This window comes from Nocardia sp. Tas62D01 (assembly GCF_055232035.1).
This window is the reverse complement of the sequence record NZ_JBUYUZ010000001.1, coordinates 4682828-4798170: the sequence shown is the minus strand read 5'-3', so window position 1 is coordinate 4798170 and position 115343 is coordinate 4682828. Positions and strand designations below refer to the sequence as shown.

Sequence of the window (115343 nt, the reverse complement as noted above, 5' to 3'; positions counted from 1 at the left end):
CAGGCCACGGCTCCACCTCGTTGTAGAACGGACCCGGCATCTCGAACTCGTAGTCCTTCGGTGGATGCGGAATGTGCGAGCGCAACGCCCAATTCGGCGGCATCCGACGGGGACCCACCGGAGCCGAAGCCGAAGGGTCCTCGGGCGGGTCCGAATCATCGTCGCGGTTCGAGCGGCTATCGGGAGCGCGGTTGTCGCCGGGGTCACCAAGGTCCGCGGGTGTCGGCGGCTTCTTCGCACCACCCGAGTCCCCGGCCTGCGAACCCGGATCGCCCTGCTGTGGCTGCGAATCCTCATTCCGCGGAGCAACTTTCACATCACCCGGATACGGAACCCCGCCCTGCTGTGGCGACTGCGCGGAACCGGCCCGTCGCTCCGGTGTGCTCTCAACATCCGGTTGCGCAACACCACCTTGTTCCGGCAGCGGCCCGGCCTCCGCCAGATCACCACCGAGCTCGCGCACCCGCGCCTGCGCGGCAAGTAATTGCAGTGCGAGTTCGACGATCTCGTCGAAGCGGCGCAAATCGCCCGGAAGCATCGCGATCATCGACAGCGAACGAATCGTCACTTCGATGCGGTCGGCTCCGAACGCGCCGTCCGGCAAGGGGTACACCAGCTGCGCACCCAAGCGCCGCAGCCGTGTCTGCAACTCGTCCCGCCGTGTCACGGCGTCGGCGAGCTGCCGCACCGGATCGGCCTCGACAGCATCCGGTGAACCCGCCTCGCGCACATCCGGTTTCGACGTGCCTGCTTCGATAGCATCCGCCTTCGGTGAAACTGCTTCGGGCACAACCGGTTCCGCAGAATCCGGCCGCGGCTTACTCGGTGCGGGTTGCGCCGCGCCCGATTCCGGGGGAGTCGAAGGCGCGAGACGCCTAGCCCCGCCACCCGAACCCGGCTCATCCGGCTCCGGACGCGACAACACCGGCGGCGCATCCGGCGGAACATCCCGCCGCACCACCCACCGACCATCCACACCCGCAACCACCCGGAAAACAACCACATTCTCCCGGCCCGGACCCGCCACAGCGGCCAGCTCCGGCACCAGCGCAATCACCCGATCCACCAACCCGGACGGATCCGCCCCCTCCCCCCGCACCACCACAGCCAACTGCCGCGGCGGCCCAGCCAGCACACCGACCCGATCCACCCCCACCACCGGCTCACCACCAACCACCAGCAAGACACCCGCAGCCAACTCCTCGGCCAGCCGGTCATCAACCCGCGCCACCACCCGCAACGCATCCTGCTGCCGGTCGTAGGCGGCCTCGGCCTCACTCTGAGCCCCCGCCCGCTGCACCTGCGCCTCAGCATCGTCCGCGTCCCGCAACGCAGCAGCCATCGCCGCCTCCAAACGATCGACTTCACCGCGATAGGGCTGCGGCAGATCCTCGGCAGCAAAACGAGTACGCAACCCAGCAGCCATCGCCGCCTCCAAACGATCGATCCCGGCCTCACTCTCCGACCGCGGCCGCGAAGTCTCCGACTGCGGCTGCTCCGCTGCCGACCTCGGATCTTCGGCGACAGGTTTCGACTGCTCACCCTCCGGGCGCGCCTGACCTTCCGGCGGCTCGTATGCGTCCTTTTCGACCGCCTCCGGCGCGTCGTAGCGCGCGGCGACCTCAGCGAGGGCCCGGATCTCGGGCCCGCCGGACGGACCGCCCGGCGGGGGCGGATCACTATCCGGCCGCACGTTCTGCTCGATCTTCGTCAACCGGTCGAGGACGGACTGATGCCAGTCGGGATGATCCGCGAACGCCGGTTCCAGCGCCTCGACCCGGCGGCGGATCCCGGCCAGCTCGGCCGCGCTCAGGTCGTGCTGACGCCAGTGCAGCCCGCCGTCAGGACCACGCTCGAAGAAGTGATAGGCGAACCCACTGCTGGTCTCGGCGTCCGGACGCTTTCCGCCGCCGAACGCGAGGCTGTGATCGATACCACTGATCAGTCCTTCCGGAGTGACCAGCCAGTTCGTCATGCCACGGTCCGGCATGCGGATCAGCACGTCCAGCAATCCGAGGCGAACGCCGCCCGGCGTGTCGGTCAACCCGGTCTGCTGCGGGCTCCACGCGCCAGGATGCAGCGCGCTAGCCCAATCGCCCGGCATGACCTGCATATAGATCACATTGTCGCTGACCCGCACAATATGCGGCACATTGGCGCCGACAGCGCGACCAACCGACGCCGCAAGCACCTCCGCGTCGGCGTGCCGAACATTACTGAGCGTCTTGCGGATCACCTGCGTGTCCTCGAGGGTAATCAGCTCGACCCGCTCGGCCATCAGCAGCGCACCCTCGCTGAGCACCTCGAACCTGATTGTTTCCCCCGGCATCGGCGCAGCCTCGACCCGAGCCACCGCGCGCGCGAGAGCCGAGGCGTCCGAACCTGATTCACTCGGCTCATCGGTCGATCCACCCTCCGGCGGACGGTGACCGCCGTCGGAACCGCCGTCGTCACCAAGATCGCCAACCATCGGCGCCGTCAGCGGTTGCGGGGGCCTCTTCCCGCCACCGCCACCCTCGCCGTCGGCCGCAGGCTGGGCGGCCGAATCCTCCAGCGCCTCCTCAGCCCTCACATCGCCAGCACGCGACCCGCTGTCCGGGCGAGGTCCCGCGCTCGGCGGCTTATTCGCTCCGCCATCCTCGGCGGGCTCGGGCGCAGGCGGCTTCTTCGCGCCGCCACCATCGCTCGGCGCGTCGAGTTCTGGACGAGGCGCGGGCACGTCCGGCGGGTCGATCCGGTGCACCCGCATGCGACCGTCTTCCCCGGGGACGAGGCGGAAGACGATGACGTTGTCGCGGTCCGGCCCGACCAAATCGGCGAGCTCCGGGTGCTGTGCGACAGCCCGATCGATCAGCGTGGTCGGGTCCGCCGACTCGCCGCGCACCACCACCTGCCGCGGCTCCCCCGGGACAATGCCCACCTGGGGCACCTCGGCGACCGGATCCGCACCCGCTTCGAGCAACGCGTCTTCCCTGAGCTGATCGGCGAGCTGCCGATCCAGCTCGGCCGCGTCGCGCACGGCATGGCGCTGCCGCTCGAAAGCGTCCTCCGCCTCGCCCTGATCCCGCGCCTGCCGCAGCTGCTCCTCGGCCTCGTCCCTGGCGCGCAGTGCGTCGGCCTTCTCCCGCTCCAAACGCTCGATCTCGTTGTTCCGCCGCAGCGCATCCGCCTCGGCGTCCCGCTGCTGCTGCGGGGACTCCTCCCCGGAAGGCGGGCGGCGCTGGACGAGGTCTGTGAGGGCTGCGATGTCCTCGGCACGCTGGACGATCTCGGCGCGCAGCTCAGCCTGCACCTCGGCGAGCTGTGCGGGGGTCAGTCGCTCGTCCTGGTCGAGCTTGCCGTCGCGGTAGACCTCGTAGACCTCGGCCCACCGTTCGGGGCTCGCGTCGGTCAGGTCCACGCCGACCAGGCGCGCGAAGTCGCGGCTGGCCCCGCGGTCCGGGCCGGGCGGGATGTCGGTGTTGCCGTCGAGCATGCCGAGGCGGCCGGGGGCGCCGGTAAGGTGGGCGACGTCGCCGATGACATCCAGCAGATGCCGAACGGCCTTGTCGTGCATCGGGAATTCGACATCCGACACGCGGGGATCGATCGCCTGATCGCCGTGTGCGCGCGGGTCGAACACATCGACCGCGGCGAGAGCGTCGGCGTAGTCGGTGAGCGCGCCGACCAGGTTCGGGTGCAGGTTCGGCCGCTGCGACAGGTTGGCGATCACCTCGCCCAGCTGCGCGATGCCGGTGATCCGCACCGTTCCCGGCATGGCATCGAGGCGCCGGATCAGCCGGTCGTTGGCGGCACCGATCGCGTCCGGGTTTATACCGCGCAACAGCTTCGCGTACTTGACCAGCGCCTCGGCCCGCTGCTGGCGCAGGGCGTTGCGAGTATCCGGGTCCGCGATCGTCTCGGCGAGACGCTGCGGCGTCATATCCGCGGGGTCCAGGCCGAGCCGGTGCGCCAGAAGATTTCGCGCGTCGCCGACCTGGTGATAGGTGTCGATGTCCCAGGCGGTGCGCGCGTAGTCGATGATCGCCTCGATCTGGCCCGCGCGAATCGCGTTCTCGTCGCGCAGCACCGCGAGCCGCTCGGCGAGCAGGTCGGGGGAATCCAGCTCCGCTTCGGTGATGCCGAGGCGCTCGGCCAGCTCATCGACGGCGGCGCTGATTTCCGCCCGCGACAACGGTTCTGGTGCCTCGTCCGCGGCGGGGAGCGCGTCGGGGTCCGCGGGAGCGTCCGGCACGACGCGCCAGCCGTCGCCGTCGTTCACCACGGTCACGTCCAGCCTGCGTCCCTCGACCTCACCGGCGAAGTGACGCACCTCTATTGCTCCGGCGTCGACGATCGCGATCCGTTCCGGAGCGAAACCACCGTAGGGGAGCGGACGCCCCGGCTGCACGTCGGTGACCAGATAGTGGACCTCGACAATGCCCTCGTTGACGGCCTCGGCGAGATCGGGGTGGGCCGCGAGCGCGTCGGCGATGACCCGGTCGTGGTCGAGCCTGCCGTCGACGACCACCAACCGCATCGGCCCACCGGGCTCACCGGGCACCAGGCCGAGCCCGGTGCCGTCCTCGAGCATCGCACCGCCCTGCGCGAGCACCCACTCCCGCCCGGCCATATCGCCGATCAGTCCGGTGAGCTCGTCCGCCTCGGCATCGGCCAGCAAGAACTCTTCGGCGTCGGCGAGGAAGCCGGTGAGCCCGCGGGTGTGCTCGCGGATTCGGTCCATCTCCTCGGCGAGCGCGTCCGCCAGCTGATTCGCGTCGAGCGCGTGCAGATCGACGCCCAGCAGCTGCGCCCACACGGAGCGCTCGTCCTTGATCTGGTCGCGGCGCAGCGCGTTCTCGAAGAACACGCGCAGACCCTGGTCCTGCCCCGGCTGGTCGGTGTCGTAGAGGTCGCCCCAATCGCGGCCCGGCTCGCCGCCGTTGTTGACGCCTTCCCAGTCCAGCAGGGTGGGATTGCCGCCGAAGGCGCGCACGACCTCACCCAGGAACCGGTTCATCGGGTCGGCGTCGAAGAAGCTGACCTCGTCGCTGTACGGGATCCGCTCGTGTTCGGCGTTGTGCCGGCGGCACGCCTCGGCGAGTCCGGTGAGCGCGCCGATCCGGCGAGCCTGCTGGTACCGCAGCAGATCGATGGCCCGGCGGACGTTCTGCGCGTTCGGCTCGCCTAGGTCCACACCGAGGGTGTCGGCCGCGGCCGCCAGGGCGTCGGCCAGTTCCTGGTGGCGGGCCGATGCATCGGACAGCTCGTGCAGCCAGTCCGCGAGCTCACCGGTGCTGGCGGGCAGCTCTTCACCAGGCCGCTGGGACGGGTCCGCCGTGGCGTCGGGCGTCTCGCCTTCGGGCAGCTCCGGCCTGGTCTCCGGCCCCGCGATCGCACGGGCGGCGTCCTCGGCCTCGGCCTGTCGCTTCAGCTCCTCGGGTTCGGCCCCGAGTTCCCTGCGCACCAGCTCCGGATCGGCCTCCTCCAGCCAGTACCGGTACTCCTCGCCGTCGCGGGTGGTTGATGGGTCGTACTCGGCGGCCCGGCTGTCGACCCGGGAGGTCAGGCGCTTCAGCAGCGGGATGAGTTCCCGCTTGCGCCACATGGTGACGGTTTCCTTGAGGATGCGGACCGGGCTGAACTTGGTCTGCAGCACGTCGTATTCGTCGCCAGGCGCGGGTGTCGGATCGTAGTGCTTGGTGAGAGACAGCCCCGCTTCGTGGCCGAGCAGCGACTGGCCCGCGCTGTCGACGCCGGAGCCGGACGGATACTTCGGGTTCTGTCCGACGAATCCGGCCGTCAGCGCCTCCCACAGGCGGCGCAGCCGCGACGTCGGACGCGCCGGTTCCCGCGGTGCGGGCGTGTTGGTGTCTGCCGGCTCGGGCGAGTCGAGACGTTCGGGTACCTCGATCCGCCAGCCGTCGTTGTCGTCGGCGACCAGCCGCGCGGGCACCCGCTCGTCATCGACCTCGAGGGTGTACCGGCGGGTTTCGCCCGGCTCGGGCGGCTGGGTGCCGCGATCGGTCTGCCCGCGCGCCGCTTGGACGGCGTCGGCGAGGTCGGCGATGGCTTCCGCGTCGCGGCGCACCGCGGCGCGGGCCTCGGCCAACGTCGCGTCCGGATCGCGGTCCAGGTCCGCGGGATCGATGCGGAGCCGCCGCGCCCAGGTGTCGCGGGTCGCCGTCACCTGTGCGCGCAGGTCGGGGTGGCGCGTGTCGCGGGCCCGCTCGGTCGCCGCGGCCAGCGCCTCGACCATGCCCGCTCGCAACAGGTTTCGGTAGCGCAGGTCGGCGATGGTGGCGCCGAGGTTCTCCGGCGACAGATCGGCCTCGTCGAGGCCGAAGCGGTGCGCCAGCCGGTCGCGGGTCCGGTCGATGGGTTCGGGGCGCGGGGCGCGGTCCGCTGGATCGGCGGGCGCGGCCGGCCCATCGGAGTCGGCAGACCCGACCAACCCGTCGCGACCAGCAAGCCCTGCCGACCCACCAAGATCAGCAGGCGACGCCGACCCATCGGCATCAGGCCCGGCCAGGACGTCGGGATCAGCGGGTGCGACTGGACCATCGGGATCGGCCGATGGACGCGAGCTCGTGCTCATGGGTGCCGCGGACAGTTGCGGTGGCCGCGGTTCCTCGATCGGCAGGCCCGCGCGGCGCAGGTCGGCCTGTACCTCGCGCAGGCCGTCGTCGGGCGCCTCGGCCAGCCAGAACTGTTCGTCGCCGTAGCGTTCGTCGCTGGTGAGCGGCCCGAAATCGTCCGGGTAGCGCATACCGGGGCCATCGGCATCGTCGAGGAACCCTCGCGCCCTGGCGATTTCAGCGAGTTCGGCCAGGGCTGCGAGCGGATCGCGCAGCCCGGTGAACGTCTCGTCGAGCCCCAGTGCCTCGGCCAGCCGGCGAACGTGCTCGACCTCGGCCTCGGTGAGCGGGTCGGCGTTGCGCTGGTTGGGCCAATCGCGCTGTTCGCGAAGGAACTCGGCCACGTCGCGCAGTGGATTCCCGGTGCGGCGTGGACCTTCCGGACGACCGCCGGTAGGCGGCTGCGCGTTCGCGGGCGGAGTCGGCGGACCGGACGGCGGCTCGCCACCCCCACCGTCGCCCTCGGTCGCAACATCCGCCCCACGCGAAGTCGGGTCCTCGCCGCGCGTACTTCCCGCGACGGGTTCCCCGGCCGCAGGCGGCAGCTGTGGCGCGGGTCGGGCGTTCGGATCGAACGGGTCGGTGGCGGATCCATTGAGTTCGCGTTCGAGTTCGGCTAGGCGGTCCATGGCGCGGCGGTGGATCTCGTCCAGCTCGGCTTCCAGACGCGCGTGCAGTTCGTCCAGCGCCTGCGCCTCGGGAGAGGTGTTCGCCGCGTTGAACGGTTCGGCGGCGAGCTGGTCGAGTCGGGCGACCGCGGCGTCGAAGCGCCGGTCGAGGTCGGCGGCGATCCCGTCGAGCTGGGCGAGGGTGTGGCGGAGCAGCTCGTCGAACTGCTCGTCGGTGCGGCGGGCCGCGGCGTCGAACTGCTCGCGGATGCGCTCGAGCGCCGCCTCGGCCGAGTCCTCCGGCGCCGCGTCGGGGCGGGCCTGGTCGGGCGATTCGATCAGTGGCGTCTCGCCTGCGGCGAGCGTGCCTCGATCCGGGCGCAGGCGCGTGGACAGGTCGTCGAACCGTTCGGCGACCTCGGCTTCGAGTTCGGCGAGGCGGTCGAGGGCGCGCTGCTCCATCAGGTCCAGATCCGCACTCGCCCGGCGCAGCAGATCATCGAGCTGCTGGTCGATTCGACGGTGGAGCGCGTCGAGCTCTGCAAGCGCGCGGTGGGCATCGTCCCGCGCGGAGGACGACGGTGGCGGCCCGGGCTCGTCCTGTTGCGCGGCGACCCGCGACTCCTCCGGCACGTCCGGCTCGCCGGTGCCGAGATCGTCCGATACGCCGTGTCCACCATCGCCGGGTTCGTCGGGCTCGTCGGGTTCATCTCGACGCGCGGCGGCCGGTGGGTCCTCGGGCGGTTTCTGCGCACCGCCGTCGGCGCTCGGCTCCGGCGCCGGAGACTCGGACCCCGCCTGCGGACGCGGCGACTCCTCCCCGGAAGGCGGGCGGCGCTCGCCACCTCCGGTAGGACCGTCGGCGGGGCCACCGCTCGGGCCCTGGGGCCGCGCGGGCAGCGCGCCCGGAGCGGGCGGCAGGTAGGCCTGGTTCGGCGGAAGGGGAGCCGGAGCGTACGGGATGCCCGCGCGCCATCCGGTCAGCGGCGGTCGGTCCGCGTCCCAGTGGAAGCCGAGAGCGATCGCCTGGGCGTTAGCCCGCTGCCAGGTCGCCAGGGGATTGTCGTCGAGGAACCGTGCCTCGGCCAGCATGTCGTTGAGCAGCACGAAGTCCTGCGGCAGCGGAGCCCCGTCGATCAGGCGGTTCCATGATTCGGCGACATCGGCGAGCCAATCCATTCCCGTGTGCACATACCGGCCGGTCGGGTCGGCGTGGTCGCGCACCCGATGCTCGGCGACCATCAGGTGGTTCTTGATCCGCGCCAGTTCCTCGCGCGTGAACGTCGGCACATCGTCGCGCATGTGCTCGGCGAGCGCGGCCGCGATCTGTTCGGGATCGCCACCGCTCGCGAGCAGTTCGCGGATGTCTTCGACCGTGTCGCGGATCGCGTCCGGATCCTCGGCGGCGAACCGGTCCGCAAGTCCGCGCGCGACCCGGTCGATCTCGTCGTGGATGCGCATCAGCTGGGCGTCGACGTCGCCGAGCGGGTCGACACCCACCTGCCGCAGGACCAGCTCCTGCGCGACGACGTCCACCACCTCGCGTGCCCGCGTGTCCTGCTCGGCGCGCCGATGCCGTTCTATGCCGTCGGCGATCCCGTCGAGGTCGGTGTCGTCGGCGAGGAAACGCTGGTATTCCGCGTTCGCCCAGTCCTGTACCCGCTGCCAGGCCGCGATGTCGCGGTCCCATTCGCGCTGCAGGCCCTCCGGGATGTCGACTTGGCCACCCGGCGGCACATGGTCGGCCGCGTTCCACGGGCGGTGCATCGGCTGGATGTTGCGCTGCGGCGGGGCGAACCATTCGTAGTTGCGGAACACCGTGCCGAACGGCGGCAGGTGCTGCAGCCACGGCCGCGCCTGCACCCACTCCCCGATCTCCGGATGGCGCTGGATCCACGCCCGCACCGCCGGATGCTTCGGCACCTGCGCCGCCATCAACAGCAGGCGCACCACGTTGTACGAATCCGCGCCCCAGTGCTGGGCGAACAGATGGTTCGGGTCCACGCCCGAGGTGTCATATCGCGAAGGAGCCTGCGGCATGTGCACCGGGAGGGTGCTTTCGGGGATCATGCCCGGCGGTACGTCGTCGGTCGGCAGCGTGATGTCGTTGACGACATCCTCCATCGCCCACCCGCTGACACCGTCCGGCGGATCCTTCGGCGTGAATTTCTTGGGCAGCTCGCCGTGGTCGCGCCCGAACTCCCAGGTCGGACGGGTCGGGTCGACGGGGTGCCAGACGTTGTCGCCATCGCGCCACGAGGTGATGTCCAGGCGACGGCCGCCGATCCAGCCGGTGCTCAACCGCTTGATCTCGGGCGGGTCCATGTCCTCCACCCGCACGTTGTCCTCGCGGTCGGCGAGCACCCGCCGGTATTCGACCGTGGTCTCCGGCCGCACGATCGCCTGCGCCACACCAGCACTGCGGCGCAGGGCGTCGGCCAGGGCGGCATCGTGGTCGGCGCGCGGCGAGGCCGGGTCGGGACGGGGACCGAACACGATGATGCGCGGTCGCTCGCCGTCGATGATGCCGACTCGGTCGGTCACCATCCGGCCGCCGCTGCGCTCGAGGAGGTCGCGGCACGCACCCGCCACCCGGACCATGTCGTCCTGGATGCGGCCGATCGCGTTGTGCGCGTTGTTCACCTCCCGCGCGACCGCATCGAGTGCGGCGATATCCCGGCGGCGAGCAGCGGCCCCCTCGTCGGAGAGCGTTCCGTCGGCGAGCCCGTCCCGGACCGCCGCGCGCAGGTCCGCCACCGTCTGGTCCAGCCGGTCCGGCTCACAGGCTGCCTGGTCGACACGTCCCTGCGAGTCCAGCAGGCCGAGGCGGGCGGCGAGGTCATCGCGCTCGAGACGGAGCGGCTTGACCTCCCGCAGCGCGTCGGCCCGGCGCTGAGCCAGCTCTTGCAGCGCGTCGATCACGTCCTGCGGCCGGGATCGTTCCACCCCGACGCCGGCCCTGCGCAGCTCATCGATCTGCTGGTCCACCCGCTCGATCTGCTCGTCGAGCTGGTTGACACGCTCGGCGGCTGCCGCGAGCTTCTGGATCACCTGTCTGCGGTGCTCGACCTCCAGCGGCGCCGGCGCGATCCGGTCGGTGTGCGGCATTTCGTCGAGGCCGCCCAGCTCGTCGATGGTCCGGACGTTCGCGGCCTCGTACAGCCGGAGGAGAGTGGTCTCCAGCTGATCCCCGCGCAGCGCCGACTCGTCCAGGGCGACGTTGTCACCCCAGCCGTCGCACGGCGCGGCCCGGTCGTCGCGCTTGAACCGCCAGAATTCGCGCTCGCGGGTCAGCCTCTGACGCTGCTGGATGAGCTGATCGTATTGGCCCAGCGGCGTCGTGGACCGCTCCAGGTTCGTCAGTTCCGTCTCGAAGCGGGCGACCTCGGCGTCGGCGTCGGCGCAGTCCCGTGCGGCCTGTTCCAGCGCGTCGATCCGGGCGAGCTGTTCCGGCATCTCGGTGACCGGCATGATCTGGGTGCGCAGGTCCTCCAGGGTCCGGTCCAGGCCGTCCGGTCCAGGCCGCAGAGCCGCCCAGTCGTCGGCAGCATGGATTGGCAGCGGCTCGGCGAGCTCGTCACGCCGCTCGCGCAGTTGGTCGCGCCGGGTCCGGGCCTGCTCGAGTTGGGCAGCGAGCCGGTCGTATTCGGCACGGGTGTCGGGCGACATCCGGTCGCGTGGGTCCTCGGACCCCTCCGCATCGGCGGCCGGCGACTCGTCTGCGCCGCGCGGCGGTGTGCCCGGTTCCGGAGTGTCGGCGGGTGAGCCGGCCGACGGCGCAGGATCGGGTCGCGCCGGGGACGCCGACTCCGGTGTGCCGGCGCCCGAATTATCGTGTGGCGCTGTCCCGATCGGCGTGTACAGCCTGCGCAACCACCGCGCCCGGTCCTCCGCCATCCCGGCGTTCCATTCCGCCTGTTCCGCGCGGAGTCCGGCCCACGGATCGTCGGGGTCGGCGTCGGCGGTGCGCCGCAACCGATCCGCCTCGAGGGCGGCGGACCATGCCTCGTTCTCCGCCTGCTCCAAGCGCAGCCAGGCCGCGCGGTCGGCGGCCATGTGGGCATTCCATTCGGCCTGTTCGGCGCGCAGTCGGAACCACCGGTCATCCGGGCGGGCGTCGGCCAGTTCGCGCAGCCAGGCGGCCCGGTCGGCGGCCATGTCCGCATCCCAGTCGGCCTGTTCGATCCGCATCTGGAAGTACCAGTCCGACGGCGGCTCGTCGCCGGGTTCGTCCGCCGAACGTGGTGCGGCGGGAGGCTTTCCGGCGCCGCCGTCGCCGGAGGCGGGCTGCCCGGTGTCGGTGTCGCCCGGCTCGGCCGCGCCCTCGGTCCGTCGCGGCGCGCCCGCGATGTGCTCCGGTTCGGCGGTCCCCTTGTCGGTCGCGTCCGCCCGTGGGGCGATCGGCACGACCCTGATGGTGCCGTCCGTGTCGACCCGCAACTCCCGCCGGTCGAGCACCCCCGCCACCTCCGGATACCGGGCCTCGACATCGGCGAGCGCGCGAGCGGGGTCCGTGCCGCCGAGATTCACCACCAGCACCATCGGCGGCTCGCCCGCGAGGATGCCGACGCGATCGGTGATCGGACGGGCATCGGCGCGCAGCAACACGTCGCGTTCCAGGGCGGTCGCCATCGCCCGATCCAGGCGCTCGACGCGCTCCTCGGCGCTGGCAAGCCGTTCCGGATCGCCCGCCGCACGGGCGGCATCGCGTTCGCGCACCGCGGCCAGGTTCGCCGCGGCCAGCCGATCCAGCACCGCCTGCCGCCGGTCGGCCTCGGCGCGGCGGCCTTCGTCGGGGTCGAGTGGACGCGGCGGACCGAATTGCGGCGGGTTGTGCTCCGCCTCGCCCGCATCGATCGCCCTCGCGGCATCGTCGTGGCCGTTGCGCGACCCGAAGGACAGCCGGTCGGCCATGCGCCGCAGTCGTCCCTGGGGTTCGCGCCGGATCAGATCGGCCCCACCGTCGTCGAGCATCCGGGTGATCAGCTTGACCAGTTTCTTGTGGTCGCGGTCGGACATGCCGTGGAACGGCCTGGCCAAGGCGTCGTTGAGGCCGCCGTCGCCGGTCGGAGCGGGCACCCGCCACCCACCGCTGCCATCGGCCTCCAACACGATGCCGAACGAGTAATCGGCGATCTCGATCGACTCCGATCTGGTCCGCGGCCACGACACCCTCGGTCCGCTGCCCGGCTCGGGCAGCGGCACCTGCCTGGTGGCCAGCCGGTGTGCTACCACCGCCGGATGAGGTTCGCCGACCTCGGGCTCCGTGCGGAAGTTCGTCAGTGCGTCGTGCCGTAGCGAGCCCTTGTTCCGGCTGCCCTCGTAGGCCTCGTGCGCGTTCGCCTCTCGCTGGTCCTTCTTTGTGTAGAACATCTCCGGACCGAGTTGGCGCAGCCACGCCTCGAAGCCGAGATCGGTTTGGCGGGCCAGCCGATAGCGCAGATAGTGCGCCAAGAACTGTTGCATCGTTTCGTCGCGGTGCGGCGCACGATACGGTCCCTCCGCCTCGGACGACGACAGCCAGCGGGTGCGCCCATCCGCCTCGCCGGGCGAGACCCCCAGATAGTCGAGGCGATGGGTTCCGCTCCACAGCACGTCGGCATATGCCGAGTTCCGTACGGACAATTCGCGCAATGCGTCGACGTGCCCACCCCGCTCTGCCGCGATGACGAGCCGGTGCACGCCCCGCTCGCCCGTGAACAGCGCGATGCGTTCGGCCAGGAGGACACCGGCGGGATCCCGGTCGAGCAGCGCGGTGATCGCGCGCCGCGCCGCCACCAGGTCGCCGACCTCGGCGGGAGCAACCCGGGCCGGCGCCGCCGGATCGTCGGCCATCGGCCATGGCTGGTACCTGCCGTGGTTGTCCGCGGCGGAACGGGCGACTGCCATCGCGATCTCGGCCTCGGGAAGGCCGACCTTGTCCACGTACTTGCGCAGGGCGGCCAGCCCGGCGTCCATCGCGCGACGCTCGGGTGGCACACCGTCGTCGGCGCGAGACGCCTTCCGGTATGCCCGGTCGTAGGCCTGGGTGTAGGCGGTCTCAGCCGGCCCGACGGGGACGAAGCGTCCCGACTCCCGCAGCACGCGCAAAGTTTCGATTTCGTCCGCGAAGTCACCGGTGCGCATCCGCCGCAGCTCGGGCGAGTCCGCCTTGTGCGGATTGGGGGCGTTGTCCAGGTCGGCGGCGGTGAATCCATTGGCGCGGTCCCATTCCGCGGCGTAGTAGGTGGCGTAGTCGACGCCATCGATCAGCGGCCCCTGCTCGACCAGCGCGGCGCGCACGTCCCGCACCGCGGCCCGGAAGGCCGCCGCGTCGAGCATCGTCGGCCGGACCGAGGAGTTGCGGCGATACGCATGCGCGGCGAGCTTGCGTGCCTTCTTGCGCGCCTCGTCGAATGTCTGACGCAGCCGGTCGTCGTGTTCGGCGGTGCGCGGCGGCGGGCGCCACCCCTCGCTCTTCGAGCGCTCCTCGCGCTCCCGGGTGAACTCGAAGACCCTGGCGTGCGCCTCGGCCTGGCGGTCAAGCATCGCGCTGATGTACTCGTCGCGCGACAGCGTGAGCCGTTCCAGCGGCCCGTCGCCCGCCCGCGACTGCTCGGCCATGGTGGCCGCGTGGACCATCGCTTCGGCGAGCTCGAGCGCCGACGAATTCAAATTCAGGTGCAGCACGACGGTATCGGCGGACGGGACGTATCCGGTGTCGGACCGCAGCACCTGCCTGCCCTCGCGGGCGGCCGGTTGGTCGTCGAACGTGAACCGGAGCTCGACGCCGAGCCGGTCGATGGTGCTCATCGCCCACCGGCCCACAGAATTGGCGTCGGCGCGCCCCTGCTCGCCCCACACATTCATGTACACATGCAGCTTGTCGCCGTCCCGCTCCCGCATTACACGCTCGAACCGGTCGGTCACGTGGTCGGCCGCTGCCGGCTCCTCGGCGACGGGACGGTCCGGTTGCGGTGCGTCGGGCTGTCCCGGCTTCCGCTCGCGCATCGGTCGGCCGTCCTCGGACCAGACATTGCGGATCTCGGTCTGGTGCCGCAACCGCACCGCACCCGAGTCGTCGACGTCGACCCAGACCCGGTCGGCGACGACACCGAGCTGCTCGGCGTGCCGCAGCGACCTGTCGGGCGCCTCGTCGCCGGTCACCGGCGTGAACCGGTCACCGGTCTCGGCGACGAACACCTTCAGCGGCGATTCGGACAGCAACGCCACCCGGTCGGTGAGCCAGCTGCCACCGGCCTCGCGGACCTGCCTGCTCATCAAGTCGTGTCCGACACGCGCCGCGAGCTCGAGGGCGACTTGGTCCCGCGCCGCGATCGCCCGCCCGCGATCGCCCGCGAGGTCGATCAGCACCCGCACCTGAGCCCGCAACAAGTTCATATCCTGTGCGAATACCCCGGGGATATCACGCCGCATATGTGTGAGGTCTCGCAACAGGCTCGCGAGCACAGCCGGCCGATCCTGTGCGAGCACATCCTGAAGCACATACCGGTCGAACACATCCAGGTGGGCAAGCCGGTCGAACACAGACAGGTCGGCCAGGTCGCGGACCTTCTGGTCCCACACCGCGTCGAGTTGTGGGGCCAGATGGTCCCACACCGCGTCGATGCGGCCAATCTCCCGGGTGCGGGCCGTGTGCCTGCGCACGAGTTCCTGCGTGTCGCGCGCGGCCTCCGCGGTCGTCGGCCGGTACTCGTCGGTCGCGCGATCGTGCTGCTGGGCGGCGTCCCAGTCGCGGCCGTGTGCACTGCGCGCGCTGGTGCTCTCCTCGGCGGACCACGGTGCGTCGAACAGGTCACCGGCGAGCAGCGCGTCGACGCCAGCCGCTCGTCCGAGTTCCCGCAGCCGCTGCGCGTCCAGCGACGGATCGGCCTCTTGCGCCCTGGACACCGCCGCGTCGTAGGCGTCGAGGTACTTCTGGCGCACCGCACGCTGGTAGTTCACCCCGACCGGCGCCAGCGCAGTCGGCCGGCCCGGGTACCCGGCGTCCTCGAGCTGACGGAGGAATTCCGCCTGCCTGCCGGTCGCCACGGCATCGGCGCGCAATTGCGCCGAGACGTATTCCTCGCGCGTCGTGCCTCTGATCCGAGAGGGGGTGACCTCCACCTGTCCGGCGCGGATCGCCTCGGTCAGTGCGGCCAGCCGCACGAGCTCGCTCGCCTGCTCCACCTGCCCGCGGTCATGGGTGTCGATCAGGATGTCCATGGTGCGGCGGTCGAAGGCGTCCGCCTCGCCGATCTCGTTCCCGAGATCGGCGAACCGCACCCGGGCGCCCTCCGCGCGGAGTACCTCCGCCGCCTCACGCCCGATGGCGGACTGTTCGAGCAGCTGCCACACCTGGGTCGTGGCGATGTCGATCCGGCCGAGCTGCCACAGGTCTTCGCCGTGGTCGCCGGTATCCGCGCGCTCCGGCTGGTCGGCCGTGCGGTCCGGGTCGACCGCGTCATCCGCCGCCGGTTCCTGGTTCCCGTCGTCGGTCCGGTCGGGTGATTCGGCATCGTCCGGCGTCGAGCGGGTGTCCGCATGGGCGAACTCCGGCTTGGTGAAACGCACTGTGGGCAGGGTGTTTTCGCCGGGATCGCCCGGCTCGACGCGTACCTGAGTGAAGCCGTGCTCGGCGGACAACTCGCCGAGGATGGTCCGGGCCACCGCTTCCTCGGGCGTTTGGTAGAGGTCCCGCCGGTCGGCGTCGACGGTGTCGGAATCGCCTTCCCGCTGCCACTCGCCCCGGATCTCGCTTACCCGGTGCTCGCCGAGTTCCGACATCGCGTTGCGGAACATGGTTGCGCCGTCCGTCGGCCCGGTCGTCAAGCGCATGCGGACGCGCAGGACGCCCTCGGTGGGGTCGAGGGTGGCGTAGATGCCGTGGGTGTCGTTGTCGCGCCACTCGTAGACCTGTTCGAACTCGCGGGCCACTCTGACGGCGTAGTCGTCGCCGACAGGCGTGGTGAAATTCGGCGGCTCGGACCGCTGCACCGGGGCGATGTCGCGGGCGTGCTCACGCACCTGCGCCAACCGTTCCATAACCAGGTCGTGCCATTCGGTGCGGCCGTAGCGCTCGAACTCCGGCCGCAGCGCGGCGACCCGTTCGGTGAGGATGTCGACGGCTTCGCGGGTCAACGCGTTGTCGCGGTAGCCGACCTTTCCGTCCTTCTCGCGGCCGAGGAATCCCTCGGCGAACGGGCTCACGGCATCCCGCGCTTCGGCGCTGTTCTCGAAGGAACGGCTGTGGTCGATACCGGCGAGCCCACGGTCCGGCCCGGCGAGCCAGCCGAGACGATCCCGATCCGGGATGCGGACGAGCGTGTCCAGTAGACCGAGCGCGCGGCCCGGCATCGAATCGGCGTAACCGAGTTCGTGCGGATCGACGAAGTCGGGATGCCGGTCTCCGGCCGGTTCACCCGCCATCACCTGCTGGTAGACGACGGTGGGCTCGTGCAGCACGGACTCGGGCACCGGCGCGTCGATGGCGCGGCCGAGCACCCCGGTCAGTACCTCGGCGACGGCGTGACGCGGGTTGACGACGGTCTTGCGGATCAGCTCGGTGCCGTTGCCGAACCGGACCAACTCGACTCGCCGGGCGCTGTGCGCCGAATCGCCCTCGCGCAGCACGGTCACCTCGACCTCGCCGGAGTCCAGCGCCTCCGCCACGATCTGGTCGAACGAGCGGGCACCGTCCGCGGCATCCCAGGCGGCACCGTAGAAATCTGCATAGGTCTGGTCCGGACCGATGGGATGGGTGCCCATCAGCGGGCGCAGCGCGTCGAACGCCGCCGTGCGCGCCTGGTCGTCGAGCCGCTCGGCCCCGGCATCCGGCTCGGCCGCTTCGGCCACCGCGCGCGCGGCGTCGTACGCCTCGGTGTACACCCGCTCGAGCTCGGTTTCCGGGATGTCGTGCGACGCACGCAGCTCGCGGATCGCGGCGAACTCCTTGAGGTGCGCCGCGGTCTCCAGGTCGAGCATCATGCCGATGTACTTGCGCCGCGACGATTGCGTCCGAGCCAGGGCGGCGCTGGGCATGTCCGGCCCGTGTGCGAGGTCGGCGTACATGCCACCGCGCACCAGCGCGGCGCGCTCCAGGGCGTCGTACGCCTCGGTGTACAGCCGCTCGAGCTCGGTTTCCGGGATGAGGTGCAACCCACGCAGCTCGCGGATCGCGGCGAAACCCGTGAAGTGCTCCGCGGTATTCAGGTCGAGCATCATGAGGTGCTCCGCGGTATTCAGGTCGAGCATCATGTCGACGTACTCGCGCCGCGACGATTGCGTCCGAGCCCGGGCGGCGCTGGGCATGACCGGCCCGTGTGCGAGGTCGGCGTACACGCCACCGCGCACCAGCGCGCGCATCTGCTGGGTGTCGGTCAGACCGGGATCGAGGACCAGTCGCCGCTGCGCCGGATAGTAGCGATCCGGCGCGCCCGATTCGTACTCGATCCGCACCTTGTGCGCGGTCAGTGCCCGGTCGATCTCCTGGCCGATCTCGGTCCGGGCCAGCTCCGCACGGATGCGGGCGGTCCGCTCGGCCGCAGCGGTCCCGGCTAGGTCACGCGGCGTGACCTCGCCGATCGGGTCGTCCGGCGCGATCCGCTCGGGCTCGTCGACCGCTCGGACTTGCACGCGGCCGAAGTCGTCGGTCGCCACCTCGAGGAACCGGCGGTCGACGGTGTCGCGGCCGAGCAGCGCGGCCGCGAACGGGTCGCGTTCCGCGTCCCGCATGACCCGCTGATGGTCACCGGCTTCCGCGGCGATCACCAGCCGGTCCGGCTCGCCCGGAACATAGGCGACGTGATCGGTGCGCACCCGAGCCCCTGACTCGCCGCGGACGGCCGCACCGAGCACGTTGCGCGCGGCCAGCGCGGCAAGGCTCTGCCGACGTCCCTCGAGCCGGGTCTCGGCTTGATCCCGCAGATCCGCCAGATCGGCCAGGACGCGCAGATCGTGCTGCCTGCGCAGCAGCTCCGCGCCGTGGTCCACCCAGGTAGTCGTGTCCAGCGCTGCCTCGGCCTCGCGCAGCGCCCGCTCGATCTCCGAGCGCGAGACGTCGCGGGTACCGTCGCCGAAGACCACCTCGGCCTGGCGGGCGAACTCCGCGGCGGCCTCCCGCGCTCGCAGCCCGGCGTCCTGACGGTTCAGCGCACCCTGCCACAGTTCGTCCGCGGTGACCGGCGACAACGGACGGTGCCTGCCCGGCTCCGCCGCACCGTCCCGGCCGACATTGGCCTCGTCCCAGATGTTCCCGTAGTAGTCGGCGTAGTTCTGCCCGTTGTTCCATTCGGTCCGGCCGATCGGCTCGCGCAGCGCCGCGACGCCGCGATCGTGGGACTCGGCGCGCGTCCCCGCATTGTCCGAGCCCTGGCGAGCCATCTCCCGGTCGAACACTTCGCGATAGTGCTGCTCGAGCGGATGCTCCGCGATCTCGTAGCCGAGCGACCGCAGTTCCGCCGCGAGCCGGAAGTGCCGGCCGGCGGCGGCGGCTTCCTCGTCTTTCATCGCGTCGACGAAGTCCTGACGCGACATCGCGCGGATGCGCTCGGGCGTATTCGGTGTCGTGCGCTGCAGATGACGTTGCGCGTGCAGCGATTCGTGCGCCAGGGTCAGCGCCTGCTGCACATGCGAGTTGCCCGAGGTGAAGGCCAGTGCCGCCAGCTCCCGGCGCCGGAACTCGCCGGCCCGCCCGTCCGGCGCGGTGTCTTCGAAGCGGGTGCGGATCGGGCCGTTGTCCAGGCTCGCCAGGATCTGTTTGCCGAAGTCGGTCTGCCGGAGCAGGTCACGGACCTGGTCGGCGGGAGTATCCAGCAGCAGGCGGTCGTTCGTCGGTGCGTCGACGTCGCCGCCCACCGCGACCGGATTCTCCGCGTGGTGGAGCAGCAGATCATGCAGCGCGCGCACGGGTTTGCTCGCGGGGCCCAGATCGCCCAGCTCGTGGCGCATGACGACCTCGGCGAAAGCTTCGGCCACTGCCTCGTGGTCGTTCAGCAGGCCCTCGTCGTCGAGGCTGTATCCGCTGAGTTCCGCCAACCACTCGCCGAAATCAGCGTCGGGGTCCTCGGCGGCCAGATCGAGCAGGAGACGCTCGGCCCGCATCCGGGCGGCGAGACCGCCCGCGTGATCGAGCGCGTGACCGTATTCGTGTACCGCGACGGCATAGACCGGCCGCCGCAGCATCATCGGCTTGATCTGGTCGTTGGCGACGGCATTGTGCACCGCCGCGCGGAAGCCCCGCGCGCTCGTCGCATGGTCGTAGCTGAGGACGATCGCTCTGGTGAACACGGTCTTGGTGACCTCGTCGATCTGACCGTCGGCCCACCCGAGCTCACCCTTCTTCAGATCGCCGATGCCGATGCTGCGCAGATCGACGTACGGGAACTGCTCATGCATGTCGACCATGGCCCTGGCGTATTCCCGCACCACCTCGGGGTCGAGCCCGGGCAGGTCGAAGCCGAACACCTCGAACTCGGGGTTGCCCATGGCCTCACGCAGCAGGTCCTGCAACCGCTCGCCGACCTCATGGGGACTCAGCTGCGACCACTCGTCCGCACCCGGGACACCGAGCACCTCGGTATCGGGCAGGTCCGGGGCGATGTCCTCGGGCGGACGTGCGACGCGCGAGGAGTCGTCGGCTATCCGGTCCCGGTCGGCCCGCAGGTAGTCGCCGTCGTCCGTCGACCGATCGTTGCGGCGGAGCCGGTGGCCTTCCGACGTGCCCGACGTGCCCGGAGTGAGCCGATCGATGAACCGGCCGAACCTGTTGCGCGGCTGACCGCGATCCTTCAGGTCCGCCGAACCATCGTTGAGCAGTTCGACGATCCGCGCGACCAGCTTCTTCCGATCGGGCGCCGCCAAACCCTGCAGATGCGTGGCCAGGACGTCGGAGTCCGATCGGGTCGACACCGGTGCGGGCACGCGCCAGCCACCGTTGCCGTCGGGTTCCAGGTGGATGCCCAGATGGGTCGACCCGACCTGGAAGACCTCCAGCTGGTGATGCGACGGGCGCCGGATCCCGGTGCCGCCCGGCAGCGGGATCCGGCGGGTGTACAACCGGTGGGCGACCTCGGCCGGATGCGGCGGCGTCAGCGGCGGGTCGGCGGCGGCCGCCGCGCGGAATCCCACCTCGCGGAAGCCCTCGACCAGCCTGCCCGCCACATGCCAGCCCTGGCGGCGCGTACCCCGGGCCTGCTCGGCGTCTCCGGAGGTGTAGAACGCCTTGGGGCCGAGCTGCTTCAGCCAATCGTCGAACCCGAGATTGGTCAGGCCCTCCGCGCGGTAGCGCAGATAGTGCGCCAGCATCTGCGTGCGCGCCTCGTCCTTGGTCGGGTAGCGGTAGGGCCCCTCCGCTTGCGTGACGGTGATGTGGCGCATGGTCGGCACGCCACCGGCCCCGCGCACTGCGGCGCGGTAGTCCAGGTGGTGCGACCGGTCCCACAGCACATCGGCGAGTTCCGGATGGCTCGCCGCCAGTTCGCGCAGGGCATCGACGTGCTGACCGGGCTCGGCGACGACGACCAGGCGTGGGCGCGACCCCAGATTGTCACCCGGGTAGCGCGCGACGCGGTCGCTGAGCCGCTCGGGATTCGGGTGGCTGTCGAATTCCGTGTCCAGGGCCCGCCGCGCGAGGTCGGCGTCGTCGGCGCGTCCGATCTCGCGATTCGGTGTGCCGTCGGCGGCACCGTCGGAGTCCTGGGCGATCGGGTCCTCGGGCACTTTCGGGTAGCCCCACCGCGACTCGTCGTGGCTGCCTGCGGCGCGGACGACGTCGAGGGCGATCTCGGCATTGTCCAGTCCGACCCGGCCGAGAAAGCGGCGGACCGCTTCCCGTCCCGCCTGGTAGGCGACCTCTTCGGGTGGTGGCGCCGCGGGGTTGCGGCGGTGCGCCTTGTCCCCCTTGGGGTACGCCTTGTCGTATGCCTCGGCGTAAGCGCGCTCGGCCGGGCTGACCGGGACGTACTCGCCCAGATCGCGCAGCATGCGCAGAGATTCGATCTCCAGCGCGATATGCGCGCTGCGCTCGGCGATGCGGGCGCGGGTGTCCCCGCGGGTGGCCGGTGCGTCGGCGACGGGGACGCGGTCGGTCGGCGCAATGCCGTGCGCCCGGTCCCACGCCGACCCGAAGTGGTCGCCGTAGCTGCGCCGGTCGACCATCGGCCCGAGGCTGTTGAGGTGCTCGCGCATGGCTCGCACACCGGCGCGGAAGGCGGCGCGGTGGTAGAGCGGGTAGGACCGGACGACACCGGACTTCCAGTACGTCTCATGCGCGTACTTCAGCGCGTCGTTGTATGCCTTGACGTAGGCGCGTTCCAGGTCGTCGACGCCGATCCGGTTCAGATCGATCTTGCCGATGAAGTCGGCGTTGCCCGAGAACATCAGGGCATACGCCTCGGCCATCCGATCCAGCATCAGGTCGACGTACTCGCCGCGGGACATGGTGAGCCGCGCGAGCGGTTCGCCCATGGCTTCGTTCACCTGCTCGGCCAGCCGTGCCGCGCGCAGCAGCTCCGCGGCATGCCGCTCGGGGCCGGAATCGGCATCCAGCACAACAGTGTTGGTGACCGGGTCATAGCCCGCGGACGGGCGCAGGCCGTACCGGCCGTCGTTCAGCCGGACGATGCTCGCCTCGGATTCGGTGCTGAACCGGATGTCCACCCCGAGCCGCTCGAGCACGGCCGCCGCCCATTTGCCCTGATCGCCATAGTGGAGTTCACGCAACGCCGTGGCGAGCATGGTGCCCGCGTGCTCGGTGATCGTCCGCGGGTGCATCCCCTCGCCCGCCCGATACCGGGGCGGATCGGGCTCCACGTGTGTCGCGGGCGCGTCGGCGGAGTCCCGGAGTACGTGCAGGACACCGGATTCGTCGCCGTATACCTGGATGTCGGCAGGCGGCGCGTCGCCGGTCGTCGCGGCGCGATCCGACAGGTCCCGCTGGACAAGGTCCGTGATCTCGCCGATGAGCCGGGCCTGGTCCGCGGTCGCCCGCGCGTGCTGTGCGGTCAGTTCCGCGAGCAGCAGCACATAGCTGGTGCCGTTCCAGATGTGGATGCGCTCCGACAGTTCCCAGAGCATGTCGAGAAGTCCCTGCCGGTCCGACCGTTCCCAGAGCCTGTCGAGAAGTGCCTGCCGGGTGGACCGGATCTCGTCGTCGGGAAGGTTGAATCCCTCTTTCAGGCGCCGGAACACGCGATCCCAGTCGGCCTCGATGCGCATCACCTCGCGCCTCGCCGCCGACTCCGCCCGCTGGAGTCGCTCCAGTTCGCGGGCCGCCGCGAGGGTGGAAGGAACGTATTCCGCCATCCCCTCGGGTGAGCGCGGGCGGTGCGCGGCGTCCCACTCCTCGCCCGCTTCGTGCCTGCCGCTCAACCCATCGCGCGGATCCTCCCGCGAATCGAACCGTGGATCGGCCAGCAGCTCGTCCACCGGGGGCCGGCCCTCCGGTCTCTCGCCCCTGGTCGCGGCGTCGAAGGCATCCAGATAGACCAATTCCAGCGCGCGGCGCTGCACGGCATCGACCAGATCGCGCACCGGTCCGCCGTACGGGTCGTAACCGGCCTCGCGCATCTCGCGGTGGAATTCGGCTTGGCGGCCGAGCGCCTCGGCCTCCGCGCGCACGCGCGCGGCGACGTGATCGGCCCGATCCAGCGCACGGATGCGGGCCGGAGTCACCTCGAGCCTGCCCTCGACAACTGCCCTCGCCAGCTCCGCAGCCCGCACGACCGCAGCCGCCTGAGCCAGCTGGTCGCGCCCACGGGTGCCGATGAACACTTCCATCGTCCGGCCGTTGAACCCGTCCGGCCGCCCCGGATCGTCGCCGGGTTCCTCGAACCGGATCGCGGCGCCGAGGTCGCGCAGCCGCGTGAGCGACTGCCTGCCGATCTCGCTACGCGCCAGCACCTCCCGCACCTCGGCAGCGGCGACATCGGTCGGCCGATGCTGCCAGCCGTCGGGTTGCCCGTCGTCCGGACGGACGAGATCACGCGAGCCGGGCTCATGGGCGGGCCGATCGGGCTCGTCGGGCGGTGCATCGGCATCGCGTTGCGGATCGTCGGTGTCCCCGAGCTGCTCGGCATCGGGCCGAATCGCTTGCTGTTCCGCGGAATCCGGACGCTCAGCGGCGGCGTCCCGCGACACCGGTCCTGAATCGCGCCGGTCAGCGGGACCGTCGCTGCGGGCATCGCCCTCGTCCCGCGGCTGCTCGGATTCGGACCGAAACGCATGCCGCCCAGCGGCATCCGGGGTTTCGGCGGCGTCTCGTCGCGCCCCGTCCGGCTCGTTGCCGGCAATGTATCGCTTGAGCCGGAATTGTTCGATGAACCGGCCGAACCAGCCGCGCCCCGCACTGCGGTCGAGTGCTTCGCGCAGCAGGTCGTAGGCCACGCGCACGGGTTCACTGACCTTGCTGCGACCGCGCAACTCCACTTCGGCGAAAGCCTCGGCCAGCGCCTCCACCGGGTTCAGCACACCGGACTTGTCGAGGCTGTACCTGCTGAAATTGTCCTTCAGCCAGTTGAGGTAGCCCTGGGTGGTCGGTTCGCCCAGCTGCTCGGACATGTAGTGGTTCAGCAGCGCTTCATCGAGCTTGCGCCGGGCGTAGCCGCTGCTGGTGAAGTCGAGGATGTGGCCGAACTCGTGTACCGCTATCGCGTACACGGGCCTGCGCTCGACGCCGGGATGGAACCATCCGGACGCGAGGGCCTTGTCGACGTCCTTCCGGAACTCCGTCGCGCTCGCGGCATAGTGCGCATTGATCAGCAGGTCGTCGGCTTCTACCCGGAGGCTGCCGCGGTCGATCATTGGACCGGTTTCCACCGGGCCGAGGTCGGTGGCCTCGCTAACGCCATAGATCAAGAGTTCCGCGAAGACGCCGCGCGGCCGATCGCCGATGACAATTCGGCGCAGGTCCGCCTGCGGGTACTTCCCGAACATGTCGACCATCGCCCGGGCGTATTCCCGGAGCACCTCGGCATTGAGGCCGACCCGATCGAAGCCCGTCACCTCGAACTCGGGATTGCCCGTAATCTGGCGCAGCGTGTCGCCCAGCTTCTCCCCGACCTCCGCCGGTGTCAGTCGTGACCACTCGTCATCGGCCGGTGCGCCGAGCAGTTCGACGTCGCGAGCGTGCGGCGCGTGGTCCTCGTCCGGCGCGCGGTGCGGCGCGGCAGCGTCGCCCGTCCGCTGATCCGAGTTCTGCTGCGCGACATGCTCGGGATTCGCGTCCTCGGCGATGAACCTGGTCGCGCGCGCGTCGGGCAGTGTCCCCTGGACGAGCACCTGTGCGAACGGGTCCGGCAGGTCGAGGATCGGCTTGAATCGCCACGACGCGCCCTCCGGCGGCAGCCCCGTGCGCCACTCCAGGATCACCCCGTCGCCTTTGGTGAAATGCTCCGCCGCGGCGCGCGTGCGCGACCACGACGTGGTATCGCTCTCCGCGGCGCGATGCTGACCGATGTGCTCCTCGGGGGACAGGTCCTCGGTTCCCCGCGGCACCGCCCGACCCGAAATCGCCTCGGTGTAGGAGGGATTGACTGACCCGTCGGGCAGCAACCGGGGGATGCCGCGGAACAGGGGTGTCCCGCCCTCCGGCAGATTCCCCTCGAACAGGACATCTCCGTTGCGGCCGAGCGAGTCGTCGAGTTCATCGCCCGGAAGGTCCACGTGATCGGGCTCGAGCGAGATGGGCGCGTCACTGGTGTGGGGCGGGTCGGCGGCCGACTGGGTCAGCAGGTCGTGCAGCGCGCGTGCCGGGGGGCTGAGTGGGTCGGCAGCGTCGTAGTCACCACGGAGCACATGATCGGCGAACGCCTCGGACAGTGCCTCCTCGGGCCGCAAGTTGCCGTCGCGGTCGAAGCTGTGGCCGCTGAGCTGGTGCAGCCAATCCTCGTAGCCGAGATCCGGGTCGCGGGTGTCGTCGTCCAGGTAACGCTCGTACAGGTATTCGTCGGCCCGATGGCGCGCGGTCTGCTGACTCGCGTGGTCGAGCGCGTGACCGTACTCGTGCGCCACCACGGCAAGCACCGGACGGCGCAGCACTTCCGGGGAGAACCGGCCGTTGTCCACACCGAGCTGCATCCGATCACGGAAGGTCTGCGCGCTGGCCGCATGGTCGTAGCTGAGGACGATCGACTCGGTGAACATGCGGCCCGAGGCATCCAGCCGCGGCTGCGCCATGCCGATCACCTTGGGCGGCAGCCCACCGATACCGACGCTGCGCAGGTCCACGGTCGGGAACCGGTCGAACAGATCGACCATCGCCCTGGCGTATTCCCGCACCACCTCGGGGTTGAGACCGGGCAGGTCGAACCCGAAGACCTCGAAGTCGGGATCGCGCATCGCCTCGCGCAGGTGCTCCTGCAGCCGCTCGCCGACCTCCTCCGGACTCAGGTGCGACCACTCGTCCTCGCCACGTACGCCGAGCAGCTCGGCGTCGCGAGCGGCCGCGGCATCGCTGTTGTCGTCCTGTGGCGGAAGGGCCGATTCGTCGGCGTCGCGTGCCGGGGCGTCCGCGGGAGGTGCCTGGTCCGGCATCCGCACCAGCGCGGGCGATTCGATGCCGCCGATCACGTCGATGCGCACCTGCACGTCGTCACGGTCGAGACGGAACTCGCGGGATGTGACGTCCCCATGCTCGGAGACGTGCACGAGGTGATATTCGACCTGCAGCGTGCCGTCCCGATGCGCACGCAGAAGTTCGTCGCGGGCCTTGGTCAACGCCCGGCCCTCCGCGCTGTCCGGATCGACACCGCGCGCCAGCATCTCCTCCGGCGTCTCGGTCAAAATCCGCCGCAGATTCTTATCGATCGCCGCCGTGCGACGCAGATACTCCGGCGAACCCTGTTGCGCCTCAGCGACTTTAGAACCGCCCAGCTTCGAACCGACACCCTTGGCCTCGACCACCACCAGCTTCGGCTGCCCGCGGTCTATGCCGGGAACCAGCACCGCGATGTCGACGGTATCGGCGCCGTCGATCCCGCCCTCGAACGGAGACAGCAGCACGGCGCCCGGCCACTTGTCCGGATCGACTGCGAACGCCTTGCCGCCCAGCTCGCCGAGCGTCTTCGACGCGTTCACCAGCAACGGACCCAACCGGTTGAACTCCGCGGCGTTACGCTGCAGCTCGCCCAGACGCCTGAGCTTCGCCACCTTCTCCGCTTCGGTCAGCGACGACTCCAGAATCGCGGCTTGCAGATCCCGCACCCGCGGTAGGAGCTTGTCGTCGGCCAGCTCACTGATCTTCTTGATCCCGAACTCCGCCATATGACGCTTGACCACGTCATTGGCCACGTTACGTCCGGCCTGCAACTTCGCCCGCTCCGCCACCTTCTCCGCCAACTTGTCGGCGGTGGCCTGATCGGTCACGTCGTACGGATGCTCGGGTCCGGGGTCGGCGAAGAACCGGTACGGCATCTTCGTGTTCGTCAGATGGTCGGTGACGTACTCGTTGCTCTCCACGTCGCGCAACCGGAAACTGTCGTTGCGGTAGGTGCCCGGGCCGTCGTCCTTGTGGTGCCACGTGCCGTCCGGATCACGGTAGGAGTCGGGGCGATCACCCAGCTTGTGCAGCAGACCGTCGGCGTCGAGGTACATACCGGGCGGAACATCGTCCCCGGTGCCGCGCTCCAACTGCTGCTCGACGTCGTCGGACTCACCGAGGAAGTCGGGCGTCTCGTCGGGTGTCCGGTCGGGGTCGCGCGCGGGCTGGGCCGCGGCATCATCCTCCGAACCGTTGCGGTCCAGCGGCGCCAATTTCCGATCACCCGGCTCCGGCACCATCCCGTCCGCGACGCGCGGCGGGGTCGCCGGATCGGACGTACGCTTCGCCTCGTCCTCGGCGCCCGGGTCGCGGTCGCCCGGCAGAACCCGTCCCGGGTCCGGTGGGTTCGCATCGTCGCGAGACCGCGCCGGATCCGGTGCCGGGGTCGGGTCGGACGGCGAATGCGGCGGTATCGGATCGGCCATCTCGGCTCGCATCCGCGCCTGGAACTGCTTCGGCGTCTCGTCGCTGCGCCGACCGGCGATCTCGCCGTCGCGGCCATAGGCGGACTCGGGCGCGGCGGTGTCGGTGGCCGGCCGCGTCTCCTCCTGGGCCCTGGGTGGGGGTGTGGGCGGGTGTTCGGTGGTACCGGTGCCGGGCGTGTCGCGAGTGGGAGCGGGTGTCGCGCCGTCGCTCGGGGGGGCGCGGGTCAGGCCCAGCCGGGCCGCGGCGGCGTCCTGCAGGGGCTGGACCATATCGCGGAACTGCTGCTCGGCGGCCAACAGCGTGTCGTGCATCGGTGCGGCGGCCCCGGCCTCCGCGTCGTGGGAGTCGCGGGCCTGCGAGTACCGGACCACCACGTGCTGCACGGCCGGGTTCGCGCTCAGGGCATAGAGGTCGTCCACGCGCGAGGTGTAGTACTGCACGCTGCCCCGCTGACCGGCCCGGGCGGCCCGGTTCTCGGCCTGAATATCGATGTCGTGCGAGGTCGCGGAATGGCCGGTGACGATGGCGTGCAGGCCACCCTTCGCGTTCATGTCCTTCCCGATGGGGATGTCGACGCCGCGGGCACCCTGCATGTTGATGATCAGGATCTTGCCCTCTTTACCCGCCTCGTCGAAGATCGCCTGCAACCGCTCCTCAGCGTGGACACCGTTCTCGGCCACCCAGGTGGCATCCACCGCCACATGCTCGATACCGGTGCCCTTGGTGAGCTCCGCAACCCGGGCCGACAATTCACCGACGATGTCGTTGCGATGCGCCAGCACCAGCTGCGGCCGGCCCGACTGGTGATTCTGGACGATGTCCGCGGCAATCTTGTCCAGCTTCGTGGCCTCGTCTGGCGACACGTCGTCGGCGCCGTGGACCAACTTGGAATCCTCATGCCGCGGAATCTCCGTGACGCCGATTCCGTAGTCGCCGTGCAGCCGCCCGGCCACCCCCGTGGCCGTACCCGATGCACCGGTCACGGCATCGTAGTGGCCGTTGATCAGCTCCTTCGCGGACTTCTCGTTCGTGCTGCCCGGGTCGTCGCGAATCTGCAGCCCGTGCTCGGCCTCGATGGCCTGTGCGAGGCCACCGTTCCAGCGACTCTCCGTCGAGGTCTCTGGATCGAACATCACCTTGTGGGTGGTCTGATCGATGATCAGCACCCGGCCCTTGTCGATGATGAAATGGACCTTGTTCCGGTATTCCCACTTGGCCGCGGCGGCCATGTTCAACCGGTTCAGCTCCTCCGGGGTCAGCTCCCGGCCCAGCGACTCCTCGAGCTTGGCCCGGCCCGCGTCGATCAGCACGGCCGGCCCGCCCTTCTGGTCCGGTTGCCGGCCGAAGTCGGCCTCCGTCAGGACAGTGTTGCCTTCGGCGTCCTTGGCCAGGCTCTCGTTGAGCAGGTCGCGCGCCCCGGTCACCTCGGCCGCCACCCGAGCCGACGCCGGCTCACCCGCCCCTTCCGACAGGATGTAGGTGGTGTTCGCATGCACGAGCGCCTCATCGATCTCATCGATCGCGACGTGCTTGCCGGGTGGAACGTTGTCGCGCAGATGACCGAACCCGACATCCTCCATGGTGCCGATGTAAATCGTGGGCTTGTCCTCGGCAGGTTTCGCGTACGCGTGGTCGGGGTTCATCCGCACGATGTCGAAACCCATGTCGCCCAGTGTCTTCAGGTACCGGGTGATCTCGCGATTCGCCAAATTGTCCCGGGTCGTCAGCACTTGGACCGTGCCGTGCTCCACCGCATCTATGGTGGCGCTGGCCAGGAAGACCAGCGACTTGCCCTCGCCCGCATCCATATTGATCGCGCCGTCCCGGATGGCGAGCGTCGCCATGACCTGCGTTTCACGCAGGATCTTGCCGTCCTCGGACTGGCGGATCGCCTCGATCACGGCGGCGAGCTTGTCGGCCTCCGATCCCGATTCCAGTTCCTGGCGCAACTTCTCCGGCGCAGCATCTTTCAGCTGCAGATGCTCGGGGATATCCGACCCGGTCCGGGTGTGGTAGTACTCCAGCGCCGCCCTGCCCGCGGCCCGATACGCCTCGGTGAGCGTTTCGCCGCGGACCCCGTCGGCATGGGCGGCCCGCGCCGCCGCCACCATTTGGTCGGTGGCGTCGTGCAGGACATCCACGTGATCGGCTACCGCGGCGTGGTATTCGGCTTGGGCCGCAGCCAGATCGCTGCGCAGGCGGGCAGCCGGGTCCTCGCCCGGAGCATGGTCGGGGTGCGGGGTCTCGTCGACCACGCTCTGACTCAGCGCCTCCTGCGCCCGCTCCAGCGCCTGCTGCGCGCCATCGACCCGGCGCTGCGACTCATCGATCCGGTCTCGCTGCTGCCGTACTTGCGCGGCGGGTTCCTGGGCGTCGGCGGCACCCTGGCGTGCCTGTTCCGGCGCGGGATCGTGTGTCCTGGGGTAGTCAGCGAGCGGTTTGTCCTCGTGTGTCCGGCCGCTGTCCGGCGACCCTCCGTCGGTCTCCGGGTGCCCGATGCCGGTGGGGTCGGCCGACCGCGCCGCCGGATCCGGTGCCGGGGTCGGGTCCGATGGCGAATGCGGCGGTATCGGAGCATCGTCCGCGGGCCGCCCACCGGCGACCCGCCACCAGGTGTCGGCATTCTTGCGGAACTCGCGGGCATGCCATTCCGCCTGCGCGGCCCTGATCCGCAACGACCGTTTCGATACTCCTTCCGGTAGGTCCGAATCATCGATGCGGTTCACCAGGTCGCGCAGCCGCCGTGCCTGCTCGGCTTCCCTCCGGGCGTGCATGTCGGCCATCTCGGCGCGCATCCGCGCCCGGAACTGCTTCGGCGTCTCGTCGCTGCGCCGACCGGCGATCTCGCCGTCGCGGCCATAGATCGGGCGGTCGTCGGTCGGACGCACCCGCGGGTCGGAGCCGCTGGGCGGTACCGCCCTTCCCTGACCGTCGAACAGGATCGCCGACACCGCCCGGACGTCCATCGGCAGATCCGGCGGGAACCCCTTGCGGATTTCCGCGCCGGGGTCGGACACCCCGATACGGAATTCGCCGGTGTCCAGGTTCATGCGCACGGTCAGGGTGTAGGCATGGGAACCGACTCCGTGCTCGTCCACCGGGCCGCTGTATTCGTCCACCACGAGGGCGCGCGGTCCACGGCCTTCGGCGACATCGCGCGGATCCATCCCCGCGGCCATCCGCAGCAGTTCGTCGGCGATGCCCTGGTGGCGGGACTCGTCCGGTCCGCCGTCTGGGTAGTCGTACAGGCGGCCGTCCGCGGACTGCTGGATGTCGCGCACCGACATGCCACGCTCGCCGACCTGCCCGTCCGGTGGCCGGATGGTATCGCTTCCGGTGGCCTGCTGGATCTCCTCGAGCGAGAGCCGGGCACATTCCCCGCGAATTCTCGGATCCTGTTGCGGCGCATCCGATTCAGGATCATTCCGAGACGTCTGGTCCGGTTCCCTGCGCACGGGATCATCCCCTGGGCCCGCGCGGCGCGCCGGCCTGGACTCGCCGGAGTCACCGGCGAGCGGCAAGACGACCGGTTCCGCGGTGTCGCGCCGACCGTCTCCGGATTCCGGTGTGTCGCGGGATCGCGATCTCTCGCCCTCGGGCCGGTCCGCACCGGTCCGGCGCGTCTCACCGTCGTTGCGCGTCTCACCGGTCTGCCGGGTCTCCCCGGTCTCGCGCCTCGATTCGGCTCGCGGCGCCTCTGAGTCGGCCTCGCCCGCATGCACTGCGGGCTGGTTGCCGACGGAATCGGAGGTGCGATCCGCGACACCGGCCCGGCCCTTGTCGGCGGATGTCCTGCGACCCGCGTCGCTGTCCGGCGTGGCGGCCTGGGCGCGCGAGTCCGCGGACGGCGCGTGCCGCACGTCGCTCGATCCGGGCGAAGCAGGCGACGCGGGTGTGGCGCCCGGCGCTACACCGGTGGACGGTGGCGCGCTCGTGGTGGTCGTCCCTGCGGGCGGCGTGGCCGCCGGGCCGGTCAGCGGAGCGTCCCCGACCGGTGTCGCGCCGGTCAGCTGTGTGTCCGACAGCGACCGAGTCTCGGGGTTCTGCACGCCGCCGGCGGTGCCGTTCTGCGCACCGGCCGGGTCGCCCACCACGGCGCTGTCCTGTTGGCCCGCAAGGATATTCGGTTCCTGGGACCGGTCGGTGTCGGCCGAGCGATCCTGCTTTCCTTCGTCGGCGAGTCCCGCGCCGCTGTCGGACGTGGACCGCTCCGCCGACGACGACTGCTCACCAGACGAGGCACGCTCTCCCGACGAGGACTGCTCACCGGACGAAGTACGCTCGCCCGACGGCGACTGCTCACCCGAGGACGCACGCTCGCCGGAGGAACCCTGCTCACTGGACGCTTGCGCGGGGGTCGTGGATTTACCGCTGTGCCCGGCCTGATTGCCGTCCGCCTGGGCGCCATCGGAGTCCGCGCTGGTCGAAACCTGTTCTCCACCAGTCGAAGTGGTGTCATGGGCGGCGCTGGAGTGCGACGCGTCCGAACTCGCGGGGCTCGACGACGTATTGTTGCCGTTCCCGGCAGCGGCAGGCATTCCGGCACGCGGAGCCCCCGCATCATTCGACGCACCCGCACCGTTCGGCATCCCAGCACCGCGCGGCGCGCCGCTGCCGTCGCCGACACCGGACATTCCCGCACCGTCGGGCCGGAAACCCACACGCGGCCCACCCACATCGGCGAAAAGATTGTCCAAGCGCTTCCCCAGGTCGGGACGGCTCATCGTGGTCGGCATCAACTTTTTCCACATTTTGGCCGCACCGACCTTGGTCGCGGCGGTCATGGCCCCGTTGGACGCGCCCGCGGTGAACATCCGATAGTCGATCGGTGTGTTCCCCAGGTTCTCCAGCGCCTTGTCCAACCCGCGGCCCATGATCAGGTCGGCGCCGAACTGCGCCGCCGCCGCACCCGCGAAACCCGCTGTCGCCCCGGCCAATCCCGCCGTCGTCCCGGTGATCACGCCGTGCAGTAACGGGTTGAATTCCCGGCCGAACCTATCGGTCAGCGCTTCGCCGACCTTGTGTGCCAGCGGCCCGGCCGCGACGCCGCCAGCCGCGGAGCTGATGGCGGTCACGATGACCTGTTCGACGTTGATGTTCTTGCGGTGCCCCTGCTGCACCTGGTATGCCTGCACCCCGTATTCCTGCATGGTGCCGAGAATCGTGTCGATCGCGACATGCTTGAGCAGGAAGTTCACGAACCGGTTCGCGACGATCCGCCCGACCCGCTGAATCACCGCCTGCACCAACCGCTGACCGATGAGGCGGACCGCGATCCGGGTGAACGCGATCGCCGCCGCGTCCACCGCGGGCTTGAATGGACCGGAAAAGAACGACGCCGCCAACTCGCCCGCCAGCATCGCCAGCGAAGACCAGTACATCAGCTTGCCGTACTCGATCTCGGTGCCGACGTCGTAGGCGGAGTCGCCGATCTCCTTGAAATAATCGGCCAGCTTCGACAGCGTCTGGTCGTCCTTCGCGTCGCTGCCGCTGAAATACAGGAAGCTGTCGAAGGCTTTGACCATCTCCTCGTAGCCGTCGCCCGACGGATAGGCGGTCGTCGACGCGCTCTTGGCCGCCTCGATATCGGGGATCACCGAGCGCAACTCGTTCGCGGCGGTCCGCCAGTCCCCGCCCAAGGCCCACATGTGGTCCTCGTTGCCGTCGGGCCACTCCATGCCGACGATCGGCTCGAGGTACTTCAGTACGGCCGGCAGCTCGATAGGCATGTTCGGCTACCTCGATCGGCCTGTCCGGCTACCGAGTTCACCAGCTCGAATCGGTGACCGATCCACCACGATCACGCTCCACCGTCTCCGTATCGGTGAATCGCATACCGTTGCCGTCGGAGAACTCCGTGCGCTCCCTGTCATTCGGCGGCGCCGTCGAGGCCGGGACCGGTTCCGGCGCACGCAGGTCGGGCATGCCCTCGACCAGGTCGGACAGCTTCGGCATCCGCGCCCGATGAGTGTCCAAGGGCGTCATCAGATCCCGTGTCTTGCGGGCCACCTCGGCCGAGGCCTGCTGCGCGGCCTCGGTGATCGCCTTGGCGATCTCGGCATAGCTCAGGTCCTCGACATTCGGCCCGAACTGGGTATCGATGACCGTGTTGTCGGCGTTCACGACGACCGTCACCCGCTTACGACGCACCGTCGCGCGGCCGGTGAGTTCGGCGCGCTCCTGCTGCAACCGGGCGATGATCCGCATCTGTTCCTGGACGCCATCGAGGATGTCGCCCAAGTCCGCCTTGGCTTGCTCGTTCGTCATCGGTAGTGCACCCCCGGGCTCAGCGCATACCGTCGCGGTTGCCGTGCTCCATGTCGCGCAGCAGGTCGGCGGTCTTCGTTTGGCCTTGGCTGAAGTTGCCGAATGTCCCCGCCATGTTGCGCCCGCCCTCGATCAGGTTGTCCCGGGTCGTGGTGTAACCGCCCTGGCCGTCGGGGCCGTCGGCGAAGTTGCGGCCGATCGTGTCGTTGCCCCAGCAGTTTTTCCGCGCATCGATCGACGTGCGCAATCTGTCGATGATGCCGTTGACCCTGTCCTCGACATCCCCCGTCTTCTGCGCCGCCCTGCGGAACAGATGCTCATCGAATTCGACATTGTCCGCCATCGCGCCACGCTCCCCACCTTCGATTCCTTCCCAACCATCGTGACACCGGATGACGAATCGCCCATGACGCCAACATGAACGGGATCTTCCCCCGCGGTTGCGGGCAGACTCTATGCCTAGGTCAACCACGGTCCAGGTCACCAGATCCCACCGCTGCCCCCAATTTCCGGGTCACGGCCGCGACCGCTCACAGCTCCACCATGAGGGTGACCGGGCCGTCGTTCACCAGGTCGATGCGCATGCGCGCACCGAACCGTCCAGTGGCGACCGTTGCGCCGAGTTCGCGCAACGCATGCGCGAAGAGATCGACGAGGGGCTCGGCGATCGCGCCCGGGGCAGCCGCCGACCACGACGGTCGCCTGCCTGGAAAATCCTGCGCCGCAACCTCGCTACGTTCCGCTCATGGGTACGCCAGTCGATGGCATCCCATATCGGCGCAGTCACGCCCTCGGATCCGTTCACCTCAACGGTGTCCAACGCGCCCCTTCGGTTCGCGATGTCTTCGTCCACAATCATTTCCAAGGCTCACCAGCCCACATCAGCGCTCTTTCGAGCCCAGCCATCCTGGCTGGTATCCGACCGGTTCCCCACGGCCGTCGGCGGCGAGGCACCGCCAGTGCCGGTCCGGGGACGAGTGCGAGCCAGCAGGACAAGAGCCGGACCAGCGCGAACGAATGCATGGTCCGCTCGACAGCCGCCGCGATCGCGGGACCGTGCTATCGGCGGCCGATCCGGACCGCAATCACCGGAGCGCGTTCCTCTTATTTGTGGCAGACTCGGCGGGCATGGATGCGGCCGATCGAACGACCGTACGCGGAAGGTTGATGCGGGAGTTGGGATCGCGATGGATCTGAGCTCGATCGAGCGCCGAGTGGCCACGGATCGAGGGGCGGCGATCGATCGATCGCTCGAAGCCCAGCTGCGATTGGCCACCTCACTGTGTGATCTCGCCAAGGCGTTGATCGACACGAAGAACGGCTCCGGGCGCGACCAGACGGCCGAAGCGCTGGCTCCGGCTCAAGAAGCGGTCGCGATTCGGCTGCACTGGCTCACCGCCGGGCAGGTGTCGGCGCGCTTCGCCGGCGAGGTGCAGGACGCACTGCGCGTGTTCGAGCAGGCCGCCCGCCACATCGGCCACCGCGAGTTGGCGGCAAGCACCATCCGCAACGCGTGCCGCGCCTATCGGCAAGTGGCGCATACCCATCCACAGGCGGCGGGCGTGTGCGCGGATGCGCTGTCGAAGTGTGGCGTCTGGTTGTGCCGCCTCGACCCGGTGACCGCCGTCGCCGCGTCCGAGGACGCCGTGCGGATCCGCAGCGTGCTGTTCGCGTCGAATCCGGATCAGTCCGGCAAGTACCTCGCGAGCCTGAGCACGCTGCTGCGCACGATGATGGTCGGCAGGCAACGCAAGCAGGCCATCGCGATGTACCGCGAACGGTATGCGGCACTGACTTCACCCGAGATGGCAATGCGGTTGCGCCAGACCCGGATCGAGGACATCGACCTCACCGCCAAGTCCTACGGCGCGCTCGCGAAGCTGGAATGCGCGACGCTCGAACGCGCCGGACGGCTGACCCAGCAGCAGATCCTGTACCAAACCTCGGGCGACCTCTCCACGATCGAAGAGATCAACTGGAAACTGGCCCTGGTCGGCATTAAACCGCTGACACCCGGCGCGATGCCCGATCCGCCGTCGCGACCGGTGGAGATCGCCACCTCGTTCGGTGCGTTGAGCGTCCGCTGCTCCGCCCGCGATGCCATCGAACAGGTCCGCGCCGCGGTCGTCGCCGCGTACGGGGCCGACGGTGCGCAGCCGGCCGTGGGCTCCACCCATCTCGGCGGCGTCGAAATCATCTGGAGCGCCGCCGATCCCGAGCTGAACCCGGCCGAAAGACTCGGCGACGACATGGTGCTGATCGAGCAGCCGCATCCGGGCTCGGTCACCGTGATGAGCTTGAAGTGGGAATTGGCGTCCGTGGGCAGACATCCACTGGCGCTGCATCTTTCGAAACGCTGGCCGGTGATCAGCGTGACGGCCACCGAGAATATGTCCTACGAGTTGTGCCGGTACCAGGGCGGCAAGGCAACGCAGTACGCGGCCCTCGGCCAACCGAGCGGACAGGCGCCGCTCGATGAACCGCTGGCGCCCCTGGACTTCGCGACCCTGGCCGATTACGGCGCAGACTACGCCTCCGAAACCCAGGTGCGCGCCGCGTTCGGCAATTCGCCGATGTTCGCCAAGCTCACTCATCTGCCCGCCAGCGGGATTCGGCAGGCCGCCGAATCCGTGCCACACACCGACCTGCTGTTCTTCCAGAAGGTGAAGTTGACGGCCGTCGACTGAGACGCCCGTCCTCGTGGCCGCCGGACCACCCGGCATGATCACCGATGTGCGAGTCCTATTGCAGCGAGTGACCACGGCCCAGGTGACGGTCGATGACGAGATTGTCGGCCGGATCGACCCGTCCGCCCACGGCGCGCCGCACGGCTTGGTGGCCCTGGTCGGCGTCACGCACGGCGACACCGAGGCGACCGCGAAAACCTTGGCGGACAAGGCGTGGCGGCTGCGCATCCTCGACGGCGAACGCTCCGCCGCCGACCTGGACGCGCCCATCCTGGTGATCAGCCAATTCACCCTCTACGCCGACACCGCCAAGGGCCGCCGCCCCTCCTGGAACGCCGCCGCTCCCGGCCCCGTCGCCGAACCCCTGGTCGAGGCGTTCGCCCAAACCCTGCGCAACCTCGGCGCCACCGTCGCCACCGGCCGCTTCGGCGCCCACATGCACATCGAGTTGGTGAACGACGGCCCGGTCACCCTGCTCCTCGAAGCATGATTCCGGCCGGAGCCTTCAGACTGTGGCCAGCCAGTCGGCGATGTCGGCGACGACCTGCCGGTCCACGTGTTGGGGCGCTTCGTAATCCGCGGGCTTCGACGGGCCGGAGCCGGGAAAGAACAGGTGGTCATCGGCGTCGTAGACGCGAATGGTCACGTCTCGGCGATCGGCGAGGCCGGTCTGCCATCCGGTCAGATCATCGCCGACGGTCACCTGGTAATCTCGGCCGCCCTGCAGGATGAACAGGGGAATGCTCAGCGTCGCCGCGACCGCGACCGGGTCGTAATCGCGCAGGTCCATCCAGTACCGGGCGGACAGCCCCAGCGGGAGGTCATTCGACGGCGTCGACAGCGAAAAATCGGGGCTGTCAATCAGTTTCGCCTGTTCGACCAACGTATCGATCACCGGTTTCATGGCGGCGCCGGTCTCTGGATCCAGGGCAGCGAGATATCGCATGACGCGCACCGCGGCCCAGTGCATCGGCTCGGTATCACCGGCAAGGATGACAAGCCCGGCCACCGACGGCTCCGCCACGGCGACCCGCGGCGCCACCTTGCCGCCCATGCTGTGCCCGACAACGAACACCCGGTCCGCGTCGACCGCAGCATGCGCGCGAAGCAACTCGACGGCCGCAACCGCATGCGGCACATACTCATCGGCCATGCTGAAGTCCGCGGCGAACTCGGCGCCATGCGCGTGGGTGACCATGTCGAAACGCAGCACGGCTATCCCGCGACTGGCCAAACCCCACGCAATGTCCTTCAGCGGCTTGTTCGCGCCCGCGGTTCCATCGCGATCGAACGGTCCCCCGCCCGCGAGCAACACCACCGCGGGGTGACGCCCTGGCCGCCGGGGCAGACTCAGCACACCGGGCACCGCCAACGAATCCGAGCCGAGCACGATGTCGTTCTCGTCGAACATCTCCAGATCCGCATAGTCGGGTGGCTGCCACGGCTCTGTGGTCGGCGTCAGCCGCAGCCCCGTGAGCCTGCCCTCGTCGTCGACCGACATGGCCACCGTCAGCTCACCGCGCGCCAAGCGCACGGGGACCCCGACGACCACCATCCCGGATGGCCCCGGCTCGGTGACCGGCACCCCCACACCCGACACCGGTCCACGCTTGCCCAGTTCGGCCGCCCAGGCGCCGCGTAGCGCCTCGGCCGACACCAGCGCATGCACCTGCGGCGCGAACATCTCGCGCAGCTTCTCGAAGCCGCCGGATCGCAGCAATTCGACCACCGTCGCGCCGATGGACAGCGGCTCGGTTCGTCCCATCGTTCCCTCCGAGTTTTATTATTCTCAACTTTGAGAACGGTATCACGAATGAGAACATTACGAAGTGGACCCCTTGGAGCTGCTGGTACACCCGGTGCGGTTGCGGATCGTGCACGCGATGTCGGGCGGACAGACACTGACGACGGCCGAGCTCTGTGCCCGCATGCTCGATGTCTCGAAGGCCACCGTCTATCGCCACGTCGAGTTGCTGGCGGGCGGCGGCATTCTCGAGGTGGCGAGCGAACAGCGCGTGCGCGGCGCGGTGGAGCGCCGCTATCAATTGCGTCGCGAGCGCGCGGTGGTCGACGCCGACAAGGCCGCGTCGGCATCCCCAGCGGACCACCGCAGGATCTTCGCCGCGGCGATGGCCACGCTGCTCGCGGAATTCAACGCCTACCTCGATCGCGACGAGGCGAACCCGACCGAAGATCTGGTCGGCTACCGGCAGCACTCGCTGTGGCTCGACCACGATGAGCTCGTCGGCCTGATCACCGATATGCGCGCAGCGATCCTGCCGCGACTGAAAACCGAACCGGCGCCGGGCCGTTCGCAATACCTGCTCAGCCCGATCCTGTTCCCGATCGGCGAACCACCCGGCACCGCCGACGCCGCGGCGGATGGAAAACGCAAGAACCCCGGATGATCCGGCGGATCAGGTGAGCGTTGTCGGCCGCGCGGGCGGCTGGATGGTGGAATTGCGACCCCACAAGAACCACAGCATCGGGCCGAGGATTGGGAAGGCCAGCATGAGCAGCACCCAGATCGCCTTCTCCGCGGCGGTGTAGTTGCGGGAACGTAGCACGCTCACCACTCCTGCCACGAATAGGATGATGGCACCGACGGCTACGGCAATCGCGACGACGGCGAGCGCGATGGACCCCGCCGACTCGACTGTGCTGGCCAGTGCGGGTGCGGGTGCGGGTGCGGGTGCGGAATAAGTGTGCCGGGCATATCGGAGATCGTGCCACCGCACGAACGCGCCGAACAGCGTCGCCAACGGATCCCATGCGGCGTAAACCCCCCGCGACGAGAGAAGTGCCCGCGCCGACGCGCGAATACCCGGTACGGTGGTGGAGTGTTGGGCATGGGGAACTCGGCCGATCGACCAGACGACGAAGCCGCACTGCATGCGCGTCGAGCCGGATCATTCGGTGCGCGCGCAGCCGACTACGCCGATCATCGACCGGACTATCCAGCGGCAGCCATTCAGTGGGCGTTGGAGCCGCTCGGCCGTCAGCGCTCGCTCGTCGTCCTCGATCTCGGCGCTGGTACCGGCAAACTCACCCAGGGTCTGCTTGCCGCCGGAGCCGCGCCGATCGCTGTCGAGCCCGATGCCGAAATGCGCAGCGAACTGATCGCGCGATACCCCAGCGTGACCACCATTGCCGGTACCGCCGAGTCGATTCCACTGCCGGACGGCTCGGTGGACGCGGTAGTGGCCGGGCAAGCCTTCCACTGGTTCGACCAGGAACGCGCGTTCCCCGAGATTGCCAGGGTGCTGCGCGACGGGGGCGTGTTCGCCGCATTCTGGAATAGGGATGACAGCAACGTCGAGTGGGTCGCCGGTCTGCAGAAGGTCGCCCGGCCGAACGCGGCGGTCCCGCCGCCGAAATCCGACGACGCCAAGCTCCCGACGCACCCGCTGTTCTTCGACTTCGAGCGCGCCGAGTTCCCGCACACGCAACGGCGCACCGCCGAATCCCTCATCACCACAATCGGAACGCATTCACACACGCTGGTGATCTCCGAGCAGGAGCGGGCCGAACTGCTCGGCCGCATCCGAGACTACCTGCACAGCAGGCCGGAAACCGCGACAGGCGAATTCGACATGCCCCTCCGCACCGATACGATCCGCACCGTCCGCCGCGCCTGAACCCCAGCGTGCCCGGGTTAACCGAAGGCTCGAACTCGGTCGCGTAGACCCGGCGACGGACCGCGCCGAGCGCAGCTTCCCGCCGCCCGCGCAGCGACTATGCCCGCGGCGATGAACCAGCAGGATGCACGGCAGCCCAACGGGATTCGAGTAGTCGTCTACTCGGGTGGGTGAGGGCCGCCGCGGCATACGCTTTCTGCATCGTCGAAGTTCAGCTCGAGCAGGAAAGGAAAACCACGGACACACCACAGCGTTCGACCGACGGCAGGACCGAAAGGCAAGGTCAGACCGACAGACGCGGGTGGAAGGAACGACGTCACCGATCCAGCGACGAGCTGGGTATCGCCGGTGACTCCGGCTAATCGATCACAGTGTCGAAAACCGGTGTCGCGAGGTGCAATCGCTCTGCGGACAGCCCGCGGCGTCGGTGCGATCGGACCTCGCCGCGTAACGTCACCGAGCCCGGGTCGGCAATGTCAGGCGACACCAACGTCACTCGCGCCCGCGAATGTAGGGCGCAGTGAGCAATGTAGGGCGCAGTGAGCGATCAACCAATGTCACTGTCGCCCACGATATCTCGCGAACAGTCGACCACCATCCCAGGATGGCTCGCCGACTATTCGGACCGCAGTGTCAGGATCCGGGGGCCGTCCTCGGTGACGGCGACCGTGTGCTCCCAATGTGCGGCCCGACTTCCGTCCAGTGTCACCACGGTCCAGTCGTCGCCGAGCACCTTGGTCTGAGTCGTGCCCAAGGTCAGCATCGGCTCGATCGCGAGCACCGATCCCACCACCAGGCGCGGACCCTTGCCCGGATCACCCTCGTTGGCCAGGAACGGATCCATGTGCATCTCACGGCCGATGGCGTGCCCGCCGTAACCGTCGACGATGCCGTAGACCCGGCCGTGCAGCTGCTCGGCGGCACGAGTGCCCTGTTCGATGGCGTGCGAGACATCCGTCAGCCGGTTCCCGGGCACCATTGCCTCGATACCTGCCTCCATGGACAGCTTCGTCGCCTCACTGAGCAGCCGATCGGCATCGATGATCGGGCCGACGCCGAACGTCCACGCCGAATCACCGTGCCAGCCTTCGAGAATCGCGCCGCAGTCGATGGAAACCAGGTCGCCGTCGGTCAGGATCTCCTCAGCCGCCGGAATCCCGTGCACCACCCGATCGTTCACCGACGAACAGATCGAACCCGGGAACCCGTGGTAGCCCTTGAAGGACGGCACCGCACCCGCGTCGCGGATCACCTGTTCGGCGACCGCGTCGAGCTCCAGCGTCGAAACGCCCGGCTTGGCGGCAGTCCGCACCGCGACGAGGGCCCGCCCGACGACGGCGCCCGCCGCCGCCATGGCGTCCAGCTCGCCGGCGGTGCGGAACGGCACCACCTTCTTGTTCTTACGCCCGAAGACCATGGCGGCTCAGCGTCCCATCACCAGGCTGAGCGGCATCAGTGTCCCAGTGCGCGCAGCGCGCGAGCGTTGACTTCGCCGACTTCGCCGACACCATCCACGGTGACGACCAGCCCGTCGTAATGCTCCAGCAGCGGCTCGGTCTCCTCGCGGTACACCCGGAGCCGGTTGCGGATCACGTCTTCGTTGTCGTCGGCGCGGCCGCGGGCCAGCATCCGCTCGACCACGGTGTCCTCGGGTACCACGAAGCACAGCACCGCGTCGAGCTTGGTGTCCATGTCGGCGAGGATCTTCTCCAGCGCGTCGGCCTGGTCGACCGTGCGCGGGTAGCCGTCGAGCACGAAGCCGTTCACGGCGTCGGGCTCGGCAACGCGGGCCTCGACCATGCGGTTGGTCACGTCGCTGGGCACCAGATCGCCCGCGTTCATGTACTTCTGCGCTTCGCGCCCCAGCGGGGTCTGCTGGCTGATGTTCGCACGGAACAGGTCACCGGTGGAGATGTGCGGGACGCCCAGCTTTTCCGACAGCAGGACAGCCTGGGTGCCCTTGCCTGCGCCCGGCGGACCGAGCAGTACAACTCTCACTTGAGGAACCCTTCGTAATTTCGATTCATCAGCTGGCTTTCGATCTGCTTCACCGTGTCCAGGCCGACGCTCACCATGATCAGCACCGAGGTACCGCCGAACGGAAGATTCTGAGCGCCGCCGCTCGAACCGATGTCGAGGAACAGGTTCGGCAGGACAGCAACAAGACCGAGGTAGATCGAGCCGGGGAGGGTGATGCGGCTCAGCACGAAATTCAGGTAGTCGGCGGTCGGCTTACCGGGACGGTATCCGGGGATGAAGCCACCGAACTTCTTCATCTCGTCTGCGCGTTCCTCCGGGTTGAAGGTGATCGCGACATAGAAGTAGGTGAAGAATACGATCAGACCGAAGTAGATCGCGATGTATATCGGGTTGCCCGGGTTCACCAGGTATTTCTGGATGGTCGTCTGCCACCAGCTCTGGCCGGTCGCACCCTTCGACGAGGTCAGCTGTGCCACCAGGTTCGGCAGGTACAGCAACGACGACGCGAAGATCACCGGGATGACACCGGCTTGGTTGACCTTGAGTGGCAGATAGGTCGAGGAGCCGCCGTACATCTTCCGGCCGACGACTCTCTTGGCGTACTGCACCGGGATTCGGCGTTGGCCCTGCTCGACGAAGATCACTGCCGCGATGATCACCAGCGCGGCGACACACACGAGACCGAAGATCAGGCCACCGCGGCTGTCCAGAATGCCCTTGCCTTGGGTGGTGATGCGCGCGGCGATACCGGCGAAGATCAGCAGCGACATACCGTTGCCGACGCCGCGCTCGGTGATCTGCTCACCGAACCACATCACCAGCGCCGCACCGGCGGTCATCACCAGCACGATGATGATCATGCCGAAGATGCTGGTGTCGGCGAGGATGTCCTTCTGGCAGCCCTGCAACAGCTGACCGCGGGCCGCGAGCGCGACCAGACCCGTGGCCTGCAGGACCGCCAGGGCGATCGAGAGGTACCGGGTGTACTGCGTCATCTTGTTCTGGCCGGACTGGCCTTCCTTGCGCAGTTCCTCGAACCGCGGGATGACGACGGTCAGCAGCTGAATGATGATGCTGGCGGTGATGTAGGGCATGATGCCGATCGCGAAGACCGACAACTGCAGCAGCGCACCACCGGAGAACAGGTTGATCAGCTGGTAGATACCGGCGGAGTCACCGCCGGAAACCAGGTTGATACATTCCTGGACGCTCTTGTAATCGACACCGGGGGACGGCAGCGAGGCACCCAAGCGGTACAACGCGATCAACCCCAGCGTGAAGAGAATCTTCCGCCGTAAGTCCGGAGTCCGGAAGGCCGATACGAAGGCGGAAAGCACAGATCCTCCTGGCGAACGACATGGTCATGCCATGGATATTTCAGCGATGTCCTGGTCGGAAGGCGCCGAATCCCATGACGAGGCTTGGCAGGCAACAATTGAACTCTAACAGTGGCTACCGGACGAGCCTTCACTCGTCCGGTGCCACCATGTGCAGAGTACCGTCAGCCCAGCTCGGTGACGGTGCCACCGGCCGCGGTGATCTTTTCCTTGGCGGCACCGGTTACCTTGTCGACGGTCACCTGGACCGCGACACCGATTTCGCCGTCGCCGAGGACCTTGACCAGCTGGTTCTTGCGAACCGCGCCGGCCGCAACGAGCTCGGCCTTGCCGATCTCGCCGCCCTCGGGGAACAACTTCGCGATCGCGCCGACATTCACGACCTGGTATTCCGTGCGGAACGGGTTCGTGAAGCCCTTGAGCTTGGGCAGCCGCATGTGAATCGGCATCTGCCCACCCTCGAAGGCGGCCGGAACGTTCTTGCGAGCCTTGGTGCCCTTGGTACCGCGACCCGCGGTCTTGCCCTTGGAGCCTTCACCGCGACCCACACGGGTCTTGTCGGTCTTGGCACCCGGAGCCGGACGCAGGTGATGCAACTTGATGGTCATGTCAGACCTCCTCAACTGTTACGAGGTGGCGCACGGCGTTGATCAGCCCACGGTTCTGAGGGTTGTCCTCACGAACCACGGTCTGGCGGATCTTACGCAGGCCGAGCGTACGAAGGCTCTCCCGCTGGTTCGCCTTGGCGCCGATCGACGACTTGATCTGAGTCACCTTGAGATCTGCCATTACCTGGCACCTCCCGCCGCCTGAGCGCGCGCACGCAGCATGCCCGCAGGGGCAACATCCTCGAGCGGCAGGCCACGGCGAGCCGCGACCTCTTCCGGACGCTGCAGCATCTTGAGCGCGGCGACCGTCGCGTGCACGACGTTGATGGCGTTGTCGCTACCGAGCGACTTCGCCAGAATGTCATGAATGCCAGCGCATTCCAGCACGGCGCGAGCCGCGCCGCCGGCGATCACACCGGTACCCGGCGAAGCCGGACGCAGCATGACCACACCGGCCGCAGCCTCGCCCTGCACCGGGTGGGTGATGGTCGAGCCGATCATCGGGACGCGGAAGAAGCCCTTGCGAGCCTCCTCGACACCCTTCTGGATGGCCGCGGGAACTTCCTTGGCCTTGCCGTAGCCGACACCGACCAGACCGTTGCCGTCACCGACGATCACGAGGGCGGTGAAGCTGAAGCGACGACCACCCTTCACGACCTTGGAGACACGGTTGATCGCGACTACGCGCTCGAGCTGGTTCTTCTCGGCCGCGTTGTCCCGACGGTCGCCGCCACCGCGACGATCGCCACCACCGCGACGGTTGTCGCCACGGCCGCCCTCGGGGGCAGCACCACTCTGTCCGGCGGGTCCGTTGCCGCCGTCACGCCGTTGACGTCCCGGCATCAGACGTTCCTTCCATTGTTCTTGATCATCAGAATTTCAACCCACCTTCGCGAGCGGCATCCGCCAGCGCGGCGATCCGGCCGTGGTAGTCGTGACCACCACGATCGAAGACGACTGCCTCGACGCCGGCGGCCTTGGCACGCTCGGCCAGCAGCGCGCCGACCTTCTTGCCCTTGGCCGATTTGTCGCCGTCCAGGGCACGCACATCGGCCTCGATGGACGACGCGGCGGCGATGGTCTTGCCGATCGAGTCGTCGATGAGCTGTGCGTGCAGGTGACGCGAGGAGCGGTTGACCACCAGACGCGGACGCTCGGTGGTGCCGACGACCTTCTTGCGCAGACGGGAGTGCCGGCGGGTCTTGGACAGCCGACGCGAGGTCGACACGTCCTTGCCGCGCGGAATGCGCTTGGCCTTCTGGTTTTCGGTTTGCGCCATGATCACTTACCCGTCTTTCCGACCTTGCGGCGAACGACCTCGCCGGCGTAGCGGATGCCCTTACCCTTGTACGGGTCGGGCTTACGCAGTCCGTGGATCACAGCGGAGATCTGGCCGACCTTCTGCTTGTCGATTCCGGACACAGAGAACCTGGTGGGCGTTTCCACCGCGAAGGTGATGCCGTCGGGCGCCTCGATCGGGACCGGGTGGCTGTAGCCGAGAGCGAACTCGAGGTTCGAGCCCTTGGCCTGCACGCGGTAACCGACGCCGAAGATTTCCATCTTCTTCTCGTAGCCCTTGGTCACACCATCGATCATGTTGGAGACCAGGGTGCGAGTCAGGCCGTGCAGCGCGCGGCTCTGACGCTCGTCGTTCGGACGCACGACCTCGAGCTGGCCGTCCTCACCCTTGGAGACGGTGATCGGCTCCGCGACCGTGTGCGACAGGGTGCCCTTGGGACCCTTGATCGACACGTTCTGGCCCTCGATGGTGACATCGACGCCTGCGGGAATTGCGATGGGCTTCTTGCCAATACGCGACATGTCCTACCTCCCCTTACCAGACGTAGGCGAGGACTTCCCCGCCTACACCTTGCTTGGCCGCCTGGCGATCCGTGAGCAGACCGGTCGACGTGGAGATGATCGCCACGCCGAGGCCGCCCAGGACCTTGGGCAGGTTGGTGGATTTCGCGTACACACGCAGACCCGGCTTCGAGACGCGACGCAGGCCCTGCAGGCTGCGCTCACGGCTGGGGCCGTACTTGAGGTCGACGACGAGGCTCTTGCCAACAGTCGCGTCCTCGGTCCGGTAATCGGCGATGTAGCCCTCGCGCTTGAGGATCTCGGCGATGTTCGCCTTGAGCTTCGAGTGCGGCGCCTTCACTTGATCGTGGTACGCCGAGTTGGCGTTGCGCAGACGTGTCAAGAAGTCTGCGATCGGATCGGTCATGGTCATAGTTCGACCTCGACACCTTTCTCGCTACGGTTCCCATTCAGCACCGACGCCCGGTTCAGGACGTCAGTCGTGGGCCTATAGCAATTCGGCTGGCTCGGCCGACAGTTGCCGACCGGATGAGTTCGTATCGCCCGAGCCCCGCACACGAAGGCATGCGGGCACGGAGTTGCCCAGGCAACCGGTCTAGTGTAGGCAACGGTGGTTGCTGGGCAAAATCGGGGTCCGTCGGCGTCTCATTGTTGTGCGGCTCATGACCAGCAGAAACAACCTACGATCGGTCTAGCATGGGACTATGTCGAGTCCGCGCATCCAACGCCCCGACCTCCCGGAGTACATGACTTGGGAGGAACTCGAGCAACTGCCCGAGGAGATCGCCGGGCAGATCGAATTGTGGAACGGGCGGGTTGTCTGGCTGCGGCGCGGGCCTGCCGAGCATCAAGCGTTTACGTTCGCGCTGACCAGCGCACTCAAGAGATGCGCGCGTACGGGCATGACGAAGCAGCCGGAGAGCTGCTGGCGTGTCGACTTCGAAACCAACGTGTTCTTCGGCGAAGCCGGAAAGTCCGACTTCGTCACCCCAGACTTCCTTGCCTATCGCTGCCCGGATGCTCCATATCAAGACATCCGCGCCAAGGACGTTCTGCTGGTCGGCGAGGTCCTTTCGCCGTCGAACACCCAGACCGACATGGACGACAAACAAGCGCGTTACGCCAAAGCGGGCATCCCCTGGTACTGGGAAGTGACGTTGGAACGCGAGAAGAGCGCCATCGCGATGGTCCGCGCCTTCGCACTGGAGACCACCCACGGCAAGCTCCCACCCGGCGTGCACCCGCTGCACCCGGCCAACTACCTCCTGACCGGTAAGTGGTCACCGAAAGATTCCGACGCCATCGACATCGACTTCCCGTTCCCGATCCACATCCCTTGGTCGGACCTCGAGTTCTGATTCGCCGTCCTCAGCATTCCTGGCTCCGTTGTAAACCCGGCACCTAGATCCGTGTGCATCAGGCCGCGCCCGAACGTCGACCAGGCGCTGGCCTGAAAACCGAACCCCTGCCCAACCTGTGATGGAGCGGGCAGGGCGTCCGCTCATATATGCCACAATACTCATATGCCTCTCAAGCGCACCATGGTCTACGCGGATGCCGACGACTTGGCCGTTATCAAGGACGCGGCAGCGCGAAGCAACGTCAGCGAAGCGGAGATCATCCGCAATGCAATACATTTGGCCGCGATGCGGGTGCGCCGCCGATCGGAGCCGTTACGTCTGAGGCGTTTCGCGAGCGGTGATCCCACGCTTGCCCAACGCGTCGACGACATCCTCGCCAACGACTTCGGCGACGACTCGGACGGCCGATGATGCTGGGCGTCGAGCGCCCAGGAATCGTCATCGCCGATACTTCCGGACTCATCGCCGCATTCGACACCTCGTCACCGAACAGCGACGGCGCCTTTCAGGTCCTCGAACAAGCGGGACTTGTCGTCCTGTCGCCACTAGTGCTTGCCGAAGTCGACCACGTCTCGCGTCGAGAACTCGGCCGGCGCGTCTCGACCGAGATGATCGAAGACCTCGCAAGCCAGGCGCGCACTGGGCAGTTCGAAATCGCCGTGGTGACCGCCGACGTTCTCGATCAGGCCAACGCCGTGCGCAGGCTCTATCCCGACCTGCGTCTGGACCTCGCCGACGCGGTGTCCGTAGCCCTGGCCGACGACTATGAGACCCACGAGATCCTCACGCTTGATCGGAGGGATTTCCGTGCCGTGACCCCACTTACCGGGCACAAATCCTTCCGGGTACTGCCCGACGACCTCCAGCCCGTGTTTTGAAAGTGGGTGAGGGCGGGCAGGTGCCCGCCCTCACCCATGTCGTAGCCATTGGTTGATGGCGGCGATGTGGATGGTGGCCTGGTAGTGGACGGCGAGTTTGTCGAATCTGGTTGCCACGGCCCGGTTTTCCTTCAACTGACCGATGCCGCAGTCGACCGCGTGACGCTGCTTGTACCGCTCGGCATCACATGCCGGTGGGCGCCCACCGGCAGAGCCCTTCTTGCGCCGGTTGGCGGCCTGGTCCTGCTTGACCGGGATCGTCGCGGCGATCCCGATCCCGATCCCGATCCCGATCAGGCGCTGGCGCGCCGCCGCGCCGCCGTCGTCGTCGAGATCGCTCGCCGCCTGACTGATCCGCCGGTGCGTAACGACCCCAGCTGGCTCGGCCGGCCCCGGCCGAGCCAGCTACTTGCGCAAATTGCGGTCGAACAGGGCCAGCAGTTCGCGGTAGTGCCGTTCGGCGGCCTCGGGGTCGTGGGCGGAAGTATCGGCCTGGGTGTAGCCGTGTTGGGCCCCCTCGTAGACCTCGGTGCGGTGGCGGACGCCGGCGGCATCGAGTGCCTTGTCGAACTGGGCAATGTGTTCCGGAGTCATGTGGTGATCCTCGCCGGCGTGGGCGAAATACAGCTCCGCCGTGATCTTTCCGACGGTCAGGTGCGGACTGTCCGGGGTGTCGGTGACGAGCGGTCCGCCATGGAATCCGGCCACCGCCGCAACCCGATCGGGGAACATAGCGGCGGTCAGCACCGCCAGCCGCGCACCCATGCAGTAGCCGGTCAGGCCGACCTCCCCCTCGGCGACCTGCGGCGACGCTGCCAGCCACTCGAGATAAGCGCCGGCATCGGAACGCAGGAGCTCCGGTGTCAGCTCGCGGATCATCGGGAAGACCTGCTGGAAGATCTCCGGCCGCTCCGCCGGGTCGATGAAGTCCGGCAGCTCGATCACCGGCGCACGCCCGTGCCGGTAATAGGCGTTCGGCATCAGGACGGTGTAGCCGTGGGCGGCAATACGATCGGCCAGCGACCGCAGGCTGGGCCGCAGTCCAAAACCGTCCTGAATCACCAGCACTCCCGGATGGGCGGCGCCCTCGTCGGAGTAGGCAACATACGCGTCGGCGACACCATCGGGCGTCTGAACGTCGACCGACATACCGTGCACTGCAGTCTTCGTTGAATCCTCCTGTCGCGTCGACCCTTTCGAACATATCTCATTCAGAATCGGCCGATTCGACTCACCTACCGGTCGTCAGAGCACCGATCGTCGCACCCGTTCCGTGCCGAACGGCCGACAACCCTGTTGGACACGGTCGTCGTCGCAGCTCGCGCTGCGTGGCCGCACTATCAGTACCGCATGTACAGCACCGGAGAGACAGTGTCGAGTGGACGCAGGACTCAGCCGACAGCCCCCGGACATCAACAGATCGACACCATCGCAAGATTGCTGCTGTCATCGATACGTCACGCCAACTCGGATGGAACGACGGTGTTTACCAGATCTTCCTACTGACGCAACCCGGTCACCCTGATCATCGCGCACTGCCTAACCCGCTGCATCATCGCCGGACAGGGCGTAGTGCGGCGTTCACCCAACGACAACGCTATATGTCGTTGCACGCCCTCGAACAGGGTGCTGTTTCTGAGCGAAAAGGTTAATAGGCAACCCTTCAAAAAGGCGGTGATATTCGCGGGCGGATCGTGATCGCAGCTGGCGGCTAGCGGACCAAGTCAGCGAAGCTGATATCGCCGAGCACTACATGCTCCAATCGGACGAACCGGTCGCGGTGCAGCCGGTGCAGCCGATATTCGGCGGCGTGGGCGTCGAGCCGGAATTCCCGCACCTCTTCGATGTCGAACTTGGTGTCGAGAATGACAACCAGGTAGAGCGGAATACCTGCGCGGGCGTACTGAACCTTTTTGTCCAGCAAGTCTTCGGCGGCAGTGGACGGCGAAGATACCTCCACGACGATCAGCGCGTCACTGGCCTCCGGCTTCGCTCCACGCTCGGGCAAGCAGCGATACACCGTCACATCCGGTCTCCGGAAGGTGAACTTTGGTATCCGCCAGAGCACGACATCTATATCGGTCTCGACTCGGATGCACGGTTCAGTGCTAGGCAAGTCCTCCATCAAGCCAGCCAAGCGGCGTGCCACGCGATTATGTTCAGGCACTGGCGATTCACAGACGATCACGTGCCCGTGCACAACCTCGATCTCACGCGCGACACCCTCGGGCAGCTGGCGGTACTGCTCCTCGGTCATCTCGTGCGGCAAGTGGTCCGATGCCCGGATCGTCATGACCGCAGCCTACCTAGTCCGTCGTGACAAGAAGCTACGACCGTGAACGCAAACGAGGGCACGGACTCGGGTGGAGTCCGTGCCCTCGCTCGGGTTCAGTGTGGGAACGCTCCGGGGAGCGTCCAGCTCACCAGGAGCTCTTGTGCACGCCGGGCAATTCGCCCCGGTGCGCCATTTCACGCAAGCAGACACGGCACAGGCCGAACTTGCGGTACACCGCGTGCGGGCGACCGCAGCGCTGGCAGCGGGTGTAGGCGCGGACAGCGAACTTCGGCTTGGCCTCGGCCTTGATCCGCAGTGCTTTCTTAGCCATATGCTCAGTTCTCCTTGAACGGGAAGCCGAGGTGCTTGAGCAGCGCGCGGCCTTCTTCGTTGTTGGTCGCAGTGGTCACCACGGTGATGTCCATACCGCGCGGGCGGTCGATCGAGTCCACGTCGATCTCGTGGAACATCGACTGCTCGCTCAGGCCGAACGTGTAGTTGCCGTTGCCGTCGAACTGCTTCGGCGACAGGCCGCGGAAGTCGCGGATACGGGGCAGTGCGATGGAGACCAGACGGTCGAGGAACTCCCACATGCGATCGCCACGCAGGGTGACCTTCGCACCGATGGGCATGCCCTCACGCAGCTTGAACTGCGCGATCGACTTGGTCGCCTTGCGGATCTCCGGCTTCTGACCGGTGATCAGCTCCAGGTCCTTGACGGCGCCGTTGATCAGCTTCGCGTCACGGGCGGCGTCGCCGACACCCATGTTCACGACAACCTTGACCACGCCGGGGATCTGCATCACGTTGGCGTAGTTGAACTCGCCGTTGAGCGCGTCCTTGATCTCGGCGCGGTAGCGCGCCTTCAGGCGCGGCTGGGTCTTCTCAGTGGTAGTCATGTCAGATGTCCTTCCCGTTGTTACGGGAGATCCGGACCCGCTTGCCGCTCTCCTCGTCGGTCCGGTAGCCGACGCGGGTCGGCTTGCCATCGGAGTCGACGATCATCACGTTGGAAACGTGGATCGGAGCTTCCTGGGTCACGATGCCGCCCGAGGAGGCGCCGCGCTGGTTGGTGGAGTTCGCGACATGCTTCTTGATCCGGTTCACGCCCTCGACCAGAATCCGGTTCCGCTCCGGGTAGGCCTGGATGACCTTGCCCTTCGCGCCCTTGTCCTTACCCGAGATGACGAGCACGGTATCGCCCTTGTGCACCTTCATGTCAGAGCACCTCCGGGGCCAGCGAAACGATCTTCATGAACTTCTTCTCGCGCAGCTCACGGCCGACCGGGCCGAAGATGCGGGTACCACGCGGATCGTTGTCCGCCTTGATGAGCACGGCAGCGTTCTCATCGAACTTGATGTAGGAACCGTCCGGACGGCGGCGCTCCTTGGTGGTGCGCACGACGACGGCCTTGACGACCTCACCCCGCTTGACGTTGCCGCCCGGGATGGCGTCCTTGACAGTGGCGACGATGATGTCGCCGATACCGGCATAGCGACGGGACGAGCCACCGAGAACGCGGATGCAGAGGATTTCCTTCGCACCCGTGTTGTCGGCGACGCGCAGTCGCGACTCCTGCTGAATCACTTCAGCCTCCTTGACCTGGATGTATACGCACGCCGGATTGCCGACCCGACGGGCATGGTCGTGCTACCACCCGAACGCGCGCCTGCCAGCGGTTTCGATGATCCGATAGATCAACCACTGGGGGTTCGTGGCCGGATTGCGGGCATAGCTCCCGCAGGCAACCGGTCTAGTGTAGGGGAATCCGCAGGTCGGCCCAAATCGGGGGTCGATATCACAACCCCAGTGCGCGATTAGCCTCTGGTCAAGCCTTGACCGCGATCGGCTCGAGGGTCCACGGGCCATCCCCACCAAGTTGCAGGCGCCGGGTGTGATGCTGATCCACAGTGCTGCGGTGCGCAATGCTGACCAGCATGGTTCGCGGCACCTCGGTGCGGACCAGAGTGTAGAGCGAGAACTCCAGGCCCTCGTCCACGGCTGAGGTGGCCTCGTCCAGGAACACCACCTTCGGCTTGATCAGCAGGATGCGCGCGAACGCGATGCGCTGCTGCTCGCCTGGGGACAGGATCGCGGCCCAGTCGGCTTCCTCGTCGAGCCGGTTCACCAGGTGACCCAAGTGCACCTTGGTCAGCGTCGCGCGCAGCACATCGTCCGAAATATCGTCGGGCCGAGCCGGATACGCGACAGTGGTGCGCAGGTCACCCAGCGGCAGGTACGGCATCTGCGAAAGGAACAGGCTTTCGTTGCCCTCGGGCCTACGGATCTCGCCGTCGGCATAGGGCCACATTTGCGCCAGTGTGCGCAGCAGTGTGGTCTTGCCGCTGCCGGACGGACCCTTCACCACCAGGGCGTCGCCCGGGTCGAGACGCAGGTTCAAGTCATCGATGAGGATCGCACCGTCGGGCTTGCGCACGTCGATCTTGTCGAACTCCACGGCGTTGTCCAGGCTCCGCATTGAAATCTTCGGGAGGTCGCGCGACTGGTCGCTGGCCGCAATCAGACCGCCGAGACGGATCAATGATGCGCGGTACGCGGCGAACGTGTCGTAGTTCTCTCGGAAGAACGACAGCGAGTCGTGGATCTGGCCGAATGCCGTCGCCGTCTGCGTCACGCCGCCGAGCTTGATCGCGCCGGAGAAGAACCGCGGCGCCTGCAGGGCCAGCGGGAAGATTACCGCCGTCTGATCGACGGCCAGGTTCCAGCCGCTGAATTTCAGAGTCCGGAATACGATGCCCCAGTATGCCCGGATCACCTCGGTAAATCGGCCGAGCAACCCGCGCTTTTCGACTCCCTCGCCGCCATAAAACGCGACGTTCTCGGCGCTGTCGCGTAGCCGCACCAGCGCGTAGCGGAAGTTGGCGGTCGCCGCCTGGTACCGGAAGTTCAATCGGATCAGCGGGCGGCCGATCCAGAACGCCACAATCGTCGCGACCAGCACGTAGACCATGACCAGATAGACCATCGCCCGGGGGATCTCGGTGCCGAGGATAGTGAGCGGGCCGGACAGATCCCACAGGATCTTGGCAAAGGAGAACACCGACACAACGGCGGTGACCGCACCCATCGACAACAGCCGGGAATTCTGAACGAAGTTGGTGATGTCCTCTTGGACACGCTGGTCGGGGTTGTCGATCGTGTCGTCGATGAACCGGACACGGTAAAACGCACGGTCGTCCAACCAATCGACGGTGACCCGCTCGGTTAGCCACAGCCGCCATCGAATATCGAATGCCTGACCGACGTAGTAGTACAGCAGAGCGCGCACGACGTGAATCGTGGCGAGCACCGCGAACAGCCGCACCGCGTTCCAGAACGCGGTCTTCGCCGCGCCGAGCGTTTCCGGGTTGTGTTGGGCCAGCGCTCCCGCGCCCTCCTGCAGGGCGTTGTACAGGTCGTTGCCCTGGTAGGAGAACAGCACGTTCATCCGAACCGCGAAGACCGTCATAAGCAACAGCACCGCGATGAACAGAATCGTCCGCCAAGCGCCAGGGCCTTTGAAGTAGTCGCCGGTGACGGACCAGAACTGGCGCCCCCACTTGGTCAGGGTCAGCAACAGCGCGACGATCACGGTGAACGCGACCGCGGTTATCGAGAACGTGATGAGTAACCACTTCAACGACGCAACGAGCTCGTTGCTCCAGTCCCTTGACGCGTCCACGCTAGCTCCCAATCCCATCCCGGCAAAGCCGGCGAAGTCTAACGCGGCACGGCGCGAGACGCCGGGCGACGAGGCAACGCCGCGGCCGAGCGGGGGGCTGAGCCGCACAACCAGACCATCGCACTGTCTTTACAGTGAATTGGGCGTACGGACCGGACACCGAGCCGGGCCGGCGTCGGCAGGACGCGCCCTAAGGGGCGATAACCGTGGGCATACCCGGTGATCCGGCCGCGATGGCGGAGGATATGCAGAGGAAGTCGGTTCGAGCGGGGCAACGGTGGACGTCGGTTGCGGTGACCGTGCTGGCCAGGCGCCACCATCTCTTGGAGAGGATCAGTCGTGACATCATCCAGTCGTAAGGTCCTGCTTGATCGTCGTGCCTTTCTGGTCGCGCTCGGGGTCGTTCCGGCCGCCGCCGCGCTGGTGTCCTGCACGCGGGAGGAAAAGGTACAGCTCGCCGGCGTCGATCTCGGCGGCGCCGATGATGCGATCCGGCCGCAGGACGATCTGTATCGACATGTCAACGGCAAGTGGCTGCGCGACTACCAGCTACCGCCGGACAAGGCCGCCGTCGGCGCGATCAGCGAGGCCACCGATCGCACCCAGCAGCAGCTGCGCGAGATCATCGAGGGCATCAAGGACCCGAAGGCGGGCTCCGAGGCGCAGCAGATTCGCGATCTCTACGACGCCAGGCTGGACCTCGACACCATCGAACGGCTCGGGATGAGCCCGCTGGCCGATCTGGTCGCCAAGATCGACGGCGCCGCGGCCAAGCCCGATCTGGCCAAGGTGATGGCGGAGCTGCCCATCTCGGGTCTGATCGGCATCGGCGTCGGCATCGATCGGAAGGACTCCACCAAGTACATCCCCACGATAAGCCAGTCCGGTCTCGGCCTGGGCGAGCAGTACTATCGCAAGCCCGAGTATGCGACACAGCTCGCCGGATACAAGACCTATCTGGAGCGGATGGCCGCGGGCGCCGGCTTCGCCGATCCGCCCTGGATGGCGCAGCGGGTGCTCGATCTGGAAACCAAGATCGCGGCCGCGCACTGGGACAGCGTGCGCAACCGCAATACCGACGCCACCTACAACCTGATGAGCTGGTCCCAATTGACCGTGCTCGGACCGCAATTCGACTGGGATCCGTGGATGGCGGGCAATACCGACCGGCCACGCCAGCTCTTCGACCAGATCGTGGTCGCGCAGCCTTCCTTCGTGACCGGGGCGGCCCAGTTGTGGGCCGATGTCGATATCGCCGTGTGGCGTGAATATCTGCGCCTCAGCGTCATCGCGAATTTCGCCCGCTTCCTGCCCAAGCCCATCGCCGACGCACGGTTCGACTTCGTCGGCAAGGTGCTGAACGGGCTGGACCAACGACCGGAGCTGTGGAAGTCGGCGGTCGGCGTCCTCGATGAGAATCTCAGCGACCAAGTCGGAAAACTGTATGTCGCCAAGCACTTTCCGCCGGAGGCGAAGGATCGCGCCCTGAAGATGGTCGCGGATCTGATGACGGCATACCGGGACAACTTCACCCATTCCACGTGGATGTCGCAGTCGACCAGGGAAGCCTCCATCGTCAAGCTCGACAAGATCGAGGCCAGGATCGGCTACCCGGACAAGTGGGACGACTACTCCGACTTGAAGATCACCCGGGGCCAACTGGTCGAATCCCTGCGCGCGGTCAACGCTTTCGATTCCAAAAAGGCGTTCAACCGGCTCGGCACTCCGGTCGACAAGTCCGAATGGGGCATGTCACCGCAGACCGTGAACGCCTACTACTCCCCGGCCAACAACCAGATCACCTTCCCCGCTGCCTATCTGCAGCCGCCGTTCTTCGACAAGGACGCCACGACCGCGGTCAACTACGGCGCGGTCGGGGCCACCATCGGCCACGAGATCGGCCACGGCTTCGATGACCAGGGTTCAAAGTACGACGCCGACGGCAATCGGCGCGACTGGTGGACCACCGAGGACATGGCCGCGTTCGAGGCCAAGACCAAGCAGCTCATCGAGCAGTACAACGCCCTGGTCCCCGACGGCCTCGATCCCAAATACCATGTCGAGGGCGCGCTTACCGTCGGCGAAAATCTCGCCGATCTGCGCGGACTGCAGATCGCACTGGCGGCGTACCGGATCGCCGCGCAGCGCGACGGCAAGGATCCGGACTACCAGCAGATGTTCCTGTCCTGGGCGCGTAGCTGGCGCGAGAAGCAGACCCAGGAATCCACCATTGCGCTGCTGCAGGATGTGCACTCCCCCAACGAGTTCCGCTGCAATCAGGTGGTGGGAAATCTCGCGGAGTTCTACAACACCTTCGGCGTGCAGGAAGGCGACAAGCTGTTCCTGCCGGAGAATCAGCGCGTCAGTTTCTAAAACGTCGCACCGTTGGCAAAGAAGCCCGGACGCTGCGCCGGGCTTCTTTGCCCTGCCCCAGAGGGTCGCTGGGCGCGGCTCGGGTCGCGCGCGGCCCCATGACCCGCCGCTATGCGGCAGGCACGGCCCGCGAAGACGCACTCCTCGACACCGCCGAGCAGTTACTCACCGCGGTCCGGCACATCGACGCCCTCGCGGAATCGACTCAGGTGTGACGGCGTTGGCAACCGCTATGACCACAACGGAATCCGATCGCTCCGCCACGCCCGTCGTCGATACCACAACCCACTTCGGCGCCAAAGTCGCCGCACGCCTCGACAGCGGACACGTTGTCTGGCTGACCACCGTCGGTCCCAGCGGGACCCCGCATCCGAACCCGGTCTGGTTCCGCTGGCAGGATGGCGAATTTCTGATCTTCAGTCAGACCGACAAGGCGAAGCTGCGCAATATCGCCCGCAATCCGCGCGTCGCACTGAATCTCAACAGCACCGAAACCGGCGGCGATGTCGTCGTCCTTACCGGCGCCGCCCGCATCGACGAGGCCGGCGCCACCGCCGCCGAGAAGTCCGCCTTCACCGAGAAATACACCAGGGGGCTGGTTGATATCTCGATGACCGAGGAAGAGTTCTACGCCGAATACTCGGTCCTTGTGCGCGTCACCCCGGACCGGTTGCGCGGATTCTGACGACTACTGTCCTTCCTGATGAGAAGGCGGCAGCAGCCGCCGTTGCCCAAGCGGCACGGCCTGGATCCGGCCCGCCTCCGCATGCCGGAGGCGGGCGACTGGGCGACCGTTCGTGACCATCTGATCGAACGGCTACCCCGGGTGCCCGCGGCGCGGATCGATCAGCTGCTGCGCGAGGGTGGCATCGTCGATCTCGCGGGTCCGATCGCGCCCGACGCACCGTATGTACCCGGTGGTGCGGTGTGGTTCCATCGCGATCTGCCCGACGAGACTGCGGTGCCGTTCGAGATCACCATCGTGCATCGCGACGACGACCTGCTTGTGGTCGACAAACCGCATTTCCTGGCGACCATCCCGCGCGGTAAGCACATCCTGCAGACCGCGCTGGTCCGGCTGCGCCGCGACCTCGACCTGCCCGATCTCATACCCGCCCACCGACTCGATCGCGTCACCGCGGGACTGATTCTGTTCGTGATCAATCCGGCCCTGCGCGGCGCGTATCAGACGATGTTCCACAAGCGCACGGTCCGCAAGGAGTACGAGGCCATCGCGCCGTTCGATCCCGAGCTCGACCTACCGCGCACGGTCCGCAGCCGGATCATCAAGGAGAAGCAGGTGCTCGCCGCGCAGGAGGTGGCCGGTGCACCCAATGCCGAAACGTGCATCGAACTGCTCGAGCACCGCGACGGGTGGGGCCGCTACCGGCTGCGCCCGCTGACCGGCCGTACCCACCAGCTGCGGCTGCATATGAACGGTCTCGGCATCCCGATCCTCGGCGACGACTTCTATCCGGTGCTTACCGACAAGCCGGTGGACGATTTCAGCCAGCCACTGCAGTTGCTCGCCGCGTCACTCGAGTTCACCGACCCGATCACCGGCGAGCCGCGTCGCTTCGACACCACGCGCACGCTGCAAGCCTGGACCGAGCCCGAGAAGTGGGCCGGCTGACAGCACCGGAGTCAGCCGGCCCGCGCCCGACCCGGTGGCTCAGGTCGCGTCGGGCGCGGCTTTCTCACGACCCCGCATGAGCGAACTCTAGCGACCGTCCAGTTCCCGGAGGCTCGGTTTCGAGGAAAGAATGAAACACGTTCCCGTCAGATTGGTCACATGGCTATCGGCACCGCCGGAACACCACACAAGTCGGACATTGCCGGGCTCACGGGTGATAGACCGCTGCGGATCCGGGTACATCGACGACAAATGTCCGGTCGACCAGTCCAAATTTTGCCGTCGGCGCGAATGTCGCCGATCCGTACACTGGGCCGGGTGCTTCAACAGGACTTCGAGGAAGCGGCTCCGCACCGCCACAAGCTGCATGCTTATCTCGACGTGACCGTTGTCGTGATCGTCCTGGCAGGCACCAATCTGGTTGCCCACTTCACCACCGCGTGGGCGAGCATCGTGACCGTCCCGCTGGCCGCCGTGGCGCTGCTCGCCTTGGTTAGACGCCGCGGGCTCGGCTGGTCCGAGCTTGGCCTGTCCCCCGAGCATTGGCGACGTGGCTCGGTCTACGCGCTGGCCGCGGCGGGCTTGGTGCTCGTCGTCGTGGCGATCGGCGCGGCACTGCCGATCACCCGGCCATTCTTCCTGGCCGACCGCTATGCCACCATTTCCGGCGCACTCATCGCATCGATGATCGTGATCCCGCTACAGACGGCGATCCCCGAGGAACTGGCATTCCGCGGCGTGCTGCACGGCACCCTCGATCGCGTCTACAGCGCCCGCGGCGTCTTCGCCACGGGCTCGCTGCTGTTCGGCATGTGGCACATCGCCTCATCGCTCGGCCTGACCAGCAGCAACCGCGGCCTGACCGGATTCTTCGGCGGCGGTCCCGCGGGCCAGATCATCGGCATCCTGCTCGCGGTCGTCGCCACCGCCGCCGCGGGCATGGTCTTCACCTGGCTGCGTCGCCGCAGCGGCAGCCTGCTCGCTCCCATCGCCCTGCACTGGTCGGTCAACGGCGCGGGCGCCCTCGCCACCGCCATCGTCTGGCACACCACGCTGACCTGATCGGGCTGAATTCCGAATATGCCCCTCGGACACCTCGGCATCAATGTCGGCGATCTCGTTGCCGCCCACGGCTATTACGACGAACTGATGCCACTGCTCGACTACGAGCCCCTGCTGCGCGACAACACCCAATTCGCCTATCGCCCCGCCAACGGCAAATAGGCACCTACCTCTTCTTTTACCCCGCTGAATCGCCCGGCTACTCGCGCAGCAACCCCGGCCTCCCGCATCTGGCGTTCATGCTGCCCACCCGCGGCGCCGTCGACCGAGTGCACCCCTGGGCAGCCACCCGACGCGACGAAATCATCCACACCCCACAGGAATTCCCCCAATACCCACCGCCCTATTACGCCACGTTCTGGACCGGCCCCGACGGCATCGCGTTGGAAGCGGTCTGTCACAGGAACCCTGAAGCCACCCGGGCGCGTGACCTTGCCATTCGAGTGTTTGTTCGAAGTCGGCATTGACCACGGACAGATGTCGGTTTAGTCTCACTGCGATCACACATATGTTCGAGCAAGTAGGTCTCACGGCACCTGCTCCCCGGAAGGCTCGCGATGCGCGACGGACTGTCGACCAGTAGTTCTGATATCCCCGGCTCCGATATCACCGCCTCTGATATCACCAACTCCGAAATGGCCAGTTCCGAGATCGCCGCGTTGGCGCAGCGGGTGGCGGCCGCGCGCGGCAAATTGCCATTGCAGCACGATGCGGCGCTGTTGGCGGTGCTGTCCGATAAAGAGATCGCGGCGGAACGTGAACTCGCGGAATGGGTTCGGGCGCAGCGGCGGGTGCAACGGCGGCGGGCTGTCGAGGACGAGCTCGAGGCCGAGGAGCGGGACCGGCGCACCGCGGCCGCCATTCGCAAGGCCGACGATGCCGACGCGCGCTGGCATCGGCGGGCGCTCGCGGCGCGGCGGCGGGTGTCGAATCAGGATGCGCGACTTGCCCAGCTGTACCGGCGGGCCGAATGGTCTTCGCGCGCACTGATCGCGGTCGTCGTGCTCGGCATGGTGTGGGCCGGGGTGAACGTGCAGCACAACCTGGTGCCGAGCGGCGACATGACCGACCCGCTGTACTGGCTGAGTTACGGCATAGAGGCGATGATTTCGATCCCGATCATCACCATCATGGTGGCCGCGACGACCGCCGCCCGATGGGGTCGCGAACTCGCCCGTGGCAAGGTCATCTTCTTCGAAACCGCTCTGCTCGGCACCACCATCGCCCTCAACGCGGGCCCGCATCTAGCGTCGGGCGCGCTCGGCCGAGCCGCCGAATATGCGATCGCACCGGTGATGGTCGGCGTCGTAATCTGGCTGCATGCTTGGGTTTCGGCGCGGTATGCCCTGCTCATCGACAGCGCACCTGTCGTCGACGCGAACGATGCGCCCATTGTCCAGCCCAGTCGCCGAGTCGCTACCCCCGTTGCGGCAATCCCCCGGGACGAACCGGCCGACCTTCTCGAATTGCTCGCGGCCCGCGAAGTCGAAACACTCATCGCTCCGGCCCCGGTCGAATCGCCCGCCGAAGCTCCAGCATCGGTCGGCCGCAACGGTTCCACGCCGGAGGGGCTCGATTCGACTGTCGGCTATCCCCTGCGCGCGGTCCCACTCACCCGGCGCAACGGCCAGCAGCCGATCGCCGATACCGCCGCTGCGCCGAGTTCCGGGGACACCGCACCGGCGGCGGGCGCCCCTACCGACATTCGTAAGCCACAGTCTCGCAACGGTGTCGAACGACGCACCGGCACCGCACGACCTGATGCCGACAAACGTTCGATCGAGTCCGACGACCAGAAGTCGCGGCCCCGCAATCACACCGAGCGCACGACGACCGATGAACAACCTGTCGACGAAGAGCCTGCTCCCGAGGCCGACCGCCGGAGGCCGCAGCCGCACAACTACTCCGAGCGCTCGGCGAGCGCTGATCGACCCGCAACCGACGACCGCTCTGTCGCCGCGGACCCTGAACCTCCCGCCGACGACGAGCGTCGGTTTCCGCGCCGCAACTCCGTCGACGTGATCAACGAAACCGTCCAAGCCTTCTCCGCCGACGCCCTCATCTCCGAGACCGACGAGATCGTCGCCGAACTCGACGACGTCGAAGTCTGGGCAGTAGCACGGGAAATCGCCGAACGCGGCCTGTCCACCCTCCCCGTGGAACAACTCGCCGAAATCCTGACCCTCGCCGACCAATCCTGGACCCCCATCGGCATCGGCAACGAGGTAGGCGTCCCCCGCGCCGTCGTGTCCCGAGCCCTTGAATCCGCTCGCAAGGTCCGCCGCCCCTACGCCGTCAGCTGAGCGCCGAAACGACAACAGGACCGCCCGGCTCGGAATGTTCCGAGCCGGGCGGCCCTTTCGTTGTCGACTACCGGCGTCACTCCCCGCTGTTCGACCAGCCCCACCGGCTCGCGCTACCGGCCGGCGCCTGCTCGGCGTCGCCGTTGCGCGGTGCGTAGTACTTGTCCGAGGACCAGTGCTGGCCGCGGGATGCACCGCCGTTCGAGCCGCCGTCCTGCTGACCCCGATCCCCGTGGCCGGGCCACCAGGCGCGGTGGCCGAGCAGTGCGGTAATCGCGGGGGTGAAGAACATCGCCATGACGAAGGCGGCGATCGCGATGCCGACCGAGATGGCGAAGCCCATTTGGGAAAGGACGTTGTTGCCCGCCAACATCATCGAGGCGAAGGTGCCCGCGAGGATGACGCCAGCGGCCACGATGGTCGGGCCGGTGTGGTGCACGCCGAGAGCTGCGGCCTGACGTGGGTCGCGGCCCTCGCGGGCCTCCTCACGGAGACGGGCGACCATCAGGATGTTGTAGTCGGTGCCGAGCGCGATTACGAACAGGTACATGATCACCGGGAGCGTGAAGATCAGGCCCGAATTGCCTTGGAAGTGCTGGAAAACCAGCACGGCGGCGCCGAGAGTCGCAGCGAAACCGAGGAATACCGAGGCCATCAGGTACCACGGTGCGACCACACTGCGCAGCAGGAGTGCGAGCACGATCATGATCAGAATCGCCGCGACCGGGAACACGATGGTGTAGTCGTGGTTCATCGCGGCCTGGAAGTCCACGAAGACCGAGGTAATACCACCCACGACGGCCGTCGATCCGGCCGGGGCCGCCGAGTGCGCCATGTCCCGCAGCGGACCGCGAACCGTGTCGAGCGCGGCATCCGATTCCGGCGCGGCCGCGAGCGTCACCTGGAAGTCGGCGATGGTCCCGTCCTCCGAAGGTCGCGGCTGCGCCACCTGGCCGACACCCGGAATACCTTCCAGTGCAACGCGGTACGCCGAAAGCTGATCGGCGGTCAGCGCTGCACCATTGGTCGAGCGGAGCAGCACATCCGAGGGCTGGGTAGCTCCGGCGGGCATGCCCTTCAGCAATTCCTTGCTGTAGACGGTGGATTCGGACGTATCCGAGGTCGAGCCCGAACTCAGATCGAAGGTCGGATTGAATCCGAAAGCCACCACTCCCAGCGCGATCAGCACACCACCGGAGACCACGGCGAACGCACCGGGGCGCCGCCCCAGCGCCGCACCGACCGCGGCGAACCGAGCGCCCTTCGGCTCGGCCTGCCACGCCTTCGACGGCCAGAACACCTTGGTACGCAACAGCGAAACAATGGCGGGGACCAGGGTGAGCCCGGCAAGCAGCGCCACTGCGACGGCGATCGCCAGCGCCGGACCCAGCGCGCGGAACATGCCGAGGGTGGACAACGTCAGCGCCATGAACGCGATGATCACCGCGCCCGCAGCCGAGGTGATGGCCTCGCCGACCCTGGTGACGGCGCTGACCATGGCCGTCTTTGGATCCTCGCCCGCCCGCAGGCGCTCGCGGTAGCGGAACATCAGGAACAGGATGTAGTCGGTGCCGACACCGAACAGCACGACCAGCAGGATGGAGTTCACCGAACTGTCCACCTCGAGGTCGAAAGCCTTGCTCACCATGGCAATCAAGCCGCCAACGGTGCTGGAGACCCCACCTATCACGATAACCGGCAGCAACGCGATTACCGGGCTACGAAAGATGACCAGCAGCAGCACCAGAATCAGCACGATCGTGGCGACGCCGATGATGGCCATGCCCTTGGTGCCGGACTCCTGCTGGTCCAGCGTCTGTGCCGCTTGACCGGTGATGCCCGCCTTCAGGTCCGTGCCCTTCACCTGCGCCTGCAGTGCGTCACGCAGTGACTTGACCGCGTCGCCCTGGGTGGTGTCACCCGCACTGGTGACCTTCGTCATCTGCACCGCAGCGATTTGCACGAGTCGATTCGCCGCGGGCGGCACGACCTGAATTCCGGTGACGTCCTTGATCTTTGCGTCATTCAGCTTCGATGCGATCGCCGCGACGTCGGCCGAATTCTCGTCGTGCAATGGTGCACCGTCGGCGCGTTCGAACACGATAATCGCGGCGGGTGTCGCGCTCTGCGGAAATGCCTGCTGCTGCAATTCCAGCGCTTGAATCGACTCGTAATGCGAGGGCAGGAAGGCTGATTGGTCGGTGGTCGAGGTGAGTTTCGGCGCCGAAACCACCACCGCGATGGTGATGAGCAGCCAGAGGCCGATCACCTTCCAAGGATTGTGGACGGCCAGGCGTCCCAGTCGAGCGAACATGTCGGAGAAGTCCTTTCGAGATCTGAACGGTCAGATCTGGCAGCTCAGATGTCGAGGTCGTCGATGTAGGGGTGCTGCGCCGTATCGGCGGGTGCGTGGTAGATCCGCTCCGGGACCCGGTCGCGCAACTCCTCGACCGAATCCAGCACCTCCACCGTGTAGTCACCCCAGCCGATGTCTTTGGCGCCGAGCGCGCCGCGCCAGTTTTTCCAGTCCTTGAGCCAGCTCGCCATCTCCGAGAGGTCCGCCCAGTTGGACTGCTGTTCCTGCAGCACGTACTTGCCTTTACGACTCACGTAAACCCGGATCGTCTCGATCCGGATCTTGGTGATCTGCCGCGATTCACCGACGAGCCGCCCGAAGAAGCGCTGCTGCCGAGCGCCACCGGGGCCGACCTTCAGCACCACCTCGTGAAACTCCTCCGGATCCGGTTTCTGCATATCGATACCGCCGGCCGTCTGGTGCTCCTCGGCCGAGGCGTCGGCCGAGCCGGTCGGATTCTGCGTATCAGTGGACATGTTCCCCTCATTTCATAAACAAATGCGCAACTATGCATCAAACTACCGGTGGCGGTACCCGTTCGGTCCCGTCGCTACGTGGTGATCTTGCGTTTCCGGCGACGTGGACCTGCTCATCCGCCTCACCCCGTCCGGACCAACTATAAGTAGATGTATACGTATAACGCAAGACCTGGGCCGCAATCCCCAACGACAGGTGCGACCGATACCGATACTCCGCGGCCGCCTCCGTCGACAGCCGAGTATCACCCGAGTGATTACTTGGTCATTTCGAGCACCTCGACCGACGCCGCGGCCCGGCCCGCCACACCGACAATCAGCGCCAACACCACGCCCGTTCCGACCCCGAGGGCGGCCGCAGCGGCGAAGCCCGCCGGGAAACCGCCCGCGTCGATAGCGATGCCCGCGAGCGAACTGCCGATGCCATTACCGAGGGTCATGGCGGCGCCGTGCCAGCCGATGGCCTCGCCGCGTCCGGCTTCGGGCACGATGCGGCTCAGTTGGTCGACGGACGCGGTGAGCGTCGGCGCGCAGAGCAGTCCGGAAAGGAAGCCGACCGCACCGAGGAATATCGGCCCGTCGGCAAAGGCCATGGGGAGGGTGGTCACTCCGAGACCGGTGAGCAAGACATACGTCGAGATGGGTCGGCGCAGTCCGCCGACCAGCGAGCCGAAACCCCAGATCGCCAGGATCACGCCGAGCCAGCGCTGCGCACCGAACTCACGGATGGCGGAGACGAAGGTCAGCTCGGACGCCGCGAGCACGCCGATGGCCGCGGTCGCGCCGACACACAACGCTACGAACTCGATGCGTAACCATGCATGCCGCGGCACGACAACGGAGGAGTCCGGTCGACCTTCGGAGCGCAGCGGCGGATTCATAAGCCACATGAGCACGCCCGCCAGCACCAGACACATCTGCACACAGAACAGCACCGCCATCGTCGACCAAACGGCGGTGGCGGCGACGCCGAGCACCGGCCCGATCATGAACGCCGCCTCCACCGACACCGATTCCAAGGCAAGTGCGGGCTGCCGGTTCCGCTCCGTCGACGCCGCGATGACGGCCTGGCGGACCACGCCGAAGATCGGGATGTCGAAGAGGCCGGCGATCGCCGCGAGCACCAGCAGCGGGACGTAGCCGACGAACGGCGCTATCGACCAGCACACGGCGCCCACCAGGATCGAGGGCACGATCGTACGACGCAGCCCGAACCGGTCGAGCAACCTGCCGCGCCAAGGCCCACTCGCCGCGATGCAGCCGGTGACGACGGCGCTCAGCGCACCGGCTTGCACGTAAGAGCCGTGCAGCGTCTGCACGACATGTAGCGCGAGCAGTACGGCCCCGGCGAAGAAAGGTATGCGAACCAGCACCCCGAGCAGAAGTACGTTGCGCACCGCCGGACTGGACAGAACCTCCTGATAGGACCGCACCCAACCGAGCCTTTCACGGCCCTCGGACAATGCGCCAGAAATTTTTCCAGCCACTGTCGGTACCCGGAACAGATTATGCGGCAACGCCGCTAGCTCATCCCCTCGGGAAACGACGAAGACCCGCTCCCCACGACACAACATAGCCGATGAGCCGAGCTCCAGCCCGGTCGGCGGAATCGGTTTACTGCCCGAAGGGGTTACGCACCTCGAGTCCGGCGAAGTTCCTGCCATGCTGAAGATCTTCCGACAACAGATACTTCGCGCCGGACTGGACGGCAGCCTCGACTATCAGCGCGTCCCACCACGATACGGTGTGCGTTTCTTCGAGAAATGACGCGTTCACGATCACCAAGGGATCCATGTCGATCGCACACCATTCGCTATAGGACGCAACGATCTTCCGGGCTTCGGAAGCAGTCAGCGGAGGCTCGAGCTTGCGTGTGGCAACGCTATAGAACTCCTGCAGAACCTGTGTGCTCAGCACACCAGCAGCGCGCTGCCACAAGTCGACGAGTACTCCGCGCGCGATCTCATTGCGAACGTCGTTCCCCGCCTCATAGGCATACAGAAGGACGTTGGTGTCCACGAAGGTTGCGTCGGATCTCATCAGTGGCGCCGTTCCCACCGATCGTAAAGATCTTCTCGCCGCCAGGTGTAGACACCTGCGCTTTCCCGCTCCGATGCGGTCACCATGGCCTGGAGCGCGTGGCGTTTCGCGGACTCGTAGCGGTCATCGGCATCAGCAAGTTCGCGTACCTGCCGTGCCAGTAGAGCGCTGAGGGATGTTCCACGCCTGGCCGCGATCACCTTCGCCTGCGCGATCACGTCCTCATCTAGCTGCACCGTAACATTCCGCTTCGCCATGCCACAGGATATCACGTGGTCCACGTTGAAATCGTGTGGCCGAGTCCCGAGGCCGGGACAACGGGCGATACGACGGAGGCCCGCCTCCCAAATGGGAAGCGGGCCTTCGACTCGAATTCAGAGTCTCGAGATGAGAGCCTTACTTGGCCTTCTCGAGGACCTCGACCAGACGCCAGCGCTTGGTGGCCGACAGCGGACGGGTCTCCATCAGCTGGACGCGGTCGCCGATGCCGGCGATCTCGTTCTCGTCATGCGCCTTCACCTTGGAGGTGGTGCGAATGATCTTGCCGTAGAGCTTGTGCCGGTTACGGTCTTCCAGCTCGACGACGATCGTCTTGTTCATCTTGTCCGACACAACGTAGCCGACACGTACCTTGCGGCTGTTGCGCTCTTCCTTGACCTCGCTCATGCCTCCACCTCGCTAACGCTCGGCTCCGCCATGACCGAAAGCTCGGCTGTACCTATTGTTCGCTCGCTACGCTCGCTCATGCCTCCACCTCGCTAACGCTCGGCTCCGCCATGACCGAGAGCTCGGCTGTACCTATTGTTCGCTCGCTACGCTCGCTCATGCCGCATCTCCCTTGCCAGCGGGTGCCGTGGCCAGACCGAGCTCGCGCTCACGCATGACCGTGTAGATGCGCGCGATCTCGTGACGAACGACGCGCAGACGACGGTTATTGTCCAGCTGACCCGTCGCCATCTGGAAGCGCAGGTTGAACAGCTCTTCCTTCGACTCACGCAGGCGGGCGACGAGCTCTTCTTCGGTGAGCTCGCGGAGCTCTGCGGCCGGTGTTCCGGTAGCCATCAGAACTGCTCCTCCCTTGTCACGATCCTGCACTTCATCGGGAGCTTGTGCATCGCGCGGCGCAGGGCCTCACGAGCAGTCTCCTCATTGGGGTAACTCATTTCGAACATCACGCGACCGGGCTTGACGTTCGCGATCCACCACTCCGGCGAACCCTTACCGGAACCCATGCGGGTCTCGGCGGGCTTCTTGGTGAGCGGGCGATCCGGGTAGATGTTGATCCAGATCTTGCCGCCACGCTTGATGTGGCGGGTCATCGCGATACGAGCCGACTCGATCTGCCGGTTGGTGACGTAGGCAGACTCGAGAGCCTGGATGCCGTATTCACCGAACGCGACCGAGGTGCCGCCCTTTGCCATTCCGGAACGACCCGGGTGATGCTGCTTCCGGTGCTTGACCTTCCGAGGCATCAACATGCGTCAGCCCTCCTGCTTTTCTGCCGGGGCGTCGGCAACCGCAGTGGCGGTGGCGGCACGCCCGGCCTCAGTGCTGGTCGCGGTGGTACCGGCAGAACCGGACCGGCGCGGGCGGCTCGGCCGCTCACGACGCTCGCGGCGGTCACCAGCGGCGGGCGCGGCCGAAGCCGTGACCTCACGCTTGCCACCGACGATGTCGCCCTTGTAGATCCAGACCTTCACGCCGATGCGCCCGAAGGTGGTCTTGGCCTCGTACAGGCCGTAGTCGATGTCCGCACGCAGCGTGTGCAGCGGAACCCGACCCTCGCGGTAGAACTCCGAGCGCGACATTTCGGCGCCACCGAGGCGGCCCGAGCACTGCACACGGATGCCCTTGACGTTCGGCGAACGCATGGCCGACTGGATGGCCTTACGCATCGCGCGACGGAACGCCACACGGTTGGACAGCTGCTCGGCAACACCCTGAGCAACGAGTTGCGCATCCGACTCGGCGTTCTTCACCTCGAGGATGTTCAGCTGCACCTGCTTCTTGGTGAGCTTCTCCAGCTCGGCGCGGATGCGATCGGCCTCGGCGCCACGGCGACCGATGACGATGCCGGGACGCGCGGTGTGGATGTCGACGCGAACCCGGTCACGAGTGCGCTCGATCTCGACCTTGGAGATGCCTGCCCGCTCCATGCCGGTGGCGAGGAGCTTACGGATCTGGACATCTTCCTTCACGTAGTCCGCGTACTGCTTGTCCGCGTACCAACGCGACTTCCAGTCGGTGGTGATACCGAGGCGGAAGCCATGGGGGTTGATTTTCTGTCCCATTTACTTTGCCCCTCCCTTCCGGCGGTTACGAGTGGATCCACCGGCGGTGGGAACGCTCTCGACCTCGATGGTGATGTGGCTGGTGCGCTTCCGGATCCGGAACGCCCGACCCTGAGCGCGCGGCTGGAACCGCTTCATGGTCGCGCCCTCGTCGACGTAAGCCGTCGAGATAACGAGCGTGGCCGGGTTGAGGCCGAGGTTGTTCTCGGCGTTCGCCGCGGCACTCGCCACGACCTTGGCAACCGGCTCGCTCGCGGCCTGCGGCGCGAACTTCAGGATCGCCAGTGCGTCCTCGACCCGCTTGCCGCGGACCAGGTCCACGACACGACGAGCCTTCATCGGGGTCACGCGAACGTGCTTGGCGGTCGCGCGAGCCGTCGGGTTCTGTGGCGTCGTCAGCAGTGTTTGTGTGCTCTTCGCTTCGCTCATCGCCGCTTGCTCTTCCGGTCGTCCTTGACGTGGCTCTTGAACGTCCTGGTCGGCGCGAACTCGCCGAGCTTGTGCCCGACCATGTTGTCCGAGACGAACACCGGCACGTGCTTGCGACCGTCATGGACGGCGAAGGTGTGACCGATGAAGTCGGGGATGATCGTCGAACGGCGCGACCAGGTCTTGATGACCTGCTTCGTGCCCTTTTCGTTCTGCACGTCCACCTTCGCAAGGAGGTGGTCGTCGACGAACGGGCCTTTCTTAAGACTGCGTGGCATTCTCTAACTCCCTCCTTGTTATCGCTTGTTCTTGCCAGTGCGGCGGCGGCGAACGATGAGCTTGTCGCTCGGGCGGTTGGGCTTACGGGTGCGGCCTTCCGGCTGGCCCCACGGGCTGACCGGGTGACGACCACCGGAGGTCTTACCCTCACCACCACCATGCGGGTGGTCGACCGGGTTCATGACGACACCACGGACGGTTGGGCGGCGGCCCTTCCAGCGCATACGGCCGGCTTTGCCCCAGTTGATGTTCGACTGCTCGGCGTTGCCGACCTCGCCGACGGTGGCGCGGCAGCGCACGTCGACGCGGCGGATTTCGCCGGAGGGCATACGCAGCGTGGCGTAGGTGCCTTCCTTACCGAGCAGCTGGATGCTGGATCCGGCCGAACGGGCCATCTTCGCGCCACCGCCCGGACGCAGCTCCACGTTGTGGATCGTGGTACCGGTCGGGATGTTGCGCAGCGGCAGGTTGTTACCCGGCTTGATGTCGGCTGTCGCGCCGGACTCGATCGGGGTGCCCTGCTGGATGCCCTTGGGCGCGATGATGTATCGCTTCTCGCCGTCCACGTAGTGCAGCAGCGCGATGTTCGCGGTCCGGTTCGGGTCGTACTCGATGTGAGCGACCTTGGCCGGGATGCCGTCCTTGTCCAGCCGACGGAAGTCGATCAGACGGTAGGCACGCTTGTGGCCGCCACCGCGGTGCCGAGTGGTGATGCGACCGTGCGCATTACGACCACCCTTGCTGTGCAGCGGGCGAATCAGCGACTTCTCGGGGGTCGACCGGGTGATTTCGGCGAAGTCCGAGACGGACGAGCCACGGCGACCGGGGGTAGTCGGCTTGTACTTACGGATTGCCATGAGTTCTTCTCTACTTTCTGGATTCCCAGGCGCTTACGCGACCGGGCCTCCGAAGATCTCGATGGGCTTGCTGTCGGCCGAGATGGTCACGAGCGCGCGCTTGGTGTCCTTGCGCTTGCCGTAACCGAAGCGGGTCCGCTTGCGCTTGCCCTGACGGTTGGCGGTGTTGACGCTGGTCACCTTCACACCGAAGACCTTCTCGACGGCGATCTTGATCTGCGTCTTGTTGGAATCCGGGTGCACGATGAAGGTGTAGGTGCCTTCCTCGATAAGTCCGTAGGACTTCTCCGAGATGACCGGCGCCAGCAGGATGTCGCGGGGGTCGGCGATAGTGCTCACTTGCTCTCCTCCTGTGCCGCCTCGGCCGGGCCGTGCACGAAGGCGTTGAGCGCCTCCACACTGAACACGACCTCGTCGCTTTCCAGCACGTCATAGGTGTTGAGCTGATCCGGCGCGATCGGGTGCACGAACTCCAGGTTCTGCACGCTCTTCCAGGCCGCGACATCCTCACGCCCGAGGACGAGGAGGAACTTCTTGCGCTCCGAAAGCTCGGAGAGGAAGGACTTCGCGGTCTTGGTCGACGGGGTCTGTCCCGCGACCAGTTCGGTGATCACGTGGATCCGCTCGTTACGCGCCCGGTCCGAAAGAGCCCCACGCAGTGCGGCGCGGATCATCTTCTTGGGGGTGCGCTGGCTGTAGTCACGCGGCTGCGGACCGTGCACGATGCCACCGCCAATGAACTGCGGCGCGCGGGTCGAGCCCTGACGGGCGCGGCCGGTGCCCTTCTGCCGGTACGGCTTCTTGCCACCGCCACGGACTTCGCCGCGGGTCTTGGTCGAGTGCGTGCCCTGGCGCCCGGCAGCGAGCTGCGCGACGACGACCTGGTGCATCAGCGAGATGTTCGCGGTGACATCGAAGATGTCCGCGGGCAGCTCGACGGTGCCGTTGGTTTTGCCACCGAGTCCCTTGACCGGCAGCGTCAGGTTGACCTTCTTTTCGACGCTGGTCATGCGTGCGCACCACCCTTCACGGCGCTCTTGACGATCACGACGTTGCCCTTGCGACCCGGGATCGCTCCCTTGATCAGCAGCAGGCCGTTCTCGGCATCCACCTTGTGAACCGACAGGTTCTGCGTGGTGATGCGGTCGTTACCCATCCGACCCGACATCCGCATGCCCTTGAACACGCGGCCGGGGGTGGCGCAACCACCGATGGAACCCGGGCGACGGTGCACGGCCTGCGCACCGTGCGAGGCGCCCTGACCGGCGAAGCCGTGACGCTTCATGGTGCCGGCGAAGCCCTTGCCCTTGCTGGTGCCGGTCACGTCCACGTACGCGCCCTCTTCGAACACCTCGGCAGTCAGCTCCTGGCCGACCTCGAAGGTGGAAGCATCCGCGACGCGGATCTCGGCGACGTGGCGACGCGGGGTGACACCGGCCTTGGCGAACTGACCGGAAACCGGCTTGTTCACCTTGCGCGGGTCGATGGCGCCGAAAGCGACCTGGACGGCGCTGTAGCCGTCGCGCTCCACGGTGCGAATCTGGGTAACGACGTTCGGTCCGGCCTTGATGACGGTCACGGGAACGACGCGGTTCTTGTCGTCGAACACCTGGGTCATGCCGAGCTTGGTGCCCAGGATGCCGGCCGCCGGCCTGTTCTTGTTGTCAGTCATGTCTCGCGAGTCCCCGTCACTGAATGTTGACGTCGACGCTGGCCGGCAGGTCGATACGCATGAGCGCGTCAACCGTCTTCGGCGTCGGGTCGAGGATGTCGATCAGCCGCTTGTGCGTCCGCATCTCGAAGTGCTCGCGCGAGTCCTTGTACTTGTGCGGCGAACGGATGACGCAGTACACGTTCTTTTCGGTCGGCAACGGCACCGGCCCGACGACACGGGCCCCGGTGCGGGTCACCGTCTCCACGATCTTGCGCGCAGACGCGTCGATCGCTTCGTGGTCGTAGGCCTTGAGCCTGATGCGGATCTTCTGTCCCGCCACGCTAAGTGTCCTTTTCTCCGCTTTTCGTTCGTGATCCGGAAGCTGGCTTCCGTACCACCCTCAATTTGCACAGCCCGAACACACGAAGACGTCTCGCAAGAGATCACGACCGGGCACGCCCGATCCTCGCCGCTGTTCATCTGTCATGGTTCTCCGGTCCACGCGGTCGGGCGTGTCGCCCATCCGCTCATTCCTCTGCCCCGGAATCGAAATTCACCTCAGGCTTCGGAACAATGTCCCGGACGTACCCACGCTGGAACCCAGCGAGGTACACGATTGGGTACTGCTCGCCTCGCCACCCGCCACAACCCGAAGAACAGGCATGACCCGGTGCAAGGCAACCCGAACAGTATGCCCGACGCCGTCGACGACTTCAAATCCGCCCCCACCGCAGCAGCTCTGGCCGCCCCCAGTGCAGGTCATGCGGTGGATCCCGGGCGCGCCCCCGCGATCGTCGCGCTACCGGAACAGGATATCGGCACCGCATCGCCACCAAACTTACTTACGAGTAAGATACGGGCATGACGAACGAGACCGCAACGTACCGCGGCTGGAAGAAGCTGCCGGACAACCGGCTGGGGCACACCCTGTTCTCGCTGGGCATGGTGGCGCGGGTGCCGTACTTCGGCACGGTGCTGCCGAGCGTGGTGCGGCTGGAGCCCGGACTGTGTGAGGTGACCTCGCCGAAGTGGTTCGGCATTCACAACCACCTGGGCACCTATCACGCCATCGCCGCGTGCAACCTGGCCGAGGTCGCGATGGGCATGCTCAGCGAGGCCACCGTGCCAGGCACGCATCGCTGGATTCCGAAGGCGATGAACGTGCAATACCTGGCGAAGGCGGAGACCGGGCTGCGCGCGGTGGCGAAGCTGCCGGAGATTCCGGACTTCACGGCGATCACCGAAGGGCAGGACCTGGTCGTGCCCGTCTCGATCTACGACAAGAACGGCCTCGAGGTCGTGCACGCCGACATCACCACCTGGGTCACCCCCAAATAGCTCCGGCGGGTCACCGTGTTCCCGAGGCGGGGCGAGCGACTTCGGGAACACGCGGTGATCGGTGTCGCAGACAGTTGCGCCGGCGTGGTCGGGGCGGTTTGAATGCCGGTATGAGTGCCAGCGCGGTCCCGGATGTCGATCTCTGCGTGGTCGGGCTCGGTCCGACCGGCCGGGCGCTGGCACACCGGGCGATGCGCGCCGGGCTCACCGTCACCGCGGTCGATCCGCGGCCGGAGCGGCTGTGGCCGCCCACCTTCTCCTGCTGGATCGACGAGCTGCCGGAATGGTTGCCGCCCAGCGCGATCGCCACCCGAATCGAAGCGCCGACGGTGTGGACGAGCACCGAGCATCGCATCGAGCGCCCCTACTGCGTGCTGTCCAAGTCCGGCCTGCGCCACGCGCTTCCACTCGACGACGCCACCGTCGTCGCCGGGCGGGCCACCCGGGTCGATGCCAATGAGATAGAGCTCGTCGACGGCATAATCCTCAGGGCCGCAATGGTTTTCGACGCTCGTGGGCTGCCGACGCTCGGGCAGCGCCGGGCGGCGAGCGCACACGGCATCTTCGTCGCCGCCGAGACCGCGGCGCCGATGGTCGCCGAAGGCGAAGGGCTGCTGCTGGATTGGCGGCCGGAGAACGGCGCCGGGCCGGACGAGCCGCCGTCGTTCCTGTATGCCGTCCCGCTCGGCGACGGCACGGTGATCTTCGAGGAAACCAGCCTCGGTCTGCGGGGTGGCATGCCGCAACACGAACTACGCAAGCGCACGCTGAGCCGCCTTGCCGCGCACGGGATCACGCTCACCGGTGCCGAGCCCAGCGAGGCCGCGCACTACCCGCTGGACCAGCCGCCGCCGAAAAAGGGCACGGCCCAAGCGATCCCGTTCGGCGCCCGTGGCGGCATGATGCATCCCTGCACGGGCTACAGCGTCGCCGATTCGCTGGCCCTCGTCGATACCGCCGTCATCGCCATCCAACAGGGCCGCGACCCGATCGCCGAGCTATGGCCCTGGCAGGCGCGACTGACCTATTGGATGCGCATGCGCGGCCTCTTCGGACTCGGCCGTCTGACCACCGAACAGTCGATCTCGATGTTCGATGCCTTCTTCACCGCCTCACCCCGCAGCCAACGCGCCCTGCTCTCGGCACACGACGACTACACCGCGCTCGGCGCGGTCCTCGTCAACACCGTCGCCCACACCTGGCCCTTCCACTGGCGCTACGACCTCGTCGGCTGGACCAATCGCAACCGCTGGCTGGGTTACGACTTCACCGAGTCCTCCGAACGCACCGAACCCCGTATCGGATAGCACCCGAGCCCGGCGGCAACGCCTTCGTCACCGCCTGCCGATCATCGTCAGGCGCCGGTCTCGGCGGCGCGGCGGTAGCCGCGGATCGCGGGGTAGGCGAAGACCACGATCAAGCCGAGGGTCCAGGCGAGCGTTTTCATGAGGGGCTCGGCTACCGGGCCGCCATAGGACAGCCCACGCATCGCGTCGATGGCACAGCTCATGGGTTGATCGGCGACGGTGCTCTGGAGCCAGGTGGGATAGGCGAAGACCGGGACGAATCCGGAGTTGAAGAACATCAGCAGGGTGTTGAAAGTGCCGATGAGGCTGACCAGCAGCACGCCCTCGGTGATCGTCGCCAACGTAGTGACCAGAACGGCGAAGCCGACGCCGAACAGCACCGGGATGCCGATCAGGGCGATCGCCGCGAGCGGGCCCTGCCCGAAACGGAAACCGATGGTGTAGCCGACCGCGATGACGAACAGCGTGGTCACCAGGACCCGCAGCGCCTCGGCCAGTAGTCGTCCGGTCAGGCCCGCGGCTCGGTGCACCGGCATGGTCCAGAAGCGACCGAGCAGGCCGGTGTACTTCTCCCTCTTGAAGCCGAGCGCGCTGACCACGGCTCCCGACATCGCCGCGATGAGCGTGATCATCGCGACCTGGCCGTACACGCTCGGCATACCGGTGGCCGCTGTGATCGAGTTACCGAGCACCACACGGAACATCAGCAGCGTCAGCGCCGGATAGATCAGCGTCTGGATGGTGGTCGCCGGGTCGCGCGCCCACACCAGTAGCAGCCGCTTGCATTGCAGCAGGCTGTGGCTGACCAAGGTGGTCAGCGCGCGTTCGGATTTCGCGGACACCGTGGGCAGGGGCGTGTGCCCGCGCCCGACGGTGCCGTCGGAGTCGGTGTGCTCCTTGGTTGCCTCGACAGAACTCATGCCCGCCTCACGCTCGCCCAGATCGCCAACGGCGTGAACACGACCGCCATCCCGACCAGCCACACCAATGGCACCCACAGCACGTGCCAGGTCACCCCGTCGTGCGCCATATCGCGCATCGCGAAGGAGAACTGGGAGATCGGCTGATTACGCACAAACGGCCGGATCCACATCGGGAAGCTGCGTTCCGGGACGAAGCCGCAGGACAGCATGCCGAAGATCAGGGTGGGCAGGGTCAGCGCCTGGCTCAACGATTCCGGGCTCTTGGTCACGCTGCCGAGCCCGTCGGCGCCGAGCGCGAGGATGGTCCCGACCGCCAGCGAGAACACGCAGAACAACACGGCCTGGCCGAATCCGGCGACGAACCGGAAGCCGATCAGGTACCCGAAGATCAACGACGCGATCAATGAGGTAACTGAGCGGACCATGCCCGCTGAGATCCGCGCCGACAACGGCACCAGCGTGCCGATCGGCATGGTCTGCAGCCGGGTACTGAGCCCCGTGAGCGCCTCGAACGCGGAGAGCTGGGCATTCGACATCATGGTGAAGGCCATGGTCTGCAGCACGATGATCGGCATCACGAACTGCGCGTAGTCGATGCCCTGGAACTTCATCACGTAGCGCAGCGGCAGATAGAACCCGAGGGTGAACACCAGCGGGGTGATCGCCGCAACGATCAATTCGCCATCGGTGGCCATCGTCCGGACGATCCGCCCGGACAGCGCCCGCCACTGCGCGAACGACGAGATCCGGGCGGCGGGCAATTCGGCGAACAGCGACGCCGCGCCGGCGCCGGTGACGGCCCGATCGGCGGTAGGAGCGGTCACGACGTCGCCTCGCTGACGCTCGGCTCCGCCGCGACTGTGTCGATGGTCAGCTCGCTCACGCGGTGCCGCCCGAATGGCCGGTGATAGAGAGGAACACGTCATCGAGCGACGGCCGCCGCAACGCGATGTCGGCCAGCGCGATCCCTGCGGTGTCGAGCCTGCGCAGCGCCTCGGTGAGCGTGCCGGCGCCATCCGGAGCCGGGATCGAGATCCGGTCCGCACCGTTGATTTCGGCGAGTACCGCCGCGGGCACCAGATCACCGAGTGCTGCGGCGGCGTTGGTCAGCTGCGTCGGGTCCAGCGGGACCACCTCGCAGTAGCTGCCGCCGGTCTTGGCCTTGAGCTCGTCGGCGGTGCCCGCGGCGATCACCGTGCCCTTGTCGATGACGATGATGTTGTCGCTGAGCACATCGGCTTCCTCGAGGTACTGCGTGGTCAGCAGCACCGTGATGCCCTGGTTCTTGAGCGCTGTCACCAGATCCCACACGCCCTGGCGGCTGCGCGGGTCCAGTCCGGTGGTCGGCTCGTCGAGGAACACCACCTCGGGCCGCACCACCAGGCCGCAGGCGATGTCGACGCGGCGGCGCATGCCGCCGGAATAGTGGCCGACCGCACGACGCCCGGCGCTGACCAGGTCGAATTCCTCGAGCAGCACGTCGGCGCGCTTGCGGGCGGCGGGTTTGCTCAGGCCCATCAGGCGGCCGAACAGTTCCAGGTTCTCCCGGCCGGAGAGGTTCTCGTCGAGTGCGGCGTACTGGCCGGTCATCATGATCGACCTGCGCACCCCCGCCGCCTCCTTCTGCACGTCGTGGCCTGCGACGACGGCTGTGCCGGAGTCCGGGCGCAGTAGCGTGGACAGGATCTTCACCGTGGTCGTCTTGCCCGCGCCGTTCGGGCCGAGAATGCCGAGCACGCTCGCCTTTTCGGCGCGAAAGCTGACACCTTGCAGCGCGTGCACGTCACCGAACGATTTCCGCACGTTGTCGACGACGACCGCGTAATCAATCGGGTCGACCGCGGCATCACCCGGGTGCGAATCTGCTTGGTTCAAGCTCGGCATCAACTCTCCACTATCGGCCGGGGCGACCAGGTCGCCGGAGCGCACGTATGAATACGTCCGGGTTGGTGATCCGTACAGCCTGGCGTGATGTTACCGGCAGGTCGTTTCGGACCGGGCCGACCGCGCGGTACCCAGCCGACCGCGAACCCGCGTGTGTGCTTGCTCACATTAAACCGGCGCGATCGGCTCGGTACTGGATCGATGCCGGTCCGGGCCGCCGTTGGCAGCGTAGGGCGGCGGAGCCTTGTCGGGCCGCCCCGGCGACCATAGTCTTCTATTCGGGGGAACACACGCACGTACTCGTCGGCGGCAGCGCTGCTTCTATGAAGCGGTCTGCGTCGGATCGACTCCGCGGGAGGTGACCATGGCTGAGACCGCGCAGCGATCGGGCCGTTCGAACGTGCTGACGTCTTATGACCCACGCACCGGCGAAGTCGTCGGCAACTATGCCGTGATGGGCGTCGGCGAGCTGAATCGCACCATGTGCGCGGCGCGATCGGCCGAAAAGTGGTGGGCCGAACTGGGATTCAGTGGACGCAAGCGCTGGCTGCTGGACTGGAAACGCAGCATTGCCAGGCGGGCAAGCGAATTGGTGGAAATCCTCTGTGAGGAAACTGGAAAACCAGAGGCGGACGCGGCGATCGAGGTGATGCTCGCGGTCGAGAATCTGGATTGGGCCGCGCGCAACGCGGCCCGCGTGCTGGATCGGCACAAGCTCCGATCCACCTGGCTGAACCGCAATCAGCACGCCTCGGTCGGCTACCTGCCGCTCGGCGTGGTCGGCGTGCTCGGCCCGTGGAACAACCCGGTGTTCACCCCGATGGGGTCGATCGCCTACGCGATGGCGGCGGGCAACACCGTGGTGTTCAAACCGAACGAACTCACCACCGGGGCGGGCGTCTGGTTGGCCGAGAGCTGGAACCGGCTGGCCCCGAATCAGCCTGTACTCCAGGTGGTTACCGGTGATCACGCGACCGGCGCCGCACTGTGTCGCACCAAGGTGGACAAGATCGCCTACGCGGGCTCGGATGCCGGTGCACGCGAGGTGATCTCGCTGTGCGCGCAGACCATGACGCCGGTGGTGGTGGAGCGAAACGGCAAGGGCACCATGGTTGTCCACGTCGATGCAAAGCTCGATGATGCCGCCGAGGCGGCGGTCTTCGGTGCTATGGCCAACGCCGGGCAGAATGCCACCGGCGTGCAGCGGGCCTATGTCGCCAATTCGGTGTACGACCGGTTCCTCGAGCTGGTGACCGAGCAGGCGCGGCGGCTGCGGCCGGGTGCGGACAAGCGCGCGTCCTACGGGCCGATGATCCTGGAGTCACAGGTCGATGTGGTGCGCAAGCAGGTTCGCGATGCGCTGGCCAGGGGCGCCCGGGCGGTGGTCGGCGGGCTGGACTCGATCCGCGAGCCCTATATCGAACCGATCGTGCTTGCCGAGGTGCCCGAGGAGAGCGTCGCAATCACCAGCGAGAGCATCGGGCCGGTGCTGATCGTCAACAAGGTCGCGAACATGGACGAGGCCGTGCAGCGGATCAATGCGACCGGCAACGGTGTCGCGGTCTCGGTGTTTACGCGCGACGCGTACAGCGTCGAGGCGTTCGCCGAGCAGCTCCGGGTCGGCGTTGTGACCGTCAATTCTTCGACCACCTATGCCGCGATACCGGCGCTACCCTTCGGCGGGGTCGGCGAATACGGCCAGGGCCACCACCACGGCGCCCAGGGTCTGCGGGAGTTCAGCCGGACATTGGCCATCGCGCGCAAGCGCTATCGGTCGCTGGTGAATCTGTCCACCTTCGACCGCCACCGCCGCCATCTACGCCTAGCCAAGACCATTTTCCGGGGGCGGCACGGGTGCCGTTGACCAGCCGAGCAGCACCGCTTCCATCAGCGTGCAGACCCGGGCCAACTGCTCGGGGCGAGAGTCGAACTTGGTGAGCCTGCCGACGTCGATCACCTGACCGATGGCGGCGTGCACGCGGAAGCGCGCCTCGACCAGATCGCCGTCGAGCAGGTTGGCCCATTCGAGGACGTTCTGGCGCTGGATGGCGCGCAGCTTATGCTGCTCGGCCTGCGGCAGGTTGCTGAACTCGGCGTAGTAGACCGGCATGATCTCCGGCATCGAGAAGGTGAGCCGGGCCTGGCGGTCGGCGATGCGCCGGACCGCGTCCGGGCGGCTGGTGGCCTCGGCCAGCGCCTCGGTGATGGCGATGGCTACCCGGTCACCGGTGCGGTGGAAGGCCGCGGCCAGCAGATCGGCCTTACTGGTGAAATACCGGTACACGCTGGAGGCATTGATGCCGACGGCGGCGCCGATCTCCTCGATGCTCGCCTCGTGATAGCCCTGCCTGCCGAAGATCCGGATCGCCTCGGTGAGCAACTGTTCGCGTTTCGAGGTGACCGGCAGGCCGCGCGATACCGGTCCGGGGTCGGGGTTCGGCGGCGCGGGCGGCAGCTCGGCGCGCAGGATCGACCAGCACATGTCGTGCAACAGCGGCAGCAGCCGGGCGGTGGACAGCGCGGTGCGGTGCGCGGAAACGCTGGCGATCGCGCTGAGCACCGCAGCCGCGAGCATCGCCACATCCTCGGGCGGCGCGGTCGGCCGCAGTTCCGCGATCGGTGCGGCCAGCGTGGCATTGAGATCGTCGTAGATCTTGCGGATCCGGATCCGATCTCCGCGCTCCAGGTAGCGCCGCTCCCAGCGATAGAGCCCGGCCTCGCGCCGGATGTCGATGGTGTGTTCGCTCATCGCCCTGATCAGGGCGTCCAGCCGCCGCGACGGCGCCAGTTGCGGATCGTCCGCGGCCCGGGCAACCTCCAGCAAGTGCTGGGCGCCCTCCTCCGCGGCCGCGACGAGGAGCGCGTACTTGCTACGGAAGTGCCGGTAGAGCGCGGGCCCGGAGATCCCGACCTCGGCGGCGATCTCATCGACACCGACCGGGTAGTATCCGCGTTCGCTGAACGCGCGCGCGGCCGCCCTGATGATCTGTACCTTGCGATCCTTCGGGCGACGCCGCACCGACTGGCCGGCGTCAGGCCGCGCGGGAGCGAGGCCGACCTCGCTGCGATCCGCGACCATTAGCTCTCCGTTCTGGGACGGCACTGCTGGTTGACAGCGCCGGACAAATCAACCTAAGTTAACCACAATTCGCAAAGTTAACCACTATTCGTGGCGCGACGCCCGCCGAATTCCAGACCAGGAGCACCAAATGAGCAACACCGATTCCGCAACCACCGCTGGGTCGGCTGCCGCCCCGCCACCCCCTGCCTTCTCGGCCGTCCACGACGGCAAGGTGCTCCGAGTGACCATCACCAAGCCGAAGCGCAAGAACGCCGTCGACTACGACACTATGGTCGCGCTCGGCGACACCTTTCTTGCCGCCGCCGAAGATCCCTCGGTTCGGGTGATAGTACTGACCGGCGAGGGCGCCGACTTCTGCACCGGTGCCGATCTCGCGGCGACCGCCTCCGAGGCGGAGCGCGGCATCACCTCCGATCAGGTGATGGATGCGGCCAACCGGCTCGTGAAAGCCATTGTCGATGCGCCGATTCCGGTCATCGCGCGGGTCAGGGGGGCGTCGGCGGGCCTCGGCGTCGGCCTCGCGCTTGCCGCCGATCTGGTCTACGCCAGCACGGATTCCTACCTGCTGCTCGCCTTCATCAATATCGGCCTGATGCCCGACGGCGGGGCCGCCTCGATGGTCGCCGCGGCCGCCGGGCGCCCACTCGCGGCCGAGATGGCGCTGCTCGGCGAGCGGCTACCCGCCCCGCAGGCCAAGGCAGCCGGGCTGTTCACCGCGGTGGTGGACGGGGACGAGCTGGACGCGAAGGTGGAGGCCGCGGCGGCCAAGATCGCCGGTGGTCCGCGCCGCGCGCTGGAGCTCACCAAGAAGGCACTCAACGCCGCCACCCTGACCCAGCTGGACGCGTCGCTGGCGGCCGAGAAGTCCGGCCAGTCCGAACTGCTGCAGTCCCCCGACTTCTTCGAAGGGGCGACCGCGATGCTGACCAAGCGCAAGCCCGTCTTCGCGGACTGAGTGGACGGCCCGGTGTGACGGCGATCTCCACCGCACCGGGCAAAACACCCTTTCACGGTCCCGGCGACAGGTCGGACAACCCGAGCCGCTATGTTGATCCGCTATGGCTTACCTGGTTACCGGTGCAACTGGGTTCATCGGTCGGTTCCTCATCCCCGAGCTGCTCGAACGCGAGGGCGATATCCATGTGCTGGTGAGGCCGGGCGTCGATTCGGCGGCCCGGTACACCTGCTGTGCGCGCGAGTGGGGCGCCGGCGATCGGGTGCGGCCCGTACGCGGCGATCTCGGCGCCGACCGGCTCGGCATCGATCCGAAGTGGCTCGAAGAGCATCGCGGCTCGATCGACCATATCTTCCATCTGGCCTCCAGCTACGACCTGACCGAGCGCGGCGGCGGCACCCGGCAGGTGGTCGATATCGCCGAGGACCTGAAAGCCGTTCTACTGCACCATATCTCGACGGTGGAGGTGGCAGGCTCGCTCGAGGGTCTGTTCACCGAGGACATGTTCGACCAGGGCCAGGCGCTCACCACCCCGTATCAGCGGGCCAAGTTCGAGGCCGAGCGGATCGTGCGCGCGTCCAGGTTGAACTGGCGGATCTATCGGCCGCCGATCGTGCTCGGCCATTCCCGCACCGGCGAGATCGACCGGATCGACGGTCCCTACTACTTCTTCCGGCTGCTGCGGATGGCCGCGCAGCTGCCGAGGATTCTGCCGGTGCTCGTACCGAAGCTGGGCGAAACCAATATGGTGCCGGTCGATTTCGTCGCCCGCGCCCTGGATTACCTTGCTCACCAGGAGGACTCGAGTAAGACCACTTACCACCTGGTCGATCCGCGCAGACAAAGTGCGGTCGAGGCGCTGAACCTGTTCGCCGACGAGGCCGGTGCGCCACATCTGGTCGAGGTAATGCCAAAACGCACCCTCGACATGGTCTTGCGGGTGCCCGGCGCAAGCCGGCTACTCCCCCGCGTCGGGGTTCCGCTGAATGTGTTGGAGCACAGCGAATTCGCGTCCTGGTTCGACTGCCGACGCACCACCGCCGCACTCGGCGGAACCGATATCAAGGTACCGCCGCTGGCCGCCTACGCCCCGCTGATCTGGAAGTACTGGATCGAGAACTGGGTCTAGTCGCCGGTGATCGTGAGGTAGATCAGCGCGACGTTCAGCAGCGTGATGATGCTCGCGACCAGCCAGGCCATGGCCGTGGTGATGCGATGGTTCACGTCGGCGCCCATGAGCACGCTGTCGCTGGTGAACCGGACCAGCGGGATCAGTGCGAACGGGATGCCGAAGGACAGCACCACCTGCGAGACGATCAGCGCGCGAGTCGGATCGATGCCCGCCGCGAGAATGGCCAGCGCCGGAATCAGCGTGACCACCCGCCGTGCCACCAACGGAATCTTGCGACGCAGCAGGCCCTGCATGATCATCGCGCCCGCATAGGCGCCGACCGAGGTCGAGGCCAGGCCCGAGGCGAGCAGGCCGATCGCCAACAGCAAGGCCGCCATCGGGCCGAGCGCGTCGCCGACCGCGGCGTGCGCGCCCTGGAGGGTGTCGACGTTGTCGCGGCCGCGCAGGGTCTGGGCGGCCATCAGCAGCATCGCCATATTCACCGCACCCGCGAGCACCATGGCCAGCACGACGTCGATCCGGGTCGCGTGCAGCAGCCGGGCCCGCAGCGGACCGGACTCCTGATGCCCGTGCCGATCCCTGGCGAGCCCGGAATGCAGATACACCGCGTGCGGCATGACGGTCGCACCGATCATCGCCGCGGCTAGCAGCACGCTCTCGCTGCCGTCGAAGCGCGGCACCAGCCCGCCGACGGTGCCAGAGACCGAGGGCGGTGCGATCACCAGACTGGCCAGGAAGCCGATGGCGATGATCGCGAGCAACCCGGTGATGACCCGTTCGAACGGCTGCTGGCCGCCCCGGTCCTGCACCATGAGCAGACCCATCGACACCACACCGGTGATCACCCCTCCGACGACCAACGGCAGCCCGAACAGCAGGTTCAGCGCGATCGCGCCGCCGACCACCTCGGCGAGATCGGTCGCCATCGCGACGATCTCCGCCTGGCCCCAATACGCCAGCCGCACCGGGCGACCGGACCGGGACCGAACCGCCTCGGGCAGCGACATGCCGGTGACCAACCCGAGCTTCGCGGAGAGGAACTGCACCAGCCCGGCCATCACGTTGGCCATCACGATCACCCACACCAGCAGATAGCCGAACTGGGCGCCAGCGCTGATATTGGATGCCACATTGCCTGGGTCGACATAGGCGATCGCGGCCACGAAGGCCGGCCCGAGTAGAACCGCAACGGCTCGCGCGCGCTGAGACGCCGAGCGCGCCGACTCCACCATGGTTGTAGTTGTACTCACGGAACAGAAGTTTACGGGTTACCGAACTTTTTGGTTAGGGCTGTCCGCCTCCCCGAATCTTCGGGCCAGACCAAGTGCCGCCACAGTGGCGTTGGCGGCCGTCGGCCCATGCGCCGGTCCAGAGCCTGATGATGGCCGGGTAGCGTTTCTCCCATTTGTCGCTGAACTCGGCGAACCGGTCGAGCGCCTCGGACTCCGACGCCGCGGTGTACACGGGTTTGAGGTCTTTGGCGACCGCGGCCCAGTCGCTACTTCGCCCGCGTCCGGATGGGCGCGGTCACGCGTCGAAGTCGTCGTCCAGTGGTACCGGGATGGACTGTTCGATAACATCGGCAGCGTCGGCGTTCAAGGCGTCCCGATCGACCGCGACGCCGATCTCCTGCTCAATGCCGGTGTCGGCGTCCGGATCATCCGGATACGCCAGGATGGATTGTTCAACGAGGTCGGCCTCCGGAACCTCGTCCACGACGCGGGGCGTGCTGCGATCGGCGCGACATTCTTATCTAGCGCTTTCGAGCCGGGCCACCGCGTTGTCGGTGAGCCACCGCACCTCATCCTCGCTCATCGCAGTTGCCGCGTATCCGACGCTGAGGTCGAGGCCACCGAGCCGCTGATTGGCGATCACAAACAGTGACGGGCCGAACATGTCGAGCGAAACGGCCCTGGTGACGTCCTCGAGCGCGTAGGCGCCGTAGCTGGTCCGAAGGCGGGACTCGTCTGCCGTGGTAACAGCAAGTCCGTCGATGCGCCGGTTGTTCCGGAGCGTTGGGCGGACTTCGCGCCGATACACTTCCCATTCGGGAAACTTCATGATCGAGGCGGACTCCCGGTCCTTGGCCAGCGCGGCGATCAGCTTGAACGAGGCGTCGCGGGCGGTTGCCCAGAAGCCGTCGGTTATCAGGTTCTTGGTACGCAGGATGTCGACATAGCAACCGTAGGTCTCGTGCGGCAGCGCGATTTCACTGAGGCGACGCAGGTCGACCGTGGTCAACACGGTCATGGCGTCGAGCCTGTACCGCTCGCGTATGGCAAGCAGGAAGGCTGCCGTTACCGCACCGTGAAGCGTCGTTCTGTTGGCTTTGATGGCATCCTCGAGCGTTGCCGTTATGGCGGGCCCGAGGTGACGCGCCAGTACTCGCGATTCTTTCTTCGGATCGGGTGCCGCCTGCTTGGGTAGCCGAATGGCCGGCGTATAGGTGATCTTCTTGCCACTACCCGACTTCTTGCCACGCCAAGACTTCTTGCCACTGCCGGACTTGTTGGGCAGGCCGGCCTCGATCGCCGGGGACAGGGCGGTGTGGAGCGGCGGTTTCAGTTGCGCCATGGCCGGATCGGCGAGGAATTCGAGAAGCTGGCAAGCGAGCATGTTGGCGGACAGGGCGTCGAGCGTCGCGTGATCGGCGCAGATGACGATGTGGTTGAGGTCGGCGTCGGGCGACTGCCGCACCAGCGTTATCCGCAGGCGCGGATGGTTGCCCTTCGGGATCGGTGTGCGGATGTCAGCGGCAAGAACCTTGCGCCAAGCGTCCGGGTCGGTGTCGTCGAGCACCTTCAACGGGATCTCCGTTGTGCCCTCGGTGTCGAACCAGCGCTGGCGATAGGCGAAGGGCGGCACGGGTCGCCAGACAATCTTGCGGTAGCGGATATGAGCGCGAAGGATGGGGTGCTGGGTCTGTAGCCAGGCGAGCGCGCGCTTCACCAGCGCCGGATCGAGGCGGCCGCGCACGTGCAGCACCTGCATGGCGATCAGCCCGCCACGGGCGTGCAAATGGCTGAGCAGTTGTTCCCGTCCGCCCAGCGGGCGCGTTTCACCCAAGCCGTCCTCCCATGTTTTCGAATTCAATTTCAGGTCGCGATGAAATTGGCTACCATGCTGACTGGATAAGGGACTCGAGTGATGAACGATATCGAACAACCGATAATCGAGTATATCTCCGCCATGGTGGCTGAAACCGGGGGAGCGCCGGTCGATCGCGAGACCCTTTTGCTCGAGACCGGCCTGCTGGACTCGATCAGTCTGGTGAAACTGGTGCATTTCCTCGAGGAGCGATTCAAGATCACCATCCCTGACACGGAGATACGGGCGGAACTGTTCGAATCGCCTGCGGACCTGGCAGCCTATGTTTCGCAGCGAGCGGCTCAGCCCGCCTAGAGCTCGCGCAGCCGCGCGCGGAGCACCTTGCCGGCCGGGCTCCGCGGCAGTGCGTCGATGAACGCTATCTCGGCCGGGACCTTCTGAACCGACAACCTTTCGCGCGCATAGCGGATCAACTCATCGGCCGACACATCCGCCCCCTTCACGACAAACGCGATCAGCCGATTGCCGTTGCGCGAGTCTGGGAGACCCGCCACTGCGGCCTCGGCGACGGCGGGCAAGGTCATGAACGTCTCCTCCACCTCGATGGGGTCGATCTTGTAGCCGGATACCTCGATCAGCAGCTTGCTGCGGCCACGGATAAAGATGCGACCTTCTTCATCGAGCGAGGCAAGATCGCCGGTCCTGAACCAGCCCTCATCGAACGCCTGAGCATTGGCCACGGCATCGCCGAGATAGCCCCGCATGAGCGAGGATGACCTCAGTTCCATTTCGCCGACGGATGGGCCGAATTCGGTGTCGAACGGAACGATGCGGACCCTGGCGTCGCCCGCCGGCTTGCCCACCGAGGCCCAGCTCGCGTCGGGATCGCCGGAGTTATTGTGCGAGACCATGCTCGCCTCGGTCGAGCCGTAATCCTGACGAAGTGTGACACCAAGGCGCTCGCGCACCGCTTCGAAGATCGGCCGCTTCAGTGCGACGCCGCCCGAGAAGGCCAGACGCAGCCTGAGATCGAAACTGCCGGTCTGGCCGGCGACGATTTCGTACATTGCCGGAACGGCACCCATGAAGGTGACGCGCTCGCGGACCATGGTGTCGAGCAGCTTCTTGCGCGAAAGCGCCAGCGGCAGGGGATCGCTCCAGTAGAGCGTCGTTGCACCGCCGGCGACGGCTTCCGTAGCGCCCAGTATGAAGCCCAACGAGAAGTTGCACGGCAGAATGTCGAGGACGATATCGTCGGGCTGAAGGTCCCAGGCTGTGCTGGCTCGTTCACCATCAGCGATGAGCTCGGCGTGGGTGTGCGGCACCACCTTGGGCAACCCGGTCGAGCCGGACGAGAAGAGGTAGAGCGCCGTTGTGTCGCCTGGCAGTTTCGGCAGCTGGGCGGTTGCACTTCCTTCGGGCAGGGTACTCGTCAGGAACAAGGGAATGCCGGGGGCTGCATCTGTGATCAGCATCTCGGCAGCAGCGGCAAGGCCGGGAGTTGAGATGACGGCCTCGGGTCCGGCCTTTTGCGCGAGCGTGGCAAGTTCGGATCGCGTGGCCGTCTCGCCCAGCGGCATCGCGATGGCGCCGATGGCGAAGAGCGCGTGGGCAGTTACGAAAAGATCGGGTGAGTTTGGAATCAGCAAGGCAACGGGATCGCCGCTCTCGATACCGCGTTCAATAAAGCTGGCGGCGAGTCGGCCGATCCGCTCGACCAAAGCGGCGTAGGGCGTAAATGCTTCGCCCTGCCGCAATCCGCTGGTGATCGGTGCCCGCGCTGTCAGCGCGAGCAGATTGTCGTAGATCATCTCTACTCCGCAGGGTCCGCCCCCTCTGCCCGTAAGGATAGGAGTGGGATGCGGCATCTACAAGGCGTCAGCGATCACGCCTGCAGGTCAGGCGGAGAACGCCGGTATCGAACGTCAAAGCTTCTGTCCGACGACGACCTAACCACCGTCACCGCTGAACAGGTCCGTGACCTGGTGGTACGCCTGCACCGGCTGGGACATCACCGGGACGGCGATCCCGAGATCCTGATCGTGTTCGACGCCGGCACCGGATCTGGTCAACCGTGACTTCACCGCGCAGCCCCGAACCGGCTCTGGGTGGCCGACGCGACCCGGATCCCGACCGGTGAAGGCGTGTTCTGGCCGGCCGCGGTCAGGGATGCGTTCTCCAACCGGATCGTGGGCTGGAAGTGCTCGGACCGCTGCGATACCGAGCTGATGCTCGGGGCGCTGGAGTATGCGGTGTGGGCGCGGGATGTGCGTGATGGGCAGCTGGTCCATCGTTCCGACCGCGGCTCGACCTACACTGCAATACGATTCGCAAATCGGTTGGCCGACAACGGGATTGCCCAGTCTATGGGGTCGGTCAGAGATAGCTACGACAATGCGCTCACGGAGAATTTCTTCTCCACGTTGAAGACCGAGCTGGTGTACCGGAGTTCTTGGCGCACAAGGGAAGACGCGGAGAACGCGCTGTTCGCCTACATCGACGGCTGGTACAACACCCAGCGCATCCAGAAGAAGCTGGATTGGCGATCACCGGACGAGTTCGAAGCCAGTGTCAACGGGTTTCAGCCGGAACCAGATAATCCGCTCTCCGGCCAAGCGGGGGAACCTCAACCACGCATGGAGCCTGACAATCAGCAAACAGGACGCGTGGGGAAATGCCCAGTGGCGAGCCCACCGGCTCGAAGAGACCTACCACCGGTTGTGCGTCGACACTGAGAACTCACTGCCGGACGCGTTGAGTTACCGATGTACTCGCGAAATCACGTGTCACCTGCTGTTCAGTCGGATGAGGGATTGAGCTCGATCAATGCCGACCGCCCTGGCTGCACAGATAGTGCAACCAGGGCGGTCGGCAGGGTATTCGACCAGCTCAGCGAGCTTTAGATGCCCAGGCCCTTGGCCAGCGTCGGCCAGGAGTTGTGCAGCTCGTCGTTCCAATAGCCCCACGAGTGGGTGCCCGAGGACCGGAAGTTGAAGGTCGCCGGGATGCCGAGCTGGTTCAGCTTGGTCTGCAGGTTGTGTGTGCAGTAGTTGGTGCCCGCCTCGATCGCACCGCCGATGAGGATCTGGTTGGCCAGACCGCCCGCGCCGGGCAGTGCGTACTGACCGTTGAGGGTGTCGTACTGGCCAGGCAGGCCGTTGCCGCTGGAGATGTACAGATCGAGACCGCGCAGACCATCGGCATGCACGTACGGGTCGTTGGCCGCCCAATCCGGCGAGCCCACCGGGCCCCACATGTTGTCGGTGTTGCCACCGCCCCAGGTCTCCACGGTCAGCTTCACGAACTGCGCACCGACCGGGTCACTGGTCTGGGCGCAGCCGCTGTAGGCGGCGGCGGCCTTGTACAGTCCCGGCTTGGCGATCGGCAGCGCAAGCACGGTGGTGCCCGAAGTGGACAGGCCCGCAATGGCATTCACGCCATTGGTGCCGAGCGCGCCATCGACCAGCGGCGGCAGCTCCTCGGTGAAGAAGGTCTTCCACTTGTTGCGGCCAAGCGCAGGGTCGTCCTTGATCCAGTCGGTGTAGTAGCTCCACTTGCCACCGATGGCCTGGATGACATTGACGTTCTTATCGGAAAGGAACTTCAGCGCATCCGTCTTGGCGACCCACGACGCGTCGTCCTCGCCGCCACCGGCGCCGTTGAGCAGGTACAGCGTCGGCCGCGGTACCGAGGCGTCGGCCGGGCGCTGCACGTCGACCGGGAAGGTCTTGTCCATCGCGGCCGAGTACACGTACAGCCGCAGGCTGCGCGAGTCCCTGTATTCCGCCTTGGTGATGCGCGAGCCGTCCGACGAGGTCGGGTTGGCCAGCAGCGACTTCGAGTCGATGATCGGGTCAGCTGTGGCCGAGGATGCGCCGAATCCGGACATAACGCCCGCGAGAACTGCGGTTGCCGCGATCATCGCGGCGGCCCGCGTGCCGCGGCGCCGGAACTGTCGACGGATCAATTTCACACCTTCACTTCGTATCGGGATTACGGACAGGCTTCCTCTGGTCGCCGGGCATCCGCGCTGCGGCACCACGCCGACCATACGGCCTATGTAGTCGTGACAACAGAGGGCATCGTTACCACAATGTTGCCCCATCATGCCTGAACTGACCGAAGATGATCATCTTCGCCCCCGGCTCGGCGCATCGCGTCGTCACCTACCGAGCAACTGCTGGCCGTGCTCGGCCAGCCCGCCCAGCGCCCGGATCCAGTGCTCGGCGAAGGTCTTCACCTCGTCGGCGCCGAATACGTCGGCGGCATAGTCGAAGCGGACGAGCAGGCCCTCGGCGGTCGCGTCGGCCGCGATGTCCAGCAGCAGGTCGCCGACCGGTGCGTCGGTGTGCACCCTGGCCGGGCGCAGATCGCGATACCGGAGCGCGAACCGGCCCCGTGGCAGAGCCCGCAGTCGGTTGGCGGTGTCGGCGTTGAGATAGCGCAATACGCCGTAGCCGACCCCGCGCGCGGGCACCGACCGGCACAGTTCCCGGATCTGCCCGATCGCGACGCCCGCCGCCGGCCCACCGATCAGCGCGTCCGCCACGTCCACCCGGTCCAGGCGCAGCGGGAGCGGATAGTCGGTAGTAAACCCGCCCACGATGGTGTCGGTGAGAGTCAACGATCGGGCGTCGGCGGCCAGCCGCGCTACTGGACCGATGGTGCGGGTGACGGTTTCGCTCGCGGCGGTGATCAGGGTGAGGGCCACCGCAGTCAGCAGGACCTCGTCGACACCGGCCTGATAGGCCGCGGCCGCGGCGGCAACGGCCGCGGTGCCCTCGGTGGTGATCGTCAGCGAAACCCTCCGCCGCACCCGTGGACTGGCGCCGCCAACGGGATTGAGGGTGGCGGGTACCGCGCTCAAGGTGTCCTGCCACCACGACATTTCATCGATGGCGACCAAACCCTCGGCGCGCCGCGACAGCGCGCGGAGCAGCGCGCGCAGACCCGACTCCGGCACGGCCGGGGTGGCGTGCCTGCCACTCGACCAGGCCGCGGCCAGCTTGTCGACGATGGTGCGCCAGGAGCCGTCATCCACCACCAACCCATTGGCCACGACCACCAGCATCGCCGTCGCCTGCCCGCGCACCAGGACGAACCGAATATTGCGACCCAGTGCGGGATCCAATTCGGTGGCGACCTCGCGCACCACGTCGTCCAGCGGCGGGGCGGTCTGCGCGCCTGCCCGATCCAGCCGCAGGAAGGCTTCGTCGAACCGCTCGGAGGCGGCGGGGATCTCGAATACCGGTACGTCGGTAGCGGAGTCTTTGCGCAGCCGTGCCCACAGCATCGGGTGTTGTTGGAGCACGGTGTCGACGGCCGACTGAATGGCCTCGGGCGGGCAGTTCACGGGGACATCGATGACGATGGCCCGGACTTCGACGCGGATTTCCAACAGCCGCATGGCATTCGGGGTCAGCGACAGGGGGCCGGAGATGTCGTCGATATTGTCCGGGATCGGTGCGGTCGGGTTGGCCTGCGGCGCGAACGCCACTTCCGGCGCTGGCCTCACCTCCGAGGCTGCCCTAGCTCTCGACGCCGCCTCGGCTTCCAGCGCGGCCGTGGCGTCCCGCGCGGCTTCGGCTTCCAGGGCGGTCCGAGCTTCCAGCGCAGCCGCGGCCTCAGCCAACAGCGCAGCCTTGGCTTCCAGCTCAGCCTCAGCCTCAGCTTCCAGCGCAGCCTCAGCTTCCAGCGAAGCCTCGGCGTCCAATGCGGCCTTGGCGTCCCGCGCGGCTTCGGCTTCCAGGGCGGCTCGAGCTTCCAGCGCGGCCGCGGCCTCAGCCAACGGCGCAGCCTTGGCTTCTAGCTCAGCCTCAGCTTCCAAGGCAGCCTCGGCGTCCAGCGCAGCTCGACTTTCCCGGGCCGCCTCGGCTTCGAGCGCTACTCGGGCTTGCGGTGCAGCCTCGGCTTCGAGCGCAGCTCGACTTTCCCGCGCAGCCTCGGCGTCCAGCGCAGCTTGGGCTTCCCGGGCCTCGGCTTCCAGCGCAGCTCGGGCTTGCAGCGCAGCCTCGGCGTCCAGCGCAGCTTGGGCTTCCAGCCTGGCCGCGATCTTCAGTGCGGCCGCCACTTCCGGCGCGGTGGTGATATTCGGCACGGCGGGCGCCCCCCATGCGACGGGCGCCTCCGGAGGTGTGTCGAGGTCCGACGCTGCCGAGATCTCCGGCGTCGCTGGAGTTTCCGGCGTCTCCAGGAATCCTGATGTCGTTGCGTCCGCTGGCGCGGACCGCACGACCGTGTGGGTGCTGTCCGGGTCGAGCAGCTCGATGAGTCGCGGGCCGATTTCGGCGAGGGCCTCGGGGGAGGTCATTTGCTCGTGGGTTGCCGTTATCGGGTGATCGACAATCACGCCGACGACGTAGGGCTGCCATGCCGTGGACTCGTAGTCGTGGCCGATGGCGGTGAAGTAGTCGAGTCTGCCGTGGAAGACGCTGTGCCGGTGAGCGACCGCGAGTTCCACGGAGCGGATCGCGGCGCGGTAGATCCGGCGCAGCCGCTCGGGGGTCAGCACCGCCAGCTCCGGTGGGATGGCGGCGTGCAGCGCGGCCAGTGCGGCGTCGTCGAGATCCAGGACGCCCTCGCCGCCGCCGAACGCGTCGATGCCGAGCTCGGCGAACGCGGCCCGAATCTCCGCCCGGAAATCGACGATATCGCCGCCGCTGCGGCCGTCGAGCAACGCGAGCAACGCAACCTCGGCGCCCTCGGACTGCAACTGCGCCGCCACCGCATGCGCGAGCGCGCCGCCGAGGGACCAGCCGAGCAGGTTGTACGGGCCTTCCGGTTGCACAGCGCGGATTTCCGCGACGTAGCGGCGCACCATCGCGTCGAACGAATCCGGCAGGTAGTCCGGCTCGGACAGCGCGGGCGACTGCACACCGAACAGTGGTCGATCGACGGGTATGTAGGGCGCGAGACCGCTGTAGCACCAGGACAATCCGGCCATCGGGTGGATGCAGAACAGCGGTTGTCCGGCACCTGCCGCGCGGATCGGCAGCAGTACTTTCAAAGCGGCGTCGGCGCTCGGCTCGGCGCCGCTCACCTCGGTTTCGATGCCATCGGCGCCGATTCGGCGAGCCAGGGCCGCGACGGTGGAGTCGGTGAAGAACCACTGCACCCGCACCGCGGCGCCGGTCTCCGTGCGCAACCGGCTCACCGCGCGCGTCGCCACCAGCGAACTGCCGCCGAGCGCGAAGAAGTCATCGTCCGCGCCGACCCGCTCGATACCGAGCACCTCGGCGAACACCTCGGCAACAACATTTTCCAGCGGATTCGACGGCGCCAGGTATTGCCGCGGCGCGCGTTCGGGCTCGGGCAGCGCCTTACGGTCGAGCTTTCCAACCGGGGTCAGCGGCACCTCGTCGAGCACAACGATCGCGGCAGGCACCATGTGCGGCGGCAGGCTGCACGCTGCGTAATCGGCGAGAGCGTCGGGATCGATGGTTCGGCCCGGCGCAAGCACAACGTATGCGGCAAGAATCTTTTCGCCCGTGGCGGTGTCGCGCCCGAGGGCGACCGCGAACTCGACATCGTGATGGCCGGCCAGCACCGCGTCGATCTCGCCGAGTTCGATGCGGAAGCCGCGGATCTTCACCTGGAAGTCCGAGCGGCCGACCCAGTCGAGCTTCCAATCCACCTCGGGTACCGCGGCATTGCCCGCTCGCTCGCCCGGCTCGGCATACCAGCGCACCACATCCCCGGTGCGATACATCCGCGCGCCGGGGCCGCCCCATGGATCGGCAACGAACCGATCCGCCGTCAGCCCCGGACGGTTGTGATAACCCCGCCCCAGCGCGGCACCCGCCAGATACAGCTCACCGGCAACGCCGGGCGGCACCGGACGCAACCGTGAATCCAATACCAGCAACGACATTCCGGAGACCGGCGTGCCGATCGTGATGCGCCGCCGCGGATTCAGATCGCCATAGGAAGCCGCGATCGTCGCCTCGGTCGGCCCGTAGGCGTTGACATACCGGCGCCCTGGCTGCCACTTGGCGACCAAATCCGGCGTGGTCACATCGCCACCGACGCAAAGCAATTCGAGCTCGGACACCCCCGCAGGGTCGACCGTGCCAAGCACCGCGGGAGTAAAGATCGCGTGCGTCACCCGTTCGGTGCGCAGCAGCACGGCCAACTCGGCCCCGCCGAGGATCGTCGCCGCCGCGATCACCAGCGTCGCGCCATTGCCGAAGGCGCACAACCACTCCAGCATCGAGGGGTCGAAGCTGGGCGAGCACAGATGCAGGAAACGATGCTGCGGGGTGACCGCGAATACCTTGGTCGAATAGTCGAGCAGATCGGCCAGACCGGCGTGGGTGACGATGACGCCCTTGGGCACACCCGTCGAACCCGAGGTGTAGATCACGTACGCCGGATGCTGCGCCCGCAGCGGCGCGACGCGATCGCGGTCGGTGACCGGGTCGGCCGAATACGCCGAAACCACTGCCTCCGTTCCGGGATCGTCGAGCACCAGCCAACCGCGACCGGGCAGCTCATCGATATAGGCGGCGGCGGTGACGCCGACGATCGCGCCGGAATCAGTCACCATGTGCCGGATCCGGTCCTCAGGATAGGTCGGGTCGATCGGCACGTGGGCGCCACCGGCCTTGGCGACGGCCCAGACCATGGCGACCATCGCGAGCGAGCGTGGGAATGCCAGTGCGACCAGGCTTTCGGGGCCGACGCCGCGATCGATCAGTACCCGCGCCAGTCGTGAGGAGTGCTCGTCGAGTTCGCGGTAGCTGATCGAGCTGCCCTCGTAGCGAACGGCGATGGCCTCCGGGTTGTTCCGGACGGTGCGGGTGAGCAGGTCCGGCAGCAGACCTGTCGATGACACCTGCTCACGGCGCTGCTCGGTCAGCAGTGTGTGTTCGGACGTGTCGAGCAACGGCAGGTCGCCGACTGGAGTATCCGGCCGGGTCGCGACCGCGGCGAGCAGCCGGGTGAACCGGCCGGCGAATACCCGCACCGTGGCATCGTCGAAAAGGTCACGCGCGAAGCTGAATTCGCCGCGCATGCCGACACCGTCGACGGATTCGCCCGCGGCCCAGATGGTCAGCGACAGGTCGTAGGACGCGATGGCGATATCGAAGTCGACGGTGCCGACCCGCAGCCCGGGCAGTTCGAAACTGCTGTCGGGCAGGTTCAGGAACGACAGCGCCACCTGGAACAACGGGTGCCGAGCAGTCGAGCGCTGCGGGTTGAGCAGTTCGACCAGCCGCTCGAACGGCAGGTCGGCGTGCGCGAAGGCCTGCAGGTCGGTTTCCTTCGTCCGCGCGAGCAGGTCGGTGAAGGTGAGCTCGCCAGGCACCTGCGTACGCAGGACCAGGGTGTTGACGAACATGCCGATCATGTCGTCGAGTTCGGCCTCACCGCGGCCCGCCACCGCGGTGCCGATGGCAATGTCGTCGGTGCCCGACATCCTGGCCAGGAATACCGCCAGCGCGGCGTGCACGACCATGAACATGGTTGCGTGGTGTTCACGTGCCAGCCGGACCAATCCGGCGTACACCTGCGCGTCGACCACGAAATCGGTCGTGCCGCCCGCGAAGGACTGCACCGCGGGACGGGGCCGATCGGCGGGCAGGTTCAGCTCGTCGGGCAGGCCCGCGAGCGTGGCGCGCCAATATCCGGCCTGCGCCGAGATCAGGCTTTCCGCATCGGATTCCGCGCCGAGCAGCTCCCGCTGCCAGATGCTGTAGTCCGCGTATTGCACCGGCAGCGGCCCCCATGCGGGCAGCTCACCGTCCATGCGGGCGGAGTAGGCGAGCATCACGTCGCGCACCAGCGGACCCATCGACCAGCCGTCGGCGCCGATGTGATGGGCCACGAAGACCAGGACGTACTCGCTGTCGGCGAGCTGGAACAGCTTGGTGCGGAAGGAGATTCCCGCGCCGACGTCGAACCCTGCGGTGACGATCTGCTGAACGTATTGCCCCACCGCGTCTTCCGCGATCGCCAGCGGCGCCAGATCGACGCGCACCTCGTGCGGCGCCAACACCTGCTGCACCGGGCCGTCGGGGGTCTGCGGATAGATCGTGCGCAGCACCTCGTGTCGGGCGACCATGTCCCCGACCGCCAGCCGCAGCGCATCGATATCGAGCTCACCGGACAGCCGGATCGCCACCGGGATGTTGTAGGCCGCCGAGGTGGTGTCGAACTGGTTGAGGAACCACATCCGAAGTTGCGCAAGCGACAGGGGGATCCGCTCGGGGCGCGGCCGGACCACCAATGCCGGACGGCCACCCGCGCCGACGCTCTGCTCGACCTTGGCCGCCAATCCCGCGACGGTCGACGCCTCGAACAGCGTGCGCACCAGCACCCGGGCGTCCAGCGCCGCGCCGACCCGCGCCGCGGCCTGCGTCGCAAGCAGCGAGTTGCCGCCGAGCGCGAAGAAGTCGTCGTCCGCGCCGACCCGCTCGACGCCGAGCACGTCGGCGAAGACACCCGCGACGATCTCCTCGATCGGCGTCGATGCCGCACGGAAGAGCCGGGTCTCGAACTCCGGTTCCGGCAACGACTTCCGATCCAGCTTGCCGTTCGGTGTCAACGGCAGCGCGTCCAGCACCACGTAGGCGCTGGGCACCATGTACGAGGGCAGCACCGTCGACAGCTTCGACTTCACCGCGGCCACGTCTACGCCCGCGCCGAGATCCGCCGGGACGAGGTAGGCCACCAGCCGGTCGCCGAGGCGCGGATCGGACTGCGCGAGCACGGCGGTCTGCGCGATCTGCGGCAGCGCTAGTGCCGCGGCCTCGATCTCGCCGAGCTCGATGCGGAATCCGCGGATCTTCACCTGGAAGTCGATTCGGCCCCGATACTCCAACTCGCCCAGAGGATTCCACGCCACCAGGTCACCGGTGCGGTACATGCGGGAGGCGTACTCGAAGGGATCGGCCACGAACCGATCCGCGGTCAGGTCCGGCCGACCAAAGTAGCCGCGCGCCAATTGCGCACCCGCCAAATACAACTCACCCGACACACCAACCGGAACGAGTCGCAGCCGCGCATCCAGCACGTAGACACGGCTGTTCCACTCCGGCGCACCGATCGATACCGACATCGCATCGGCCTCGGTGACCCGGTGGCTGGTGATCGACACCGCCGCCTCGGTGGGCCCGAAGAGATTGAACAGCTCGGCGGAACTGTTGTGCCGCAACCGCTGTGCGGTCGCCGCGGGCAGTGCCTCACCGATGGCAAGCACCCGGCGTAACGAGTCCGGCAGCTGACCGGTCAGCAATGCGTCCAGCATCGAAGGCACCACATGCAGGGTCGTCACCGACTCGCGCGCCATCAGCTCGTTCAGATAGGCCGGATCCCGGTGGCCATCCGGCGCGGCGATCACCAACCGGCCGCCGCACACGGCCGCCGACCAGAACTCCCATACCGACAGATCGAAGGTCGCCGCCGTCTTGAGCAGCACTACGTCGTCGGGCCCGAGGCCGAATGCGTCCCTCTTCCAGAGCAACTGGTTCACGATCGCGCCGTGCGAGACCGCGACGCCCTTCGGCTGACCGGTCGAACCCGACGTGAAGATCACATACGCGGTGTTCGCGGCGGACGCACGGCTCTCACCCACCGGAGCATCCGAGTACTCCGACAGGTCGAGTTCATCGATCGCCACGGAATCGACTGCGGCAGCGGCGAATCCATCACGACCGGTCGTCAACACACACACCGGAGCAGCGGTCCCGAGGATGTACTCGACACGCTCAGCAGGCTGATCCGGATCAACCGGCACATATGCCGCACCCGACTTCGCCACCGCGTACATCGCGATCACCAAATCCACCGACCGGGCAATCGCCAACGCCACTCGATCCTCCGGGCCCACACCACGCCCGATCAGATACCGCGCCAAACGATTCACCCGCGCATCGAGCCCGGCGTAGGTCAATTCGCCGTGGCCGACAACCAACGCCACCGCATCCGGCATCGCCGCCACCGTCGCATCCAGCAACGACACCAACGTCGCCGAACCGGTGCCCCGCCCGGCGGACACGACATCGCGCGCGGTGTCGTTCCACCCGCGCAGAATCCGCGCGCTCTCTTCCGCCGCCAGCAGGTCGATCTCGCCGACCGGCACCCCGGCATCGGCGATCACGGCGTCCAGCACCCTGATGAACCGCTCCGCGAATCCGCGCACCGTCGCCTCGTCGAACAGGTCGATGGCATAGGCGAATTCGGCGATGATCTCGGCGGGCGTGCCGTCCTCGGTATACCGATCGTTCAAGGAAATGTGCAGATCGGTCTTGGCCAGCTGCAGGTCGAATTCCACCCCGGCGACCGACAACCCGGGCAACTCGAAGGTGGTCTCGGCCAGGTTCTGGAAGGAAAGGCCCACCTGGAACAGCGGATTGCGCGAGGTGGAACGCATCGGGTTCAGCGCCTCGACGATCCGCTCGAACGGCACGTCGGCGTTCGCGAACGCCTCCAGGTCCCGTTCCCGCACGTCGACGAGCAGATCCGAGAAGCGCTCCCCTGCCGCCACACTCGTGCGGAACACCAGGGTGTTGACGAACATGCCGATCAGATCGTCTAGTTCGCGTTCGCCACGACCCGCGATCGGCGTACCGACCGCAATGTCATCGCTGCCCGACAACCGGGCCAGCAGTACCGCCACTGCCGTGTGCACCACCATGAACAGCGACGCGTGATTGGCACGCGCCAGCTCGTGCAGCCGCGCATGCCGGTCCGGGGAGATCGCGAAACGAACCGCCTTGCCCTGGAACGACTGGGCGGGCGGGCGCGGTCGATCCGTCGGCAGCTCGAGCTCATCCGGCAGTCCGGCGAGCGCCCCCTGCCAGTACGAGATCTGCTTGGCTGCAATGGATTCCGGATCGTTCTCGTCGCCGAGTACGGCGCGTTCCCACAGCGCGTAGTCGGCATACTGCACCGGCAGCGGAACCCATTGCGGCGCACGCCCGGCCACCCGTGCGACGTAGGCCACCATCAGATCGCGTGCCAGCGGCCCCATCGAGGCGCCGTCGGCGGCCACATGGTGCACCACGAACGACACCACGTGCTCGTCCGGGGCCAGTCGCAACAGCGTCATCGCGAGCGGCACCTCGACGGTCACATCGAAGGTGGTCAGCGCGAAGTCGATGAGCCTGGGCACCAGGTCCGCTTCCTCCACCTCCAACGGCAGCAGCGCGAACGGGGTCTCCGGCACCGGGTGAATCACCTGATGCGGACGATCGCCGGAGCTCGGATAGGTGGTGCGCAGTACCTCGTGCCGGTTGAGTACGTCACCGATCGCGGCGCCGAGCGCGACCACATCCAATTCGCCCGACAACCGCACCGCGAGCGGGATGTTGTCCACCGCCGAGGTGGTCGTGTCGAACTGGTTGAGGAACCAATACCGTTGCTGCGCCAGCGAAAGCGGAATCCGCGCGGGCCGTTCACCCGCCACCAGCCGCGGCCTGCTGCGACCGGAGCCCGCGTTGCGCTCGACCACCTCGGCCAGCGCGCCGACCGTCGGCGCTTCGAACAGATCCCGGACCGCGAGCCGGGTGTCCAGCGCGGCCTCCAGACGCGCGCTCACCTGGGTGGCGAGCAGCGAATTGCCGCCGAGTTCGAAGAAGTCGTCGTCCAAGCCGATCCGCGTGACGCCGAGCACGTCAACGAAGGTGCCCGCGACGATCTCCTCGAACGGTGTCGACGGCGCGCGAAACACCTTCGCCTCCAACACCGGCGCGGGCAAGGCATTCCGGTCCAGCTTGCCCATCGGCGTCAGCGGAACCTCGTCGAGCACGGTGATGGCCGTCGGCACCATGTGGGCGGGCAGACTCCGCTCGGCCAGCGCCGCCAATGCCGCGGTGTCCACGGATATCCCGTTGGCGGCATGCACGTAGGAGGCCAGGATCGTGGCTCCGCTGTCGAGTTGGTGGCCGACGGTGAGAGCGAGATCGACGCCGGGGTGCGAGGCCAGCACCGTATCGATCTCGCCGAGCTCGATACGGAAGCCGCGGATCTTCACCTGAGAGTCATTGCGGCCCACGTACTCGAGCTCGCCCGTTACCGTCCAGCGCACCAGGTCGCCGGTGCGGTAGAGCCTGCCGCTGCTCGGATCGAACGGATTCGCCACGAAGCGGGCGGCGGTGAGCGCCGGTTGGCCGTGGTAGCCGCGGGCCAGTTGGGCTCCGGCGACATACAGCTCGCCGACCACCCGGTCGGGCACCGGCGTCAGCCGATCGTTGAGCACGTATGCGGCGATCCCACGGATCGGCGCGCCGATGGTCACCGGCGCGCCCGGCGCCAGCGCCGCACTGATATTGGTCGCGACGGTGGCCTCGGTGGGACCGTAGGCGTCGAAGAACTCCCGGAACCGGCCGTCCGCGATCGGCACCACCCACCGCCGCACCAGTTCCGGCGGGCACACGTCACCACCGACGATGACCACGCCCAGATCGTCCAGCTCCACCGGATCCACCGATGCCAGCGCCGCCGGGGTGACGAACGCGTGCGTCACCGCTTCCCGGCGCAGCACCGTGGCGAGTTCCGTGCCGCCGTACACGGTCGGAGCCACTACCACCATGGTCGCGGCGCCGCCGAGGGCGAGCAGCAACTCCAGCACCGACGCGTCGAACGACGGCGACGCGAAATGCAGGGTGCGCGAGTTACGCGTCACGCGATAGCGCGCCCGTTGCTCGTCACAGAAGCGCGCCAACCCGGCCTGGGTGACGACCACGCCCTTGGGCTTTCCGGTGGATCCGGAGGTGTAGATGACATAGGCCGGATGTTCGGCGTAGAGCGGACGCACACGATCGAGATAGGTGATCAGTTCCGCCGGATACTTCTCCAGCAACTGTGTGCAGTCCGGAGTGTCGATGACCAGCCATTGGGCCAGGTCGGGCAGACCGTGGCGGGCCGAGGCGACGGTCAGGCCGAAGCTCACCCCGGAGTCGGCGATCATGTGCGCGACCCGATCCGCCGGATAGTTCGGATCCACCGGAACGAACCCGGCACCGGTCTTGGCCACCGCCCACACCGCGAGCACCGAATGCACCGACCGTGGCATGGCGACCGCCACCAGGTCTTCGGGACCGACGCCACCCTCGATGAGCAAACGCGCCAGCCGGGTCGACCGCTCGTCGAGTTCGGCGTAACTCAGCGCGACGGACCTACTGGTCGCGTCTGCGAAAACAACAGCTACCCCGGCCGGATTCGCCTCGACAGCGGCCGCGATCAGCTGCGGCAGGGTGGTGGTGCGTGCCCGTCCAATCCTGGTGGGGCGCATGCGAGCCGTGCGCGTCATGCGTACACCGCTGCCCATACCTCGTGCCGACGTTGTCCGACCACGCGAAACATGAAGCAGCTCACCTTACCTATTAACCCGAACGTGCTCCCCCCACAGCGTCCTACGCAAGAGCATCGCAGGGGCGCACGACAATCGTTACCGAGTGCACTCCGCGGTAGCTCGCGGCGGACACGGCACCGCTGCCGCGGGGACCGCCTACATTATGGGGTCGCGCGGCAAAATTGTGGCCGACTACCCGAGCAGATCGGGCAGGGCGAGGATCTCGACGCCATTTCCGCTGGCCTGCGCCGCGCGACCTGCACCGTCATCGAGCACCACCACCTGCAGTTCTGCCGAATCGATCGGGTCGACGGTGGCGAGACCGACGGCGTCGGTGAACAGATGCGTCACCCATTCGTCGGCCAGCACGGCCGGCAGCTCGGCCTCCCCGATTTCGGGTGCGATCACCACCGAGGCGCCGGTCGCGCCCGCGGCGACCACCTCGAGCACAGTGGCCAGCGTGTCCGGGCTGCCGTGCTGGAAGGTGCGGGATTCGAAGGTGAGCCCGGTGCGGACGGCGAGCCGATCGGCCACGGCCGCCAATTCGTCGTAGGTCAGCGTGCCGCCCGTCGCGGCGAGCACGAACGCCGGATCATCGCCACGCAGGGTTCGGGGCCGGCTCGCATAGGTCACCGGCTTGGCCGATTGGAGGCCGATTTCGGCGGCCACGGCGGGGTCGTCGAGCAGCAGCCAATCGGTGCCCGCGGTCGGCGATGCGCCGCGCGTGACCTCGCCGGCCGCACTGATGCCCACCTTGATGGCCGGCTCACCCGGCAGTGGCGAGTCCAGCGCCCGCACCAAAACCAGTGCGGCGCCCGCCTTCAGCACCGCCCAGATGGTGGTCACCGCATCGAGACCGCGATCGAGTCGAACGCCGACTCCGGCGCCGGGGCCGCAGCCGTGCCCGATCAGCACCCGGGCCAGTCGTGAGGAACGGGCGTCGAGGTCCTCGTAGGTCACCTCGGCTTCGCCGGACACCACCGCGGGTCCGGCCGGATCGGTTTCCACCGCGACGGCGAACAATTGGGCAGGCGCGATCCGCGCGGTCGACGCCGAATTCTCGGTGCTCGTCGCGACTGTCGCATCCCGTCCGGCAAGGACGCGATCGCGTTCCTTGGCGTCGAGGATGTCGATATCGCCGACACACACCTGCGGATCGGCGGCGACGGCGGCCAGGATGCGTTCGAAGCGGCGCGCGAATGTCTGCACCGTCGCGTCGTCGAAAATGTCGGTCGCATAGGCGAATACCGCGACCATGTCGGGCGAACCATCGGCGCGATGCCGCGGCTCGACGATCACCTGCAGGTCGAACTTCGCGGTGACCGCACCGCCGTCGAGTCCGGTGACCGAAAGCCCGGGCAATTCCAGGGTCGGCGCCTGGGCATCCTCGAAGGACAGCGCCACCTGGAACAGCGGATGGTGCGCGGCGGTGCGCGCGACGACCGTCTCCTCCACCACGCGCTCGAACGGAATGTCCGCGTTGGCGAATGCCGAAAGGTCAGTCTCCCTGGCCTGATCCACCAGTGCGGCGAAGCTGGTCCCGGCGTGCACTGCGGTGCGCAGCGTGAGCGAATTGACGAACATGCCGACCAGATCGTCGAGTGCACGCTCACCGCGCCCGGCGTAGGGCGTGCCGACCGTGATATCGGAGCTGCCGGACAACCGCGCCAGCAGCGCGGCCAACGCCGCGTGCACGACCATGAATAGCGTCGAATGGTGTTCCCGCGCAATGCGAACGAGACCCTCGTGCACCTCGGCGGGCACGCTGATCCCGGTCGATGCGCCACGCATGGACGGCACCTGCGGCCGCGGCCGATCCAGCGGAAGGTCCAGCGGGCCGGATAATCCGGCGAGTTGTGCGCGCCAGTACGCCAATTGCCGTGCGGCGACGGAGTTCTCGTCATCATCGGCGCCGATGACCTGGCGCTGCCAGATCGCGAAGTCCGCGTACTGCACCTCCAGCGGCCGCCAACCGGGCGAAGTGCCGTGGATGCGTGCGAGATACGCGGTCACCAGGTCACGGGACAGCGGCGCCATCGAGGCGCCATCAGCGGTGATGTGATGCACCACCAAGACCAGCAGATGCACCTCGGTGGCGCCTGGTCGGCGCAACGCAGCGGTGACATCGAGCAGCAGCGCCCGCACCGGAACCTGTGCTGTCACATCGAATCCGCGCGACATCATCTCGGTAAGACGCGCGACGGGGTCGGCGGTGATCTCGACCTGGAGGCCACTGGGCAGCATCTGGTCGACCGACAGGATCTCCTGATACGGCAGTCCACCGGGGCCGTCCGTCGGGTAGCGGGTGCGCAGCGATTCATGCCGCTCCAGCACGTCGGCGACGGCATACCGCAGCGCGGAGACATCCAGTGCGCCGGTCAGCCGGATCGCCATCGGGATGTTATAGGCGAGCGAATCCGGATCGAGCCGGTTCAGCACCCACATCCGTTGCTGGGCCAGCGACAGCGGCACCTGATCGGGCCGGACGGCGCGCTCCAGCGGCGGACGGGCGCCGACGCCGGCACCGGGCACGATCCGCGCCGCGAGCGCAGCAACGGTGCTGGCCTCGAACAACTCTCGCACTACCACATTCGCGTGCAGCGCCTCGTTGATTCGGGCGATGGCCTTGGTGGCGAGCAGCGAGTTGCCGCCGAGCACGAAGAAGTCGTCGTCGCGGCCCACCTCGGCGACGCCGAGCAGTCCGGCGAATACCTCGGCGACGGCCTGTTCGATCGGCGAGCCCGGGGCGCGGAAGGTGGCGTCGCTGACGAATTCCGGTGCGGGCAGTGCTTTTCGGTCGAGCTTGCCATTGGGGGTGAGCGGCAGTGCGTCGATGATCACGACCGCGTCGGGAACCATGTAGCCGGTGAGGAATTCGGCGACCCGGGTGCGAAGGTCGATCGGATCCAGCTGCGCCGCATCGGCATCCGTCGAAGCGGCGGGCACCACATAGCCGATCAGTCGATCGCCGGTGTGCTCGTCGGAGCGGACCAGCACGGCGGCCTGGCTCACCCCGGCGCAGCGCAACAGCGCGGATTCGATCTCGCCGAGCTCGATCCGGAACCCGCGCAGCTGCACCTGCTGATCGCCGCGGCCCGCGTACTCCAGGCCGGCCTCGCCGCCGAAACCGACCCAGCGGCCGACATCGCCGCTGCGATACATCCGAGATCCCGGCGCGCCGAACGGATTTGCCACGAAGCGGGTCGCGGCCAGCCCCGGCCTGCCGAGATAGCCACGCGACAGCTGGGCGCCCGCGACGTATATCTCCCCGGCCACCCCGACCGGAGCCGGATGCAGTCGGTTGTCGAGCACGTATGCGTCCAGCCCGGGCAGGGCCCGGCCGATCACACTCGCCGTATTGTCGACCAGCCGGTCGTCGAGCGACAGGAACGACACGTGCACCGTGGTTTCGGTGATGCCGTACATGTTCACCAGCCACGGCTCGTTCATCGCGTGCCGCTCGTACCAGGGTTTCAGCTGGCGCAGATCCAATGCCTCGCCGCCGAACACCACGTACCGCAGCGCCAACTTGCCCTGATCGGCGGCATGCGACGCCCGATCCGCCTCGGCCAGCTGATAGAACGCCGAGGGTGTCTGGTTGAGCACCGTCACGCGTTCGCGAATCAGCAACTCGCGGAACTGTTCCGGCGAACGTGAGGTGAGATGGTCGACCACCACCACGGAGCCGCCATTGGCCAGCGCACACCACAGCTCCCACACCGAGAAGTCGAAAGCGGAGGAGTGGAATAGCGTCCACACATCGGTCTCGTCGAACTCGAACAGCAGCTGGGTGTTGGCGAACAGCTCCAGCACATTGCGGTGCGCGACGCCGACGCCCTTGGGCGTGCCGGTCGAGCCCGAGGTGTAGATGACGTAGGCCAGATTGTCCGGGCGCAGCGCCGCGATCCGATCGACATTCTTGACCGTGGCGTCACTGAAGTCGACGGTATCCTCCAGCAGCACAACGGGAATAGCGCCGGAGGGCACGGCTTCCCGTTCGTTCACGGTGGTGAGCACACACACCGGCGCCGCGTCCGTGAGCATGAACTCCAGCCGCTGCGCCGGATAGGCGGTGTCGATGGGCAGGTACCCGGCGCCGGACATCAACACACCGAGCAGGGCGACGGGCAGGTCCTCGGTTCGCGGGACGGCAACGGCCACCAGCGATTCCGGCCCGGCGCCTCGGGCGATCAAGGCGCGCGCCACCCGGCTGGCTCGGCGGTGCAACTCGGCGAAGGTCAGGGCGGTATCACCGAAGCGCACCGCGAGGGCGTTGGGCCGCTGCTTCACCTGCGTCGCGACGAGGTCGACCAGCGTCACTTCGGGCACCCGCACGCCGGGTGTATTCCATTCGTGCAGTACGAGTTCGCGCTCCCCCGGCGCGAACACATCGATATCGCCCACCACCACAGCGGAATCGGCGGCCACCGCGGCCAGGATTTGACGGAAGCGATCGGCGAAGTCCCGCACGGTCGCCGCGTCGAACAGGTCGGTCGCATAGATGAATTGGGCCGAAATGCCTTGGGCGGCACCATCCGGATCAATATCCTCGACCACTTCGAGCTGCAGGTCGAACTTCGCCAGCGGTATCGCCATATCCGTGCCCGTGACGGTGAGACCGGGAAGTTCCAGCTCGGTCGGTGCCAGATTCTGAAAGGTCAGCATTACCTGGAACAGCGGATGCCGCGCCGTCGAACGGACCGGATCGAGTAGCTCGACCAGTCGCTCGAACGGCACATCCGCATTACCGAAGGCGTTCACGTCGATCCGGCGCACCTCGCGAAGCAGCTGATCGAAGGTGCTGCCCGGGTCGATATCGGTCCGCAGCACCAGGGTATTGACGAACATGCCGACCAGGTCGTCGATTGCGGCCTCGCCGCGGCCGGCGATCGGGGTGCCGATCGCGATGTCCCTGGTACCGGACAGTCGCGCCAGCAGTACCGCCAGTGCGGCGTGCACCACCATGAATAGCGTCGAATTGTGTTGTTGCGCAATGCCGCGCAGCGCCTCGTGCACCTGCACGTCGATACCGAAGCCGATGGCGGCGCCGCTGTTGGTGGCAACGACCGGACGCGGCCGGTCCACCGGCAGCTCCAATTGCCCGGGGAGCGCTGCCAATTCGTCCCGCCAGTAAGCGATCTGCTCGGCCAGCACCGAATTCGCGTCGTCCTCGCTGCCGAGGGCCGCGCGCTGCCAGATCGTGTAATCGGCGTACTGCACCGGCAGCGGGGACCAGTCCGGCTCCGCACCGCGGGATCGATTCGCGTACGCGGACATCAAGTCCCGGGTCAGCGGGCCGATCGAGAAGCCGTCGCCCGCGATGTGGTGGACCACGCACACCAGCACATGCTCGGATTCGCTCAGCTGGAACAGCCGCAGCCGCACCGGCGGCGCCGCGGTCACGTCGAATCCGCCGACCATGGTTTCGGTGACGAATCGCGGCAGATCGATCTCGGCCGCGGCCTGCACCGTGAGATCCGCAACCGCCCCGGCATCTTCGACGGGCAGCACGACCTGGAAGCCCTCGCCGTCGACATCCGGATAGATCGTGCGCAGCGACTCGTGCCGCGCCACCACATCGCGCACCGCGTCCCGCAGCGCGTCGATATCGAGCCGACCGGACAGCCCCACCGCGACCGGAATGTTGTTGACCGCGCTGGCCGGATCGAACCGGTTCAGGAACCACATCCGTTGCTGCGCATACGACAGCGGAATCCGGTCGGGCCGCGCCACGGTACCCAGCGCGGGCCCGGCGGCCGCGTCAGTCAGCCGCTCTACCCGCGCGGCCAGCGCCACAACCGTGGACGCCTCGAAGAGCAACTGCACCGGCACCCGCACCTCGAGTGCGTTGCCGATGCGGGCTGTGGCCTGCACCGCAAGCAGTGAATTGCCGCCCAGCTCGAAGAAGTCGTCGTCCGCGCCGACCCCTTCGTCCTCCGGTTCGTCGGCGACCAGCAGCACCTGGAAGACGTCGGCGACAATCCGCTGCACCGGTGTGGACGGTGCGCGGAACTGCCGGGTCGCGAACACCGGTTCGGGCAACGCCGCGCGGTCGAGCTTGCCGACCGGGGTCAGCGGAATGTCGTCGAGCACCATGATCGCCGTGGGAACCATGTACGCGGGCAACGATTTTCCGACGAAGGCCGCGAGTCGGCCGGTATCGACGGTGCGGCCCGGGTGCGGCAGCACGTAGGCGACCAGTGCCATCACCCCCGACGGCAGCGTGGTGCCGAGGGTCGCGGCGAAGTCGATATCGGGGTGGGCGGTCAGCGCGGTGTCGATCTCACCGAGTTCGACGCGCAGGCCGCGGATCTTCACCTGGAAATCGGAGCGGCCCAAATATTCGAAGACGCCATCGGATTCGCGCCGCCGGACCAGGTCGCCGGTGCGGTAGAGCCGGGCGCCCTCGGTGCCGGTGCCCGTGCCGAACGGATTGGCCACGAAACGTTCCGCGGTCGAACCCGCCCGTCCGAGATAGCCCTGTGCCAGCGCCACTCCGGACACGTACAGCTCGCCGAGCACACCGGCGGGCACCGGCCGCATGCGCGAATCCAGGACAAACGCGCCGACCCCCGGGATGGTCGAACCGATGGTGACGGGCTCGCCGGGCCGCATCGGTTCGGTGGTGGTGACCATGACGGTGGCCTCGGTCGGGCCGTAGGCGTTGTAGAGCTCGCGGTCGGCGGTGGCCCAGCGCCCGACGAGCTCGGGATTGACCCGGTCCCCGCCCAATACGACAACCCGCAGCTCATCCAGATCGGTGGCCTCGACCGACTCCAGCGCGCCCGGGGTGATCAACAGGTGGGTGATCCGTTCCCTGCGCACCAGCTCGGCCAGCTCGGCGCCGCCGAACACCTGTGGCGGCACGATCACCAGCGTGGCGCCCGAGTAGAACGTGAACAACATCTCCATCAGCGAGAAATCGAAACTCGGGGAGCTCAGCTGCGTCACCCGGGACTCGCCCGTCACCCCATAGCGCTCGCACTGCGCGGTGACCATGCCGACCAGACCGGTGTGGGTGACCACGACACCCTTCGGCAGCCCGGTCGACCCAGAAGTATAGATGGCATAGGCCGGATGCGTTTCGACGAGCGGCCGGACGCGATCGGTATAGGAAATCGGATACTCCGGCCGGGCGGCGAACCGTTCGGTGACCACCGGATCGTCGAGTTCGATCCAGTAGACCAAGGTCCCGAGGCCCGCGCGATGCGCACGGGTGGTCAAACCGAAAACAGCACCCGAATCGGACAGGATGTGCGCGATCCGGTCCGCCGGATACGCCGGATCGACCGGCACGTACGCGGCGCCGGTCTTCGCGACGGCCCACACCGCGAGCACCGACTCCACCGAACGGGTGATCGCGATCGCCACCAGATCGCCAGGTCCGGCGCCGCGATCGATCAACTCGCGTGCCAGCCGCGAGGACGCCTCGTCCAGCTCGCGGTAGGTGAGCTCCCGCTGATCGGCGGGCGCACCCGTCGGATTGAACCGGATCGCCACCGAATCCGCCGCGGACTCGACCGCGGCGGTCAGCAGCTGCCCGAAAAGCGGTGCCCCCGACCGGCGACGACGGCTACCACGAACAGAACGCCGAGCAGTATCCATTCGAGTGCATTCACCTCTCGCGTCAAGCTGGGCCGCGCGGCCGAACTATCTCCAAACCCCCGCCCCCGAGGTGTCTATCGGGGCCGATACGCCCGTGCAACGAGACAAGTGTAGGCGGCCGACGGCGACCGCCCGAGTTGTGTCTGCACATCTGTTCGGGGTATGTCGGATGTTGCAAAGCCTTGCAGCGTCCATCACCTCCATCGAGTGTGCGCACGCGGTGTTACGCCCCAGTAAGGTGCATTCTCACCCGGGGCCGATTTCGAGGGGGTTACTTTGGCAGATAATCCGACTAGCCGATGATTCAGATTTCCCGAATTATCGGCGCGCTGGTCAGCACCTTTCCGATCGGATCGAGCGCGCAGACGGCCGTCGGCCGCCGATGTGTGGAAGGCACGGCATGGTCAGGCGCTGTGCCGCCCACCACATCGATGCGGGTAGCCCGTACTGGCTCAGATCGACCGGCGGTGCCAGGTCTCGCTCAGTACCTTGCCGATCCGGGCGAGAGCGGGATCGGTCGTCAGCCGCCAATGGGATGCCTCGACGGGGTGATTGTGCACAGTGCCGACCACAGCGTCGGCCCAGGTCGCAACACCGGCACTGCCGGTCGGGTCATCGTGGGCCGCGGTGAAATACACGAGATCACCCACGAACGGGCGGGCACGGTATGCGCCGATCAACGCGGCCGAACGGATACCCGCGTCCAGCACCCGGGCGATCCGGTCGGCGCCGAACGAGGCGAACGGCTCCGGCAACCGGGCCAACCGCTCCGCGAGGCGCGCGACATCCACGTCGGCATCGAGGCCGAGTTCGCCGGCATGGCCGCCGAGCAGACCGCCGAGCAACTCGGCCAGCGGCAGGGTCTCTATCTCGCCGTCCATGGCAACCAGATGGCTGTCCATCATCGCGAGCAGCGCCACCTGCTCGCCCTCGTTCTGCAGTTGAACCGCCATCGCGTGGGCGATGACGCCACCGAGCGACCAGCCGAGCAGGTGATACGGCCCCTCCGGCTGTATCACGCGGATCTCCTTGACGTAGCGCCGCGCCCAGTCCTCGATCGACTCCGGCAGCGCCTCGTCCGACCCGAGCACCGGCGACTGCAGACCATAGATCGGACGGTCCTGGCCGAGGTGCGCGGCCAGACCCGCGAACGACCACGCGATGCCGCCGATCGGATGGACGCAGAACAACGGTTCGGCCGCACCGAACGGCCGCAGCGGCAACACCACATCGAATGCGGCGCCGGCGTCGAAGCGACCCGCCGCGCGCGCCTCCAACTCGGCGATCAGTTCGGCCGGAGTGGGCGCGGTGAACAACGACATCACCGGCACCTGCACCGCCAACGCGGCACTCAGCCGCGCCGCCAACTTGGTGGCGACCAAGGAGTTACCGCCATGCTCGAAGAAGTTGTCGTCCAAGCCGATTCGCTCGATCCCGAGCACGTCCGCGAACGCGGCGCAGATTTCGGTCTCCCACACTGTCTGCGGGCCGCGGTATTCACCGGCGGCGGATTCTGGCTCCGGCAAGGCTTTTCGGTCCAACTTGCCGTTCACGTTCAGCGGCAACGCGGCGAGCACTACGAACGCCTCGGGCACCATGTACGACGGCAAAGCAACGCTCAGCGCCGATTTCACGCGCGCCACATCCACACCAGCGGCGAGATCGGCGGGCACCAGGTAAGCGACCAGGCGATCACCGGTCCGCGAATCGGACTTCGCGAGCACCGCGGCCTGCCCGATCTCCGGCACTGCCGCCAACGCGGCCTCGATCTCACCGAGCTCGATCCGGAAGCCACGGATCTTCACCTGGAAGTCCGTGCGGCCCCGATATTCCAGCTCGCCACCGGCGTTCCAGGCCACCAGATCGCCGGTGCGATACATCCGGCCATCCGACTGGAAAGGATCGGCGACGAACCGATCCGCGGTCAGCTCGGCCCGACCGAAGTAGCCACGCGCCAACTGTGTTCCGGCCAAATACAACTCACCGGCGACGCCTACCGGGACCGGGCGCAGTCGCGCGTCGAGCACGTAGACGCGGCTGTTCCACTCGGGCGTACCGATGGATACCGCAACCTGGTCGTCCGCGGCGACCCGGTGGCTGGTGATCGACACCGCCGCCTCGGTCGGACCGTACAGATTGAATAGTTCCTTCTGCGGATAGGTGCGCCGGAAGCGCTGCGCGAGCACACCGGGCAGCGCCTCACCGATCGCAAGCACGCGCCGCAGCGTGAAGGGCAGCTGACCGACCAACAGTGCGTCGAGCATCGAGGGCACCACGTGCAACGTGGTCACCGACTCCCGCGCCATCAGATCATTCAGGTACGCGGGATCGCGGTGTCCATCCGGCGAGGCGATCACCAACCGACCACCGCACATCGCGGCCGACCAGAACTCCCACACCGAAAGGTCGAAGGTGGCGGCCGTCTTCAACAGCACCGCATCGCCTGGGCCGAGTCCGAATTCCGCTGTCTTCCAGAGCAATTGGTTCACAATCGCGCGGTGCGGTACGGCAACGCCCTTCGGGCGGCCGGTCGAACCCGAAGTGAAGATGACATACGCCGTGTGCTCAGGGCGCAGCGGGGCCATCCGCTCGTCGTCGGAGATCGGCGTCGCGTCTACACCGTCGGGCGCGAGTTCCTCCAGCCGAACCACCGGTGCGGCAGCGGAATCGAAGGCGGCGTCCGCGTTCGACAGCACGCACACCGGCCGCACGGTCTCCAGGATGTACCCGGACCGCTCGACGGCCTGATCGGGATCGATCGGGACATACGCGCCACCGGCTCGCGCCACCGCGTACATGGCGATCACCAGGTCGACGGAGCGACGCAGCGCGAGCGCGACCCGTGACTCCGGACCAACACCCAACGAGATCAGATGCCGGGCAAGCCGATTCACCCGCGCGTCCAGCTCGCCATAGCTCACCGGAACGCCATCCGCGCCGACGAGCGCGATCGCGCCGGGCGCCGCGGCGGTGGCCGCATCCAGCAACGACACCAGGGTGGCATCGGTGTCCACGGCATGCTCGGTCGCATTGCGCCCGGACACCAGTTCGGCCCGTTCGGCCGCCTCGAGCAGTTCGATGTCACCGACGGCGGTGCGCGGGTCGGCGACGATCGCGTCGAGCAGCCGGGTGAATCGGTCGACGAAGCCGCGCACCGTCGATTCGTCGAATAGATCGGTGGCGTAGGTGACGGCGCCGACGATCCCCGCGGGCGCGCCCGCCTCGTCATAGGTGTCGGCCACGATCCAATGCAGGTCGAACTGCGACAACCCGGCGTCGTAATCCACACCCGACACCGTCAGATCGGGCAATTCCAGCCTGGACTGCGCCAAGTTCTGGAATGACAAACCCACCTGGAACAACGGATGCCGCGCCGTCGAGCGCACCGGATTCAGCACCTCGACCAGCCGCTCGAACGGCACATCCGTGTGCGCGAACGCCTGGATGTCCGTTTCCTTCTGGCGCACAAGCAGATCCGCGAACGCCTCGCCCGCGTCGACCTCGGTTCGGAACACCACGGTGTTGACGAACATGCCGATCAGATCGTCCAGCACCGCCTCGCCGCGACCCGCAAGCGGCGTACCGATCGCAATGTCGTCGGTGCCCGACAGCCGCGCAAGCAATACCGCCAACGCCGCGTGCACGACCATGAACAGAGTGGCGCCCTCGCCGCGCGCCAGGTCCGCCAATGCCTGATGGGTCGCGGCGGCGATGCGCACCTCGACCTTGCCGCCCGCGAACGATTGCACCGCGGGACGCGGTCGATCCGAGGGCAGATCCAGCTGATCCGGCAAACCCGCGAGCGCCTGCTGCCAGTAGGCAACCTGCTTGGACGCCAGCGAATTCGGGTCGTCCTCGCTGCCGAGCAGGTCCCGCTGCCAGATGCTGTAGTCGGCGTACTGCACCTCGAGCGGCGCCCAACCGGGCGCTGACCCGGCCGCGTGAGCCGCGTAGGCCGTCATCAGATCCCTGGTCAACGGCCCCATCGACGAACCGTCACCGGCAATGTGGTGCACCACCAGCGCCAGCATGTACTCGGCGGTCGCACCGTCCGCACCCTCGATGGCGAACAGCGCGACCCGCACCGGCACCTCGACGGTGACGTCGAAGACCGTCGCCATGAACTGCAAGACAGCGGCTTCGAGCTGCGCGGGCGCGACAGTCTGGACCGCGCACTCGGGCACCGACTGCTCCGGCGTCAAGATCAGCTGGACCGGGCCATCCTCGGTCTGCGGGTAGACGGTCCGCAAAACCTCGTGCCGTGCAACCAGATCCGCGACCGCGGCCTGCAATGCGGCGACATCCAGCGCGCCGCTCAATCGCACCGCGATCGGAATATTGTACGCGGCCGACCCGGCGTCGAACCGGTTGAGGAACCACATCCGCTGCTGCGCGAGCGAGAGCGGAATCCGCTCCGGCCGCGGCCTGGCGACCAGCGCCGTGCGACCACCGCCACCGGCGTACTCTGCCAGCTTGACAGCCAGCCCGGCCACCGTCGACGACTCGAACAGCGACCGCACCGGCACCCGGGTGTCCAGCGCGGCACCGAGCCGCGCCATGAGTTGGGTGGCGATCAGCGAGTTGCCGCCGAGTTCGAAGAAATCGTCCTCCGCACCGACCGGCTCGGCAGTGCCGAGCAGTTCGGCGAAGTGTTCGGCGACCAGGGTCTCCATCGGCCCCGACGGCGCACGGAAAACCTTGGCGCGCAATTGCGGAGCGGGCAGCGCCCGCCGATCCAGCTTGCCCACCGGTGTCAGCGGGATCTCGTCGAGCACCATGATCGTGGTCGGCACCATGTGCGCGGGCAGGTGCTGGGTGGCCAGCGTCGTCAGCTCGTCGGTGTCCACCGACGCACCCGCCGCCGCATGCACGTAAGCGGCGAGAATCGTTGCGCCACTATCGAGTTCGTGACCGACAGTGACCGCGAAATCGACATCGTGGTGAGCGGCGAGCACCGCGTCGATCTCACCGAGCTCGATGCGAAAGCCACGAATCTTCACCTGGAAGTCGTTGCGGCCCAGGTACTCCAGTTCCTGGCCCACGGTCCAGCTCACCAAATCGCCGGTGCGATAGAGCCGGGAACCGGGCGGACCGAACGGATCGGCGACGAACCGGGCCGCGGTCAATCCCGGCCGCGCATGATAGCCGCGGGCCAGCTGCACCCCGGTGATGTACAGCTCGCCGACGGCGCGATTCGGTGTCGGTGTCAGCCGCTCGTCCAGCACGTATTCGGTCACCGCGCGAATCGGCCCGCCGATGGTCACCGGCTCGCCGACCACCATCGAATCGCTGATGTTGACCATGATCGTGGTCTCGGTGGGTCCGTACCCGTTGAAGAACTCCCGCTCCCCGACGGAGATCGGTAATGCCCAGCGCCGCACCAACTCCGGCGGACACGCCTCGCCACCGGCCACCACAACCCGCAGCTCGCCGAGACCCTCGGGATTGAGCGAGGCGAGCACGGCCGGGGTGATGAATGCGTGCGTCACCCGTTCCCGGTGCAACAGCGCGGCCAACTCGTCGCCGCCGTACACGGTCGGCGCCACCACCACCATCGTCGCGGCGGCACCGAGCGCGAGCAGCAACTCCAGCACCGACGCGTCGAAGGAGGGCGACGCGAAATGCAGTGTCCGGGCGGTTGGCGTCACCCGATAGCGCTCACGCTGTTCGTCGCAGAAGCTCGACAGCCCGGCCTGGGTGACGACAACGCCCTTCGGCAGGCCGGTCGATCCGGAGGTGTAGATGACGTAGGCGGGATGGTCGGCGCGCAATAATCGCACCCGGTCGGCGTTGGTGATCGGATCCGGCAGCTGCACCTGTAGCGCGGGCTCGAGGTCCGGTGCGTCGATCGCGAGCCATTCCACTCGATCCGGCAGCTCATCGCGCACCGACGAGACGGTCAGTCCGAGCACGGCGGCGGAATCGGAGACCATGTGCGCGACGCGATCGGCCGGGTAGTTCGGGTCGACCGGAACGAAGCCCGCCCCGGTCTTCGCCACGGCCCACGCCGCGAGCACCGACTCCACCGAGCGCGGGACGCCGAGGACCACCAGATCCTCCGGGCCGACACCGCGCTCGATCAGCAATCGGGCCAGGCGGGTCGAGCGCTCGTCGAGTTCGGCGTAACCGAGCTGGGCGATCGTCGTGGTGGCATCGGCGAAGACAATGGCGGTGCCGCTGGGATTGGCCTCGACGGCGGTGGCCATCAACTGCGGCAGGGTGGTGACCCTCGGCCGTCGGGTTCCGGTCGGGCGTACGCGAGCCGGGCGGGTCATGCGTTCGCCACCGCTCGGTCACCGCGCCGCTGCGCTGCCCGCTCGTTACCGAACACTCCGACCATTAAGAGAATCTCCCTAGCCACTGTCATCACATACGCACACACCGATCATCGGCGTGTGTTCGTTACCGGCGTCCGATCGTCAGCAACTCGTCGAGCAGGACCACCTCGGCCGATCCGGACACCGACACCGACCCGACCGACTGGCCGTCATCGAGCACCACTGCCTGTAGATCTTCCAGCAACGCGGTATCGATGGCATCCAGGGCCGCCCGATCGGCGAGCAAATGGGTGACCCACTCGTCGGCGAGCGAGGCCGCCAGGTCGGATTCGACGAGCTCCGGCACCACGATCAGGGAAGCTCCGGTCGCGCCCGCGGCAACCACCTCGAGCAGCGCGGCCGGTGAATCCGAGCGGCCGTGCTGATAGGTGCGGGAGTCGACGGTGAGGCCGGTGCGCGTGCGCAGCCGGTCGGTGGCCGCGGCGAGTTCGTCGTAGCTCATCGTCGCGCCGGTTGCGGCGATCACCAGCGCCGGATCGTCGCCACGCAGCACGCCGGTCCGATTCGCGTAGGTCACCGGACGGGCCGATTGCGCGGCGATCCGGGCGACGGTGGCCGGGTCGTCCAGCCGCAGCCACTCGACACCGCCGGTGTCGACCGGGCCATGGCCGACGGTCAGCCCGACCTTGACTACCAGCTCGGCAGGCGTCGGCATATCGGGTGAGGTAAGCAGCACAAGTGCGGCACCCGCCTTGAGCACGGCCCACACCGCGACCACTGAGTCGGTGCCGCGGTCGAGTCGGACCGCCACCCCGACACCGGGACCGCAGCCGTGTCCGATCAGCACCCTGGCCAGGCGCGAGGAGCGGGCGTCGAGATCCTGGTAGGAGATTTCCTCCTCGCCCCACACCAGCGCGGGTGCGTCAGGATCGTCCTCCACTGCGGCGGCCAACGCCTGGGTCAACCGGGTCCCGTTGGTGGCGTGGCCCGCGTTCGGCTCCGTGGGTGCTGCGGGCGCGGCGTGCACCCGGTCGCGCTCCT

General features: G+C 67.4%; 67 protein-coding genes and 6 pseudogenes (2 of these 73 running past the window's edge). 20 read left to right on the top strand and 53 right to left on the bottom strand.

From position 1 onward, the window contains the following. From ACV7NQ_RS22570 to ACV7NQ_RS22555, 4 genes and pseudogenes are all read right to left on the bottom strand, one after another. A protein-coding gene (locus ACV7NQ_RS22570) for a WXG100-like domain-containing protein (RefSeq protein WP_463361468.1) crosses the window boundary here: on the bottom strand, window positions 1-32896 show its 5' portion. Its footprint begins 1004 nt before the window's first position; the window shows 32896 of its 33900 coding nt (coding positions 1-32896); it begins with the start codon at window positions 32894-32896; the stop codon falls past the left edge of the window. Window positions 32897-32933: 37 nt separating this feature from the next. Then, complete coding sequence (locus ACV7NQ_RS22565; protein ID WP_463361467.1) at window positions 32934-33434, bottom strand: YbaB/EbfC family nucleoid-associated protein; 501 nt, start codon at window positions 33432-33434, stop codon at window positions 32934-32936. A gap of 19 nt (window positions 33435-33453) precedes the next feature. Beyond that, the gene (locus ACV7NQ_RS22560; protein ID WP_463361466.1) at window positions 33454-33777 is read right to left on the bottom strand and encodes a hypothetical protein; all 324 of its coding nucleotides are present in this window, start codon (window positions 33775-33777) and stop codon (window positions 33454-33456) included. Window positions 33778-33964: 187 nt separating this feature from the next. Then, a pseudogene (locus tag ACV7NQ_RS22555) lies at window positions 33965-34141 on the bottom strand (D-aminoacyl-tRNA deacylase); the annotation flags it as partial. A 507-nt stretch (window positions 34142-34648) separates the two neighbouring features. Here ACV7NQ_RS22555 and ACV7NQ_RS22550 point away from each other — a divergent pair. Together ACV7NQ_RS22550 and dtd are read left to right on the top strand one after the other, a co-directional pair. Next, window positions 34649-36121, top strand: coding sequence for a hypothetical protein (locus tag ACV7NQ_RS22550; protein ID WP_463361465.1), 1473 nt, complete (start codon window positions 34649-34651; stop codon window positions 36119-36121). A 46-nt stretch (window positions 36122-36167) separates the two neighbouring features. Further along, entirely contained in the window at window positions 36168-36611 is a 444-nt protein-coding gene (gene dtd, locus ACV7NQ_RS22545) for a D-aminoacyl-tRNA deacylase (RefSeq protein WP_463365774.1), read from the top strand. A 15-nt stretch (window positions 36612-36626) separates the two neighbouring features. On the opposite strand, the gene ACV7NQ_RS22540 is transcribed toward dtd, so the two are convergent. Then, window positions 36627-37886, bottom strand: a complete 1260-nt coding sequence (locus tag ACV7NQ_RS22540) for an alpha/beta hydrolase (RefSeq protein ID WP_463361464.1) — start codon at window positions 37884-37886, stop codon at window positions 36627-36629. A 64-nt stretch (window positions 37887-37950) separates the two neighbouring features. On the opposite strand from ACV7NQ_RS22540, the gene ACV7NQ_RS22535 reads away from it, so the two are divergent. Further along, window positions 37951-38529 carry a helix-turn-helix domain-containing protein gene (locus tag ACV7NQ_RS22535; RefSeq protein WP_463361463.1) on the top strand — a complete coding sequence of 193 codons (579 nt, stop codon included), beginning with the start codon at window positions 37951-37953 and terminating at the stop codon, window positions 38527-38529. 9 nt (window positions 38530-38538) lie between these two features. Here the strand turns inward: ACV7NQ_RS22535 and ACV7NQ_RS22530 are convergent, their stop codons facing one another. Continuing rightward, the gene (locus ACV7NQ_RS22530; RefSeq protein ID WP_463361462.1) at window positions 38539-38883 is read right to left on the bottom strand and encodes a PLD nuclease N-terminal domain-containing protein; all 345 of its coding nucleotides are present in this window, start codon (window positions 38881-38883) and stop codon (window positions 38539-38541) included. A gap of 87 nt (window positions 38884-38970) precedes the next feature. Between ACV7NQ_RS22530 and ACV7NQ_RS22525 the strand changes: the two genes are divergently transcribed. Beyond that, window positions 38971-39759, top strand: coding sequence for a class I SAM-dependent methyltransferase (locus tag ACV7NQ_RS22525; protein WP_463361461.1), 789 nt, complete (start codon window positions 38971-38973; stop codon window positions 39757-39759). A gap of 616 nt (window positions 39760-40375) precedes the next feature. Here ACV7NQ_RS22525 and map read toward each other — a convergent pair. The 9 genes from map to rpsH all read right to left on the bottom strand — a co-directional run bounded on the left by map (window position 40376) and on the right by rpsH (window position 45917). Then, on the bottom strand, window positions 40376-41176 hold the full coding sequence (gene map, locus ACV7NQ_RS22520) for a type I methionyl aminopeptidase (RefSeq protein ID WP_463361460.1): 801 nt from the start codon (window positions 41174-41176) through the stop codon (window positions 40376-40378). Between the two features lie 35 nt (window positions 41177-41211). After that, window positions 41212-41757: an adenylate kinase gene (locus tag ACV7NQ_RS22515; protein WP_463361459.1), complete on the bottom strand. Its 546-nt coding sequence runs from the start codon at window positions 41755-41757 to the stop codon at window positions 41212-41214. After that, the gene (gene secY / locus ACV7NQ_RS22510; protein WP_463361458.1) at window positions 41754-43076 is read right to left on the bottom strand and encodes a preprotein translocase subunit SecY; all 1323 of its coding nucleotides are present in this window, start codon (window positions 43074-43076) and stop codon (window positions 41754-41756) included. Before secY ends, ACV7NQ_RS22515 begins: the two co-directional genes overlap by 4 nt. A gap of 164 nt (window positions 43077-43240) precedes the next feature. Further along, window positions 43241-43684: a 50S ribosomal protein L15 gene (gene rplO / locus ACV7NQ_RS22505; protein WP_463361457.1), complete on the bottom strand. Its 444-nt coding sequence runs from the start codon at window positions 43682-43684 to the stop codon at window positions 43241-43243. 1 nt (window position 43685) lies between these two features. Next, the gene (rpmD, locus tag ACV7NQ_RS22500; protein WP_463361456.1) at window positions 43686-43865 is read right to left on the bottom strand and encodes a 50S ribosomal protein L30; all 180 of its coding nucleotides are present in this window, start codon (window positions 43863-43865) and stop codon (window positions 43686-43688) included. Beyond that, the gene (rpsE, locus tag ACV7NQ_RS22495) at window positions 43865-44527 is read right to left on the bottom strand and encodes a 30S ribosomal protein S5 (RefSeq protein ID WP_463361455.1); all 663 of its coding nucleotides are present in this window, start codon (window positions 44525-44527) and stop codon (window positions 43865-43867) included. The genes rpmD and rpsE overlap by 1 nt, the downstream gene beginning before the upstream one ends. 28 nt (window positions 44528-44555) lie before the next feature. Next, a complete protein-coding gene (rplR, locus tag ACV7NQ_RS22490) occupies window positions 44556-44963 on the bottom strand; it encodes a 50S ribosomal protein L18 (protein WP_463365773.1) in 408 nt (135 codons plus the stop codon). A 2-nt stretch (window positions 44964-44965) separates the two neighbouring features. Next, the gene (gene rplF / locus ACV7NQ_RS22485) at window positions 44966-45505 is read right to left on the bottom strand and encodes a 50S ribosomal protein L6 (RefSeq protein WP_463361454.1); all 540 of its coding nucleotides are present in this window, start codon (window positions 45503-45505) and stop codon (window positions 44966-44968) included. 13 nt (window positions 45506-45518) lie between these two features. Then, the gene (rpsH, locus tag ACV7NQ_RS22480; RefSeq protein WP_014981717.1) at window positions 45519-45917 is read right to left on the bottom strand and encodes a 30S ribosomal protein S8; all 399 of its coding nucleotides are present in this window, start codon (window positions 45915-45917) and stop codon (window positions 45519-45521) included. A gap of 292 nt (window positions 45918-46209) precedes the next feature. On the opposite strand from rpsH, the gene ACV7NQ_RS22475 reads away from it, so the two are divergent. The 3 genes from ACV7NQ_RS22475 to ACV7NQ_RS22465 all read left to right on the top strand — a co-directional run bounded on the left by ACV7NQ_RS22475 (window position 46210) and on the right by ACV7NQ_RS22465 (window position 47744). Further along, window positions 46210-46863 carry a Uma2 family endonuclease gene (locus ACV7NQ_RS22475; protein WP_463361453.1) on the top strand — a complete coding sequence of 218 codons (654 nt, stop codon included), beginning with the start codon at window positions 46210-46212 and terminating at the stop codon, window positions 46861-46863. Between the two features lie 165 nt (window positions 46864-47028). Continuing rightward, the gene (locus tag ACV7NQ_RS22470; protein ID WP_463361452.1) at window positions 47029-47277 is read left to right on the top strand and encodes a ribbon-helix-helix domain-containing protein; all 249 of its coding nucleotides are present in this window, start codon (window positions 47029-47031) and stop codon (window positions 47275-47277) included. Continuing rightward, window positions 47274-47744: a PIN domain-containing protein gene (locus ACV7NQ_RS22465; RefSeq protein WP_463361451.1), complete on the top strand. Its 471-nt coding sequence runs from the start codon at window positions 47274-47276 to the stop codon at window positions 47742-47744. The genes ACV7NQ_RS22470 and ACV7NQ_RS22465 overlap by 4 nt, the downstream gene beginning before the upstream one ends. A 405-nt stretch (window positions 47745-48149) precedes the next feature. On the opposite strand, the gene ACV7NQ_RS22460 is transcribed toward ACV7NQ_RS22465, so the two are convergent. From ACV7NQ_RS22460 to ACV7NQ_RS22430, 7 genes are all read right to left on the bottom strand, one after another. Further along, on the bottom strand, window positions 48150-48893 hold the full coding sequence (locus ACV7NQ_RS22460; protein WP_463361450.1) for a dienelactone hydrolase family protein: 744 nt from the start codon (window positions 48891-48893) through the stop codon (window positions 48150-48152). A gap of 562 nt (window positions 48894-49455) precedes the next feature. Next, entirely contained in the window at window positions 49456-50037 is a 582-nt protein-coding gene (locus ACV7NQ_RS22455; RefSeq protein ID WP_463361449.1) for a Uma2 family endonuclease, read from the bottom strand. Window positions 50038-50164: 127 nt separating this feature from the next. Beyond that, window positions 50165-50350 (bottom strand): type Z 30S ribosomal protein S14, encoded by a 186-nt coding sequence (locus ACV7NQ_RS22450; RefSeq protein WP_040731429.1) that lies wholly within the window; start codon window positions 50348-50350, stop codon window positions 50165-50167. A 4-nt stretch (window positions 50351-50354) separates the two neighbouring features. Continuing rightward, window positions 50355-50918 carry a 50S ribosomal protein L5 gene (gene rplE, locus ACV7NQ_RS22445; RefSeq protein ID WP_463361448.1) on the bottom strand — a complete coding sequence of 188 codons (564 nt, stop codon included), beginning with the start codon at window positions 50916-50918 and terminating at the stop codon, window positions 50355-50357. 1 nt (window position 50919) lies between these two features. Further along, the gene (rplX, locus tag ACV7NQ_RS22440) at window positions 50920-51237 is read right to left on the bottom strand and encodes a 50S ribosomal protein L24 (RefSeq protein ID WP_150404095.1); all 318 of its coding nucleotides are present in this window, start codon (window positions 51235-51237) and stop codon (window positions 50920-50922) included. 1 nt (window position 51238) lies between these two features. Next, the gene (rplN, locus tag ACV7NQ_RS22435; RefSeq protein ID WP_463361447.1) at window positions 51239-51607 is read right to left on the bottom strand and encodes a 50S ribosomal protein L14; all 369 of its coding nucleotides are present in this window, start codon (window positions 51605-51607) and stop codon (window positions 51239-51241) included. A 241-nt stretch (window positions 51608-51848) separates the two neighbouring features. Next, window positions 51849-53720 carry an ABC transporter ATP-binding protein/permease gene (locus tag ACV7NQ_RS22430; RefSeq protein WP_463361446.1) on the bottom strand — a complete coding sequence of 624 codons (1872 nt, stop codon included), beginning with the start codon at window positions 53718-53720 and terminating at the stop codon, window positions 51849-51851. 321 nt (window positions 53721-54041) lie between these two features. Between ACV7NQ_RS22430 and ACV7NQ_RS22425 the strand changes: the two genes are divergently transcribed. The 6 genes and pseudogenes from ACV7NQ_RS22425 to ACV7NQ_RS22400 all read left to right on the top strand — a co-directional run bounded on the left by ACV7NQ_RS22425 (window position 54042) and on the right by ACV7NQ_RS22400 (window position 61073). Continuing rightward, complete coding sequence (locus ACV7NQ_RS22425; RefSeq protein ID WP_463361445.1) at window positions 54042-56075, top strand: M13 family metallopeptidase; 2034 nt, start codon at window positions 54042-54044, stop codon at window positions 56073-56075. Window positions 56076-56286: 211 nt separating this feature from the next. After that, window positions 56287-56760: a TIGR03667 family PPOX class F420-dependent oxidoreductase gene (locus ACV7NQ_RS22420; protein WP_463361444.1), complete on the top strand. Its 474-nt coding sequence runs from the start codon at window positions 56287-56289 to the stop codon at window positions 56758-56760. A gap of 18 nt (window positions 56761-56778) precedes the next feature. Then, window positions 56779-57708 (top strand): RluA family pseudouridine synthase, encoded by a 930-nt coding sequence (locus ACV7NQ_RS22415; protein WP_463361443.1) that lies wholly within the window; start codon window positions 56779-56781, stop codon window positions 57706-57708. A gap of 291 nt (window positions 57709-57999) precedes the next feature. After that, window positions 58000-58770: a lysostaphin resistance A-like protein gene (locus tag ACV7NQ_RS22410; protein WP_463361442.1), complete on the top strand. Its 771-nt coding sequence runs from the start codon at window positions 58000-58002 to the stop codon at window positions 58768-58770. A gap of 18 nt (window positions 58771-58788) precedes the next feature. Next, window positions 58789-59237, top strand: a pseudogene (locus tag ACV7NQ_RS22405) (VOC family protein). 90 nt (window positions 59238-59327) lie between these two features. Continuing rightward, window positions 59328-61073 carry a hypothetical protein gene (locus tag ACV7NQ_RS22400; protein ID WP_463361441.1) on the top strand — a complete coding sequence of 582 codons (1746 nt, stop codon included), beginning with the start codon at window positions 59328-59330 and terminating at the stop codon, window positions 61071-61073. A 76-nt stretch (window positions 61074-61149) separates the two neighbouring features. Here ACV7NQ_RS22400 and ACV7NQ_RS22395 read toward each other — a convergent pair whose 3' ends face one another. The 16 genes from ACV7NQ_RS22395 to rpsJ all read right to left on the bottom strand — a co-directional run bounded on the left by ACV7NQ_RS22395 (window position 61150) and on the right by rpsJ (window position 71795). Further along, complete coding sequence (locus ACV7NQ_RS22395; RefSeq protein WP_463361440.1) at window positions 61150-63387, bottom strand: MMPL family transporter; 2238 nt, start codon at window positions 63385-63387, stop codon at window positions 61150-61152. Window positions 63388-63431: 44 nt separating this feature from the next. Continuing rightward, window positions 63432-63905 carry an EXLDI protein gene (locus ACV7NQ_RS22390; RefSeq protein WP_463361439.1) on the bottom strand — a complete coding sequence of 158 codons (474 nt, stop codon included), beginning with the start codon at window positions 63903-63905 and terminating at the stop codon, window positions 63432-63434. A gap of 257 nt (window positions 63906-64162) precedes the next feature. Continuing rightward, window positions 64163-65338 (bottom strand): MFS transporter, encoded by a 1176-nt coding sequence (locus ACV7NQ_RS22385; RefSeq protein ID WP_463361438.1) that lies wholly within the window; start codon window positions 65336-65338, stop codon window positions 64163-64165. A 181-nt stretch (window positions 65339-65519) separates the two neighbouring features. After that, window positions 65520-65924 carry a PIN domain-containing protein gene (locus ACV7NQ_RS22380; RefSeq protein ID WP_463361437.1) on the bottom strand — a complete coding sequence of 135 codons (405 nt, stop codon included), beginning with the start codon at window positions 65922-65924 and terminating at the stop codon, window positions 65520-65522. Between the two features lie 20 nt (window positions 65925-65944). Continuing rightward, a complete protein-coding gene (locus ACV7NQ_RS22375; RefSeq protein ID WP_463361436.1) occupies window positions 65945-66181 on the bottom strand; it encodes a DUF6364 family protein in 237 nt (78 codons plus the stop codon). Between the two features lie 160 nt (window positions 66182-66341). Then, window positions 66342-66611: a 30S ribosomal protein S17 gene (rpsQ, locus tag ACV7NQ_RS22370; RefSeq protein WP_463361435.1), complete on the bottom strand. Its 270-nt coding sequence runs from the start codon at window positions 66609-66611 to the stop codon at window positions 66342-66344. Between the two features lie 156 nt (window positions 66612-66767). Then, window positions 66768-67007: a 50S ribosomal protein L29 gene (rpmC, locus tag ACV7NQ_RS22365; RefSeq protein WP_328409156.1), complete on the bottom strand. Its 240-nt coding sequence runs from the start codon at window positions 67005-67007 to the stop codon at window positions 66768-66770. Beyond that, a complete protein-coding gene (rplP, locus tag ACV7NQ_RS22360; protein ID WP_463361434.1) occupies window positions 67007-67423 on the bottom strand; it encodes a 50S ribosomal protein L16 in 417 nt (138 codons plus the stop codon). Before rplP ends, rpmC begins: the two co-directional genes overlap by 1 nt. Before the next feature lie 3 nt (window positions 67424-67426). Beyond that, the gene (gene rpsC / locus ACV7NQ_RS22355; RefSeq protein ID WP_463361433.1) at window positions 67427-68236 is read right to left on the bottom strand and encodes a 30S ribosomal protein S3; all 810 of its coding nucleotides are present in this window, start codon (window positions 68234-68236) and stop codon (window positions 67427-67429) included. Beyond that, a complete protein-coding gene (gene rplV / locus ACV7NQ_RS22350) occupies window positions 68237-68665 on the bottom strand; it encodes a 50S ribosomal protein L22 (protein WP_463361432.1) in 429 nt (142 codons plus the stop codon). It abuts the gene before it with no gap. Further along, window positions 68662-68943, bottom strand: a complete 282-nt coding sequence (gene rpsS, locus ACV7NQ_RS22345; RefSeq protein WP_019045020.1) for a 30S ribosomal protein S19 — start codon at window positions 68941-68943, stop codon at window positions 68662-68664. Before rpsS ends, rplV begins: the two co-directional genes overlap by 4 nt. An 18-nt stretch (window positions 68944-68961) precedes the next feature. Next, window positions 68962-69801 carry a 50S ribosomal protein L2 gene (gene rplB / locus ACV7NQ_RS22340; protein WP_463361431.1) on the bottom strand — a complete coding sequence of 280 codons (840 nt, stop codon included), beginning with the start codon at window positions 69799-69801 and terminating at the stop codon, window positions 68962-68964. A 33-nt stretch (window positions 69802-69834) separates the two neighbouring features. Continuing rightward, complete coding sequence (gene rplW, locus ACV7NQ_RS22335) at window positions 69835-70140, bottom strand: 50S ribosomal protein L23 (RefSeq protein ID WP_030522697.1); 306 nt, start codon at window positions 70138-70140, stop codon at window positions 69835-69837. Continuing rightward, complete coding sequence (rplD, locus tag ACV7NQ_RS22330; protein WP_463361430.1) at window positions 70137-70811, bottom strand: 50S ribosomal protein L4; 675 nt, start codon at window positions 70809-70811, stop codon at window positions 70137-70139. Before rplD ends, rplW begins: the two co-directional genes overlap by 4 nt. Further along, complete coding sequence (gene rplC / locus ACV7NQ_RS22325; protein ID WP_463361429.1) at window positions 70808-71473, bottom strand: 50S ribosomal protein L3; 666 nt, start codon at window positions 71471-71473, stop codon at window positions 70808-70810. The genes rplD and rplC overlap by 4 nt, the downstream gene beginning before the upstream one ends. Before the next feature lie 16 nt (window positions 71474-71489). After that, on the bottom strand, window positions 71490-71795 hold the full coding sequence (gene rpsJ, locus ACV7NQ_RS22320; RefSeq protein ID WP_003938093.1) for a 30S ribosomal protein S10: 306 nt from the start codon (window positions 71793-71795) through the stop codon (window positions 71490-71492). A 521-nt stretch (window positions 71796-72316) separates the two neighbouring features. On the opposite strand from rpsJ, the gene ACV7NQ_RS22315 reads away from it, so the two are divergent. Then, a complete protein-coding gene (locus ACV7NQ_RS22315; protein ID WP_463361428.1) occupies window positions 72317-72793 on the top strand; it encodes a hotdog fold domain-containing protein in 477 nt (158 codons plus the stop codon). A 110-nt stretch (window positions 72794-72903) separates the two neighbouring features. After that, a complete protein-coding gene (locus ACV7NQ_RS22310; RefSeq protein WP_463361427.1) occupies window positions 72904-74100 on the top strand; it encodes a lycopene cyclase family protein in 1197 nt (398 codons plus the stop codon). A gap of 47 nt (window positions 74101-74147) precedes the next feature. On the opposite strand, the gene ACV7NQ_RS22305 is transcribed toward ACV7NQ_RS22310, so the two are convergent. The 3 genes from ACV7NQ_RS22305 to ACV7NQ_RS22295 all read right to left on the bottom strand — a co-directional run bounded on the left by ACV7NQ_RS22305 (window position 74148) and on the right by ACV7NQ_RS22295 (window position 76907). Beyond that, window positions 74148-75020, bottom strand: coding sequence for an ABC transporter permease (locus ACV7NQ_RS22305; RefSeq protein WP_463361426.1), 873 nt, complete (start codon window positions 75018-75020; stop codon window positions 74148-74150). Next, window positions 75017-75796 (bottom strand): ABC transporter permease, encoded by a 780-nt coding sequence (locus ACV7NQ_RS22300; protein WP_463365772.1) that lies wholly within the window; start codon window positions 75794-75796, stop codon window positions 75017-75019. The genes ACV7NQ_RS22305 and ACV7NQ_RS22300 overlap by 4 nt, the downstream gene beginning before the upstream one ends. 106 nt (window positions 75797-75902) lie before the next feature. Next, window positions 75903-76907 carry an ATP-binding cassette domain-containing protein gene (locus tag ACV7NQ_RS22295; protein ID WP_463361425.1) on the bottom strand — a complete coding sequence of 335 codons (1005 nt, stop codon included), beginning with the start codon at window positions 76905-76907 and terminating at the stop codon, window positions 75903-75905. A gap of 364 nt (window positions 76908-77271) precedes the next feature. Here ACV7NQ_RS22295 and ACV7NQ_RS22290 point away from each other — a divergent pair, with 364 nt between their 5' ends. Further along, on the top strand, window positions 77272-78771 hold the full coding sequence (locus tag ACV7NQ_RS22290; protein WP_463361424.1) for an aldehyde dehydrogenase family protein: 1500 nt from the start codon (window positions 77272-77274) through the stop codon (window positions 78769-78771). Here ACV7NQ_RS22290 and ACV7NQ_RS22285 read toward each other — a convergent pair. After that, window positions 78730-79986, bottom strand: coding sequence for a TetR/AcrR family transcriptional regulator (locus ACV7NQ_RS22285; protein ID WP_463361423.1), 1257 nt, complete (start codon window positions 79984-79986; stop codon window positions 78730-78732). The two genes, ACV7NQ_RS22290 and ACV7NQ_RS22285, sit on opposite strands and share 42 nt — an antisense overlap. A 130-nt stretch (window positions 79987-80116) precedes the next feature. Here ACV7NQ_RS22285 and ACV7NQ_RS22280 point away from each other — a divergent pair, with 130 nt between their 5' ends. Next, window positions 80117-80944 carry an enoyl-CoA hydratase-related protein gene (locus ACV7NQ_RS22280; RefSeq protein ID WP_463361422.1) on the top strand — a complete coding sequence of 276 codons (828 nt, stop codon included), beginning with the start codon at window positions 80117-80119 and terminating at the stop codon, window positions 80942-80944. 103 nt (window positions 80945-81047) lie between these two features. Then, window positions 81048-82073 carry an SDR family oxidoreductase gene (locus ACV7NQ_RS22275; protein WP_463361421.1) on the top strand — a complete coding sequence of 342 codons (1026 nt, stop codon included), beginning with the start codon at window positions 81048-81050 and terminating at the stop codon, window positions 82071-82073. Here ACV7NQ_RS22275 and ACV7NQ_RS22270 read toward each other — a convergent pair. From ACV7NQ_RS22270 to ACV7NQ_RS22255, 4 genes and pseudogenes are all read right to left on the bottom strand, one after another. Next, window positions 82070-83308: an Nramp family divalent metal transporter gene (locus tag ACV7NQ_RS22270; protein ID WP_463365771.1), complete on the bottom strand. Its 1239-nt coding sequence runs from the start codon at window positions 83306-83308 to the stop codon at window positions 82070-82072. The genes ACV7NQ_RS22275 and ACV7NQ_RS22270 overlap by 4 nt on opposite strands. Window positions 83309-83426: 118 nt before the next feature. After that, window positions 83427-83570: pseudogene (locus ACV7NQ_RS22265) on the bottom strand (transposase); the annotation flags it as partial. A gap of 33 nt (window positions 83571-83603) precedes the next feature. After that, window positions 83604-83792: a hypothetical protein gene (locus ACV7NQ_RS22260; protein ID WP_463361420.1), complete on the bottom strand. Its 189-nt coding sequence runs from the start codon at window positions 83790-83792 to the stop codon at window positions 83604-83606. Between the two features lie 33 nt (window positions 83793-83825). Beyond that, window positions 83826-85241 (bottom strand): hypothetical protein, encoded by a 1416-nt coding sequence (locus tag ACV7NQ_RS22255; protein ID WP_463361419.1) that lies wholly within the window; start codon window positions 85239-85241, stop codon window positions 83826-83828. On the opposite strand from ACV7NQ_RS22255, the gene ACV7NQ_RS22250 reads away from it, so the two are divergent. Beyond that, window positions 85224-85478, top strand: coding sequence for an acyl carrier protein (locus ACV7NQ_RS22250; protein ID WP_463361418.1), 255 nt, complete (start codon window positions 85224-85226; stop codon window positions 85476-85478). The genes ACV7NQ_RS22255 and ACV7NQ_RS22250 overlap by 18 nt on opposite strands. Here the strand turns inward: ACV7NQ_RS22250 and ACV7NQ_RS22245 are convergent. Further along, a complete protein-coding gene (locus ACV7NQ_RS22245) occupies window positions 85475-86935 on the bottom strand; it encodes a class I adenylate-forming enzyme family protein (protein WP_463361417.1) in 1461 nt (486 codons plus the stop codon). The genes ACV7NQ_RS22250 and ACV7NQ_RS22245 overlap by 4 nt on opposite strands. Window positions 86936-87073: 138 nt before the next feature. Then, window positions 87074-87196, bottom strand: a complete 123-nt coding sequence (locus ACV7NQ_RS22240; RefSeq protein WP_463361416.1) for a hypothetical protein — start codon at window positions 87194-87196, stop codon at window positions 87074-87076. 24 nt (window positions 87197-87220) lie between these two features. Between ACV7NQ_RS22240 and ACV7NQ_RS22235 the strand changes: the two are divergent. Continuing rightward, window positions 87221-87859 (top strand): annotated as a pseudogene (locus ACV7NQ_RS22235) (IS3 family transposase); the annotation flags it as partial. Window positions 87860-88023: 164 nt separating this feature from the next. Here the strand turns inward: ACV7NQ_RS22235 and ACV7NQ_RS22230 are convergent. From ACV7NQ_RS22230 to ACV7NQ_RS22210, 5 genes and pseudogenes are all read right to left on the bottom strand, one after another. Then, window positions 88024-89046: an alpha/beta hydrolase gene (locus ACV7NQ_RS22230; RefSeq protein ID WP_463365770.1), complete on the bottom strand. Its 1023-nt coding sequence runs from the start codon at window positions 89044-89046 to the stop codon at window positions 88024-88026. A 240-nt stretch (window positions 89047-89286) separates the two neighbouring features. After that, window positions 89287-100329 (bottom strand): annotated as a pseudogene (locus tag ACV7NQ_RS22225) (amino acid adenylation domain-containing protein); the annotation flags it as partial. A gap of 282 nt (window positions 100330-100611) precedes the next feature. Then, entirely contained in the window at window positions 100612-107955 is a 7344-nt protein-coding gene (locus ACV7NQ_RS22220; protein WP_463365769.1) for an amino acid adenylation domain-containing protein, read from the bottom strand. Window positions 107956-108476: 521 nt separating this feature from the next. Further along, window positions 108477-114266: pseudogene (locus ACV7NQ_RS22215) on the bottom strand (amino acid adenylation domain-containing protein); the annotation flags it as partial. A 160-nt stretch (window positions 114267-114426) separates the two neighbouring features. Then, on the bottom strand, window positions 114427-115343 hold the final stretch of the coding sequence (locus ACV7NQ_RS22210; RefSeq protein ID WP_463361415.1) for an amino acid adenylation domain-containing protein. The gene runs 6427 nt beyond the window's last position; 917 of the gene's 7344 nt are visible here — the last part of the coding sequence; its start codon lies off the right edge, out of view; it ends in the stop codon at window positions 114427-114429.

Coding starts and splice junctions, on each gene's coding strand:
- ACV7NQ_RS22450 (WP_040731429.1), bottom strand. CDS start 50,350: ATGGCTAAGAAAGCACTGCGGATCAAGGCCGAGGCCAAGCCGAAGTTC.
- rplO (WP_463361457.1), bottom strand. CDS start 43,684: ATGACCATCAAGTTGCATCACCTGCGTCCGGCTCCGGGTGCCAAGACC.
- ACV7NQ_RS22475 (WP_463361453.1), top strand. CDS start 46,210: ATGTCGAGTCCGCGCATCCAACGCCCCGACCTCCCGGAGTACATGACT.
- rplP (WP_463361434.1), bottom strand. CDS start 67,423: ATGTTGATGCCTCGGAAGGTCAAGCACCGGAAGCAGCATCACCCGGGT.
- ACV7NQ_RS22460 (WP_463361450.1), bottom strand. CDS start 48,893: ATGTCGGTCGACGTTCAGACGCCCGATGGTGTCGCCGACGCGTATGTT.
- rplC (WP_463361429.1), bottom strand. CDS start 71,473: ATGACTGACAACAAGAACAGGCCGGCGGCCGGCATCCTGGGCACCAAG.
- rpsQ (WP_463361435.1), bottom strand. CDS start 66,611: ATGAGCGAGGTCAAGGAAGAGCGCAACAGCCGCAAGGTACGTGTCGGC.
- ACV7NQ_RS22305 (WP_463361426.1), bottom strand. CDS start 75,020: ATGAGTTCTGTCGAGGCAACCAAGGAGCACACCGACTCCGACGGCACC.
- rplE (WP_463361448.1), bottom strand. CDS start 50,918: ATGACTACCACTGAGAAGACCCAGCCGCGCCTGAAGGCGCGCTACCGC.
- rpmD (WP_463361456.1), bottom strand. CDS start 43,865: ATGGCAGATCTCAAGGTGACTCAGATCAAGTCGTCGATCGGCGCCAAG.
- ACV7NQ_RS22285 (WP_463361423.1), bottom strand. CDS start 79,986: ATGGTCGCGGATCGCAGCGAGGTCGGCCTCGCTCCCGCGCGGCCTGAC.
- ACV7NQ_RS22525 (WP_463361461.1), top strand. CDS start 38,971: ATGGGGAACTCGGCCGATCGACCAGACGACGAAGCCGCACTGCATGCG.
- rpsH (WP_014981717.1), bottom strand. CDS start 45,917: ATGACCATGACCGATCCGATCGCAGACTTCTTGACACGTCTGCGCAAC.
- ACV7NQ_RS22295 (WP_463361425.1), bottom strand. CDS start 76,907: ATGCCGAGCTTGAACCAAGCAGATTCGCACCCGGGTGATGCCGCGGTC.
- ACV7NQ_RS22275 (WP_463361421.1), top strand. CDS start 81,048: ATGGCTTACCTGGTTACCGGTGCAACTGGGTTCATCGGTCGGTTCCTC.
- ACV7NQ_RS22270 (WP_463365771.1), bottom strand. CDS start 83,308: ATGGTGGAGTCGGCGCGCTCGGCGTCTCAGCGCGCGCGAGCCGTTGCG.
- ACV7NQ_RS22310 (WP_463361427.1), top strand. CDS start 72,904: ATGAGTGCCAGCGCGGTCCCGGATGTCGATCTCTGCGTGGTCGGGCTC.
- ACV7NQ_RS22395 (WP_463361440.1), bottom strand. CDS start 63,387: ATGTTCGCTCGACTGGGACGCCTGGCCGTCCACAATCCTTGGAAGGTG.
- ACV7NQ_RS22415 (WP_463361443.1), top strand. CDS start 56,779: ATGAGAAGGCGGCAGCAGCCGCCGTTGCCCAAGCGGCACGGCCTGGAT.
- ACV7NQ_RS22245 (WP_463361417.1), bottom strand. CDS start 86,935: ATGATCTACGACAATCTGCTCGCGCTGACAGCGCGGGCACCGATCACC.
- ACV7NQ_RS22390 (WP_463361439.1), bottom strand. CDS start 63,905: ATGTCCACTGATACGCAGAATCCGACCGGCTCGGCCGACGCCTCGGCC.
- ACV7NQ_RS22400 (WP_463361441.1), top strand. CDS start 59,328: ATGCGCGACGGACTGTCGACCAGTAGTTCTGATATCCCCGGCTCCGAT.
- ACV7NQ_RS22565 (WP_463361467.1), bottom strand. CDS start 33,434: ATGACGAACGAGCAAGCCAAGGCGGACTTGGGCGACATCCTCGATGGC.
- ACV7NQ_RS22230 (WP_463365770.1), bottom strand. CDS start 89,046: ATGATCGCGGCAACCGCAGTTCTCGCGGGCGTTATGTCCGGATTCGGC.
- ACV7NQ_RS22280 (WP_463361422.1), top strand. CDS start 80,117: ATGAGCAACACCGATTCCGCAACCACCGCTGGGTCGGCTGCCGCCCCG.
- ACV7NQ_RS22315 (WP_463361428.1), top strand. CDS start 72,317: ATGACGAACGAGACCGCAACGTACCGCGGCTGGAAGAAGCTGCCGGAC.
- rplD (WP_463361430.1), bottom strand. CDS start 70,811: ATGACCAGCGTCGAAAAGAAGGTCAACCTGACGCTGCCGGTCAAGGGA.
- rplF (WP_463361454.1), bottom strand. CDS start 45,505: ATGTCGCGTATTGGCAAGAAGCCCATCGCAATTCCCGCAGGCGTCGAT.
- rpsS (WP_019045020.1), bottom strand. CDS start 68,943: ATGCCACGCAGTCTTAAGAAAGGCCCGTTCGTCGACGACCACCTCCTT.
- rplV (WP_463361432.1), bottom strand. CDS start 68,665: ATGAGCGAAGCGAAGAGCACACAAACACTGCTGACGACGCCACAGAAC.
- ACV7NQ_RS22250 (WP_463361418.1), top strand. CDS start 85,224: ATGAACGATATCGAACAACCGATAATCGAGTATATCTCCGCCATGGTG.
- ACV7NQ_RS22560 (WP_463361466.1), bottom strand. CDS start 33,777: ATGGCGGACAATGTCGAATTCGATGAGCATCTGTTCCGCAGGGCGGCG.
- ACV7NQ_RS22455 (WP_463361449.1), bottom strand. CDS start 50,037: ATGACGATCCGGGCATCGGACCACTTGCCGCACGAGATGACCGAGGAG.
- rpsE (WP_463361455.1), bottom strand. CDS start 44,527: ATGCCGGGACGTCAACGGCGTGACGGCGGCAACGGACCCGCCGGACAG.
- ACV7NQ_RS22430 (WP_463361446.1), bottom strand. CDS start 53,720: ATGGGATTGGGAGCTAGCGTGGACGCGTCAAGGGACTGGAGCAACGAG.
- rpmC (WP_328409156.1), bottom strand. CDS start 67,007: ATGGCTACCGGAACACCGGCCGCAGAGCTCCGCGAGCTCACCGAAGAA.
- ACV7NQ_RS22410 (WP_463361442.1), top strand. CDS start 58,000: ATGTCGCCGATCCGTACACTGGGCCGGGTGCTTCAACAGGACTTCGAG.
- map (WP_463361460.1), bottom strand. CDS start 41,176: ATGGTCTTCGGGCGTAAGAACAAGAAGGTGGTGCCGTTCCGCACCGCC.
- rplX (WP_150404095.1), bottom strand. CDS start 51,237: ATGAAGGTGCACAAGGGCGATACCGTGCTCGTCATCTCGGGTAAGGAC.
- ACV7NQ_RS22470 (WP_463361452.1), top strand. CDS start 47,029: ATGCCTCTCAAGCGCACCATGGTCTACGCGGATGCCGACGACTTGGCC.
- ACV7NQ_RS22540 (WP_463361464.1), bottom strand. CDS start 37,886: ATGGGACGAACCGAGCCGCTGTCCATCGGCGCGACGGTGGTCGAATTG.
- ACV7NQ_RS22290 (WP_463361424.1), top strand. CDS start 77,272: ATGGCTGAGACCGCGCAGCGATCGGGCCGTTCGAACGTGCTGACGTCT.
- rpsC (WP_463361433.1), bottom strand. CDS start 68,236: ATGGGACAGAAAATCAACCCCCATGGCTTCCGCCTCGGTATCACCACC.
- rplR (WP_463365773.1), bottom strand. CDS start 44,963: ATGGCGCAAACCGAAAACCAGAAGGCCAAGCGCATTCCGCGCGGCAAG.
- rplB (WP_463361431.1), bottom strand. CDS start 69,801: ATGGCAATCCGTAAGTACAAGCCGACTACCCCCGGTCGCCGTGGCTCG.
- ACV7NQ_RS22465 (WP_463361451.1), top strand. CDS start 47,274: ATGATGCTGGGCGTCGAGCGCCCAGGAATCGTCATCGCCGATACTTCC.